The organism is Algibacter sp. L4_22 (genome assembly GCF_023473045.1).
Classification (GTDB): Bacteria; Bacteroidota; Bacteroidia; order Flavobacteriales; family Flavobacteriaceae; genus Algibacter.
The window spans coordinates 461,374-576,716 of the sequence record NZ_JAMCOK010000003.1; the positions used below are offsets into that span (position 1 = coordinate 461,374).

The window sequence follows — 115,343 nt, forward strand, 5'->3', positions numbered from 1 at the left end:
GTTGATTGTCTTTTAGCCGTACATTAGAAGGAATTTGTCCATTTCTAGAACTATTTTCTATTAATGTTATTAAAGTCTGCCGTTGGCATTTATGAATTTCTTCATCATCTACTAACGACAAAGACCCTATAACCGTAATGGCTCCATCCCTAGCCCAAACGCTGTGGTAATTTTCATCGGTACCATTAGTAACATTATCTTTAATTGAACAAGCCGAAAAACCAAGTGGCGTAATATTCTTTTTTAAAGCAATAATAGCTTTTTCATAGCCTTCAAGTATTAAATCTAATTTTTCCTGATCATCTTCTGAAGCTATATTAATTAATTCTTGTTGAATAACGTAATCATCTGTATGGTCTGCATTAATTTCTACAATGGCTTCTGCTGGTAAAATACCATAATACACTAACCCTTCAACAACACCATCTCCACAATCTTTTTCAGCATGATAAACCTGTCTGTATTTCGTATATTTATAAAGCTCTTCGTGCGCATTAGCTACAACAATCCCTTTAATATCTTCCATATCGAACATCGCAGAATCATTTCCACTATCGCCGGCAACTAAAGCATTTGAAGGTGTTAAATCCAGTTTTCTTAACAACCATTGCAAAGCGTTACCCTTATTGGCCCATTTAGGAAGAATATCTAGATATTGCTCTTGAGAATACACCACATTAATATCCATATTAGCTTTAATAAAAGTATTTTCTATTTCTGCTATAACATCTTCTGAAGCGTTGTGGAAATAATAACTTCGCTTGTATGCATGCTGATATTTACTTGGCTGTTCGTTTATTGGACCATCGATATTTTGAATGATATCTTCCACCAATTTTAAATCCCAACCATCATCTAAAACATCGTTAAACTCTTTAACAATACATTTTTTATTATAATCATAAATATGTGTTCCTACTCCAGAAATAATATAATCTGGCTCTGGCAAGGTCCCTTTTTGAATTAAATGAATAACATCATCAATTAAACGCCCCGTATTATATGCAAGAAGAACACCCTGATCTGGCTTATAGGTTTTCCATATTTTACGAAAGTTACTTTTATGAGTATTAAAATCAATAAGTGTGTTATCTATATCAAAGGATAATAGTTTTATATCATGTTGATTTTTAACATTAGGTTTTTCCATAAAATCTTTAATTTTTTTAGATTATGTTCAATTTTTACTCCGTTATGAGTAGAAACTAGAGCTTTTTAATCAAAAAACCAAAGAAAACGATTCAAACCAAAAGTGTTTTCCCTATATAGTAAACAGAAGGATAAAGACTACGAAATCTTAAAAACTGCACTATAAATTTTGAGTATATGACAATTGATAAAACAAAAAAAGCGATAAGAAATTAATTTCTTATCGCTTTTTTAATTAAAAATTTATTTATCTGATATTAAATACCACTTATAAAACTTCCATAAGGATCTTTAAATTGAGTTCCTTCTGAGAAGCGCTGTTTGCTTAATAGTTTAAACTCTACCAATGCCCAAAGCACAAATTCTTTCATAAAATACGTGTCTTCCTTTTTTAAATTAGGTTGATATTCTCCTAATAAATCATCCAAAGGAGAAATAGCATCCAACATAGCAGTATATTCTTTATTTTTTAAATCATCTAACAATTCGAAGCCTTCTTTTTCATTGAAAAACCATGATACAATATCATCATACGGGCCTTCTTCATCTTGTTTTTGAAGTTTTCCTATCTTCGGAAAAAACTCTTCAAACATACTTTTCACAGCTTCTCCAATTAAATTATAAGCAACCGCAGCGGCACCTTCTTGTTCGCCCTCATAAACCAATTCTACTTTACCAGTTATAGATGGTATAATACCTGAAAAATCACTCAATCGAACCGTTGTACTATCATCACCACAAATTAACGCACGTCTTTCTGCTGTGCTTAATAAGTTTTCGAAAGCTGTAATACTTAGCCTAGCACTCACACCACTTTTAGCATCGATGTATTCGCTTTCTCTTGCTTCAAAAACAATTTGTTCTAATAGATCTTTTGCAAAATCGGGAACCTTTACTGCGCTTTTTTGTCCTTCAACTAAATTAGATTCTTGCTCCGTAATACGTCTAGCCGTTTCTATATCTTCAGGGTAATGCGTTAATATTTGAGATCCAATTCTATCTTTTAATGGTGTTACAATACTCCCTCTATTCGTGTAATCTTCTGGATTTGCTGTAAACAAAAACTGAATATCTAAAGGCAACCTCAACTTAAAACCTCTAATTTGAATATCGCCCTCTTGTAGAATATTAAACAATGCTACTTGTATTCTTGCTTGTAAATCTGGCAACTCATTAATTACGAAAATGCAACGATTTGCTCTCGGAATCATGCCGTAATGAATAACACGATCGTCTGCATAACTTAACTTCAAATTTGCTGCTTTTATAGGATCCACATCTCCAATAATATCAGCTACTGTTACATCTGGTGTTGCTAATTTCTCAGCAAATCTATCACTTCTATGTAACCATGAAATTGGTGTATCATCTCCTTTTTCCTTTATCAACTCTACAGCAAATCTTGAAATAGGTTGCAACGGATCGTCATTAATTTCCGAACCAGATACAAACGGGATATATTCATCTAAAAGATTAAGCATTAAACGTGCTAAACGAGTTTTTGCTTGTCCGCGTAATCCTAATAAATTTATATTATGTCTTGATAAAATAGCACGTTCTAACTCAGGAATCACAGTGTTTTCATACCCATGTACGCCTTCAAAAGTGGTTTCCTTATTTTTTATTTTCACTATTAAGTTATCTCTTAATTCGTCTTTTATAGATTTACTTTTGTAACCCGACTTTTTAAGTTCCCCTAAAGTTTTTATATTTTCTGTTTTCATATTGTATTTTTTATAAACCTCTAAATTCCGATTATCATCGCAATCCACTTCCCTTAAAAACAAAGAAGCCTCGAGTGCTATTTATATTTTCACTTATCCTTTAATTCTCTTTTTTCTATTAGTTTCGTAATCTTCGAAAATCATTTCTCCTAATCCTTTTAAACCTGTATAAAATGCTTTCCCTTGGTTCGCTTTAGTGAATTCCTGCACAAACTGCATTAAATAATTATCCTGAGCAATCATAAACGTGGTAATAGGAATATGCAACCGCCTTGCTTGCTGTGCCATAGCATAACATTTATTAACAATATGCGAATCTAAACCATTACTATTTTTATAATACTGGCCGTCTGGCAAACGCAAACAACTTGGCTTTCCATCGGTAATCATAAAAATTTGTTTATTGGTATTTCTTTTTCTTCGGAGTAAATCCATTGCCAACTGCAAACCAGCTACCGTATTTGTATGGTATGGCCCTACTTTTAAATATGGAAGGTCTTTAATTTCTATTTGCCAAGCATCATTTCCAAACACTAAAATATCGAGCGTATCTTTTGGATATCGTGTTGTAATTAATTCGGCTAAAGCCATGGCTACTTTTTTTGCAGGCGTAATTCTGTCTTCACCATACAAAATCATACTATGGCTAATATCTATCATTAACACTGTACTCATTTGAGCTTTATGCAAGGTTTCTTCCACAACCAAATCATCTTCAGATAATCTAAATTCTGAAATACCATGATTTATTTGTGCATTCTTCAAACTCTCCGTCATAGACACTTTATCTAAAGCATCACCAAATTGATAGTTTCTAAAATCTCCGGTATGCTCGTCTCCGATGCCTTGGCCTTTACTTTTATGGTTACCTTGCCCGCTACGCTTAATGTTTCCAAAAATTTGATCTAACGCTTGTTGCCTAATAGCACGCTCGGTTTTTGCCGTAATAGCCATTCCGCCATTACCATCTGGATCTATTTCTTCTTTTATATAACCTTTCTTTTTAAGATCTTCAATAAAATCGTCGATAGTATATTCTGCAGTGGTTAAGGTATATTCCTTGTCTAATTCGCGCAACCAATCTATGGCTTCGTCGAAATCGCCAGAAGTATGTGTAATTAATTCTTTAAAGATATCGAATAACTTATCGAAAGGAGATTGATAAGGTGCTTCGTAAGTTTTAAAAATGAAACCTTTTCTTGATGTATTTTTATTCATAACTCTATAAAAATACTATATTTTAAATCAAAAAAAGGACAAGTAATAATCAGAAATATCTATGAGCAGAAATTATTTTATTATAATGCACTATTCTACGCGTTGTAATCCTGCTAAATCTTCAATTTTTATATACTTACCTTTTGTAGAAATAAGTTTTTCTTTTTTTAGTTGAGAAATAATACGAATAGCAGATTCTGTTGCTGTACCCACAATGTTTGCATAATCTTCCCGAGATAACAAAACACTCAACGTACCATCTCCATTAACACCAAAACTATTATTAAGATAAATTAAAACATCTGCAAGCCTTTTTCTTACGGTTTTTTGAGCCATGTTTACAATTATATCGTCCGATTCTCGTAAATCTCGCGCCATCACTTTAAGCACATCCAAAGAAAAGTTAAGATTTGTTTGAAGATCTTCCATAATTTCGGCCTTGGGAATAAAACAAACTTCCATATCGCTTAACGCAACAGCTTGTAAATTTGTGCTTTCATCTGTAATCAACGAACGTTGGCCTAATAGCTGCCCTTTTACAACCATTTTCACTATTTGATCCTTGCCGTTTTCGCTTAACTTAGACAGCTTACAGATACCGTCCTTAATGCAATATACACCATTAATCACTTCTCCTTCTTCAAAAATTACTTCTCCTTTTTTTATTTTTCTTGAGGTTTTACAACCAGAAATACGAATTAATTCATCTTTAGTTAAAGACTTCATTGAATTAAATTGTTTAATTATACATTGTTCACACTTTCCCATAACCATTTTGAGGTTTTATAAAACTAACTAAAAACATATTATTTGAAAACTCTTTTAATGTAAAACTAAAAAAGGAACATCGGTATAATAACTTATTTTTGGAGTTGTAGGATTAAATAAAATCTTTTGGAAATAATTTAAATTTTTAGCCAACATGGCTATTAAATCAATTTGCTTATTCTCAACGAAACCTTGCACCGCATCTTCAATATCATTATTTGTTAAGAAATGAAAACTGTGTTCTTGGTTGTTAAAATAATCGTCTAGAAATTCTTTATTCTTTTTTTGATCTTCATTTAAATCTGCCTTATTTTTATTAATATGAAGTGCTCTTACTGCCGCATGGTTTCCTTCTACAATATCTGCCATAGGCTGTAATGTTTCTGCATGATAAAAAAATGAAAAATCTGTTGGAAATGCAATCTCTTTCATGTTCACATATTTAGCGTTTTCGGGAACAACTAATGTTGTGCATTTTACTTTTGTAATTACATTACCGGTATTCCTACCTACCGCCAAATTATTTAACCCCGATTCTCCACGGGTACCCATTACAATAAAATCAATCTTTTTTTCTGCAACCTGCTTCCTAATAGAATTAATAATGTAATTATTATCCATAACAGGGTAAAACCTATGGTTAGAATTTAAGTAAGGGCTTTTTATTATTCGTTTTATAGTTTGTTGTAAAAGTTTTTTTGAAGGACTTTTTACAATACTAGAAACTTTAGTACCACCAACGGCAGGCACTTTTTCGTGAAATCTTGAATCATCTGAAGTATCAACGTGTAATATGTAAAAATTACATGCCGATTTACTAAAAAAGCGGAGGGCATACTCAATGGCATTCCATGCGTTTTCAGAAAAATCTGTGGGTATTAAAATATTCTTCATGCCTATCTTCTTCTAGAAGGCAAAAATAAAGGCAGGACACTTAAGGAAATATGACCAATATCATAAATCCCCTATATTGCTAGAATTTATTGGACTTCTTGAAGTTTATCTAAGTCTAAAATTTTAATGTTTCTACCTTCAATTTCAATAATACCACTGTCTTTAAAGCCAGAAAGTGTTCTAATTAAACTTTCGGTTGCTATACCTGCAACACTAGCTAAATCATTACGAGAAATTCTTATGGTATCTTCTGGATTTCGATTCAGTTTTTCGGCAAATTTTAAGATGGTATTTGCTGTTCTTTTTTTAACCGAGCTATATGCCATTTGTAGTAAGTGATCTTTAACATCGGTAAGGTTTTCTGTTAATAACTGAATAAGCTCTAAAGTAACTTGGTGATTATTATTAAGCACATCTTTAAGCGCACTTTTGGTAACACCTATTAAGGTAGTTTCTTTTATAGCCGTTGTAGATTCTTGATAAGTTGTATTTTGAATAAATGATGTATAACCAAATAAATCGTCTTCCTTATAAAGCGCTGTTGTTAAGTCTTTACCTTTCTCATCAAATTTATGAGACTTCACTAAACCTTTAGAAATTAAATAAATATAATTAGAATTTTGCCCTTCCTGATAAATAACATCACCTTTTCCAAAGTTTATTACTTCACCATTATCATCAAAAAAATTCTTTAAATCGTTTAATGTTCTAATTTCAGATTCATCGGAACTTGTTCCTTCCTTTTCTTCATGTATATCTTTTAAAATAGCAGCTTTGGCTAATCTACTTTCTATAGCACTAATAAGTTCTTCTTCTTCAAAAGGCTTGGTAATATAATCATCGGCACCTAAATCCATTCCTTTTCTAACATCTCTACGCTCCGTTTTTGCAGATAAAAATATAAAAGGGATATGCTTTGTACTTTCGTTTTTAGATAATGCTTCCAAAACGCCATAACCATCAAGTTCTGGCATCATAATATCGCAGATAATAATATTAGGTAAATTTTTAATAGCCCGTTCTACTCCAATTTTTCCATTTGGAGCTGTAATCATATTATAGTTAGATAATTCTAGTAATTCCGCTGTGTTCTCTCTTAAAACAACATCATCTTCTATCAATAATACTTTATTCATTATTCTGCTTTATTTTTTATTATAATTGTAAATATACTTCCTTTATTTTCTTCACTTACAAAACTTATAGTACCTCCTAAATTTTCTAAATGATTTTTAACAATATTTAAACCAATACCTGTACCTTGTTCTAGTAAAGCATTTTCTGCTCTAAAATAGCGGTTAAATATCCTTTTTTGATCTTTAATAGGAATCCCAATACCATTATCTTTTATATCAAATGTAGTATACGTATTATCTTGCTTTATATGAATATCTACAATGGTGTTTTCAGATGAATACTTAATGGCATTATGCACCAAATTTGATAATGCTAATTCTAAAATCTTCTCATCCTGATGCATCGAATAATCGTCAATATTCTCAGGATAATTAATTTTTTGTCCATCTTTTAAAAGCATATTGGCATTATAAACCACCTCGTTAACCACTTTACTTAATTTAAAAGTAGTTAATTTATAATTCATTTTTCCGGTTTCTAATTTTTCAATAGATAAAAAATCGTTCAATATATTATTTAGGTAATGTACCTTATCAGAAATTGTTTTTATATGCTTATCTCTTCGTTCCTGCTGCTCAGTTAACTTATACTTACTCAGTAACATGGCCGACGTTAAAATACCACTTAAAGGTGTTTTAAACTCATGTGAAACTAAAGACAAAAACTTAGTTTTCAACTCATTAAGCTCCTTTTCTTTTTTAAGCGCATTACTTATTTCATTTTGAGCATCAATACGTTTCTTTATTTCCTCGTCACGCTGAACATTTACTGTTTTTAATTCTTTAACAGTATTACTTAATTCATTGGTACGCTCCTGCACTTTTTGTTCTAATTCCGTATTTAACTCTAGCAACTGGAGTTCTTGTTGCTTACGTATAGAAATATCTATAACCAAAGTCATTATATAAGACTCTCCATTAATTTCTAACGGATTTAAACCTGCTTCTACTGGAAATATAGAACCGTCTTTACGTGCGCCATACAAATCCCGACCACGTCCCATTTTACGACTTTCCTTATGCTTCATAAAACCATCAAAATGAGCACCATGATCGGCATGATAGGTTTTTGGTATTAAAATATTAAGGTCACTGTTTAGAAGTTCATTTTTAGTATAACCAAACATACTCTCGGAAGACCTGTTTGTAGCAACAATTTTCTGATGTTTATCTACAACAATAACACCTTCTGAAACAGCTTCAAAAAGGACATTAAAAACACGATCATTATTTTGAAACATTAACAAATATGATTTTAAACTTTATAATAAATATTAAAATTGTAAACAAACAGAAAGAGTTATATAGCTTACAACTACTCACACCAAAATATTGTATTTTGTAAAAATAAATAAAACATGACAAATATCATATTTAAAATCGAGTTGATTTGTGATTTTTGTTTTAGGTATAATTGAGCAAATTTAAATGAGTAAAACCCCTTGTTTTCACTGTGGTTTAGACGCATCTGCGGCTAATATCACATTTGATGATAAATCATTCTGTTGTAATGGTTGCAAAACCGTCTACGAAATATTCTCTACAAACGATTTAACGTGTTACTATGATTTACAAGCATCTGCAGGTGCAAAACCTAGCGACATTGATGGTAAATATAACTTTCTAGACAATGCTAAAATTGTTGAAAGTATATTGGAATTCAACGATGAAAAAACTCAAATAGCAACATTATACATTCCGCACATTCATTGCAGTTCTTGTATTTGGGTTCTTGAAAATTTAAATAAATTAAATCCTTCAATAAGTTCTTCTATTGTAAACTTCGGAAAGAAAACAGTTAGAGTAACATACAACTGCGAAGCGATTTCGATAAAACAATTGGTTAAACTTTTAAGCAGTATTGGTTACGAACCTTTTATTAGTTTAGACGATTATAGCGTTGGTAAAAAGAATGTAGACAGATCCTTAATTTATAAACTAGGCGTAGCTGGTTTTGCCTTCGGAAACATTATGTTTTTATCGTTTCCAGAGTATTTCCAGGTAACTGGTTTTTGGATTGAAACATATGCACCTGTTTTTAGATGGCTCATGTTTTCCTTCTCACTTCCTGTGGTTTTTTATTCGGGGCAAGATTATCTCATTTCAGCTTATAAAGGCTTACGTGCTAAAATTTTAAATATTGATGTCCCCATTTCACTGGGAATTATTGTTTTATTTATAAGAAGCACGGCGGAAATTATTTTAAACCTTGGAACAGGCTTTTTTGATAGTTTGGCAGGACTTATTTTTTTCTTATTACTCGGAAAGTTTTTTCAGCAAAAAACCTATAATTTCCTATCATTCGAACGTGATTACAAATCGTATTTCCCTATCGGAATAACCAAATTACATACCGATGGAAAAGAAGAATCTGTACAAGTTTACGATATTGAAAAAGGCGATCGCTTACTTATTAGAAATGAAGAATTAATTCCTGTAGACTGTATATTAATTAGCGGTAAAGCACGTATTGATTATAGCTTTGTAACTGGAGAATCTGAAGCAGTCTCAAAACAATCTGGCGATAAATTATTTGCAGGGGGAAAACAGCTAAAAGGCAGTATTGAGGTAGATGTTTTAAAAACCGTAGAACAAAGTTATTTAACCCAACTTTGGAGTAACGATGTTTTTAATAAAAATAAAGAAGATGGTTTTACAACCCTAACAAATGCTATTAGTAAAAAATTCACGATAGCCGTTTTAAGCATTGCCTTTATAGCCACTGTTTATTGGTTATTTATAGATCCATCAAAAGCTCTAAATGTTTTTACAGCCGTTTTAATAATAGCTTGCCCTTGTGCTATAGCATTAGCCGCACCTTTTACTTTCGGTAATTTACTTCGTATTTTTGGGAAACTAAAATTCTATGCAAAAAACGCTTCGGTTATCGAGCAGTTAGCAGCTATTAACACTATTATTTTTGATAAAACAGGAACTATAACTGCAAACAAAGAAACATCTATAAAATATGAAGGCTCTAATCTTTCAAATGAAGAAGAAGCGCTTCTTAAAAGCACCTTACGTAATTCAAACCATCCTTTAAGCAGGTCCTTATACAGTCTTTTAGATAAGCATAACATTGTAACTCTAGACAACTACGAAGAGCATATTGGTAAAGGTATTGAAGCAAAACACAACCAAGATACCATTAAAATAGGCTCTGCCCCTTTTGTTGGCTTTAATTCTGAAAACGCAACACTAAACACAGCTGTGTATGTTAGTACTAATAGCCAATATAAAGGACGATTTACTTTTTATAATAAATACAGAAAAGGACTTTCTAAATTGTTTAATAAATTAAAAAAACATTACGATTTAGTTATTCTTTCGGGCGATAATGCAGGTGAAACAGAAAACCTAACAAAGTTACTACCTGCAAAAACAAAACTATTTTTTAATCAGAAACCAGAAGATAAATTAGAATACATAAAACACCATCAAAAATCTGGAGCAAAAGTATTAATGATTGGTGATGGTCTAAACGATGCTGGGGCCTTGGCTCAAAGTAATGTAGGTATTGCTATTTCAGAAAACGTAAACATATTTTCTCCTGCATGTGATGCAATTCTCGACGCTTCAAAATTTAACGAATTACCCGATTTTATAAAAGCCTCCAAATCTGCTGTAAAAATTATAAAATATAGTTTTCTACTATCATTCGTTTATAATAGTATAGGGCTTTACTTTGCCGTTACAGGACAACTAGCACCTGTTATTGCGGCTATTTTAATGCCTTTAAGCTCAATTAGTATTGTTCTATTCACAACGGTTAGCACAAATATTTTAGGAAGAAAATTAAAAAATTAAAAAAAATGCTTTTAACAAAATTTTAAGTTAAAAAAAAGTAATATATTTATCTAAAATAAAACATCAGAAACTAATAAAACATGATAAATGTCATGTTTTAGCCAAAAACATAAAAGTATTTTTGGCGCATAACTTCAATTAAGGTATGAGTGTTATATATATATTATTAACTATTAGCATAATTGTTGCTATTGGCTTTTTTGTAGCGTTTATTATTGCTGTTCGAAATGGACAGTTCGATGATAGCTACACCCCCTCTGTTCGTATGCTTTTTGAAGATGAACTAGTTAAAGAAAAAACCAAAAAAACAATTTCAACTAAAAACGATTAACTTTTAATTTATGGAAATGCAACAGTTTAAGTACGATAATAAAATCGTTACAAAATTTATTTATGCCACCATCGTTTTTGGTGTTGTGGGTATGTCGGTAGGTTTACTACTAGCATTCTTATTTTTATTCCCAAATTTAACCGATGGAATTCCTTGGTTAAGTTTTGGTAGATTAAGACCTCTACACACCAATGCTGTAATTTTTGCTTTTGTAGGTAACGCCATGTTTGCGGGTATTTATTACTCTTTACAACGTTTACTAAAAACAAGAATGGCTAGTGATTTATTAAGTAATATTAACTTTTGGGGTTGGCAACTTATTATTGTTGCAGCAGCTATTACATTACCTTTAGGTTATACATCTACTAAAGAATATGCCGAATTAGAATGGCCAATAGATATAGCCATTACAATTGTTTGGGTTATTTTTGGTATCAACATGATTTGGACTATTTTAAAACGTAGACAACGCCATTTATATGTTGCTATATGGTTTTACTTAGCCACATTCGTTACGGTTGCTGTACTTCATATTTTTAATAATTTAGAATTACCTGTAAGTGCATTTAAAAGTTATTCTGTTTACGCAGGTGTTCAAGATGCCTTAGTGCAATGGTGGTATGGCCACAATGCAGTAGCATTCTTTTTAACAACACCATATTTAGGACTTATGTATTACTTTGTTCCTAAAGCTGCAAACAGACCCGTATACTCATATAGATTATCTATTGTACACTTTTGGTCTCTTATATTTATTTATATCTGGGCTGGACCTCACCACTTATTATATACAGCATTACCAGAATGGGCACAAGCCTTAGGTACTACATTCTCAATAATGTTATTAATGCCATCTTGGGGTGGTATGATTAATGGTTTATTAACACTTCGTGGTGCTTGGGACAAAGTACGTACCGATCCTGTTTTAAAATTCATGGTTGTAGCTATTACAGGTTATGGTATGGCAACGTTTGAAGGCCCAATGCTTTCTCTTAAAAGTGTAAATGCCGTAGCGCATTTTACCGATTGGATTATTGCACACGTACACGTTGGTGCTCTAGCTTGGAATGGTTTCTTAGCCTTCGGTATGATCTATTATTTGATACCTCGTTTATTTAAAACAAAAATGCACTCCTTAAGCTTAATGAATCTACACTTTTGGATAGGTACATTAGGGATCATTATGTATGCATTACCTTTATATGTTGCTGGATTTACTCAATATTCTATGTGGCAACAATTTAATCCAGACGGTACCTTAGTATACGGTAACTTCTTGGAAACTGTAACCGAAATTATGCCAATGTACATGATGCGTGCTATTGGTGGTTGTTTATATATTAGTGGTATGTTTATCTTGGTTTTCAACGTCATCATGACTATAAGACAAGGTAGTAAAGTTGAAGACGAATTAGCCGAAGCACCAGCACTAGAACGCGTATCTAAAAAACGTACTGCAAACGAAGGATGGCACACTTGGTTAGAGCGTAAACCGATCCAATTAACAATTTTAGCAACCATAGCCATTTTAATTGGAGGTATTGTTCAAATTGTACCAACCCTTATGGTAAAATCTAATATCCCAACAATATCAAGTGTAAAACCATATACACCATTAGAATTAGAGGGTAGAGATATTTATATCCGTGAAGGCTGTGTAAGCTGCCACACACAAATGGTTCGTCCGTTTAGACATGAAGTTGAACGTTATGGTGAATACTCGAAAGCAGGAGAATTTGTTTACGATCACCCATTCCTTTGGGGTTCTAAGCGTACCGGTCCAGATTTACATAGAATTGGAGCAAAATACTCAGACAACTGGCACTTTAACCACATGTACGATCCACAAAGTACCTCTTCAGGTTCTATTATGCCAAGATATCCTTGGTTAATTACAGGAACGGGTAGTGAACTTGACAAATCTTTAACCGAAACAAAAATGGAAGCTATGGTTACTCTTGGCGTACCTTATTCGGAAGAAGAAATTGCAAACGCCCAAGAAGACATGTTGACACAAGGCGCTCAAATTGAAGAGAACTTACACCAAGATCCCGATTTCGCAAAAACTTATGAAGCTGATAAAAAATACGCAGCCGATAATGGAGAGCCGTTTATAGAAATGAAAAACAGAGAAATTGTTGCGCTAATTGCTTATTTACAGCGTTTAGGCACCGATATATCAGTTAAACCAGAACAACAAAATTAATAACCTCCAAAACAATATAAAATCATGTTGAAATTTATAAAATACCACATGGAGAGTATTGATGGTATCGAGATTTACCCAATAATTTCGTTAATCATATTCTTTACTTTTTTTGTACTTCTTTTTTGGTGGGTTATTACTGCAAAAAAAGACTATATACAAAACGTTAGCAACCTGCCTTTAGAAACTCAAAACGACGAAACATTATGAGAAAACTAATTCCATCTTGGATACGAATTCCCGTAGCCTTTTTAATAATTGTAGCCATAACAGAATACTTTGTAGATTCTGGTGGAAAACCAGCATTTATGGAATATACTGCTGTTCAATTATTTTTAATTTTAGTTCTTTTAATTTTAATAGCTATTGAAGCTGTTCTTGGAGCATTGGAAACTATTATGCTTCATAAATTAGATGAAGAAGCTAAAGCACGTTTCTTAGCCGAAAAGGAATTTGGTTATAAGTTTACTTGGTTAAAAGAGACTTACACTAAATTACTAGGTCAGAAACCTATTGAACAAGAAAGCGAAATAATTTTAGACCATAATTATGATGGCATAAAAGAATTAGATAATAATTTACCACCATGGTGGGTTTATGCTTTTTATATGTCGATTATTTTTGCTGTTGTATACTTCTTAAAATATCAAGTATTTAATGGAGACACCCAACTTGATGAATTAGAAACAGAAATAGCAGAAGCTAGAATTTCTATTGAAGAATATAAAAAAACGGCTAAAGATTTAGTTGATTTTAATACTGTAACTCTACTAAGTGATGCTTCGGATTTAAAAGCAGGAAAAGCAACTTTTGAAACTAACTGCGTAGCATGCCACATGGCTGATGGTGGCGGTGGAATTGGCCCAAACTTAACCGATAAACATTGGATTTTAGGCGGTGATATTAAGCATGTATTTAAAACAGTATCCGAAGGAGGTCGTTCAGGAAAAGGAATGATTGCTTGGAAATCACAACTTAAACCTGCTCAAATGGCACAAGTAGCTAGTTATGTTTTAAGCTTACAAGGTACAACACCAGCAAACCCGAAAGAACCGCAAGGAGATATTTGGGAAGGCGAAGATACCGCAGAAATACAATAAAATTTAAGAATAGAATACAACTAACTCAATATATATTCAAGACCTGCTAGTAAAACTAACTGGTAGGTCTACAACACCTAAAACAAGTGGAAACCCCAGAAAACGAAACATTTAGAGACTCCATAGGAACGATTACCGAAGATGGTAAACGTGCTTGGGTATTCCCAAAGAAACCTAGTGGAAAGTTTTATAAGTATCGTAAATACGTAAGCTACGGTTTATTAGCATTTTTATTACTCGCACCATTTATAAAGATTAATGGTAATCAGTTTTTAATGTTTAATATTCTTGAGCGCCGATTTAATATTTTTGGTTTTCCTTTTTGGCCACAAGATTTTCATCTATTTGTAATATCGATGATTATTGGCGTTGTATTTGTAGCGCTCTTTACTGTAGCGTTTGGACGTATTTTCTGTGGATGGATTTGTCCGCAAACCATTTTTATGGAAATGGTATTTAGACGTATCGAGTATTGGATTGAAGGTGATAGAGGTAAACAAATGCGTTTAGCAAAAATGCCTTGGAATGCTGAAAAAATTAGAAAGAAAACATTAAAAACGGTAATTTTCATATTAATATCGTTTATAATAGCCAATGTATTTTTAGCTTATTTAATAAGCAGCGATACGCTAATTTCCTATATAACCGATGGCCCCGCAGAACATTTAAGTACGCTAATATCTCTAACGATATTTACAGCCGTATTCTATTTTATTTTTGCATGGTTTAGAGAGCAAGTTTGTATTATAGCTTGTCCTTATGGAAGGTTACAAGGTGTACTTTTAGATACAAAATCTATTGTTGTGGCTTACGACCATAAACGCGGAGAGGCTGAAAATGGTAGAAAAAAATTCAGAAAAAGTGAAGACCGAGAAGCTTTAGGGCATGGAGATTGTATAGATTGTATGCAATGTGTAAACGTTTGTCCTACAGGAATAGATATTAGAAACGGTACGCAATTAGAATGTGTAAATTGTACAGCTTGTATTGATGAATGCGATCATATTATGGAAAGTATTAACCTTCCAAAAGGGTTAATTCGTTATACGAGTGAAGAAAATATAGAAAAGAAAACGCCGTTTAAATTTACACCAAGAATTAAAGGGTATACAGCGGTATTGGCTATTTTAACAGGTTTACTTATTGGTATGTTATTTTTAAGAAATGATGTAGAAGCCAATATTTTAAGGCTACCAGGTCAACTTTATGAACATAAGGACAATAACATTATTAGTAACGTGTTTACTTATAAATTGGTTAACAAAACATCGGAAGATATAAATGATGTTAGTTTTAAGCTGATGTCACATAAAGGAGAATTGAAATTAGTAGCAACTCACGATCATTTTATAGTACCTAGACAGCAAATCTCTAAAGGGACTTTGTTTGTTGAAATAAACAATTCGGCTTTAAGTGGCGATAGAAATAAAATTAAAATCGGAATTTACTCTGGTGATAAATTAATTGAAACCACTACTGCTAACTTTTTAGGGCCACGAAGTTTTAAGTAAACCAATAATTATAAATTGAAAAGCACCTTGGCAGATGTGTGCATTAGGGATTGAACGACCTGTTTGAGCTCCCCGACCAAAGGAAGGGAGCGAGTAGTGAAAGCCCGACCCGTAGGGTAATGCCATTAATTAAGTAGACCGTGAATTAGTCTACAGTTGTACAGTCTTTAAGATTGTGTAAAATGAATAAAAAAATGTGTTATGAAATTTAATTGGGGAACTGGAGTTGTACTAGCATTTATTGGCTTTATAACATTTATAATGTACTTTGTTATTAGTATGTTTTCGAGCGAAAATTTTAAAAATGACTTAGTTACAGAAGATTATTATGGAGCAGAATTGCTGTACCAAAATGATATAAACAAAATTAAAAATTCGGAGGAATTAACAGAAAACGTTAGCTATTTACAAACCAGCGCGGGCTTAAAAATTGTTTTCCCTAAGGAATTTGATTCTAAAAAAATTACAGGAAAAGTGTTCCTATATAGACCATCTAACAAACAACTAGACTTTGAGACTTCTATTGTTTCACTGTCTGATTCTAATTTGCTCATACCTGACAAACGTTTGGTAGATGGTCGTTGGAACATTAAAATTGATTGGCAATATAAGGGAAATTCTTATCTATTTAAAGAATCTATAATTTATTAACATGCTTTTCTCGGCATTTATACTTGGCTTATTGGGTAGTTTTCACTGTGTGGGCATGTGTGGACCTATTGCTTTTATGCTTCCCGTTGACCGGAATAATGCGTTTAAAAAAGCAGTTCAGATTGGTGTTTATCACTTTGGCAGACTGCTTGCTTACAGTATAATTGGCCTTGTTTTTGGATTAATTGGCAAGAGTTTATTTTTGTTTGGGTTCCAACAACAGCTTTCTATTTTTATTGGTGTATTAATGATTTTAGTGGTTTTAATTCCGCAGAAAATCTTTAATAAATATAATTTTTCGAAACCTATTTATCGACTTATTTCTAAAGTTAAATCTGCTTTAGGCTCTGCCATGAAGAAAAAAACGATGGATACCTTTTTAACTATTGGTTTTTTGAATGGCTTTTTACCTTGTGGCTTAGTTTATATGGCTGTTTTTGCTGCTATTGCAAGCGGAAACGCACTAAGTGGTAGTTTGTATATGGCTGTTTTTGGTTTAGGAACTATACCCTTAATGACTACGGCAATATATTTCTCACAATTTTTAAAGGGTGCTGCACGACAAAAAATACAGAAAGCTATTCCTGTTTTTATTGTAATTATTGGTCTTTTATTTATTATTCGCGGTTTAGGCTTGGGTATTCCGTACTTATCTCCTACTCCTGTTTATGATATGGTTTCGTCTAGTATAGACTGCCATTAATAATTATTTTTTATTTGAATTTCATATAAAAAAATAATTTCGCCACCCTGAGTTTAATCAGAATGACGAAATTACATCCATTACAACAGAAAATCTTTTATTCCATCTTTATTGTTAGAACTGGTAAAGTAGAATGATTAACAACATCCTCTCCTACACTTCCTTGAAAGAAGTGAGCTAAACCTTTTCGTCCATGTGTTGGCATTACAATTAAGTCTGCTTTACTTTTATTAGAGAAATGTAAAATACCATCATCTACCGTATAATCGGAAACGAAACGTAAATCTTCTAAGTAATTTAAGCTTCTATCGGCTTTAGTAAAAAAGTGAACTGCCTTTTTCTCTAATTCCGTAGTACTTTGAAATCTCTCGTTTGGTAAATTAACATGTACCAAATATATTTTAGAAGCAACATCTTGAAACATCTTACGAGTATTTATGTAAGACTGTATAGATTCTTCTTCTAAATCTGTAGCAAGCACAATAACATCGAAATTAACATCTACAACATTATTCTTTACTATTAAAACAGGTATTTCGGAATTTCTAACCACACGCTCAGTATTAGATCCAATAAACATTTCTTGGATTCCACTTGAGCCATGAGAACCCATAACTATAATATCGACGTTATTCTCTTTGGCAACATCATTAACTTCACTAAATACCTTAAAATGCTTTATTATAGGAGTTACATTCACTCCTTTTAAATAATCTTTATCTAAGAAATCTTTAAACTTTTTTTCTGCTAATTTCATAAAAAAAATAGCTTGTTGTCCTAACAGCTCATCTGAGGCAGTTAGTGCAACTGTAGACATTTCTAGCATATGTAAAACAAGCACCTCTGCGTCATGTTTTTTTGCTAATGTAGCTGCGGTTTTTAAAGCATATTCTGAATGTTCTGAAAAATCGATGGGTACAATAATTTTTTTCATTTTTTTTCTTTTTAAGTTGTTGTTAGATTTAAGGGAAATTACAGCTTACTAAATTATTAAAATAATTGGATTAAACTATTAAACCGTCATAGAAAATAATTGTGTATCGGGTTGTTTACGCTGCAGCAACAAATCGAAAGCCATACAGATGTTTCTAACAAATGGTTGTCCTTTTTCGGTAACCTCAATACTATTCTTGTCTATTGTTAATAAACCGTCCTGCTCCATTTCTTTTAAGCGAACTAAGACATCCGGCAACTCTGGAAAGCGAAGTTCTTCATTCCTCCAACTTGTTTTAAAACGACACATTAAATTAAGAATGTGTTGCCTTATTACTAAATCTTCTTCATTTAAAATATGCCCTCTATAAACGGGTATAATATTATCTTCTAATAAATTATAATAACTCTCTAGGCCTTTAACGTTTTGTGAAAACCCATACCAACTATCACTTATAGAAGAAACCCCTAAACCTATCATAGCCTGCGTTTTAGAGGCGGTATACCCCATGAAGTTACGGTGTAAATTACCGTTTTCCATAGATTTAAAAAGGCTGTCTGTTTTTAATGCAAAATGGTCCATACCAATTTCATTATAACCTACTTCGGCAAGTAATTGTTTTCCTAGCTCGTATTGTTTTCTTTTTAATTCTGGTGCTGGTAAATCTTGATCGTTAAAACCTCGTTGACCATTACCTTTTATCCATGGCACATGCGCATAACTGTAAAACGCCAATCGATCTGGCAATAGTTCCTTTGTTTTTAAGATTGTAGATTTAACATGATCTATAGTCTGAAATGGTAAACCGAAAATAATATCATGACCAACAGAGGTGTAACCAACTTCTCTAGCCAATTCTGTAGCACGCTTTACGTTTTCAAAAGGTTGAATACGATGAATGGCTTTCTGAACGGTTTCGTTGTAATCTTGCACACCATAACTTACTCGTCTAAATCCAACATCAAAAAGAGCTTGTAGATGTTCGCGAGTGGTATTATTAGGATGGCCCTCAAAGCTAAATTCGTAATTATCGGCTAAAACAGATCGTTTTATAATACCGTTAATTAATAGTTTTAAATGTTCTGGACTAAAAAATGTTGGTGTTCCACCTCCAAGGTGTAATTCCTTAATAATTGGTTTTTCATCGAACAACTCTAAATATAAATCCCACTCTCTTAAAACTGCATTTATGTATGGAGACTCTACACTGTGTTGTTTAGTAATACGCTTATTACAACCACAAAATGTACATAAACTTTCGCAAAAAGGAAGATGAATATAAAGGCTAATACCTTCTTTGGAATTACTTTCCTTAAAAGATTCTATTAACGATTGTTTCCATTGGTTTAATGAAAAAGTCTCATTATTCCAATAGGGAACAGTTGGATAACTCGTATATCGAGGTCCAGAAATATTATATTTATCAACTAATGAATTATTCATGCTTAACATTTAATATTCAAAATTATAGGAATCCTTTCGTTAAATATATGATATATATCATGCCTAATCTTGCATGTCATTTATTATTGCCTTAACTTTCGACTAAATAAAAAAAGCATAAAAAAATGAAAAAAATAAGTATTCTATTCTTTGCATTAGCTATCAGTTTAACCTCTTGCAAAAACGACAAAAAAGAAACTAAAACTGAAACAACAGAAGATGTTGTAACTGCAGTAAAATATGTTATTAAGCCTGAAGCAACTTCAGTAAAATGGACTGCTTATAAAACTACAGAAAAGAAGCCTGTTGGAGGAGAATTTAAAATTGTAAATTTTGAAGAAAAAACTGGATCTACTCCAGAAGAAGCTTTAAATGATTTAGAATTTTCTATTCCTATTAGTAGTCTCTTTACAAATGATGCTACCAACACTCGTGATGCTAAGATTATGACTTCGTTTTTCGGAGCAATGCTAGATACAGAATTTTTAACAGGAACCATTAATCATACAGATGGTTCGTACTCTGCAACAATTACAATGAATGGTGTTACTACCAATTTACCTTTAGACATCAAAATTACTGAAGGACGACGTGTAGTAATGACAGGTGTTATGAATTTAAAAGATTGGGATGCACTTGGAGCTTTAGAATCGCTTAACAAAGTTTGTTTCGATTTACATAAAGGTGCAGATGGTGTTAGTAAAACATGGGAAGATGTTGCTATTGAAGTTAATACCTTTCTAGGCGAAAATTAAAAACTACCAAGTAACACTACTCAACTTTTAAGACCATATATGGATTTAAATAGTCTTGTTGAAAAATTTAAACAAAAAGACGAAAAAGCTTTTGAAACTTTATACGCCATGTACAGCGAAAGCATGCATGGCGTTATTTTTAATATTGTTAGAAATAATGATATTGCAGAAGAAATTATGCAAGATGTTTTTATAAAAGCATGGCATAAATCTGACACTTACTCGAGTAAAAAAGGACGATTCTTTACATGGATTTTAAACATTGCTCGAAATGCAGCAATAGATAAAACACGCTCCAAAAACTTTAAAAACTCAAAACAAAACCTCGATGCCACTTTTTTCGTAGATATACTTGAAACTAGTGATAATCTGGATAATAAAACCGATGCAATAGGTATAACAAGCTATGTAAATAAACTTGCAAAAAAATGTATAGAAGTTATAGAACTATTATATTTTAAAGGCTATACCCAAACAGAAGCATCGGAAACCTTAGACATGCCAATTGGCACTATTAAAACAAGAAATAGAAATTGTATCAAAGAACTTAGAAACATGGTTTTAAATTAAAACTGTAAGTATTATTTAAATTAAAATGGATATTAACGCATACATAGAATCTGGAATTTTAGAGCTTTACGTCGCTGGTTCGCTTTCTGAAAAAGAAAACCAAGAGGTATATGCACTTATGCAACAACATCCCGAAATACTACAAGAAGTTTTAGATATTGAAGCTGCCGTTATTAAATTAACCGCTGCTGCAGGACCTTCAAACAAAAGTATTGTTTTAAATAATATTAAAAAAGTATTAGGTTTTAATGATAGCAGTGACATTAAAGTTATTTCTATTACTAAATACAACTGGATTACTTATACTGGTTGGGCTGCCTCTATTGTTTTAGCTGCCGGATTACTTTGGACTATTAGTGAGAACAAAACATTACAATCTAATATAGAGGTCGCACAAGTAAAAGAAGCACTTTTAGAAACACAAATTGCCGATTCTAAAAACAGTTTAGAAGAAGCACAAACCTTGGTCTCTGTTTTACGAGACGATGCCATTACCAAAATACCTTTAGCGGGCCAAGGCAATTTTGCTACGGCATATGCTAAAGTATATTGGGATAAAAAAGAACAACGCATTTTCTTAGATGCACAAGGCTTACCAGAACCTCCACGAGGTAAAGTATACCAAGTATGGTCTTTAAAACTTAGCCCGCTTACTCCTACTAGTTTAGGAACCATCGATGATTTTGCTACAGATGCTAACAAAATTTTCGAAATAGCTAATGCAAACCAAAGTGAAGCCTTTGGTATTACCTTAGAGCCTGCAGGCGGTAGCAAATCTCCAACCATGGAATTTCTTTACACATTAGGCGTTGCTTCTAGCTAATTTAAATCATTTACAATATATTATGTATTCCTATTAAATAGGAAAAGGGACAGATATGCTCTATTCCTTTTGTCTACGGTGCTTAATATTCAACTAAACACCTAAATATATAGGCATAAAAAAAAACACTCAATTATATTTCTATAATTAAGTGTTTCACCTAAAAACCAACAAAATCAATCACTAAATTCTTGGTTATATTTTAATTTTCACTTCAATTCTACTTCATATTAAAACCTGTAAGTAACCGATACTTTACTAGAAAAGGGTGTTCCTGGTGTAAAGTGAATTTCTTCAACCGGTTCTGCTTCATTCTGTAAACGAGAGGTCGTAGCAAATTGGGTTTCGTTCCATTCGGTATCAAAAATATTTTCTATAGAGATACCAAAGGTTAATTTATTAATAGTGTAATTAACATTAAAATCACTTACAAAATAACCTTCTGCAACAATACTATTATCCTCATTTGCAGGTCTATCATCAATATATCTAAAACGTAACCCACCAGAAAAACCGTTTAATTCGTTAACTGTAAGTCCGCCTGTTAAGGTAAAATCTGGAGCTAAAGGAATATAATCTTCACCTGCTGCACTTTCAAGACTGCGTGCTTTTGTTAGCGTCGCATCAGAATTTAAAAATAACCAATCGTTAAATTGGTATCTAAAACCTAAATCTAGCCCATAACGTCTTGTTTCTCCGCTAGGTTCAACAATACCGGCATCGCCTACATAAACAAATTCTTGCTCTAAAAACAAATACCATAAAGCTGAATTCACAACTAATTTTGGTGATGGTTTCCAAATGGTTCCCAAATCTGCTCCGTAAGCTTTTGGTAAAACATTTTCGCTAGCGTTACTTACCACAACGCGGGTATCATTAGAATGAAAACCAATTCCCGATTTTAAATAAAGTTGTAAATTATCTTTCGCATTATAAAAGAAGTTTAACTTAGGCAGTAATATGGTTTTATCTTCAGATAATGAGGTATACTCTGTTTGCAATTTATCATTATACAAAAATTTAAAATGCTCTAAACGTAAAGCGGGAGCTACGGTAAGTTTACCAAATTCAAATTCTGCATTAACAAAAACATTCATATTAGTTTGGTTAATGTCGCCAAGTTTTACCTGTTCTAAAGTTGTGGTTCTATTTAAAGTTTTAGACAACTCGGTATCATTGGCTACATCATGTCTTAAACCAAGTCCTGCACTTAATTTTAAAGGCGTTTGCCCCAAATAAGTATCATGTACTAAAGTACTATTCAATCCAAAAATATCACGATCCTCAAATTGTTTTATTTGATCGCCGTTTATAGGATCTTCTAAAAAGAATGTAAAATTAGAATACAACTCGAAAGCCGAATGCGTGTAAAATACATTTGTATTTAATCGTGTATCATCATTAATATATTTACTGTATTCAACATTTAAATTAGTACGTTGTGTATTTCCGCCTTCGGTATCGTCGATAGCTCCAAATCTAGAAATATTACCATTATCAACTTCACGCTGCGGCACTTGACCAGAAGCATCCCAACGACTTGTAAAATGAGAAACCGTTAAACTCAACTTATTATTTAATGGTGAAATATTGGTGTATTTACCAAATAAATTAAGACGATTAAAATTTTGAGGCGAATCGAAGGGGCCATCATTTTCCAAATATTCAATAGCAACGTAAGCATTCTCGTTTTTAGAATCGCCAAGTAAATCGAACATACCCAACGTTCTAAGCGAGTTAAACTGACCAATAGATAATGAAATTTGACTTTCTTTTAAATAATCTTTAGTAGAAAAATCGACATACCCAGCCGTATCAAAATCACCTTTATTGGCATAATATCCACCTTTGCCAAAGTCTATTTTATCAACCGTTTCGGCTATTAAAAAGTGTAAATCACTATAACCTTGCCCATGTGCATGCGATACCATATTTACCGGCATACCATCTACAGAAATAGCGACATCGGTACCATGATCAATATCAAAACCTCTTAAAAAAAGCTGTTCTGCTTTACCTCCACCAGCATGCTGACCAATAATTAAACCAGGTACTTTTCTTAAAATTTCTTGCGAAGAATTTACAGGATCTATACTTAAATCTAAACGAGATATGGTACTAAGTGCATTTAACTGTTCGTTTAAATGTAATTCTTTTAACTGAAATATTTTCTCTTCTAACTTTATTGTTATACCATTTTCTAAATTTTTTTGATTTAAAATCAAAAGTTGATTTTTATAACCTAGTAATCCTATTTTTAACGAATCGCCAATTTTATTTTCATCTAAAATAAACACACCATTTGCAGAAGTATGCGCGTGTGTTTCAGCATTTATATTATAAACATAAGCAGCTTCTAAAGGTTGGCTATCATTATCAACCACCACTCCTTTAAGACGTTGAGCAAAACTTACGTTTACAAAAAACATAACAAAAATTAATACAAAGTATTTACTATAAATCATATAAATTATTTTAAATATTATTTATTTCATTAGCCATTAAAGGGCCAAGTTCAAAAATACTATTATTAAGTTCTTGCTTTAATTCTTGTGAGTTTTTTAACATTCCTTTAGCTTTATATATGCGAGCTAAATGATATAAAACATCGGGCTCCGATGTTTTACCAACAACGTGCTCATCCATTATACTCATAGCTTTTTCTACATCACCTTTATTAAAATATGACCATGCTAACAAATCGTAAGATTGTGGTGTTGGGCGATTTTTAATTTCTGTAAACGCCAATTCTATAGCTTTTGCATTTGTCTCTTTATTTTCTGCAAATAAAAGGGTGTTATACTTATTGTACATATCTCCATATTGCTTATTACTTATCGCTTTGTTATAATGCGCTAATTGTTCTTTTTTTAAATCTAAATCGCCTAAGTATTCGGCTATATCGGCTTTTAACAAATAGTAATCTGGAGAGGTATGTGTTTTTATTGCATTATCTAAAATTCGTAATGCCTCTTTTGGGTTTTTCTCGTGAGAATATACAATCCAAGCAATTCCTTTTTTAGAATATGCATCTTCTGGATCTATTTCTAAAGCTTTTAAATAATGATTGTATGAGCTTTCTATTTTTCCCGCATGCCCATAATAATCGGCTAAATTAGTATATACCCATTTTTTTGTTGATGGTATGTTAGTCGCTTCTGCCTTTTCCATAGCACGTTCCATATATTTTATAGCGCTATCTAAATCGCCTTTATGATCAGACCATTTTGAGAGACGAATTAAATAATCGAAATCCGAAAAATTTTTTATTTTTTCTAAATATCTTTTAGCTGTATCAAAATCTCCTATTTCTAAATTAACATCGAATAGCATTTTTTGAGTACTTTCCAAATGCTCTCCAATACCTTCCGCTTTTTTAAGTAATTCTAACGCGTCTTTAAATCTATGTTGCGAAACATAATTTCTTGCTAAACCACGCAAATAACCTGTACTTGTATAATTTACTGCTTCATTAGCTTTTATTAAACCTTCTTCCGCTTCTAACAAAGATTGTATATCGCCCGTAACTTCAAATATTTGAGATTGAGACGCCGAAACTTTTGATAAATATGGAAATTGATTCGGGTTTTTATCCAGTTTTCCTTGCCAAAATTTTAAATCGGCTCTAGCTAAGGCTAAATCTTTATTTGTTTTAACTTCTAAAAAAGAATTATAGTCGGCCGCGTTTGTTATTTTTTTATTTGAATGATTACAACTTGATAAAAAGCTTGTTAATAAAACAAATGCCAATAGCTTAATGATTTTTGTGATTTTCATGATTTCGATTTTTTTTTAGGTGTGATTGTTAGGTAAAGTCCTTTTTAGGTGAAAAATAAAAAGAGGCTGTTCTAAAAGTAAAACACAAACAGAACAACCTCCAACTATACTCTACCATGGAGAGGCTAGGTAGGGAAATGAGGGCAAAAAGGTTTTATCATTAGCGCTTACATTATCATCAGAAAATTGAGGGTTTTCAGTAAAATCTTCACCACCAAAAATTAATAATAACTCAACTGTAATAACATCATCAGCTAAAGCACGACCCGTTAAAACATTCGTTCCATCGTAAAAAGTTGTTGTACCATCTAAAGACACATTTAAAACATCTGTAGCCAATAAACTTGTAAAAGCTGCTGCATCTTGCCCTAAAGCATTTTGATCACCTTCATTAGCGAAAGCAGGACTTAAAGCTTCTAAATTAGTTTGAAACATAGATTGAAATGCAACATTTTGTTCCGAAGGAATGGTAACATTAAAATCATCTTTACTAGCGCTAGACACAAACACAGTATTAACTGCTGGTCTGCCCATTTGATCTTGTTGTACAAAGGTTCCTGAGAAATCTGGTTCCATTGCTTCTGTAATATTGTTATCATCGTCCGATGAGCAATTAAATACTAAAAATGACAATGCAAAGGCGAAACTTATTCTTTTTATAGTTTTCATAATTATATTTTTAAATAGTTAGTTATTATTTCTTTTTAGATTCTACCCAAGTGTTAATAGTTCCTGATCCTCCAATCATACTTTTTGGCACTTCTACTACTATAGACATGACGTTAGTTCCTGCAAATGTATCTGCTCCAGGGTCGTTAAAACCATCTGCTGTACCTGCAATAATTGCAGAGTATTGTGCAAAATCCATAAAGAACGGATCGTCACGAGGGCCAGCAAAAAACGTCATACCATTAGTGTTTGTTTCTGTAGAAGCAGAATCTCCGTAAGCTGTAATATCTACCCAACCAGTGTTAGATGCTGTAGTTACAATGGTACTATTTAGTCCTGTTTGCGATGGTGCAACAGGTCCAAAAAAGTACATTTTTCCATCTCTGGGAATAGCTTGAATAACCAAATCTTCAACACTATCACCATCGGTATCAATATTAATTTCAACTAAAACACTCTCATCAAACGCAGCATCTCCTGTTGCATCTGGACTAATTAAACCTTGTACGTTGGCTACAAACACTAAGTTATCTGTGTTTTCTCCCTGAAAGGCATAAAAATCTGTAATGTCGCTTGTTCCTCCTTGTACTGCAGGCGCATCAATGTGATCTGCTGCAACAATGAAGAAACTAGCCACAGCTACTACTCCAATCCCTAATACTTTTTTTAAATTTTTCATGATTCTGAAATTTTTGTTAATCTGTTAATTTTTGATTTCAGCCATACCTACGAAAAAACGTTGAGAGCGGTTTTGTTAAAACTATGTTAAAGTAAAAAACCTCGTAATTATTCGATATTAAATTTATCTTTACTAAATATTTAAATCATTATTGAATGAACCCATCAGCTTCAGGTTGGATTAATAAATTACTAACAGATGTTAGTGAGCGCGATGGTGCTTTTAATATTGATAAAATTTCTTTTTATGAAGCTTTAAGAGATTCTGGTTTTATCTACGGAAGTAACTTAAAAGTTGTTGAAAATATTTTTGATAATAAAGACCTTACTGAAGATGAGCTTTGTAAAACAAATCTATGCCTAGCCTTTTTATATGCGCACAAAAACTCTAATTCTAAAGTTACATTTGTTGATAGCGTTATTGGCTTTTATACCGCTATTAAAGAATTAAAAATTTCGTTCTTTCAAGATTTATTAGGCGGAAAAAAATCGAGTGAACAACTCGAAAAAATAATTCACAAACGGGTACAAATAGATGTAAACGTTTTAACCAAAAATTTTAACTATTTTATTATAAATGCTTTACTATATATTGATGTACTAGCATATAGAGCATATTTAGAAAACGAAACTATTTCTATTGAGTATTTAAAAAATTTAGAAGCAGCAATTACCTCCATTTCTTTAGAAGTATTAAACTCAAAAGCAACAAAGAATAAATATGATGAAAGTTTAATTAAATTATTTGAATCTTCGCTACGCTACCAAAACGATAAACTAATTGATTATGCCACAGCTGTAGCTATGGTACAAACAACTAAAGAAGCTTATTACATCTTAGATATTGCTTGCATGGCCTCTTGGACAGATGCCATTATTGATCAAAAAGAGTATCAATTTTTAATAAAATTAGGGAGAGATTTAAAACTAGATAACGATCGGGTTCAACAATCTATACAAACTGTAAACATATTTTACACAGCTAATAAAGACAATATTGCACTTTTAAGTTCTAAAAACATTGCGCATAGTTTTTACGATAATTCTAGCAAAATAGTGCACAAACTTATTACTAGAAACAGTAAACGTTTGTATCGAGAATTGATAGATAGTAAGGAACTCATGATTTTACTAACACAATCTACCGTTAGAGATTTAACTAAAGAAGAGCAGAAAAAAGTAACCGATCAATTATTAGATATTTTTAAATCCATTCCTAGTTTGGCCATTTTTCTATTACCTGGAGGCGCTATTTTATTGCCTTTGGTTATAAAATTTATTCCAAAATTATTACCTTCTGCTTTTGATGAGAATAGGATAAAAAAATAATACTTTTATCTTATATCAATTTATAACATTATGGAGTAAACTGGTCTGAATTACTTCAACTAAAACTAAAAAACCATGTCGAATTCAATAAACGATAATGAATCTTTAGATCCAGAAAACTGGGAAGAATCGAAAGCCTTAATGCATAAAATGGTTGATGATGCCTTCGATTACGTAAAAAACGTAAGAGATCGAAAAATTTGGCAAGATATGCCAGAATCGGTTTTAGAACAATTTAAAACCGATTTACCCAAAGCACCTAGCAAAGCAGAATCTGTTTATGAGGACTTACAAGAAAACGTATTACCCTACCCTATGGGGAATATCCACCCGAGATTTTGGGCTTGGTATATGGGAAATGGAACCATTTCTGGTGTTATGGGCGATTTTTGGGCCTCTATTATAAACCCTAATTTAGGTGGAGGAAACCATGCAGGACACCAAGTTGAATTACAAGTTATTAATTGGATAAAAGAAATTATTGAATTCCCTAAAACCGCTAGTGGCATTTTAGTTAGTGGTGGTTCTATGGCAAATTTTGCAGGTCTTGCCGTTGCCCGAAACGTAAAAGCAGGTTACGATATTAGAAAAGAAGGTCTAAAAGAAAATAATCTTGTCTTTTATGGTTCTTCGGAAGTACATAGTTGCAACACAAAAGCGATAGAACTTCTAGGTTTAGGCACAAAAAGCCTTAAAAAAATTGAAGTTAACGACGATTATACTATAAATATTGACGCTCTAAAAGAACAAATAAAAACGGATAAAGCCAACGGATTAAAACCTGTTTGCGTTATAGGCACATCGGGAACTGTAAACACTGGTGCTATAGACAATCTAAATGCCATTGCAGATATATGCAAAGCTGAAAATTTATGGTTTCATGTTGATGGAGCAATTGGAGCTATTGCCATGCTTTCTGATATTGTAAAACCTCAACTTAAAGGTATTGAACGTGCAGATTCGGTTGCTTTAGATTTACACAAATGGTTGCACATGCCTTTTGAGGCCGGTTGCGTACTTGTAAAAGACAGCAAAGAACATAAAGATACATTTTCTTTAATTCCAGAATATTTAGCTAAAAACACTCGCGGATTGGCTTCTGGAGAGAATTGGTTTAGCGAATATGGCTTGCAACTATCCAGACGCTTTAGAGCTTTAAAAGTTTGGATGTCTCTTAAAGAACACGGCAGTGAAAAATTTGGCCGAATGATTACTAAAAATGTAAACCAAGCCTTTTATTTAAAAGATTTAATAAACAAACACCAAGATTTAGAATTACTCGCTCCCATTGGTTTAGATATTGTATGTTTTAGATACAAACCTAAAAATCTAAGTTTAGAAGATTTAAATGCTTTAAACAAAGAAATTAAACTTCAGCTTGAAGAACGCGCCATTGCATTACCAGGCTACACAACGCTAAAAGGAATGTACTGCATCCGTTGTGCTATTTCGAGTCATCGTGTAACCAACGCCGATTTTGATGTTTTAATTACTGAAGTTTTAAATATTGGGAGAGAGATAATTTAATATAGTAAAGTTAATTTTGATAAGCCTAATAAGTATTTATAGTTGGGCTCCATTTTCTCATAATCGATAAAAAAGTAAAAATTGAAAAAAAAGCCATTATTAATTATAAGTGGAATTATTCTAATCGGATTTTTCTTTTATTATTTAGGTTGGTCTCTATCACCCGGAAGCTATTCAAGAGCCGAAACATACGAATTTAATATTTCTGAAGAAACCCTTATTGAAATAATAAACGAGGTAAAAACGGAGAACAAGGAACTTGATGCGAAAACTTATTTTGAAGATTACAAAAACAAACATTGGCACTTTTTTTACTTCCAATATCTAGACAAAAATCAAATAATCCATACTTGGTCTAGACCGAAGAATAAAACAACCACCACATTTGCCTTTGTTGCATATAAAAGTAGGAATGATGTTGGAAACTGGATTTCAGCCAATAAATATTTTTGGTGGTGGAAAAACTCAGAAGCAAAAAACGAATTTGAAACAAGGATATTAAAGAAAATTGAAGACAAAATAAAAAAATCTATTTTGCGCTAATATGTTTTTTTTGAATTCCCTTGCGAAAATCCTTCGCTAACAAAAACGCAACGATCCAGAGACAAAGCGATTAAAGCATAAATTTCTATCCACATTCAAACATAACGACTTACAATATCAAAGATATTTAACTAAATCACAATCATTTTTATTTTTTTTGTTAGTTTTACGAAAACTAATTACAAATAAATTTGAAGACATCATATACTATTGAGGAAATTAACGACGTATTACAAGGCGAACTAATTGGCCATACTGCGCAAAAAATTAATGGACCAGAACAATTACAAAATGCAAATAATAACCATATCACTTTCGTTGGAAGTGTAAAATATGTTAAGTTTTGGGCCGACTCAAAAGCATGCGCTGCTGTAGTAAACGATAATTTAAAAATTGAACCAGGAGAAAATCGCGCGATAATTAAAGTGAAAAATGCCGATTTAGCTATGGCAAAAATATTGGAACTTTACAACCAACCAGCTCCAGTATTTGATACAGATATTCACCCAACGGCCGTTATACACGAAACAGCATCAATAGGAAGCGGTTGTAAAATTGGTGCAAATTGCTATGTTGGTAAAGATGTAGAATTAGGTAACGAGGTTATTTTATATCCAAATGTTTGTGTTTTTGATGAAACCATTATTGGTGATAAAACCATAGTTTGGTCGGGAACCGTAATTCGTGAACGCTGCATTATTGGTAGTAATTGTATTTTCCATACCAATGTTAGCATTGGTGCCGACGGATTTGGTTATAGACCAAGTGATGATGGTAGAGGTTTAGTTAAAATACCACAAATAGGAAACGTAATTATTGGTCATTTTGTTGAAATTGGAGCTAACTCTTGTGTAGATAGAGCCAAATTTAGTTCAACTATTATTGGTGATGGCTGCAAAATTGACAACCTCGTACAAGTTGCTCATAATAGTGTTATGGGACGTTCTTGTATTATGGCAGGACATAGCGGACTTGCAGGTTCTGTTACTTTAGGCGATGGTGTTATTATTGGCGGAAGCGCATCTATAAAAGACCATACAAAAATAGATTCTGGTGCAACAGTTGGTGCCGGATCTGGAGTTATGAACGATGTAAAAGCTGGGCAAACCGTTTTGGGTTATCCTGCGCAAGATGCTCGTGATATGCTAAAACAATGGGTTGCTATGCGTAGATTGGTTAAGAAATAGAATGGATGTATTATTTACAATCCATTAATTACGTAACACACTAAAAAACGAATTCCTTTACTATAATATAAATTAAAAAACACGCTGAACACCTTGCCTAGACACAAATGGCGTAAAAATGACGTATTAAAGTCGTTACATAAATGATAGAAAGCAGAATACTTTTGTTTCAAATTAATAGGATATAAAAATGAAAGGTCTGAATTTATCACAACGCGTAAAAACTTTAAGAAACCTAAAGGGCATGACTCAAGAATCATTAGCAGAAAACTCCGGATTAAGTTTAAGAACTATTCAGCGTATTGAAAATAACAAAACCGAACCGCGAGGCGATTCCTTAAAACGATTAGCTATCGCTTTGAAAACAACTCCCGACGATCTTCTTGATTGGGCCATTCAAGAAGACAAAGGGTACTTAACATTAATGAGTTTATCTGCACTTGGTTTTTTATTCTTTCCAGTTTTAGGAATAATAATTCCTTTGGTATTTTGGATTCTCAAAAAGGACAAATTAAAACATGTAGATAAAATAGGGAAATCCATTTTAAATTTTGAAATTACTTGGTCTATTATCTTTTTCTCTTATTTTATCTTAATATTTTTAGCCCTATTCAGTAGAGTAATGACTCATATAGGCCCGTCGAGTATTTTGAAACTTTATATTCCAATCATTATTTTATACCTCTATAATTTTACTATAATTATTGTTAACTCCATTAGGATTTCTAAAAATAAAGACACTAAATATATTCCGGCATTTAGAATATTTAAATAAACAGACGACTACTTTACCCAAGCGATTGATTTTCATCGTCTCCCACTCACTACTCCAACCAATTCTTAAAATCTTTAACCCGTTCGCGGGCAACAATAACATCTTGCTCGCTATACGACTGTAATTTTATTTGCAAGCGCGAGTTGGTGTAACTTATCATATCTTTTATGGCATTTATATTTACGAAGAATTTACGATTTATTCGGAAGAAGGTTTGTGGTTCCAATTCATTTTCTAACTGGTCTAGGGTAGTATCTAATAGATAATTTCTACCTTCGGATGTATATGCATACGTTCCTTTATTTTCGCTGTAAAAACATTCTATATCGTCTATATTAATAAGTTTTAAGTGCTGCCCAACTTTAACTGAAAAACGTTTTTTATAAACACGATCTAACGGGTTTACAAGTAGTTTTTTAATATCATCAAAATCTAAGGTCACGCCTTGTTTTTGAGGTGCACGTTCTTGATATTTATTTACAGCAATTTCTAAATCCTCGTCGTCAATGGGTTTTAATATATAATCAATACTATTAAGTTTGAAAGCCTGTAGTGCGTATTCATCGTAGGCTGTAGTAAAAATAACTGCGCTTTTTATATCGATAGTTTCAAAGATTTCGAATGAAAGTCCGTCGCTTAATTGAATATCTAAAAATATTAAATCGGGATGCGGATTGTTTTGAAACCACTCTACAGATTCTTCTACAGAATGAAGCATAGTTTCAGCTTCGACATTTAAAACTTTTAATTGACGTTGAAGTCGGCGTGCCGATGGTTTCTCATCTTCTATAATAATTACTTTCATGTATTTTGTTTCTGTTTAAAACTACAGTTTTTCTTTTAACGATGTCATGTTCAATGGGAATATAATTACTCTTTGATACGCATTTTAAAACGTTCCAAAAAATCACTGTAAAAAACGACTTTTAGCAAACTTGCCCCGCGTTAAGGATTGAACGGTTTGTTTGAAATCCTTTTTGTTTTGTGAAAAACAAAAAGATTGAGTAGTGAAAGCCTGACCCGATAGGGTAACGCCCAAATATTCATAGCCATTTTTTTATTCCCACTTGGTTTGATCGTTCTTCATATATTCTTGAATTTTACGTTCTTCCCAACTTTTACTAAACATAGCATTTTTACCGAATACACCCATAGCGTGAAAAGCCAAGCCAATACCCCAGAAAAAAGCGGTGCTAAAGGTTCCAAAATGCCAGAAATCTGCGCCGGAATTAAAGGCTATCATGCCTATTAAAAATAAGTTAATTATCACGTAGAAAAAGGCATGTGAATAAAAACCTTTGAGTGCTTTTAGACGTTTTTCGGCACGTAAATAAGCGTCTTCTTTTTCAAAATCATTATTGTTATTATTGTCTATCCTTTCCATGATGTTTTGTTTTAAGGGTTTGCAAAAACTCGATTCTAATTCCATTTATTCTGTTCGTTACGCATAAACTCGTCCATTTTTCGCTTTTCCCAGTTTCTACCAAAAAGGCCATTTCTTACAAATACACGGTAAGCATGAATGCATAAACCTATACCCCAACCAAACATTGGAAACCAGAACCATTGTACATTCCAGAACGTTTTGTAATTTACAAATACTAAAAAAGGAATAACTAGGCAGTATGATAAAAGGCTATAATAAAAACTTTTTAACTCGTCTACGTGATTGCGGGCTCTTAAATATTGATCGTTTACTTCTGTTTTATGTGTGTTCATGATTGTTATTTTTTTTGTGAGCATCGGGATACTTACCGCAAAGGTGCTCGCTTGTTGATTGATATTTATTTTTTTATTGGTTAAAAGTTGATAGCGCTGCTTGATGTTGTTTAAGCCTACTCCACTACTCTTTTTAACTATTTGCTTGGGTTGTAAATTATTTTCGACTACCAAGTTGCCGTTACTTTCGTAAATTTTAATATTTAATGGTTTGCTTGATGTTACCATGTTGTGTTTTACTGCATTTTCTAGCAGTAATTGCAAAGATAATGGCACTACTTTGCTTTCGGGATCTTGAGACGTTTCGGGCATTGTAAAAACAATACTATCTTCAAACCGCATTTTTAGTAGCGACATGTAGGTTTTCGCAAACTTGAGCTCCTCGTTAACCGTTACTAATTCTTTGCTTTTTTGCTCTAAAACGTAGCGATATACTTTGGATAACGACGTTGTAAACTTTTGCGCGTTTACCGGGTTTTCTTCAATTAAACTACTTAATACATTTAAACTATTGAATAAAAAATGTGGATCTAACTGGTTTTTTAAAGCATCGAATTTTGCACTTGCTGTTCCTGCTATTACTTTCTGTTCTTTTACTCTATTTTGTTGATAACGGTTGTAAAAAAACACTACATGAAACCCAATTACGATAGTTAAAGTAACCCATAAACCAAATTGATAGTTTTGCCATTTTTGATTAGCTAGAAAGGTGCTGAATGAGTTTCCAAAATAAAAAACATTGGTTACAGCTAGTAGAAAAAAGAGTCCGATAAGTGTTATAACTGTCGATCCTGCAATACCTAAAAGGATGCGTTTAATATAATCGGCTTGTTTCCAGTTTTTTCGCTCCATATAATCGAAGAAAAACATATTTGAATACCCCAAAACAAAAGCGTACAACTGATAAAAAACAAAACTTATAACTGATTCATTAAAGCTTCCAAACTGAAATCCATTTTGTAAAAAACTCCCAACTAAAAACACCAAACATCCCAATATAAAGGTAACGATGATATATTTTACTGATTTTGTCATGCTTTAATTTTAATAGGTTTTGTTTTTACTTTTTTCATTCTGAATTACTTTGACTGTGTCGCTTCCTCTAATTTTAATAATAGTTTGTTCCATGATTATTTGTTTTATGATTAATGATAGTACAAATATCGAACAGAACTATTGTTTTATTAAAATTGAATTACCGAACTGTAATTATTTTATGATGAATTGTAATTTACAAAAAAAAAGCAGCCTAAAAAATATTTTAGACTGCTTACAAATTAACTTTTAGACTTTACTGTTATCCCTCGTATTTAAAAAAGATAGGAACAGCATATGCTACTTTTACAGGTTTTCCACGTTGTTTGCCTGGTTTCATTTTTGGCAACTTACCAATGATACGTTCTGCTTCTTTCTCTAAAACTTTATCTGGACCACGAGAACGAATGTTTGTTGTATTACCATCTGTATCAATTATAAATACTACAGAAACACGACCTTGAATCCCCATATCTAATGCTGTCTGTGGGTAAGTAAAGTTTTTAACCACATGCTCTTGCATTTTTTTCTGAAAACAATCTTTTGTTTGTTTCTTACTCAAACCTTCGCATCCTGGAAAAACAGGAACATCTTCAATAACAGCGAAAGCAACTTCAGCTTCTTCTTCATACTTTTCAACTATAACATCACCTACCGCTACAATATGCTCTGAGATCGCGTCGTCTTGTCCTGTTTCTGTACTTTCAAAAACAGTTTCTTCTATTTCCGCAACATCTTCAACAATTTCAATCGTTTGCGTAACAACAACAGGAGGAGCTGCAGGGGGTGGCGGTGTATTTACCTTTACAATAGGAATATCGTCCTCATAGATAACTTCCATATCTAGGGTATCCATTGCAATAGATTCTTGTGGTTCGTAAGTCTTGAATTCCAAGGCTTGCCAAGACAAAAATAACATCAAATTAAGACCTATAGCAAAATACAAACTGCTGTTACGGCCAATTTCTAATTGTGGGTTCTTTTTAACTTCCATGACTACTTATTTTAATACTGTAAAATTATTATAATTAGCAAAAAGCAACTATGACAATTATCATATTCCTCAAATACTAGTCAAAAAATTACGAATTCAAAAAAAAATAACCATTAAAACCAAAAAAGACCGTCCTGAAGGACAGCCAATTACTTTTGTTTCTATTTATTTCAAATTAAATACCTCTTATAATATTTAAGTTGAAAGGATGAAAAATATTACTACCTCGTTAATCGTCCAGATTTGTTTCCGCCTAAAATCCCCATCACTTCATTAACGGTAGCCAAATTAACATCACCCTCGTAAGTGTGTTTTAAAGCACAAGCAGCACTTGCAAACTCAATAGCTTTATAATCGTCATGCAATTCTTGCAACCCATAAATAAGTCCTGCAGCAAATGCATCTCCCGTTCCAATTCTATCTATTACGTGAGTAATATCTAAATCTTCCGTTTCTCTAAATTCTATACCGTTCCACATTCTAGCACGTATTTTATGCCAAGATGCGTTAACTGATGTTCTAATTTTATCAAAAACTTTTTCTATGGAAGGAAATTCCTCTATTAATTGTTTACTAGCTGTAATAAAATCTTCATTTGAATAACTGAAGTTTGTTCCTAAAACTTCATTCATTTCATTAACTCCTCCTATAAAGATGGTTGAATAATTAAGTAATTCCGTTAAAGCCTCTTTTGGATTTTTACCATATTTCCACAATCCATTTCGGTAAGTAGGATCTGCCGAAATATGAAACCCTCTTTCTTTTGCTAAAATCAACCCTTCTCTTAAAGTATCAAAACTACCTTGTGTAAGCGCTGGCGTAATACCCGTCCAATGAAACCATTTCCCATCATCCAAAGCCTTATCCCAATCTACTTTAGATGGTACAATCTCTGAAAAAGAGGAATGCGAACGGTTATAAGAAATATTACTAGGTCTCATTACTGCTCCAACTTCAAAGAAATAAACACCGAGTGGACGTTTAGAATAACTAATCGCCGAGGTGTCAACTCCAAATTTACGTATATATGATAACGCTGTTTCTCCAATAAAATCATCAGAAACAGCACTAATATGCCTAACATTACCACCAAAATTGGCAATAGAAATCCCCACATTTAATTCGGTACCTCCAAAATAAAACTCAACCATATTAGATTGCATAAATTTTTTGTGTCCACGAGGTGAAATGCGCATTAATACTTCTCCAAAGGTGATTATTTGACTCATAAATATATTTGTGAAATTATTCGAACAAATTTAACATTTGATTTTGGTATTACTCAGTAAACCTTATTTTTTTTTGCTAAAATTACAGATATCGCATTGAATTTGTTAGCTTATTAAAATTAGAGTAACTTCGTTAAGCTTCTTCTAACAAAATTTAAATTATATTTTTTATGAAAATTATAGCCACTAACCTTGCCAAACCCACCACCATTAAGTGGAATAACAAAGATGTTGTTACTGGTATTTATAAAACACCAACTAACTCACCTATTTTTCTAGGTAAAACGGATGTTGATAAAGATGAAGTAACCGACCGTAAATACCACGGAGGTGAATTTAAAGCATGTTATATTTTCTCGGAAAAACATTATGATTATTGGAAAAACCTTTATCCAAACTTAGATTGGAATTGGGGCATGTTCGGAGAAAATTTAACTATTTCTAATTTCGATGAATCGGAAGTTTTTGTGGGTAGTATTTACAAAATTGGAGAGGCTTTAGTGCAAATAACACAACCGCGAGAACCTTGTTTTAAGTTGGGTGTAAAATTTGGCAACCAGAATATATTGAAGGCTTTTATAGATCATGGATTTCCGGGTACTTATATTCGAATTTTAAAAGAAGGCTTTGTAAAAACTGGAGATTATATGGTTTTAGAGGAAGAAGCAACAAACTCTTTAACGATTTCTGAAATGTACAATTTACTTTATGCCAAAGAAAAAGACCAGAATTTACTTAAGTTAGTTATTAAAAATGATGCACTTCCGCAGAAAAAAAGAGACAAATTAGCTGCTTATTTAAAATAAGGTGAAAGGGTTTATAGTATCTTTGCCATAAATTATTTTTATATGTCGTTTAAAGACTTACAATTAAATCGCCCAATTTTAAGAGCCGTTGCCGAAGCTGGTTACGATAATCCTACTTTGGTTCAAGAAAAAACCATTCCTTTAGTTTTAGAAGGAAAAGATGTTATTGTTTCTGCACAAACCGGAACTGGAAAAACAGCAGCTTTCGCTCTTCCTATATTACAACGCTTATTTAATAATCAAGAAGCACCAAAAAAGGGTAAAAAAATTAAGGCTTTAATTATTAGTCCAACAAGAGAATTGGCTATTCAAATCGAAAATAATTTTAAAACTTACAGTACATACACGAGTTTAACAACTACTGTCATTTTTGGAGGTGCTCCCATCGAGCCTCAAAAAGAAGTATTAAAAAAAGGTATAGATATTTTAATTGCTACACCTGGACGTTTACTCGATTTACACAAACAAGATGCTGTAAATTTAGATTATGTAGAAACACTTGTGCTAGATGAAGCCGATTTAATGCTCGATATGGGTTTTATTGATGATGTTAAAAAAGTGGAACGCCTTTGCACAAACGAAAAACAAATTTTATTATTTTCGGCAACTATTCCATATAAGGTTGAGCAATTAGCCAATACTCTATTAAACGAGCCCGAACGTGTTGAAGTCGCTCAAAACTCTTCAACTTCAAAAAATGTAAATCAGTTATTATATTTTGTACCAAAACAGGATAAAATAGAACTAGGCTTGCATTTACTTCGGAATACGATTAAGGGTAATATTATCATTTTTAGACGTACTAAATTCGGTGTTGATAAACTCGAAAAAACCTTAGTAAAAAACGGCTATAAAGTAGATAGTATTCATGGAGACAAAAGCCAAACAGCTCGTCAAGATGCTCTACTTCGCTTTAAAAAAGGCGAAGTAAATATTTTAATTGCTACCGATGTTGCTGCTCGAGGTATTGATATTAGTGATCTAGATGCTGTAGTAAATTTCGATTTACCAAATATACCAGAAACTTACGTACACCGTATTGGTAGAACGGCTAGAGCTGGAAAAACAGGAATGGCATATTCATTATGTTCTGCAGACGAAAAAAATTATCTACTGGCTATACAACAACTTATCCAAATACAGCTCGATGTTATAGATGAGCACCCTTATCCTTTAGATCCAAAAGCAAAACCTATTGTGCATAAATCGCAAAAAACGGGAAGTAAGCATAAAAAAGGTCGTAAAAGTGAAGCTTCAAAGAAGAAGAAAAAACGTTGGTATTAATAATTTTTACGAATATTAATATTTCAAAATAAAGCAAAAAAAAGAACCTTACAAGGTTCTTTTTTTTATTCTAACTATTCTATAAAACTACTTACTAGCAAATAATTTAACGTCTTTCTCGCTAACCTCAGCACCACCAAGTATAATTAAACGTTCTACTACATTCCGCAGTTCACGAATATTACCTGTCCAATCGTATTCTTGCAATAATTTTACTGCTTTTTCAGTAAACTTCTTTTCATTAGTACCTTGTTCACCTGATATTTTAGCTGAAAAATGCTTAATAAGTAATGGAATATCATTACGCCTATCGTTTAAAGCTGGTACTTTTATTAAAATTACTGCCAATCGATGATATAAATCTTCTCTAAAATTCCCTTCTTCAATCTCTTTTTTAAGGTTTTTATTAGTTGCAGCAACAACGCGAACATTAACTTTAATATCCTTATCACTTCCTACACGTTGAATACGACTTTCTTGCAAAGCACGCAATACTTTGGCTTGCGCCGAAAGACTCATGTCTCCAATTTCATCTAAAAAAATGGTACCACCATTAGCTGCTTCAAATTTACCAGCACGATCTTTATTCGCACTTGTAAAAGCTCCTTTTACGTGACCAAATAATTCACTCTCAATTAATTCACTTGGTATTGCAGCACAATTAACCTCAATTAAATTTCCTTTTGCACGATCGCTTTTTTCATGTAACCAATGCGCAACAAGCTCTTTTCCTGTCCCGTTTGGTCCTGTAATTAATACACGAGCATCGGTTGGTGCAACTTTATCTATAATATCTTTGATTTGCGAAATCTCGTCACTTTCACCAATCATTTCGTATTTCTTACTTACCTTTTTCTTCAGAATTTTATTTTCTACAAACAATTCTTTTCGATCTAAAGCATTACGTACGGTGTTTAATAAACGATTTAAATCTGGCGGTTTCGAGATATAATCGAAAGCCCCCAAACGCATAGTATTTACCGCTGTATCAAGATCACCATGCCCAGAAATCATCACCATCGGTATTTCCGGTTTAATTTTCTTAGTAGCTTCCAAAACTTCAACACCATCCATTTTTGGCATTTTTATATCACAAAGAATTAAATCGTAATCTTCATTTTTTATCTTTTCGATGCCGACTAATCCATCTTCTGCTTCTTCAACTTGATAGGTATCATTTTCTTCCGAAAGAATTTTTATCAGCACACGTCTAATCGCTGCTTCATCTTCTATTACTAGTATTTTTGGCATCTTTATATTTTAAATTTTAGTCCGCTTCTTAAATAGAACGCATTAATATCGTCTAATTTAAAAATTTCATCTCTATTTTTACTTCTAATTACATTATTTAATCTTAGCGTATAGCCAGTGTACAAATATGCTGCCAAATGTTTAGTAAAACAATATTCGTACCCTAATCCACTAACGGCTAATGATAATGATATATGTTCCGCTTCTTTACCATTAATAACCAACGGTTTTTGAAGATGCGCCAAATAGCCATCGAGTCCAGTAAATATTTGAACATTATTTTTTTCATTGAAAATATACTTGACATTAGATTTCGGTATTCCAGCCGTATAAGTCCAATTTTCATCAATTTGTCTAAAATAACTTATAAACGGCAACGGAAAAGGAAGCCCCGTGGTTGCATTATAGGTTAACCCTAAAATTAATCGACTATTGCGTTTTATAGTCTCATCCTTTGTTCTTTTATTTATAAAAAACACACCGCCATTCATAAAATAATCTTGAGAACTTAGCTTATGTGTTAATGTAGATGCTATTCTAGGATTAAATTTAATTCCAAAACGCCATTTTTGATTCCATTTAAAGGTATAAGCAAGATTTAAATCGATAATGTGAATTTTATCTATACTAGAAGTTTCAAAACTATAATCATCTTCTAAGTTTAATAAAACCCGATTATATTCACCACCTATAATAAAATAGGAATCTTTTTTAAGTTCAATAGGGTAATTTATAAGCGCTTTTAATCGAGTGTACTGGTCTTCGGATTTACTTTTTGGAATAAACGAATATTCCAAGCGTGCCAAATCGGTTAATTGTGCATTTGCAAACTGAAACCCTATAATAAACACTAAAAATAATACCGTTTTAAATTCCAGATTCCTCATCACAATTTACAAAATATCTATTGTTTAATAATATGAATATCTCTTTGAGGGAAAGGGATTGAAACATTATTCTCTCTAAATAGTCTATCTATTTCAAATCGAATATCACTTTTAGGTATAGCACCTTGAAAACTATCATTTATGGTAAAAACCAATTTAAATTCTAAAGCACTATCACCAAAATTGGTAAAAAACACAAAAGGTTCAGGATACTTCATAACTAACTTATGATTTTTAGCTGCTTTTAAAAGTAACTTTTTAACCAACTGCACATCACTACCGTAAGCCACACCAATTTCAACAGCTTCTCGTGTGGACGAACCGTTTTGTGTCCAATTATACAAACTATTTGCCAAATACAAATGGTTTGGTATTATTAATACCCGATTATCAATGGTTACTGCTCTTGTGGTACGTAATTTAATTTCTTCCACTCGACCAACCTTACCTTCAATTTCGATAATATCACCAACATGTACCGACTGATCTATTAATATAAATATTCCAGAAATAATATCCTGAAACAATGTTTGCAACGCCAAACCCACACCAATTAATAAAGCAGCTGAAGCCGCAAATACAGCGGTAACATTAATACCTATGGAATCCATGGCTACAAGTAAAACTATCAAATAGATTAACCACCGAGCAAAGGAAAAGACCGTAATAAACTTAGCTTTATCTTCATCAGGCAACTTACGAGTCAATAAATTTCTTGCAAAACGCAAAAAATAAGTAGTCGCTATTAGAATGATAATTACAAGTAAAACAGATTTAACTTTTAACACGCCAGTTTCTATCCCACTACCATCGGTAATTGTGTAGGTATAAATGTTATAATTAAGAAACGACATAAACTGCTCCCAAATAGAACTATTCCCAATTGTGTCCTCTATTTTATCTATAACCTGATCTTGCATTTTAATATTTCATCCATTTAATTAACTCTTTGTAAGTTGGTTTTTTGCCGTACATTAAAATACCAACTCGGTAAATTTTTGCAGCAAACCAAACGGTAAGCATAAATGTGCCTACTAAAATTAAAAACGACAACACTTGCTGCCAAATTGGTACACCAAACGGGATACGCATAAGCATAACCACAGGCGATGTTAACGGTATAAACGAAAAAACCGTCGATACAGTTCCATGCGGATCTTCCACAACTGTAAAGATACCAATATAAACGGCTAAAACTAAAGGCATTATTATAGGCATCATAAATTGTTGTGTATCAGTTTCATTATCTACGGCTGCACCAATCGCGGCATAAAAGGAACTGTAGAGTAAATATCCGCCAATAAAAAACAAAATAAAAGCTAATACTAAATTAAATAATGGCAGATTATAAAATGCAGTTAGCACATCTTGAACTTTCATATTTAAATCTGGATTCTCCATAGCTTGCTGCATCATTTGTTGTTGCGGTGTTTGTACTTGTGCTAAATCGATTCCAAATACGGCAGATACTATTAACATTAATACAAAACCCAAAATAGTCCAAATCACAAACTGTGTAATTCCAGCTAAAGACGTTCCGAAAATTTTACCCAACATAAGTTGTACAGGCTTTACGGAAGAAATAATAACCTCTATAATTCGGCTTGTTTTTTCTTCAATAACACTTCGCATAATCATGTTCCCGTAAATGATAATGAACATAAAAAGCAAATAACCCAAAGCTCCTCCAAAAGCAATTTTAACAATGCTATCAATTTTTGATGTTTTTTCACCATCAAAACTTTCTTGTGCTATTTCTACTCCAATTTTGGAAGCATTAATCATATCTACATCTACACCATTTTCCAGAAGTTTAATATTGGTTAATTTAGCCTCTATTTGATTTTCTAAATCTGAAATGGTATTTATAGACGGTGATTCTTCAGAATAAAATGTGATATGCTTTGAAAGTGTCTTTAAATCCTCCATTTTATCAACATGCAACAAACCGTAAGCTTGTGTTTCTTTTGCTAGATCCTTGGCATCATCCAAAGACATGTTTTCTAAAACATGATACGTTGTAAACTCAGAATTTTTAAAAATATCTTTAACTAATCCCGATTCGTCTAAAACGGAAATAACACGAATTTTATCGTTATTTAATTGTGCTAAATAGGCAACAACACCTATAAGCGCTACAAAAATAATAGGACTTAAAAAGGTCATGATTATAAACGATTTATTCCTAACTTTATTAAGGTATTCTCGTTTTATAATAAGTGGTAAATGATTCATAAAAATTAATTATTCTTTACAGTTTGAATAAAAATATCGTTAACGCTCGGTATTAACTCTACAAAGTGAGACACCTCGCCTTTACTAGCTAAAAAGCCAAGTAAATCGTTTGATTTTTCGAGATCCTTAAGCTTAATATTAAGTTTTAACTCGTTTTCTAAAGTTTTAAAATTAGCATCGGAAACATTAAATTTCTGAGATAATTCTTGTCTTAATTCAGATTGATTATTCGATCGAATTCCAACTTCATAAGTATTCGATTTAAACCTTCGTTTTACATCAACTAACTTACCTTCTAATATTTTATTGGATTTATGAATTAACGCAATATCATCACATAATTCTTCTACAGATTCCATTCTATGGGTTGAAAAAATAATAGTCGCTCCTTGATCTCTTAAATGCAAAATTTCATCCTTAATGATATCGGCATTTATAGGATCGAAACCAGAAAAAGGCTCATCGAAAATTAATAATTTAGGTTCATGTAGAACAGTAACCACAAATTGAATTTTTTGTGCCATTCCTTTTGAAAGTTCCTGGATCTTTTTATTCCACCAATCGCCTATATCCAAACGGTCGAACCAATATTTTAAACGTGCTTTTGCTTCTGTTTTACTTAAACCTTTAAGTTGTGCTAAATACAGTGCTTGTTCTCCAACTTTCATGGTTTTATACAAACCACGCTCTTCTGGCAAGTAACCAATATCCTTAATATGATTTTCTCTTAAAGCCTCTCCGTCCAAAATAACCGCTCCGGAATCGGGCATAGTTATTTGATTAATAACGCGGATTAAGGTTGTTTTCCCTGCTCCATTTGGGCCTAAAAGCCCAAAAATACTACCTTTAGGAACAGAAAGGGATACTTTATTTAGTGCGGTAAAGCTGCCGAAGTTTTTAGAAACTTCATTAACTTCTAATAAATTACTCATTAATTTTATAGTTGACTTGTTTGCCGTAAAGATATTAAATGTTTAGTTGTTAGTTTAAATTGGACGTGTGCTTTATTCAAAAATAAGTTTTTAGTGATATAAGCTATATGATAGATCTTTAAGCATTTCAAAATGCTTAAACAAAATTAGTTAAAATCTAATATTTAGGTGAAATTTTATATCTTTTAAAAGAGCCCAAATTTCATTAAAAACAAAACCCACCCTTAAAAAATTAAGGATGGGAAAAAAAATTGCTATGAAAAAGAAAAATTACCACTAAAATTAATTAGTGATACCTCAAATATAGTTTTTTTTTAACAATTTTTAACAAAACAGTTAAGTTTATTCCTTTATAAACAAAAAATCCGCTAAAATAGCGGATTTTTTAAATTTTGAATTATCTTTTTTGTAAACTGTTAAAGCTTCGAAAAAAAGATTTTATTAAGAAAACATATCCTTTACTTTTTCGAAAAAGGATTTATCAGACTTTTCTGGTTTTGGTGAGAAGTGATCATCATCTCTCATACTTTCAAAAAATTCTTTTTGTTCTTTGTTTAATGTTTTTGGTGTCCAAACATTAACGTGTACCAATAAATCTCCTGTTCCGTACCCATTGATACTCGGGATTCCTTTTCCGCGTAAGCGTAAAATTTTACCAGATTGTACTCCTGCTTCCACCTTAATACGTACTTTTCCTGTTACCGTATCTATTTCTTTAGATGTTCCTAATACAGCGTCTGGCAAGCTAATGTATAAATCGTAATGTAAATTATCACCTTCACGTTGCAATGTATCGTGATCGGCTTCTTCTATAGCTACTAATAAATCTCCAGAAACTCCATTACCTGGTGCTTCGTTACCTTTTCCAGAAACCTTAAGTTGCATACCATCTACAACACCTGCAGGGATTTTAATTGTAACCGTTTCTTCGGATACTTTTAAACCTTGTGCATCGGCATCGGCTGGTTTTTTATCAATGGTTTGTCCTGCTCCACCACAAACATTACATGGTGCAGAGGTTTGCATACGCCCTAAAATAGTATTTGCAATACGTGTTACTTGTCCGCTACCATTACAAGTAGAGCAAGTTTTATAAGTAGTCCCCTTGGCTTGTACTTTACGTTTTACTTTTATTTTCTTTTCTACACCGTTAGCAATTTCTTCTAAGGTTAATTTTACGCGAATACGTAGGTTACTGCCTTTAACACGGCGTTGGCCTCCGCCACCACCAAAGCCAGAAAATCCACCGCCTCCGAAGCCGCCTCCGCCGCCACCGAAGATATCACCAAACTGACTGAATATGTCATCCATATTCATGCCGCCGCCGCCAAAGCCGCCGCCACCGCCACCATTCTCGAAGGCTTGATGACCATATTGATCGTAACGTGCTTTTTTATTATCGTCGCTTAAAACTTCATATGCTTCGGCTGCTTCTTTAAATTTACCTTCAGCACTTTTATCATCTGGATTTTTATCTGGATGAAATTCAATTGCCTTTTTTCGGTAAGCTTTTTTTATTTCAGCTGCCGTTGCTCCTTTGCTAATGCCTAATATTTCGTAATAATCTCTTTTTGCCATTGCTATGTAAACTCTTCCAAAAAGGAAGTATTTGTTTTAATTAATAATACTTTCTATTGTCCGATAACCACTTTCGGAAAACGAATTACTTTTTCACCAAGCTTATAGCCTTTTTCAACTACATCAATAATTTTTCCTTTCATATCCTCTGTTGGTGCAGGGATTTGAGTTATAGCTTCATGATTATCAGCATTAAAAACTTCGCCTTTTTCTACTACAATAGTTTTTAATCCTTTTTGATCTAGTGTATTTACTAGTTTCTGATAAATTAAAAGAACACCTTTACGTAATACCTCAGCTTCTTTATCGTCTTCGATATGACTTAAAGCACGCTCAAAATCGTCAAGTATTGGGAGTAACGTTTTCATAACATCCTCGCTTGCTGTAGAAAACAACTCAATACGCTCTCTAGAAGTACGTTTTTTATAGTTTTCAAACTCTGCAAAAAGTCTTAAAAATTTATCTTTTTCCTGTTTAACTTCAGCCTGTAATTTTTCTTCAACAGTCAGTTCTACAGTCTCTTGCTCTTCAACAACAACGTTTTCAGCTTCATTAGCTTCAACTTGTTCGTTTTCTATATCATTATTATCTTTATCACTCATCGTAATTTCAATTTTGCAATTCCTAAAATTAGTTGGCAAAAGTACTGCCAATATTGTTAAAATGCCATAATGTCACTAATTTATTTTGTTCTAATTTCCTTCATATTGAATTCTCTTTTGTGTAATTTTACAGAATAAACACTAAAACAATTTAACTATGAAAAAGAAATTTGTAAATATTTTATTCATTACCGCTTTAAGTATTTCTCTATTTAGCTGCAAAGACAAGGCTAAAGAAGCTACAACTACAGAAGCCGAAACTCCTGTTGTAACCGAAGCTGCTGATGCTGAAGTTTACGCTGTAGATAAAGCTGCTTCTGCCATAGCATGGACAGGTTTTAAACCTACAGGATCGCACAATGGAACTATTGGTTTAGAAAGTGGTGTGCTTAATGTTGCTAATGGAAAAGTTGTTGGCGGATCTTTTATTATTGATATGAAATCGATTACGGTTTTAGATATTCCTGCTGATGATGAAGGCAATGCTAAATTACATGGCCATTTAACAAATGCTGACTTTTTTGATGTTGAAAAATACCCAAGTGCTATTTTTACAATTACTGAGGTTAAGGAAGTAGAAGGTAAAACAATGCTTTCTGGAAACTTAACGCTTAAAGAAGTAAAAAACAACGTAACTTTCCCTGTAGCTATTAGCAGCGAAGGTGGTGCTGTTACTATTACTAGTGAAGCTTTTTCTATTGATAGAACGAAATGGAACGTGCAGTATGGGTCTAAATCAATTTTTGATAATTTAGGTGATAAATTCATCAATGATGATATTGAATTAAAAATTACAGTTAAAGCTGCAAAGTCTTAATTACAACATAATTTTTTATTGAAAACCACCTTCTGAAAACGGGGTGGTTTTTTATTTTATAAAAGAACGTAATATCTTTTTTCATTAAAAAGAATTTAGCGAAAACCTCAAGCATTAAATTTATTTAAAAAAAGACATAACGTAAATGCATTGGCCGAATTATTAATAGAATACGAGCTACCAAAACACTGAACTTTCTCTATTGTAAACCTTAACTTTGTAAAAAAAACATGAAAATGAAAATTAATTTCCTACTTAGCATCGTTACCGTTTTTGCTTTAACATCTTGCAAAAATGACGCGAAACAAAACAAAAAAGAAACACCAATTAATTCGGTTGTAGAACAAAAACAAGAATTTCAAAACCAGGCTCATGAGCTAGTTTACCAAATGGTACAAAAAGTTGGAGATTACAGTAAACTTGCTAGCAAAAAAGATGTTGTTTACACTTATACTTACCAAACACCAGATGGTAAAACCGATGTTATAATAGAAAAATACATTTTTAATGGTGAACTATCATACGGTGCGTATCAAAAACACGAACGTACACTTGCCGACCTTCACGGTTTAATTGAACAAGGGTATGATGGTAACGGATTTTGGATAAAACATAACGGAGCACCATTAAATGACCCTGCAGCTTTAAAAAAAGCAGCTTTTAATAGACCCACAAATTTTTATTGGTTTGCCATGATGCAAAAATTGTTAGATCCAGGTTTACAATACGAATACATTAGCGAGCAAACTATTAACAATAATACATACGATGTTGTTAAAGTTTCTTTTGATCCTAAAAATGATAAACCATCCGATACTTACCAATTGTATATTAATAAAGAAACGAAATTGGTCGATCAGTTTTTGTTTACGGTTATGGATTTTGGTAGAACGGAACCTATGCTAATGGTTATGGAATATGAGCAAGTTGAAGATTTACTAATACCTACAAAACGCAAATACAAAAAATCTAATTGGGATGCAGAAGTAACCAAAGAACCTTGGATACTTGTAAACTGGACAGATATAAAATTCAATAACGGTTTAACTAAAGCCGATTTCACAAAATAATGTATTCCAAATGCAGTTCTTAATTTAAGAGCTGCATTTTTTTTTAGCAGAACTCTACTTAATTAAGCAAGTTATCTAAAGCCGGTTGTAAGTGGTGGAATTTAAAATCGAAACCTGCATCTTCTATTTTTTTAGAACTTACTCGTTGGCTTTCAAAAAGCAATAGATGCATTTCACCTAAAACCAATTTCATTGCAAACTTTGGTATTTTAGGTAAAAAAAATGGACGCTCTAAAGTTGTTGCTATGCTTTTAGTCAACTCGTAATTAGTTGTCGGGTTGGGTGCAACAGCATTAAAAACGCCTTCTAGCTTTTCTAAAAGTGTAAACAGAAAAATTTCTGACAAATCTTCTATATGAATCCACGATTGCCATTGTTTTCCGCTACCAAAGGCAGATCCTAAACCTAACTTTATAGGTTTTATCATTTCAGCTAATGCACCTCCATTTTCGGCTAAAACCAAACCTGTTCTAATTTTAGTAACTTTTATATTTAGTTCTGAGAACCTATCGACCGCTGTTTCCCAAACATTCACTACTTCACTTAAAAATGAATTAGCACTCGTAATTTTAAAATCTTCAGTATAGTAATTTGTTAACGAATCGGGATACAAACCAATGGCACTTGCCGAAACAATTTGCTGCACGTTATGAGGTGTGTTTTTAAGGCTTTCAAAAAGTAATTCGGCACTATCTTTTCGGCTTGATAAAATTATTTTTTTATATGAATCGGTCCATCGTTTTGAAATCGTAGCTCCTGCCAAATTTATAATAGCATCTACATTTTTAAAACAATCTAAATCAATTTCCTTAGCATCAGGATTCCAAAGAAAACCTTGATAGTTTTCATTTTTTACAAGTTTAGATTTACTTGTGGTTAAGAAATTAACCTTAATATTTTCCGCATGGCAAAGACTAACAATTTCTTGTCCAATTAATCCGGTAGCTCCTGTAATTAAAACCCGCATGTCTTTTTTTTTAAATTTACAAAATGAAAGGTTTGTTTGCTACTATTTTATGGAAGGTTTAACAGAATTTTTCTGATGAAATTTTCTTAGATTTTTTTCAAACGAAACAAGCGTTAAAATAAAACAAATAGATATCCGGAATGCCAATCTACGAACATCGTAAACAGGTACGAAACTATAACCTATTTAATCCCACGTAACATTTCTCGTTTTCCTGGAGGACCTTCTAAACGCTGTACTGTAAAGCCAACAGCTTGCATAGCACGACGCACACTTCCTTTTGCTGCATAAGTTACTAAAACACCGTTTTTCTTTAGCGCTTTATACATACTTTCAAAAATAGGCTCTGTCCATAACTCTGGTTGAACACGAGCTCCAAAAGCATCAAAATAAATGATATTGAAAACGTCTTCATCTTTTATTTCTGCAAAAAATTTCTTCTGTTTCTCAATTGAAAAAAGAGGAGTTATATCATGTTTTTCATTCCAAGTAACATCGTGAAGTGCCTTAAAAACAGTCTCGTTTTCTTCTGCTTTTAACTCCTTAGCGTAATTTAACAAAGTTATTTCTTCCGAAGAAACAGGATACGCCTCTACTCCAACATAATTTGTTTTGATGTTTAATTTTTCTGCTTCTAAAAAAGTAATAAAGGCATTCAAACCCGTCCCGAAACCGATTTCTAAAATAGAAATGCTCTCTAATTCATCCTTTATATTTTCTGTATAAAAATATTGCAAACCATGTTTTATAAACACATGATAAGCTTCTTGAATGGCGCCATGCTTAGAATGATATTGCTCGTTCCAATCTGGTAAATGGATGGTTGACGAACCATCGGCTGTTATTACAACTTCTCGTTTCAAATTTATTGTTTTAAAAGTACACCATCGGCTTCAAAAGAAAACGTCTTTTTAGGTTCGATAATTTGTGCTATTTCTTCTTTGGTTTTTCCAGCATCCTCTGCATAATGGCGTTGCTCATCGACTGAAACTTCGGTAACAAATGCATTTCCATTAATAATAACTTCTTTGCCGGTTATATCCTTCGGCATAAAAAAACCGTAATCCTTAAATTTAACCATTACTTCGTTACCATCTTCCAAATCTAAACGCATCCAACAACCTTTTGCTTGACAAACACTATTTACTTTAGCTTTTATTTTTGAAGGAATACTATCTCCAACATTCATAGATTTATAATGCGAAGCCATGGAAGTTGCAGGAATAGCATCGTCGGCTATAATTTTATTTCCGAAGGAAGCATAACTAACCGTTTCTGTTTTAGTAGGTTCGGCTTGTTGCACATCTGCTTTCTTTTTACATGATATCATAAAAAAAACGCAAATAAAAGTGAGAAAAAGTGATTTCATTTGATGAATGTTTAGATTTTATACAATTTCTGTAAATATACCCAAATTTTAAAAACGAATTTACTTAAATTTACAATCTAAATATGAACAATATGAGTGCTATAATCAACAACATCGAGATTATAAAAGCAAAATCTACAAAAATTAATGATGTAGATTTTGACAATTTAAAGTTTGGAAGTGTTTTTTCAGACCACATGTTAGTGTGCAACTATGAAAACGGTAAGTGGCAAACCCCAAAGGTTACGCCTTACGAGCCGATTACTTTAGACCCTGCGTCAAAGATTTTCCATTACGGACAATCGATTTTCGAGGGTATGAAAGCATATAAAGATGCCGATGAGAAAGTCTGGTTATTTCGTCCGTTAGAAAACTTTAAACGTTTAAACATTTCTGCTAAACGATTAGCAATTCCTGAATTACCTGAGAACTATTTTATGGATGGGTTAAAAACGTTATTAGAAGTTGATAGCGATTGGATTCCTAAAAATGAAGGAAGCTCATTATATATTCGTCCGTTTATTTTTGCTTCAGGAAACGGTTTTCATGCCTCACCTGCCGATGCTTATAAGTTTATAATTTGTACAGCACCATCGGGAGCTTATTTTTCAGGAAAAGTAAAGGTTTTAATTGAAGAAAAATACTCACGTTCTGCAAACGGCGGTGTAGGTTTCGCAAAAGCTGGAGGTAATTATGCTGGGCAATTTTACCCAACACAATTAGCTATAGAAAAAGGTTACCAACAAGTAATTTGGACCGACGATAATACACACGAATATATTGAAGAAGCTGGTGCAATGAATATTTTTGTACGCATAAACGATACATTAATTACAGGCCCAACGAGTGATAGAATTTTGGATGGTATTACGCGTAGAAGTATTATTCAAATAGCTGAAGCTGAAAACATACCGGTTGAAGTTAGAAAAATTACAGTAAAAGAAGTTGTTGAAGCTGCCAAGGACGGATCGTTAAAAGAAATGTTTGGAGCAGGAACTGCTGCGGTAATCTCACCAATCTCTGGTTTTGGGTATAAAGATGAAGATTTTGATTTACCAGAATTAGAAGACACTTACGCTAGCCATTTAAAAAAGCGTATTACTGATATTCAAACGAATAAAACTGAAGATCCTTTTGGATGGCGTTACGCTGTAAAATAAATTTTACGTAAAACCTTTTGGTTCTATGTGAATTTTTGAATAAAAAAAAGAGAGAAATCTATTTTAGATTTCTCTCTTTTTTTATGAAACAAATTTATTCCTTTAGCTTCTATTTGCTTTTATTGGACAGCCAATAGCTTTTGTAATCTCTGGACTTGGTTTAGTTCCGTTTTCTAAAGCTGATATAGCATTTTCAAGAAACTTAACTTTTACATCTTCGGCAGATTTTGCATTATCATCAATAGTACCAATATATTGTACTTTGCGATCTGCATCTAATAAAAACACGTGAGGTGTTCTTACCGCTCCATATTGCGGATATATTTTTTGTCCTTCATCTACAAGATATGCAAAAGGGAAACCTTTTTCCTTTGCACGAGTTTGCATAGCTGCATAACCTTCTTTTTCATTCTCCGGACTATTTGGGTTAATTGCAATTACAGGATATCCTTTAGGAGCATACTCATTATGTAATGCTATTAAACGATCTTCATACATTTTTGCAAACGGACATTCATTACAAGTAAATGTTACAATATAACCTTTTACATTATCGTAACTCGCCAATGATACCATAGAACCATCAACATTTTTAAGATTAAAATCGGTTGCTTGTTCTCCTATTTTATAACCTCCAATTTCTTCTAAGGTTTTGGCTTGCTCCGGAGAACCTCCTTTAGGTGGTCCTTTTCTATCACCTCCATGTGGCGGACCTTTTCGATCACCATCGTGCGGGTGGTCTTTATAATCGCCTTGATGATTTTCAGTAGATACTTCAGTATTCTTTTTTCCACCATCTTTACACGACACCAAAACCGCTAAACACATTGTTATTGTTGCTATTAACACACTAATTTTTCTCATTTTTAATTCTATTTATTTATCAAAATTTTTATTTACTTCATCTTCGATATCTCGTAAATCCTCAAAAGAACGCTCGTAGTAAAAACGCTTTTCTTTATTAAATATTATAGTATATGGAATTGCTCCAGACCAATTAGGATTTATTTTATTAATCCATGTGTTTGCATCTGGATCGTCTAGCAATACGACCTTAGAACTTATATTTTTTTTCTTTAAAAAAGGTTTCAATTTAGTTTCTATATCTTTTGGAAAGTCCATACTAACCAAAATAACTTCTACATCTGGATTTTTACTGGCATACTCTTGAATATATGGTAATTCCTCAACACATGGTAAACACCACATAGCCCAAAAATTTATTAAGTACGTTTTATCGCTTTCGGTATAAAGTAAAGGCTCTAACGTGTTAAAATCGTAAACAGGAATGTTTTCATTAATTTCTGTTACAACTTTATTTGTATCAGTAATTTCTTTTTTATCGTCTTTACAACTTATTACAAAACAAAAAACAACAATAAGATTGATTAAAAAACTTTTATTTTTCATTTAAAAAATTAATTTCAAACACTAATTATTTTAATTAGACTTTTCTCTTTACAAAAGGTTTAATAATAGTTTTAAAAATAACTAAAATTATTTATCTAGAATTTCTGCAATATTCGGTTTAAAATAATTAGGTCCTTTAAGCACTTTTCCATCTTCACGATAAATTGGCTCTCCGTCTTCGCCTAGTTTACTCATATTACTACGTTGTATTTCTTCAAATACTTCTTCAATTTTATGTTGCATACCGTGTTCTATAATAGTACCACATAATATATAAAGCATATCGCCTAAAGCATCTGCTACCTCTACTAAATCATTGTTATTTGCCGCTTCTAAGTATTCTTCGTTTTCTTCTTTCATTAAATTAAAACGGAGCATATTTTTAGCATTGCCTAAATCTGCCTTTGGAGTTTCTCTATGTCCTATTTTATATGCTGTATGAAAGGCTTTTACTGCTTCTATTTTATTCTTCATAAATTCTATTGTTTTTAATTTCCGCTAAGGTAGAAATCTCGTAACTATTAATTAAATTTGCATAAAAATAACGATATGTTTAGTAGTGGTCAAATGATTTTCGGGATAATATTCTTTATAGTGTTTGCCATAATTATTGGTTTTACCTACCGAAAAGATTTAAAAGTCCACAAACGTTTTTACAGCGGAAGTATTTGGGTTTTATTCGGCTTTATAGCTTTTATTCTTTCTATTGTTGCTATTAAGGTTTTCTTGAAGTAGGCTGATTATTTTTCATTTATATCACAAAACAGATAATGATGAATCAATCATTTTAAACTTCAGAATAATTTTACAAATATTTCACGCAACCTTTCTAAAAAATGCGCATCTATAAAATAGTTGTTAAATTATACGATTATGAAATTACTAATTATTATTGGTTTACTTATCCTAGTAAATTTAATTCTTTTAACTTTTAGTGTAAACAAAAAAACAGAACCTTGAATAAAGGTTCTGTTTTTTTTATTTACAAATAATTCAATGCTTAATTCACCTCTGGTAAAAAGCTATATCTTTTACTATATGTTAGCATCTGATCTACAAAAGATTCAGGCTCCTCAACGTTTACCTTAATTATTTCACCGGCATCATTAGTTTCCGGAACCAAAATAGGATTAACATAACCTGTATAAGGCGCAGAATCAAATTGCTTATTACGCTCTAAAACTTCAGCATGAATAGCTTGATCTACTTTTACACCATAACCTTCTACTAAAGCCTCTACAGCCTTGTAATCACCTTCAGATTTTATACGTTGCGTTTCCTTTAGCAATTCTCCAAAAAGATCGTGTAGTTTTGCATAATCATTAATATTGAAATATGTTTTCCCGTCGCGAGTTACTTTTTCAATAACATTATCGGCTTTTCCTTTTTCAAAAGCCCAACCGGAAACCCATTGTCTATTTCTCATGTGTGCTTCTTCTACATCATCACCTAAGTTTAAACGAATTAATTGCATCATTAAACCATTTCTTATGTAACCATCATAAGCAGTTTTACCAACCTTTTCCCAATCGGTTACTAACCCTAATTCTTGTAGTTTTGGGTTGTATAAATAATATAAACCAACTAAATCTGCACGACCTTCTTCTAAAGTAGATGCATAATTTTTTAAAGTTTCTTTAGTTTCACCAACACCTGGATTTAATTTACCAGAGGCATGACCAATAACTTCATGTAACGCAGTATGTAATTTATGCGCTAATTGCCCGTATTCTTCGTCTAAAAGTAATTCCTCTTCATCATTAACAAATTCTTCCAATCTACCAGTACTTCCAGCATTATTAGATGCATTTACAATATTACCTAATGAAACAGATTTACTACCAACAGCAGTACGAATCCAGTTTGCATTTGGTAAATTAACACCAATTGGCGTACTAGGAGAAGCATCTCCAGCTTCGCCAGCAACATTTACAACCTTGTAAGTTACACCTACAACATTCTCTTTTTTGTGCTCTGGCATTAAAGGAGAATTATCTTCAAACCACTGTGCATGATCTGATAAAACCTTCATTTTTTGAGACATATCAAAATCGTTAATCTGGATGATACTCTCATAAGATCCACGGTAACCTAAAGGATCGTTATACACCTCAATAAAGCTGTTTATATAATCAATATTTCCTGCTGTAGCGCCTGTCCAAGCCACATTATAATCATCCCAAGTTTGTAAATCACCTGTTTTGTAATAATCTATTAAAAGACCTAAAGCATTTCCTTGAGCTTCATTTTCTGCAACACCTTTAGCTAATTCTAACCATTTTACAACCTCATCTATAGCAGCACCGTAAAGTCCTCCAGATTTATAAACACGTTCTTTTAAAACACCATTTTCTTTTACCAATTGTGAGTTTAAACCAAAAGATAAAGGCTTATCTGCGTTTGGAGAAACTTTTTCGTTATAAAAGCTTTCAACATCTGCATTAGTAACATTTGGTCCGTAAAAGTTAACAGCCGAAAGCGCAACATTATCAACACCCTTAGCTTGATTTACTTTTTTAAAATCCTCATCATTAAATATCGCTTCAAAAGCTTCGCTATCTAATTCTGTGCTTGTTTCAGTTAATAATCCCTTTAAATATTCCGAAGAAAATTCAGGTTTTAATTTATCTGTAGAATAATGATGATGAATACCATTACTAAACCAAACACGTTTTAAATAAGTTTCAAAACTTGTCCAATCTGTTGATGTTTTATCACCAGCGTAACTTGTATAAACATGCTCTAACGCTTTTCTAATTCTTAAGTTATAACGATAATTTTGATCCCACATAATATCGCGACCAGATAAACCTGCTTGCGTTAAATAATAAACTAACTTTTGCTCTTTTAAAGTTAATTTATCCCACCCAGGAATTTGGTATTTCAATATTTTAATATCGGCAAATTGCTCTACATTGTAATTAAACGCAACAGCCTCTTTACTCGCATCTACAACCTCTTTCTTATCAGCCTTTTCATTACCACACGAAAACAGCATCAGGTTAATAATTGCAATACCTACAATTGATTTTAGTTTCATAATTTGAATTATTATTTTATTTAACTTACAAAAACAGCTCTTTACAACATTCTACCATTCTTATTTAGTACAAAATTAGAACATTTCACTACTAAAAAGCTATTATTAACTCAACAAATGTAATAATTTATTAATCGAATTTTAAAAATGATTACCTTTGAGTTAAATATTTTCTCTCTAAATAATATGCAATGAAAGCTTTTAAGTATATTTTATTTCTTTTACTTATAATGATTATTGGAACATCTATATATATTGCGGTACAGCCCAACGAATATACCTTTTCTAGAAGTCGGATAATTACAGCTCCAACTCCCGTCGTTTTTAATGAAGTAAACGATTATAAAAACTGGATAGATTTTTCGCCTTGGCTAGAACAAGAGCCAAAAGCAACACTTACATATTTAGAAAAAACAATTGGTATTGATGCAGGTTATGCATGGAATGGAGAGATTTTGGGTGAAGGAAACATGACGACTTTAGCTGTAGCTGAGAACAAATCTATTTCGCAAAAACTAAATTTCGTTACTCCTTTTGAAAGTGAATCGAATATTGAATGGAACTTTGAGCCTGAAAACAAAGGCACTAAAGTGACTTGGAGTATGAGCGGAAAACAAGATTTTATGGCTAAAATGTATACCGCTTTTTCTGGTCCTTTCGAAAAATCTGTTGGCCCCGATTTTGAACGTGGTTTATTTAAACTCGATAGTGTTGTTAATGCTAATATGCAAAAATACAGCATAAAAATAAACGGTATTACAACCCATGGCGGTGGTTACTATTTATATATTGCAGCTTCATGTAAAATAAATGAGTTATCGAGTAAAATGCAAGAAATGCTTCCTCGAATTAAAGCATACGCCGATAAAAATAAAATTAAAATAGCAGGCACACCGTTCATAAATTACTATAAATGGGATGAAGAGAATAACACTGTTATGTTTTCTTGCTGTATACCAACCACAGAAAAAATAATTTCTAACGAAAGTGATATTCTAACAGGACATTTACCTCCTTTTAATGCCGTTAAAACAACATTACAAGGGAATTACAAATATTTAGAAAAAGCATGGGCTAAAGCAACAGCTTATATTCCTGAAAATGGTTTAGAAAACTTAGAACAAGGACCAATGCTTGAAGTTTACGAAACCGCCCCATCAAAAACACCGAATCCAGCAGATTGGATTACCGAAATATACATTGCTATAAAACCATTTGATGATTAGTTTTTAAATGAAACAACTTTTATTCGTTTTTATTGGTGGTGGCTTAGGTAGTGTAATACGTTATTTAATTGGCAAGTTTTTAAATAACTATGGAAACGGTATTCCATATGGCACATTTCTCGCCAATATTTTAGGTAGTTTACTTATTGGTATTATTTTAGGTTTAGCGGCCAAAAATGATAATTTGTCTCAAAACCAAACCTTACTTTTAGCTACTGGTTTCTGCGGTGGGTTTACAACTTTCTCTACCTTTGCTTACGAAAATCATATGTTTTTAAAATCGGGAGATTTTACTAGTTTTGCTATATATACTATTGCTAGTTTTATAGTTGCCGTTTTAGCTGTGTTTTTTGGAATGTATTTAACGAAGTAAAAATAATATAAACTAGTAATAACCAAAATACTAAAAACGGTCAATTTAAACGTGTATCAAATTACCCAATACTTTAAATTTCTTTTAAAATCAAGCAATCAGCACGGCGTCCACTCCCCTTTTGTTTATGATTTAATTACTAAATGTTTTTACGATAAAAAGAAGTATCCCGATTATAAAAAAATAATCGGCTACAAGAAAACACTTAAAGAGAATACCAATAGCATCAAAATAACAGATTTAGGTGCAGGCTCTCAAGTTATGAAACAAGAAGAGCGGGTTATTTCTAAAATGGCTAAAAACGCAGGATCCACCAATAAACGTGCTAAACTTTTATATAGACTATCTCTTTATTTCAAACCTAAAAACAGCCTTGAACTAGGAACTTCTTTAGGCATTGCAACCACAGCGTTACATTTAGGGAACCCAGACGCACATATAACAACTATTGAGGGTTGCCCTAATATTGCTGCTTTTTCCAAATCGAATTTTGAAAAGTTCGATTTTAAAAACATAAAAATGATTACTGGTGATTTTAATAATGAAATAGAAAAGCTTAAAGCAAACACTTACGATTTAGTTTTCTTTGATGGCAATCATAAAAAGGACGCGACTTTACTTTATTTTGAATCCCTTTTAGAAACCGCTCACAACGATTCTGTTTTTATATTTGATGATATTTATTGGTCTAAAGGCATGACCGAAGCTTGGGAGATTATTAAAAAACATCCAAAAGTTACAGTTACTATAGATACCTTTTTCTGGGGATTTGTGTTTTTCAGAAAAGAACAAGTTAGGGAAGATTTTATAATTCGAGCTTAAATATTTTTTTTCTTAACGCGGATAAATACATCTTTCAAAATTCATTTAAATAAAAAAAGTCTCAGAGTAATTAAACCCTGAGACTTTTTTTTAATAAAATATCTAATTATTATTTTTGTAGAATAATTACTTTACTAAGTTAATTTCTACTCTTCTGTTTTCTGCTCTACCCTTAGATGTTTCATTACTAGCAATTGGTTTACTTTCTCCATAACCCATAGCAGATAATCTAAATGCATCTACACCATTTTCTACTAAATACGTTTTTACTGCATTTGCTCTAGAATCTGATAATCTTTGGTTTAAGGCATCACTACCAGAACTATCGGTATGACCTTCTACAGAGAACTTAGCTGTTGGATATTGACCTAAAATATCTATAATATCTGATAAAACCTGATTAGACTCAGATTTTATTGTTGATTTCCCTGAATTAAACAAAATTGTTTTAGCATAAGCATTCAAAGTTTTTTGAATCTCTACAGTTACTTCCGGACAACCCTTATTAGCTACTGTACCAGCAATATTAACACATTCATCATCTTTATCAAAAACGCCATCGCCATCTTTATCTGCCCAAGGACAACCATTATTTTCTTCTGGGCCTGCTTGATTAGGACAAGCATCTTTATTATCTAAAACACCATCTTTATCTTTATCTTCCCATGGGCAACCTTTGTTTTCTTTTGGACCAGCTATATCAGGACAAGCATCTTCGTTATCCATAACACCATCTACATCACTATCTAAATAAGGACAACCATTGTTTTCAATTGGACCTGCTTCTTTTGGACAGCCATCTAATTTATCAATAATACCATCTCCGTCTTTATCTTTTGGTTTACCTTGATAAACAGGAACTTTCAAACCTGCATATACATCGGCACCTTTAGAGTTATCACTAGTTAAAGCAGTAAGTACAGATCCTGAACCAATGTATAAAGGTCCTGCTCTAAATCCAGCTCCAGCTTGAAAACCGTTGTATTGTACAACACTTACAGGCACGAAGAAACTAAACCATTTACTTTCGAAACGTGGTGTTAATGAAACAATGTTAGAAATACGGTTTGCACTCTCTTTTCCTTTAGCAATAAGAGACAAATCGGTATTTAAGTTTACATACAAATGCTTAGTAAAACTATAATCTGCATTTAAATGTATCGCTGTTGGTAAACTTACTTTATACCCAGTAGCTGTAGTTGGTAAACCATACACATTAGTTAAGGTTTCGGTAAAATTATCACCTGTATCAAAATCATCTTCATCAAAATTAGACTTAGTTACATCGAATCTTTCTCGCTCTGTTTCTTTGTAATTAATCATCCCTATATCTGTAATAGACAATCCTAATTTTAATTTATATTTATTTTCGTATTTATGTGAATACGTATCTCCATCTACATTCGTCGTTTTATAATCTCCATAATCTGGTCTCCACTCGTAAACAAAACCTAAATCTGCACCAAAACCTGTAGCATCTGGAAGTTCATAATCATAATCATCGTCATCATAATCAGCAAAATGACCATAAGTTAATTCACCTCTGGTTGATACACTTCCGGTATTAGCATCAATTCCATCTGCATCATAATCCACAGTTATATTTTTACCGCTAGCATACGCCGTTCCTCCACCTTGTAAATACTTTACAGTAAGACCTCCTTTTAAAAAGTGCTGTTCTTTGTTCATTAATACTCTAGCATACGTTACACCTAATTCTGCCCAACCATTAGCTAGCATATTGAAATCTCCTTCATCTACATTAAAATCATCGGTTTCATCATCATCAAGAGCGTCAATAGACTCGCCATTAATTTCAGAAATATTAGCAAAACTTCGTGCTCTAGTAAAAATAGCTAAAGAGCTAGTTTCTGTTAAATTAAACATAAACGCCGGGCCCATAACATCTAAATTAATAGCTGCATTATTATCTGTAGATGGCGATTTCTTTGCATCTAAATCAAAATCGTATCCATCTTTGGTAGCATCTAAAAGATGTACACCATAATAATCATTACCAGCAAAAACACTAAAGCCTGCTAAATTAATATCTGTTTTAAAACGAGAATCTGTAATATTAGCGGGGTTAGCTATAACGCTATTTACACCACTGTAATTATCTGTAAGATATCCAATATACGACTGCGCTTTGGCACTCATGGAACCTATAATCAATAATACTATTAATGATATTTTTTTCATAATTAAACTATATTTTTTTCATGTTGTTTCCGGCAAAAATAAAGGTTTTACTTTAAATCTATAAGTGTTAATTAACTTACAACCAATTATTACAAAATTTATTTGAATACCCCTATTTTAATAATGAGATTATTAGGAATACTCCTGATTTCTTAAAGATATGTTAAATAAAAGCAACCAAACTCTTGGTAGAAATGATAAACTTTAAATAAATTAGCCTTAAAATTTAAGCTTATTTTTACATTAATCTTTTTGATATTTTCTTTTTTAACAATTACCTTTAACCTATGAAAATTTACACTAAAACAGGAGACAACGGCACCACTGCCTTATTTGGAGGAACGCGTGTACCCAAACACCACATCCGGATAGAAAGCTACGGCACCATAGATGAATTAAACTCTCATTTAGGGCTAATTCGCGACCAAGATATTAATGAAACATACAAAGATTTAATTACCCATGTCCAGAATAAATTATTCACGGTTGGGGCTATTTTGGCTACCGATCCTGAAAAAGCTATTTTAAAAAACGGTAAAGATCGTTTGAATATCGAGAAGATTTCCAAAGGAGATATTGAACTTTTGGAACAGGCTATGGACAACATGAACGAAGCTTTACCCGAAATGACGCATTTTGTACTTCCGGGCGGACATCAAACAGTGTCATTTTGTCATATAGCACGCTGTGTATGCCGTAGAGCCGAACGTTTAGCAACCGCACTTAACGACTTAGAACCCTTTGAAGCAAATGCTTTAAAGTATTTAAATAGACTTTCGGACTATCTTTTTGTATTGGCACGAAAGTTGTCTTTAGACTTACAAGCAAATGAAATTAAATGGATTCCGGAAAAATATTAAATTATTTTATTGGAAGTTTAAATTAAAAAGCTATATTTTGAGTTAGAAAGCGAAACCGCGTTAGGGATTGAACGGCATGTTTGAGCTCCCCGACCAACGGAAGGGAGCGAGTAGAGAAAGCCCGACCCTTGTGGTAACGCCAAAAAAAAATAAAGCAAAAATATTGCTAGAATTATTAACAACGCAATAATAAATTTCAACTGTTTAGAGTACAAAAGGATACGTTCTTAAAATTAATGATTAAATAATTCATTTTTTACTTGTGTGTTTAAACTAAAAATTTATTTTTGCAAAAAATTAAACGCATTAACACATGTATTGGACTTTAGAATTAGCATCTTATTTAAGTGATGCGCCTTGGCCAGCGACCAAAGACGAATTGATAGATTACGCCATTAGAACTGGTGCACCTTTAGAGGTTGTAGAAAATTTACAGTCGATTGAGGACGAAGGTGATTCGTACGATTCGATTGAAGAAATATGGTCGGATTATCCAACAGATGAAGATTATCTGTGGAATGAGGATGAATATTAAAAATATAGCATAAAGAATAGTTAAAAAGTCTCGAATTGGGGCTTTTTTTTTGTTCTAAAATGTATATTTGAAGCTAGTAATGGCGTGGATATTTCTGTGCTTTTTATGACCTGTAAAAAGGAATGTTTCAACACATTTTTTTAACTGAAAAACACCTAGGGTTTTCCTAGAAAATATATTTATATAAAATAATAAACATGACTTTTTTAGATTCTATACTAAAGGTTTTTGTTGGCGATAAATCAAAACAAGATGTTAAAGCCCTTAGCCCTTTAGTTAAACAAATTAATACATACGAGGCAGCTTTAGAAGCTTTATCGCACGATCAATTAAGAGCAAAAACTATTGAATTTAAAGCTAAAATTGCAGATGCAACGCAAGCTACAAACGATAATATTGCTAGCTTAGTTGATGAAGCAGAAAACACTGAAGATATTGACCGCCGTGAGGATATTTATTTAGAAATAGATAAATTAAAGGACGATGCTTACAAAATTACCGAAGATATTTTAAACGTTATTTTACCAGAAGCTTTTGCTGTGGTTAAAGAAACGGCTAAACGTTTTACAAAAAACACAGAAATTACTGTTACCGCAAATGAATTCGACCGTTTAATTTCGGGCGAAAAAGGTTATGTTACCTTAGATGGTAATAATGCCACTTGGGCAAACTCTTGGGATGCTGCTGGAAAAGCCATTACTTGGGATATGGTACATTACGATGTGCAACTTATTGGTGGTATTGCCATGCACCAAGGTAAAATTGCAGAAATGCATACAGGTGAAGGTAAAACATTAGTTGCAACCTTACCGGTTTACTTAAATGCTTTAGCTGGCAAAGGTGTGCATCTAGTAACGGTTAATGATTACTTAGCGAAACGTGATAGCGCATGGATGGCGCCTATTTTTGAGTTCCATGGCTTAAGTGTAGATTGTGTGGATTACCACCAACCAAACTCGGCTGCTCGTAAAAAAGCTTATAACGCCGATATTACTTACGGTACAAATAACGAATTTGGTTTCGATTATTTACGTGATAACATGGCACATTCGCCAGACGATTTAGTACAACGACCACACCACTACGCCATTGTAGATGAGGTGGATTCTGTTTTAGTAGATGATGCACGTACACCATTAATTATCTCTGGCCCAATACCGCAAGGTGAGCGCCATGAGTTTACAGAACTTAAACCTAAAGTAGATGATATTGTATCTGTACAACGTAAATATTTAACAGGTGTTTTGGCGGAAGCTAAAAAACTTATTAAGGATGGCGATACTAAAGAAGGTGGTTTAAAACTACTACGCGTTTACCGTGGTATTCCTAAAAATAAAGCTTTAATCAAGTTTTTATCTGAAGAAGGTGTTAAACAACTACTTCAAAAAACGGAAAACTATTACATGCAAGACAACAACCGTGAAATGCCTAAGGTTGATGAAGAGCTGTACTATGTAATTGAAGAAAAAAATAACCAAGTTGAATTATCTGATAAAGGTGTTGAATATATTTCTGGGAAAGATAATCCAGATTTTTTCATCTTACCAGAAATTGGACTTGAGGTTGCAAAAATTGAAAACCAAGGACTTTCGTCGGAAGATGAAGCCAACCTTAAAGAAGAATTATATAAAGATTTTGGAATAAAATCTGAGCGTATTCATACTTTAAATCAGCTTTTAAAAGCCTATGCTTTATTTGAAAAAGACACCCAATACGTGGTGATGGAAAATAAAGTAATGATTGTAGATGAGCAAACGGGTCGTATTATGGATGGCCGTCGTTACTCCGATGGGTTACATCAAGCCATTGAAGCCAAAGAAAACGTAAAAATTGAAGATGCTACTCAAACTTTTGCAACGGTAACACTTCAAAATTACTTTAGAATGTATCGCAAACTGTCTGGTATGACAGGTACAGCGGTTACTGAAGCTGGAGAATTCTGGGAAATTTACGAATTGGATGTTGTTGAAATCCCAACCAATCGCCCAATTGCTCGTGATGATAAAGAAGATTTAGTTTATAAAACAAAGCGTGAAAAATACAATGCGGTTATTGATGATGTTACAAAATTATCTGAAGCTGGACGTCCAGTTTTAATTGGTACAACATCTGTAGAAATTAGTGAATTGCTTGGTAAAATGCTTAGCATTCGCAAAATTCCACACAATGTATTAAATGCGAAACAACATAAAAAAGAGGCCGAAATTGTAGATCAAGCTGGGCAATCTGGGCAAGTTACAATTGCTACCAATATGGCAGGTCGTGGTACAGATATTAAATTATCTGCCGAGGTTAAAGCCGCTGGTGGTTTAGCCATTGTTGGTACAGAGCGTCACGATTCGCGTCGTGTAGATAGACAATTACGTGGTCGTGCTGGTCGTCAAGGAGATCCAGGTAGTTCTCAATTTTACGTGTCTCTAGAAGATAATTTAATGCGATTATTTGGTAGTGAGCGTATTGCCAAAATGATGGATAAAATGGGATTACAGGAAGGTGAAGTAATTCAGCATTCTATGATTTCTAAATCTATCGAGCGCGCACAGAAAAAAGTGGAAGAAAACCAATTTGGTGTTCGTAAGCGTTTATTAGAGTATGATGATGTTATGAACGCCCAACGTGAGGTAGTTTACAAACGTCGTCACCACGCACTTTTCGGAGAGCGTTTGCGTGTAGATTTAGCAAACATGATTTTCGATACATCGGAAGGTATTTCTGAAACTAATAAAACAGCTAGTGATTATAAGAATTTTGAGTACGAATTAATTCGCTATTTCTCAATGGGTTCTCCAGTTACTGAGGCTGAGTTTGGAAAACTTTCTGCTCAAGAGGTTACTGGAAAAATTTATAAAGCTGCTTTCGAGAATTACAAAGAAAAAATGGCTCGTAATGCTGATACTGCATTCCCCGTTATTAAAAATGTATACGAAACGCAACGTGATAAATTTAAACGTATTGTAGTCCCTTTTACAGATGGTACCAAAACTTTAAACGTAGTTACCGATCTTGAAAAAGCTTACGAAACACAAGGAAAACAATTAATTACCGATTTTGAAAAAAATATTACTTTAGCCATTATTGATGATGCTTGGAAAACGCATTTACGTAAAATGGACGAGTTGAAACAATCTGTACAATTAGCAGTACACGAACAAAAAGATCCTTTACTTATTTATAAGTTTGAAGCTTTCGAATTGTTTAAAACTATGATAGACGAGGTAAACAAAGATGTAATTTCATTCTTATTTAAAGGTGAATTGCCTCAGGAAACTCAAGACACTATTCAGGAAGCCCGTGAGCGTAAACAGGAACAATTAAGTACCCAAAAAGAAGAAATCCCTAATTTAGACGAACGTTCTGCACAAAGTAGAGCTGCAGGAAATACACAACGCCAACCGGATGTTGTGGAAACCGTAGTGCGCGATAAGCCAAAAATAGGTCGTAACGATCGTGTTACTATTAAACATGTTATTAATGGCGAAAACAAAACCGTTAAATACAAACAAGCCGAACCGCTTTTAGCTAAAGGTGACTGGGTTTTAGTTGAAGAATAATACACTATACATATTGTTTCGCTAAAGCGGAATATCTAAAATCCCAATAGTTTCTATTGGGATTTTTTTGTTTTCAACCATAAATACCAACTTGATTTTATTTCAAAAAAAACAATAACTTAGCAACAAATAATATCGCGGCGTTGTAAATTATTTAACTTTAAACTGCTGACCAAATGAGACATTTCTATTTTAAATTCTTAATAATTTTCTTTTTATCGTTATCAATACATTCTCAAACCCTTGATACGCTAGTAGACGTTGGTGGGTATAAAATGCATTTCAAAATAATAAAAGGAGAAGGAACTCCTATTCTTTTTGAAGCTGGTGGAGGTAATGATGCTTCTGTTTGGAACAACATATTAGAAAAAATTTATAACGTTACTAGCACTACATTAATTACTTACGACCGATCTGGTTTTGGAACAAGTGAATTAAATCCAAATTTGAAAAACGATTCGGATTTTGGAATAGAAAATGGTATAACAGAACTAGAAACAGGTCTTTCAAAGTTGGGTTATAACAATGAAATCATTCTGGTTTCCCATTCGTACGGTGGGTTGTATAATCTATTGTACGCACATAAACATCATAAAAAAGTTAAGTCGGTTGTTTTAATAGATGCTACTCTTAGTAATTTCTGGAATGATGAACTGCTAACAATGAGAGACAACAATGTTGATATAAGTTCTATAAAAAAACCTTCAGGCGACTATTATTTGAATGTAAATTTCAATGAAACAATGCGACACATGAGAAATATGGAATTCCCAAACAGTATCCCTGTTATCAATATTTTTCCTAAAAACTCCTTTTCAGGTTTTCCAGAGGTTCTTTCAAATCGATGGAGAAAGCTTCACAATGAGTTTAATAATCATAAGAATAATGTAGAAAACATTATAGCTTACGGAAGTGCTCATGCGATATTTCAGGACAATCCAGGGCTAATTATCAATACAATTATTAAAGCATATTCAGAAACACTAGATAAAAATCAACAAAACGTATTGCTGCAAAAAGCTCTAGATAATGCTATTGAGTTATCTATTCAAGCTAAAAAAACAGAAATGGAAAATAAACATTCAGAAAGTGATTTGAATGAATGGGCTTATACGTTTTTGAGAAATGAAGAATTAGAAAAAGCTTTAGAAATTTTTAAATTGAATACCATACTCTTTCCAGATAGTTGGAATGCATTTGATAGTTATGGGGAAGCTTTATTGAAATCAAATAGGAAAGCAGAATCAATTGAAATGTATGAAAAATCAATTGAATTGAATCCAGAAAATGAAACAGGAAAAGACGTGTTACTGAAAATGAAACAGGAATAGCAATGCACAATACCATGTAAATTAATTACTAGTTTTCAGCTTGCTTACAAAAGTTTTTGAAGATTCGCTGTCCGTCATTTATTTGCTAAAAAAAGTAACTAAAACACGCAGCTAATCTTTCACTTGTCTACTTCTACACAATAATTTAATTCAGTAGTATCTGTATACACCTCAAAAACCATATCCAAAAGGAGTTCCAACATAACATATACCTAATGGTTTATCTTCATAATAAAACACTCTAATCCATATTCTTTATTTCCCGCCAGTGGTAACACTTTTCTTAACGAATCCTTTAACACTTGCTAAAACATCGATTAAAGGCTGAAAAAACCCATAAAACACACAAAAACAAGATAAAAAGTTTATTACGACCGAAAAAAACTATAAATTTGCTTAAGTTTTAATAGAGCTAGTTAAACGAAACTCCATTTTTACTTTATAAAATTAATAACATCATATACCCCAAATATGACACTTCGCCGCCTTATCTACTCTAGTCAAGCTGTAAAACTATTTAATAAACGCGAACTACTCGATTTACTGCATGAGTCTCGTGGTTTTAATTCCATAGATAACATTAGCGGCGTCCTTATGCATAAAGAAGGTTATTTTCTTCAAGTTATTGAAGGTGATCCCATAATGATTCATGATCTTTTTAATCGTATAGAAAAAGATCCACGCCATATGGATCTAAAAATACTACATGATTGTACTATAAAAAAACGAATGTTTTCTAATTGGAACATGGGCTGTACAGATTTTGACGATCCCGAACTAAGTATGCTACCAGGTTTAAGAACCGATTTAACCAACCCAGAAGTGATTGAAGAATTAATTACGAACTTACCTGATGTTGCCAGTATTTTAAAAGAAAATTTCTTAAATTAATTGCAATACAAAATCAATTCATTCTTAATTTATACACTTCTGACATGTATAGTTGTTATACCGGAATTAAGATAAATCCCTTTATACAATTTATAAATTAGAATTATACTCATATTATTTTAGACTAAGTCCTACGAATGAACCAATTTGTATAGAAGGGTTGTAGTTATAAATACCGAAAACTAAACATTACCAACTTTAGCGAATCAAATCTAAATTTCATACACAATTAAGAAAATCCACACTTGACTTTGTAAGAAAAAAATCATAAATTTGTCTAAGCTCTAATATTGTTCATTAAGGTCTATCGACACATTAGAAGTTAAATAATTGAATATGATACTTCGCCGCATTATCTACTCGAGTCAAGCTGTGGAAAAATTCAGCAAACGTCATTTATTAGACCTACTACATGATTCACGAGGTTATAATTCTATCGACAACATTAGTGGCGTTCTTATGCATAAACAAGGTTATTTTCTTCAAATTATAGAAGGCGATCCCAAAGTTATTGACGATCTTTTAGAACGTCTCCATAGAGATCCTCGGCATAAAGATTTAAAAATTATTCGCGATAGCATGGTAGAAAATCGTCTTTTTACTAATTGGGCTATGGGTTGTGCCGATTTTGATGATGCAGAATTGAGTATGTTACCAGGTTTTAGAACCGATTTAACAGATCCAGATGTAATTGAAGAATTAATTACACATCTACCTGAAGTAGCTACCCTCTTGCGAAATAATTTTGTAGACTGATGAGTTAAACCCTTTAGAATATAATAAGCTTTAAAATAATTCCGAAAGCAAATACAAATTATTACGACTATAAAACGATAAATATCGAATCAAGCACTTTACTTGAGTAGCGTTTTTTTTAATAAATCATTTTTTTTATATGAATCCTCAATTAATAAACTTAGTTTTTGTCATTTTTCTATCATTCCTTAATTGTGATTCTAATCAGAAAAAGGCTACTCAAAATTCTACAGTAAATACAAAATCAGTTAAAGCAAATAACTTTAATGATTACTGGTTTTCGGGAGTAGCAGAGCTAAATAGTTACGATTTAAAACAAGCAAGATATGGAGAAATCCGTGACGGAGAGGTTGTTCTTGTTTTTGTAACCGAACCTTTTTCTGCTAGCAAGCAAGTTAAATTAGACAACCCAAAAAAAACACCTGAAGATGATGTAACGGTTATGAAGTTGAATAATGTTCGAAAATTCAACACAGGTATTTACGACTATTCCATACTAACATCTACTTTCACTCCAATTAACACACAAGATTACCCTAATACACTTAAAGCTACAAATAGCATACAAGAATGGTGTGGTATAACGTTTACTCAATTAAATTTAGAGGATAATAATTATCACTATAAGCAATTTTCTTACTTCGAATCTCAAGGTGATTTAGAGAGAAAAATAAAAGTAACGTTGTTAGAAGATGAGTTTTTTACCCGAATACGCATTAATAACGGAGAATTACCAATAGGAGAAATAGAATTAATACCATCAATTATACAAAGTCGTTTTACCTATCAAGAAGTTAAGCCAGTTAAAGCGCTAATTGGAAAAACGGCAACGAAAAACCTTATTAAATATAAGATTGAAATCCCTAGCCAAAAAAGAACAATTACTATCGATGTTGAAAATCAATTTCCATTTAAAATAATGGCTTGGACTGAAGATAATGGTGATGGCTTAATAACAACGGCTAAATTGAAAAAAAGCTTAAAATCTCCATATTGGAACCAAAAATCTGTAGCTGATGAAAAAATGAGAAAGGAATTACTTTTAGTTAAGTAATCCATTCCATTTTTTTAAAACACTTTTAAATACCTAACCTTAATAATAAATTTGGATCAGGGCAATTATTTCTATAAAACTCTAGATCCTTTTTAGCGCAAACACCAGGATAATCGCCAGACCTCCCCTGAATATCTTTTATAATTTGAAAATGTAAATGTGGTGGATAGTCCCCATTTACAGAAGCATCTCCTAAAATAGCTATTTTATCGCCTTTTATAAACGTTTTTCCAACTTCTATATTCTCTATCGAAGACAAACTTAAATGCCCGTATAGCGTATAAAAAACGACTTCGTCAATAATATGTTTTAAAATAATTGTTGGTCCATAATCGCCAAAATTAGTGTTATTTTGAAAGCTATAAATTACTCCATCAAATGGTGTGTAAATTGGAGTTTCTGCCTCACACCATAAGTCTATTCCTAAATGAATGTTTCGTTCTTCTTCAGCTTGACTGTTAAAATGTTTACTCCGCTTATAAATATTACGTACTTCTAAATAACCGCCATAAGCCACCATTGCTTTATGTTTATTGATATGGAAATTTACAAAGCGAGCTAACTTATCAGACGATGAGACATCTATCGTGTTTAATACTTTGTTAGATTCAGATAAACTTATTGGGGTATATTTACTTTTAGGAATATCCTTCCCTAATACCGGAAACGCACTATCTAGAGTATTTTCCATTAATAATAAAAATTTATTCGAATTCATATTTACTTAAAAAGTATAGAATCTAAAAATATTAAACTAATTCCTCATTTAAAAATATTGTACCTTGAACTTCTACAATTAAAATTTCAACTAAATGAAACAAATAATTATAGCATTCACCACAATATTCCTTTTTTTTTCTTGTAATGGAAACCCTAAATCGGAAGAAAACAAGCTATACGTAAAAAATGAAACTGCTCTAAAAAAAGCCATTGAACATGTAAAAGCTGGTGATGAAATTATTTTAGCAAATGGTATTTGGACCAATATAAAAATTAATTTCTATGGTCACGGAAATAAAGATAACCCAATAATTTTACGAGCCGAAACTCCAGGGAAAGTTTTTATCGAAGGTGAATCTTATTTACATTTAGGAGGTGAGTATCTTATTATAAAAGATTTATATTTTAAAAACGGATATTCACCATCTTCTAGTATTATTCGTTATAAAATAGGAGAAGATAAAACGGCTTTTAACACAAGAGTAACTAATTGCGCTATAGAAAATTTCACAAAACCAAGTAGGTTAACGAATGATAAATGGATTGAATTCTACGGAAAACACAACACTTTAGAAAACTGTTATATTACCGGAAAATCTAATGATGGAGAAACTTTAAGAGTCTTTCAAGATGGAAATGAACACAGCAGTAACTACCACCAAATAGTGAATAATTATTTTGGACCGCGCCCACGAAAAGGAGGACCAAGAGGAGAAACCATACGTATTGGAGACAGTAAAACGTCCATGACATCTGGCTTTGTAAATGTTTCGAACAATTACTTCGAAGCTTGTAATGGCGAAGTTGAAATTATATCCGACAAAACGAATTTTAATACTTTTAGAAACAATATTTTTTACAAATCTGAAGGTTCGCTTGTATTACGTCATGGCAGCTTTTCAACAGTAGATAGTAACATTTTTATAGGTGGAGAAGATTCTGATTTTTATGGAGGTATACGTCTTGTAAGCACAGGCCATTGGATTACAAATAATTATTTTTATAAAATAAAAGGTGAACAATTCAGAAGTCCGCTTGCAGTAATGAATGGTATTCCTATGTCCTCATTAAATCGTTATAAACAAGTTACCGATGTTGTTATTGCATATAATACTTGGATAGATTGTAAGTCGCCTTGGCAATTAGGTGTTGGTCAAAATTTAAAGAGCGTAAATGTCCTTCCGCCAAGCGAAATTCGTTCGGCACCGCCGGTTCGATCCATAATTGCAAACAATATAATATTTAATCATAACCCAGATAAAACACCAGTTTTTAATCATGACAATATTGATGGCATACAGTTTAATAATAATATTTTAGATAATGATGGTAATTCATTTTCAGAAAAAAAATTATTAAAAAACAAGACTATTAAAATGAAGCAAATTAATACGTGGTTGTTTGCACCAGAAAATGCTCAAGCCGCTTTAACGGATAGTATTTATTATGGCTACGACTTTGATAAAATAAAAACGGATTTATTTGGAAGCTCTAGAACAAACCAAAATAGTATTGGTGCTATTTGTAACATAAGTGCCGCCGAAAAATTTATTATAGATAAGAAAAAATATGGGCCTCAATGGTTTTCTGTAGAAAGTAAAAAAGCAGAATCAAATATTATTGAAGCTACCCAAACTAATCTTCTTCAAAAAATTGAACAAGCTAAAAGTGGCGATATCATAGAATTAGTAGATGAAGCATATACTTTTAGTAACCCAATAATAATTAATAAAAAAATAATTATTCGTTCTAAAAACAAAACAAAACTTATTTTCAACAGTACTAAAAACCAACCCGCTTTTGAAATGCACCCGTATGGTTTTCTGTATTTAGACAATATCATTCTAACAGGAAAAAACAATCAATCTGCATTTAAACCATTAGACGAAAACATGTCTGCTGCTTATAATTTGGATATAAACAATTCAACAATTGAAGGTTTTGGCTATATTCTAAAAGCAACCAAAGGATCATTTGCCGACTATATTACATTTAGCAACAGCACGATACAAAATTGCGATAATGGTATTATTTTGGCTGCTGAAGAAAAAGGAGATTACAATGCCGAAATGCTTACTATCACTAATTGTAACTTTAATAATGTAAAGAATAACGTTATCCACTTTTTTAGAGGAGGATACGACGAATCTACAATTGGAGGCGTTTTAACAGTTAGTAATTCTTCATTTACTAACTGCTCAGAAAATGAAAAAACAAAAGTTCTACTTAAAACAAAAGGTATTATTAATGTTGACTTAAGCCATAATCGTTTTGAAAATAATCCCGTTGATTATATTGCTATATTATGGGGCAAAAAAAACAACAAGCATCAAGAAAATGCACTAACTAATTCTGGTAAAATAAAAGTAGAAGCACAACAGAAGCTTGAAATTTTATACTAATTCCGGTTCTTCCTTCTATTGTGCTTCTAATTCTATTAACCCTAAATAAGCGCTTTTTTACGCTAATACTTCAGCATATAAATCGAAATCTTCCGCTTCCGTTACTTTTACAGTTGCAAATTCACCTGTTTTTAAATAACATTTAGACGCATCGATTAATACTTCGTTATCTACATCTGGAGAATCAAATTCAGTACGACCAACAAAATAATTACCTTCTTTACGATCGATAACTACTTTAAACTCCTGCCCTATTTTATGTTGATTTAATTCCCATGAAATTTGGGATTGAATTTCCATTATTTGGTTCGCTCTATCCATTTTAACTTCTTCTGGAACATCATCTTCTAACGTGTAAGCATGTGTGTTTTCTTCATGAGAATAAGTAAAACAACCTAAACGCTCAAAACGCATATCGCTTACCCATTGTTTTAATTCTTGGAAATTCTCTTCAGTTTCACCTGGATAACCAACAATTAAGGTTGTTCTAATCGTCATTTCTGGAACGGCCTCTCTAAATTGATGAATCAATTTAGTCGTTTTTGCTTTAGTTGTTCCACGACGCATGCTTTTTAAAAGTGAATCGGAAATATGTTGTAAAGGAATATCTAAATAATTACAAACCTTAGGTTCGCGTTTCATTACATCAAGCACATCTAAAGGGAAACCAGTTGGAAACGCATAATGTAAACGAATCCAATCGATACCGTCAACTTTTACCAAAGCTCCCAAAAGCTCGGCTAAGTTTCGTTTTTTATATATATCTAGTCCGTAATACGTTAAATCCTGAGCAATAAGGATTAATTCTTTTACGCCTTTTGCTGCTAATTTTTCAGCTTCTATAACCAAGTTTTCAATAGGTGTACTCTTGTGTTTTCCTCGCATTAAAGGGATGGCACAAAAACTACACGGTCTATCGCAACCTTCAGCAATTTTTAAATACGCATAGTTTTTTGGCGTAGTTGTTAAACGCTCTCCAATAAGTTCGTGTCTATAATCAGCACCCAAAGCCTTTAGTAATCCTGGCAACTCCGTAGTCCCAAAATACTCATCTACATTTGGTATTTCCTTTATTAAATCTGGCTTGTAACGTTCACTTAAACAACCGGTAACAAATACTTTATCTACGTCGCCATCGTTTTTCTTTTGTACGTATTCAAGAATAGTATTTACACTTTCTTCCTTAGCATTATTGATAAACCCACAAGTGTTGATTACCACAATATTCCCTTCTTCTTCATGAACAACATCTTTTCCGCTGGCTTTTAGTTGCCCCATTAATACTTCGCTATCGTAAACATTTTTACTACAGCCAAGTGTTACTACGTTGATTTTGTTCTTTTTAAGTGTCTTTGTTCTCATACCAAAAATTAAGTGTGCAAAGATACGCAATGCTGATTGATTTATGATGAATGATTGTAGAATAACAATATATACTTGCTTTTGTTTAAAATTCAACGATTATAATTAATTAAACCTTTTATATATTTGAAAGTCCAAAACATTAACATTTCTAATTATGAAGCATACGTTACACGTATATCTAGTTTTATTAATTTTTATTTTTGGTTGTTCTTCGGAAAATTCAAATAAACCTGAAGAAGAAATCGATACAGTATCCACTTATTTTCCACCGATAAATTCCGACACTTGGGAAACAAAATCTATCTCTGATTTAAGTTGGAATGAAGCAGAGCTACAACCGCTTCTTGATTATCTAGAAGAAAAAAACACCAAGAGTTTTATAATTTTACATGATGGAAAAATTGTAGTTGAGACATATATGAACGCCCATACTGATTCTAAATTTTGGTATTGGGCGAGCGCAGGAAAAACATTAACATCTACAACCGTTGGGATTGCACAAGATAACGAACTTATAAATATTAATAATAAAGTTTCTGATTATTTAGGAACAGCTTGGACGAGCACTACATTAGAGCAAGAAAACTTAATTACTTGTAAAAACTTGTTATCAATGGATTCTGGTTTAAACGATACTTTAGGTGATGATGTTTCTCCAGATAACCTTCAATATATTGATAATGCAGGATCTCGTTGGGCATACCATAATGTCTATGTAAAAATGCAAGATGTAGTTGCGGCAGCAAGCAACCAAGATTGGAACGATTACTTTACTGAAAATTTGAAAGATAAAATTGGAATGAGTGGCCAATGGATCGATCTTAACAATTTAAGCGTCTATTGGAGTAATACAAGAAGCATGGCACGTTTTGGACATCTTATTTACGCCAAAGGCCAGTGGGAAAACACACAAATTATTTCTGAAAATTTTATAGATGAAGCAAAAAGTACGTCTCAAAATATTAATGAAGCTTATGGCTATTTATGGTGGCTTAATGGAAAACCCTCCTATCATTTACCGCAAAGCCAATACGAATTTAGCGGAAAATTAATTCCTAATGCTCCCGATGATATGTTTGCCACATTGGGAAAAAACGATCAAAAAATTTATATCGTTCCTAGCAAAAAATTAGTAATTGTTAGAATGGGTGAAGCTGCTACTGAAGAAAATTTTGCACTTTCTAGTTTTGATAACGATTTTTGGGGAAAAATAAATGCAGTAATTAATTAGAATTAAAAACTAAAAAGCACAAGTTTTTTTCAAAGAACGTATCTAAAGATTAATATAATTAGCTATCGATCTTTAAAAAAAACACTTTGTATAAAAAACTGACCCTCTCATCACTATTTTTTTTCTGCTTCTATTTACAAAATTATGCGCAACTATGTGAAGGTAGCTTAGGAGATCCAGTAGTCGAAATAAACTTTGGATCGGGAACCTCGAAAGGAGGTGCTTTAGATTCTTCTATTACGGCCTTTACATATAGTAACGGAGAATTAGACGAAGGAGAATATACTATTGCAAATACTACTAGCGGTTTAAAAAGCAATGCTTGGCATGTTACTAGCGATCATACTGGAAACACAAATGGTTACATGATGGTTATAAATAGTGCCGTACTAGCAGATGAAGGTGTTTTTTACACTAAAACAGTAACCGGACTTTGTGCTAATACAACTTATGAGTTTTCTGCTTGGCTAATAAATATAATGAATCCTGCTATAGGAACGGATCAATATCATCCTGATGTTACGTTTCGTATAAGTGATTCATCCGGCAATATTTTAGGCTCCAACAACACCGGCGATATCTCTCAAACATCATCCGGTACTTGGCTACAATATGGCTTATTTTTTACTTTAGAGGACGAAACCGAAGTGATTATAACCATATTAAATATTGCACCAAGTGCACATCCAGGAAATGACATTGCTTTAGATGATATTGCTTTTAAGCCCTGTGGTCCAACAATAAGTAATACAATAGATAATCAAGATAAAAGCAACTTATCGGTTTGCCAAAATGAAAATGTAAGTTCTACATTTCAAGCATCAGTATCTTCTGGATATTCAGATCCTCGATATCAATGGCAATCATCAGATAATAATGGACTAACTTGGAATGACATTTCTGGAGAAACTACACCAAATTATATATTTACCGACACAAGCATAGCGGGTGATTTTTTATACCGATTAACCGTGGCTAACGGAAATAACATAAATACGTCGTCTTGTAGAATTACTTCAGACAATTTTAATATTGAAATTATTGAAACTCCCGAAGCCTTAACCGGTGAACCAGAACAAGTTTTTTGTACAACGGAAGCTGCGAAAATTGCAGATATTCAAGTTAATTCCACAGCTATTTGGTATGATAGTCTAACCGAAGGAAATATTTTAGCCAATACAAACAGCCTCGTTGATGGAACAACATATTATGCTGCAAAAGAAACCATTAGTGGTTGTGAAAGTGATGATAGAATTGCTGTTTTAGTTTCTATAATAGCTCCAAGTCTTATTATAAATAATATATCTACCGAGATTTGTGATAATCTAAATGATAGCCAAGAAACGATCGATTTAACAATTTACGAATCGGAAATAACAGACTGTAGCGATTGTGTTTTTACTTATTTTACATCGCAATCTAATGCAGAGAACGATGATGAAGGAAAAATATCAGTTCCTACAAGTTTTAATTGGTCTTTAGAAACTCCAATTATATACACACGAATCGATTCTGCCGATAATTGTTACCAAATTGCACAAATTGAAATCAGTTTACAAGATTCTCCCATAATTACAATCTCCGATTTTGTTGGTATTTGTGAAAATGACAATAATATAACTATTGATGCCGGAGATGGTTTTGATAGCTATTTATGGTCTACTGGAGATACCTCACAAACAATAACACCTACTATTGAAGATACTGGTAACTATACTGTAACAGTAACCCAAGATCATAACACTTATAGCTGTTCCTCAACAAAAGAATTTGAAATTGTATTATCTAATACCGCTGTTATTTCGAATATTGATATTGAAGACTGGACGGATTCCAACAATATGATAACTGTTAATTTATCTGAATTAAGCCTAGGTGATTATGAATATTCTATAGATAATATAACTTTTCAAGACAGTAATACATTTACAGCATTAACAGCTGGAGAATATATAATTTATGTAAGAGATAAAAATGGTTGCGGTACCACTCAAGAGCAAGTTTACTTATTGAATTCTCCTAAATATTTTACACCTAATAATGATGGGTACCATGATACATGGTCTATAAAGTATTCTGAAACAGAACCTAACTTAACGGTTAAAATATATGATAGATATGGAAAACTCCTCAAAAATTTAGGATCAACATCCTCATGGGATGGTACTTATAGCGGACAAAACATGCCAACTTCAGATTACTGGTTTGTAGTTACACGAGCAAATGGAAAAGATTACACTGGGCACTTTACGTTGAAAAGATAATATTTAAAATCTATAAACTTGCAAGCCTCATTTTAAAGATTCCTATTTAAAAAATGAATCTACAAACTCAAATTTATTAAACACTTGCAAATCCTCAATACCTTCTCCAACACCAATGTATTTTACAGGAATTTTAAATTGATCGGAAATTCCAATTACTACACCGCCTTTTGCTGTACCATCTAATTTGGTTACAGCCAAAGAAGTTACCTCTGTAGCTGCAGTAAACTGCTTAGCTTGCTCAAAAGCATTTTGCCCTGTAGAGCCATCTAAAACCAAAAGAACATCGTGAGGTGCGTCTACAACAACTTTTTGCATAACGCGTTTTACCTTTGTAAGCTCGTTCATTAAATTTACTTTGTTATGTAAACGTCCTGCAGTATCAATAATGATAACATCAGCTTCTTGATTTACTCCAGATTTTAGCGCATCGAAGGCTACAGATGCAGGATCACTTCCCATTTCTTGACGAATCATTGGTACATCTACACGATCTGCCCAAACCTGTAATTGATCTATAGCTGCCGCACGAAACGTATCAGCTGCGCCTAAAACAACATTAAGTCCTTGCTTTTTAAATTGATATGCTAACTTTCCAATAGTTGTAGTTTTACCTACACCATTTACGCCTACAACCATTAAAACATAAGGTGTTTTTCTTCCATCAGCTTGTTTTGGTAAACTAGGAATGGTGTATTCGGTGTCTTCACCAGAGTTTGTTTCACTTAAAAGTGCTGCGATTTCTTCACGAAGAATTTTATTAAGTTCTTCTGTTCCTAAATATTTATCTTTTGATACGCGTTCTTCAATACGCTCAATAACTTTTAGTGTGGTATCTACTCCAACATCACTAGAAACTAATACTTCTTCAAGATTATCTAGAACTTCAGCATCCACTTTAGATTTTCCGGCTACCGCTTTACTAAGCTTACCAAAAAAACTAGATTTTGTTTTTTCTAATCCTTTATCTAAGGTTTCTTTTTTATCTGACGAAAATATTTTTTTAAAAAAGCTCATTTTCTTGTTAGTTGTTATAGAGTGGTTATGCTCTTTTTATTTTGTTGTTTCTTACCGTTATGGTAAATATATTTTTAACGTTCTATCTCGCTGTTTTTATTAACTAAACTCAGCAGATACTCGCGTTAGGGATTGAAGCATTGTTGAAGCTCTTTTTGTGTTGTTGCACCTATGCGACACAAAAAAGCGACTGCGAAAAGCCCGACCCTTGCGGTAACGCACAAAATGATATTGTCAAATTCCTTACCACAAATATTTTTCTGCTAATCTGTCAGTCATTCAAAATTTACCTTTAGATTTTTAGCCTTTATTTCATTTTGATTATCTAAAGGTAAAGCCTTTAACTCTTATTTCAAATATAAAAATAAAAAAGCTGCTTTCGAAAACGAAAGCAGCTTTTAATATTATGTAACAATGTAAATTACTTTTTAGCTAAAAAGTCAGTTACTTGTTCTGGATTCATTATAGATTCAACAAACATGTAAGCTCCAGTTTTAGGAGATTTTACCATCTTTATTGCTTTTGTTAATCTTTTAGATCCTGTTTGTAATGATGCTACGGATTTCTTTGCCATGACCTATATGTTTTTAAGGTATTTGAAATTTTAAAACTAAAATTTCTAATTATTTAATTTCTTTATGAACTGTCATACGCTTAAGAATTGGATTAAATTTCTTAATCTCCATTCTATCTGGCGTGTTCTTTTTATTCTTTGTAGTAATGTAACGTGAAGTTCCTGCTTGACCAGACTCTTTATGCTCTGTACATTCTAAAATTACTTGTATTCTATTGCCTCTCTTTGCCATTTCTTTTTATTTTAAATACAGCGAATTACTTCGTTAAAAATCCTTTAGATTTTGCATCTTTAATTGCTGCAGAAATACCTATTTTATTAATTGTTTTTAAAGCAGATGTTGAAACTTTTAATGTCACCCAGCTGTCTTCTTCTGGAATGTAAAAACGTTTCTTTACTAAATTCGCATTAAATTTGCGTTTAGTTCTGTTCAATGCATGAGACACGTTGTTTCCAACCATTGCCTTCTTTCCTGTAAGTTCACAAACTCTTGACATTATATATAACTTTAATTTTGTTGCTTAAAATCGAGGTGCAAATATATAAAATCTTTACGGTATGACAACCAAAATATTATCTATTTTTAAAAATTTCTTTTAATAACATCTCAAAAGCCTTGTTAGCCCCTTTATTTATTACTTTTAATCGAAGGTTCCCTAACATAAGTTTTTCTGAATAAACTCCCGTTTTTGTAGCGATCGCAATATAAACAGTGCCAACCTCAACATCAGAATCACCTTTTGTTGGTCCTGCATTACCTGTTGTGGCAATGGCATAATCTGTATTAAATAATTTTAAAACATGCTGTGCCATAGATTCTGCTACTTTTGCACTTACTACAGAATCGGCCTCAATAGCTTCTTTAGAAACGCCTAAAATATTTATTTTAGATTCGGTAGCATAACTTACCACGCTGCCTTTAAAATAAGCCGATGCACCGGAATTTGCGGTAAAACGCTCGGCTATTTTACCTCCAGTACAACTTTCTGCCGTAGCAACAGTTTTACCTAATTTAGTAAGTTGTTTTCCTATTATACGTTCTATGGAATCATCTTCTTCTTCAAAACCTACAAATTCATCTTTGATAAGCGGAATAAGCTGATCTATTTGCTTTTGCACATCTGAAATCACTTTTTCCTTATCAAATCCTTTCGTTGATAAACGCAAGCGCATATTACCTAAACTTGGCAAATAAGCTAGTTTTATCTCGGGCGGCAAAGCATCTTCCCAATCTTCAATTCTTGCAGCTAGAGTACTTTCGCCTAAGCCAAAAATCAATAATGTACGATGCAAAATAAACGGACAATCAAATTTTTCTTTTATTCTCGGTACCACTTCTCCATCAATCAAACCTTCCATTTCGAAAGGCACACCAGGTAGCGATACAAAAACTTTATCACCCTTCTCTATCCACATGCCAGGAGCGGTTCCTAATGTATTCATTAAAACAGTAGCTTTAGATGGTACTAACGCCTGATCTAAATTAACTTGCAAGAGTGTTTGTCGTACATATTTTTGCCATAAATCCTTTATATTTCCTTCCACCGAAGCATCTCTAACTAAGGTGTCATTAAAATATTCGGCTAGCGTTTTTTTGGTAATATCATCTTTTGTAGGACCTAATCCTCCAGTAATTATTATTATATTTACACGGCTTTCGGCATCTTTAAATGCCTGAAGAATATGTTGTTTATCGTCTTGAATAGAGGTGATTTGATACACCGAAACCCCTATTTTACTAAGTTGTTTACCAATATATGCAGAATTAGTATCTATCACTTGCCCTATAAGTAGCTCATCTCCAATGGTAATAATTTCTGCTAACATAAGCTATAAATTAAAATCTACCTTCATTTCCGCTACAGCGTTTTCTATCGCAGTAATCACAACTTTTAATTGCGGTGTAACATCTAATTCCTTTTTCGTGAATTTCCCCCAATCTTGTACTTCAATTAAGGTGGCTAGCACGCCTAATTCAAATAAATCGATTGTAGGTTTCATTTTATGAGCTGCCTGATAAGCTTCATGGTAATCTTTCGCAGCAACTGCTTTTTTTAATCGTTCTGCATCTTCCGGTACTTCCTCTAAAAATGCTTCTGCTAGTGCAGCAATAAAACTTTCGTCATTATCCGCTAGCTCTCTCACTCTAAATAACTTGTAATGTTGTTCCATTTATTTAACTGTTATTGAAAATAATTCTTTATTTTCTATATATCCCTTTAGCTTGTCGTTTATGTTTACTTTTCCTACTCCAGCTGGTGTTCCCGTAAATATAATATCTCCTATCTTTAAAGTAAAATATTTCGACACATATTCTATTAATTCATCAATTTTCCATAACATATGGCTCGTATTTCCATTTTGCACAAAAAAATCATTCATTTTTAAAGAAAAATTTATATTATCCACATTTTCAACACTATCAACAGGTATCCATTCACCAATAACTGCGGCCCCATCAAAACTTTTTGCTTTTTCCCATGGCAACCCCTTGGCCTTTAATTTTGCCTGTAAATCACGTGCTGTAAAATCTATACCTAAGCCTATTTCATTATAATATTTGTGAGCAAATTTTCTATCAATATGCTTACCTACACGATTAATTTTTACTAAAACCTCAACCTCATAATGTACATCATTAGAAAAATCCGGGATAAAAAACGGCTGCTTTTTAAGTAAAATCGCCGTATCAGGCTTTAAAAACACCACCGGATCTGTTGGCTTTTCGTTATTCAATTCCTCAATGTGTTCGGTGTAATTACGACCAATGCAGATTAATTTCACGGTTTTTCATTTTTAAAAACAAGAACTCAACAAATCATCACGAATAGCAAACTCTAGTCTATTTTCTATATTATTTTCTTTTGGGCGTTACCACAAGGGTCGGGCTTTCTCTACTCGCTCCCTCCTAAAAAGTCGTGGAGCTCAAACATGCCGTTCAATCCCTAACGCGAAGTCTACTTGCAAAGATTATCTTTAAGCGGTAACCAATGTCTTACCCTTAAGCAAAACTATAATCTTCTAGCTTAACCTAAATTTTATTATTAAAACTGCGCAACTTAATGGCTGTTAATACTTTTTTAGTATACAAAGGGAAATCGGCATTTAATAACCAACCAAAATAACCTGGTTCACTTTCCAAAACATCAGTTACCAGCTTTCCTTTATGCTTTCCGAAAGAAAAACACTCTTCACCCTTTTTATTATAATTTATAAATCCAGCAAAATCAGCAAACTTATTTCTGGCACTAAACTCTGCCAAAAATTTTGTGTTATTTTCTAATTCATCATACCTTTCTATTTGTGCCTTAAGCACTTCGTAAGTAGCGTTGGTATCAGCTTCCGCACCGTGAGCACCTTCTAACTCTTCATTACAATAAAACTTATAAGCAGCACTTAATGTACGTTGTTCCATTTTATGAAAAATAGTTTGCACATCTACAGCCAAACTGCTTTTCATATCAAAATCAATATCTGCTCGTAGTAATTCTTCAGCTAATAAAGGAATATCAAACCTATTGGAATTAAATCCACCTAAATCCGAATCCTTAATCATGCTATAAATATCCTTAGCCAATTCTTTAAATGTAGGCTCGTTAGCAATTTTCTCATTGCTTATTCCGTGAATTTCAACAACTTCTTGCGGAATATTCATTTCCGGATTTACTAACCACGTTCTGCTTTCCTTGTTCCCATTAGGATATACTTTAAGAATAGAAATCTCTACAACTCTATCTTTAGATATATTTATTCCTGTAGTTTCTAAATCAAAGAAACAAATGGGTTTTGTTAAGTTTAATTGCATTTTAAATTAAATATTTTTACAAATATACTTTTAAAATTTGTTTAAATTTGTTCAAATTATGAATTCAAACTACAAAATAGCATATTCTTTTATTCTGTTTCTTTTTATTTCTTTTTTCAGTTTTGCTCAGCAAACACGAGACAAAAAAGTATCGCTTATAAAAAAGCAAAACGGCAAACGTTTAGAGTTTTACGCAAAAAACACAGACTCTATGAGCTACTCCGTTTTTTTACGTATAGTTACAAAAGACTATAGAAGAAGTAGTAACAGACCCGTTTTAAAAGTTATTCCTGCCAATAGTGAAATACATTTAATTACTCTCATAAAATTAACCGATAAACCGGGTAATTACGAAGAACAATTTATTGTAAATAAAGTTAGTCAAAGTTTACGCATTCGAAAAGATTTTGACGACTTTCAAATAAATATCGACGATGCTTTAAAAACCAAAGACATAACCATTTTTGAATCTGATAACTGCTCACTGTGCGAAGATGCTAAAAGTCTGTTTAATAATTCCAAAATCGCTTTTAAAACAAAACATATAATAGAAAATTATAATGACTTAGAGCTTCTTTTAAAAAATTCAGATATAACTAAAGACAGTATTAAAAACCTGCCATTTATACTTAAAATTAAATCTAAAGTATATACCAACATATGTACAGAAAAAGCCCTTATAGACACCTTAAATAATTACAATAACTAATCTATATCTCTCTATTAATATCCCAAGCTTCAAGATAATCGCTAACCGCTTTTACAAACATTCCGCCTAAAGCGCCATTAACAACGCGATGATCGTAAGAGTGAGATAAAAACATTTTGTAACGAATACCAATAAAATCACCTTCAGGTGTTTCAATAACTGCAGGCACTTTCCTAATAGCTCCTAAAGCCAGAATCCCAACTTGTGGCTGGTTAATTATAGGTGTACCCATAATACTACCAAAGGTTCCTACATTAGTTACTGTATAAGTTCCGCCTTGAACATCATCAGGTTTAAGTTGATTTAATCGTGCTCTGTTAGCTAAATCATTTACCTGTTTTGTCATACCAACTAAATTAAGCTGATCGGCATTTTTAATAACGGGCACAATTAAATTCCCATCTGGTAAGGCTGCTGCCATACCAAGGTTTATATTTTTCTTTTTTACAATAGTGTCTCCTTGTAAAGAAATATTCATCATTGGATAATCACGAAGTGCTTTCGCTATAGCTTCCATAAAAATAGGTGTAAACGTTAAGTTTTCACCTTCACGTTTCATAAAGCCTGCTTTAACTTTCTTTCTCCAATTCCAAACATTAGTAACATCGGTTTCAATAAAACTTTGAACGTGTGCTGCAGTTTGAGTTGATTCTACCATATGATGCGCAACTAACTTGCCCATTCTGGTCATTTCAATAATATCATCCTCGCCATTAGAAATAACTGGTTTAGCTGCTTGTGATGGTTTTACAGGTTGTGATTTTACCGCTATTGGCATTTCAGCTTTTGCGTTATTTACAACCGGTATAGCACCTTTACCTTTATTCTCTAAATAATTTAAAATATCTGTTTTGGTTACGCGATCATCTTTACCGGTACCAACAATAGCGTCTAAATCTGCTTGCGATACTCCTTCTGCTTTAGCTATATTTTTAACTAAAGGCGAATAAAAACGCGTTTCGTTTGAAACTATTGGAGCTACAGTTTCTTTAGCTATATTTATAGTTTGTTCAATTTGCTCAGCGACATGCTCCTCTGTATCCACTACTTCCTTAGCAACAGTTTCTCTAGCGCTTTCAACATCACCATCCGTTTCAATTATTGCTAAAACCTCACCAACCTGAACAACATCATCAACATTAAAAAACTTTTCTACCAAAACACCATCAAATTCACTCGGGACTTCGCTATCTACCTTATCGGTAGCAATTTCAAGAACTGCCTCGTCCAATTCAATAGTATCTCCAACTTCTTTTAACCAAGAGGTAATTGTTGCCTCAGCAACGCTTTCTCCCATTTTAGGTAACTTTAGTTCAAACTTTGCCATATTAATAATAAAATACTTGTTTTTTAATTTTAGACTGCAAAATTAATGAAAAATCAGGGATTTCCTTACACAAATCACATAATACTATTGAAAAACTATCACTTTACCTTGACTTAATCCATCATTACTACCAATGATAAAATTAGATTGGTTTGGTAATATTTTATAAGTTAACTCTTTATCCGTATTTTTTATATGCTCAATAATATCTTTGTAACTTAAAACATTGGCATCAAAAATAACTTCAGCATTTGTTTTAACCGAAGTTAGCTGTGTTTTCAAATTTAGCTTTTCAGAAAGTTTTGCTTCTAACTTACTATTAACTTCATTCGAAATAAAAATATATTCCGAAATAATTTTAATTTCATTTTTACGAATTCGTCTAAAAACAAAAGCCAACTTAATCCCTAACCAAACAACCAAATCGAAAATTAAATTTTGTTTAAAATGTTTCTCGTAAAAAATTTGCATCGCTCCATAAAAACGAAGCGCATAATTACGATCTTTCAGCGTGCTTTCCCCTTTAAAATGAATAATTGAAGTTCCTCCGTAATAGTAATTTTTATATCCAGAATTTAAGATTTTATATGATAAGTCTATATCTTCTCCATACATGAAATAATCTTCATCAAACCCGCCTACAGTATCAAAAACATTTTTTTTAATTAACATAAAAGCACCTACCAAAATACCAACTTCATCCTGACTTTCTTCATGCAAATGATTAGCATAGTATTTATCTGGATTACCGAGTATTTTTTTTAACGCCACTTTTACCGTTGGAATATTTCGTTTGCTTTCTGGTAAAAACAAACCACTGCCATTCATTAACCTACAACCAACAATGCCTAATTTTTCCTTTTTATCCGAAAAATCTAAAAGCTTCGTAAAAGTATCTTCCGCAACTACGGTGTCTGGATTTAAAACACAAATATACTCTCCTTTAGCAGTAGCTATTCCTATATTGTTTCCCTTTGAAAAACCAAAATTCTCTTTATTCTCAATAAGCTTCACCTCTGGAAACAACCTTTTCACCATTTGGCAACTATCATCACTAGAGTTATTATCGACCACAATAATTTCCGCGTCTATATCAGAAATTGCTGCTTGAGCACTCCTTAAAGCTAATTCTAAAAAGTAGCGCACGTTATAATTTAAAATGACAATTGAGAGTTTCAAATAATAAAAAATTACAATTTTAGAGAGGATTCAAAAGGAATTCTATTAACAATACTTCGCCCAAGTGTTATTTCATCGGCATATTCTAGTTCGTCGCCAACGGAAATCCCTCGTGCAATTGTTGATGTAAACACATCGTAATCTTGAATTTGTTTATATATATAAAAATTCGTGGTATCACCTTCCATCGTAGAGCTTAATGCAAAAATTAGTTCTTTAGCTTTGCCTTCTTTTACTTTATTAACCAAAGATTCTATATTTAAATCGTGAGGACCAATACCATCCATTGGAGAAATTTTCCCACCCAACACATGGTACAAACCTTTATACGAACTTGTGTTTTCAATTGCCATAACATCCCTAACATCTTCAACAACACAAATTAATGATTGATTCCGTCCTGGATTAGAACATATCTCACACAACGCTACGTCGCTAATATTATTGCAAGATTTACAAAACTTCACCTCAGTTCTCATGGTTTTTAAAGCTTCTGCCAAACCAATTGTTTGCTCTTTTGGTTGCCTTAACATATGTAAAACTAGACGCAAAGCGGTACGCTTACCTATACCCGGCAATTGAGACATCTCATTTACAGCACGTTCTAATAATTTCGAAGAAAATTCCATGGCTGCGAATTTACTATTTCACGAGGAATTTCGCTAATTTTAGTCCACACATTTAAATATCATCTTTTGCACTTGTTTATTGAAGTTTAATATTCGTATTTTGAAACTTGAAATTTAATTTTTAATGACAGCTACAAAAATACTTTTACTAATAGCCGCTTATTTTGGTCTATTAATTTTAATATCTTACTTCACAGGTAAAGAAGACAGCAACGACGCCTTTTTTAAAGCCAACAAATCGGCTCCTTGGTATTTAGTAGCCTTTGGCATGATTGGCGCATCGCTTTCTGGTGTTACTTTTATTTCCGTTCCTGGTTGGGTTGCTGGATCGCAGTTTAGCTATATGCAAGTAGTTTTCGGTTATTTGGTTGGCTATTTGGTTATTGCCTTTGTACTCATGCCTATTTATTATAAACTAAATGTAATATCTATTTACCAATATTTAGAAAGTAGATTTGGTACAGTAAGTTACAAAACAGGTGCTTTTTTCTTCTTTATCTCACGAGTTTTAGGAGCCGCCTTCAGATTATATTTAATCGCCATTGTTTTACAAAAATTTGTTTTCGATGCTTACGGAATTCCGTTTGTAGTTACTGTAAGTATTTCCATCTTGCTTATTTGGCTCTACACTTTTAAAGGCGGCATAAAAACCATTATTTGGACCGACACTCTACAAACCCTATTTATGCTTACAGCCTTAGTGGTTGCTGTATATTTAATTACCGATGAACTGAATTGGAGTTTTAAAGATTTTCTTGCTTCGGAAGAGTTAACGAAGTACAACAAAATTATGTTTACCGATTCTATTTTAGCTAAAAATTATTTTGTGAAATCGTTTTTAGGCGGTATGTTTATTGCAATTTGCATGACAGGTTTAGACCAAGATATGATGCAAAAAAACCTAAGTTGTAAAACCTTAAAAGATGCGCAAAAGAACATGCTATCCTTTGCATCTGTTTTAATTTTTGTTAATTTTGTGTTCTTATTACTTGGTGCTCTACTATTTATTTATGCTGAAAAACATAACATTGCCATCCCAATGCTAGACGGAAAACCAAAAACAGATTTACTTTTTCCTGAAATTGCACTTAATGGAGGATTGAGCATCTCCCTAGCTATTTTCTTTTTACTAGGTTTAATTGCGGCTGCTTACAGCAGTGCCGATTCTGCCCTAACATCCTTAACCACATCATTTTGCGTGGATTTTTTAGGAATTGAAAACCGAGAAGAAAGCACTAAAAAAGGATTAAGAAAACGCGTACATATATTAATGAGTATTTTACTAATTATTGTAATCGTAATTTTTAAATATGTACTAGACAGTAATGTTATTGATAATTTACTAAAAGTAGCAGGATATACCTATGGACCACTATTAGGGTTATTTGCCTTTGGAATTTTCACCAAGCGAACTATTAAAGATAAATTAGTTTGGGTAGTTGCCGCGGTTGCATTAACCCTATCTTTTATTATAGGAAACATTCCTGCCGAAAATCTTGGCGGTTACGTTATTGGCTATGAACTTTTAATTATAAACGGCATGCTAACTTTTATTGGCCTATACCTTATATCGAAAAAAAGCAATGCTTAATACTGTTTTGTAGATAATAATACTAAAGTACAAGCAACTTCGAAAGTAATATTGTTTTCTTTTAAAATAGTGTAAAACTCAGGGTTTTCTGTACCAGGATTAAAAATAACACGTTCAGGTTTTAAGGAAAGAATATAATCAAAATAGGCTTTTTGGCGGCTAGGGTTTAAATACAACGTAACTGTATCAATAGATTTATATAGCACTAATTCCGTATCAATGTTTACGCCTGCAACAATTCCTTTTCTTAAACCAATAGTCACTACTTCGTGTTTATGAGCTACTAATTTTTTAATAGCTATGTTTGAATAGCGATCAGGCTTTAAAGACGCACCGATTACCAAAGTTTTTTTACTCATTTTTTTAGTTATTTTAGACTGTTTTAGACGCAATTTTTAAAGTTTCCTTACTCGAAATAAAACATAAAAAGTTGTACCATTTTAAACAAAAATTTCTATAAAAATAATTCAGTTTTTTTAAAACGGACAAAAACAAAGCTGCTTTATTCGAAAAAAAATATAAATCTATAAAATAAAACCAAACAAAATTCGTTATAGTACAGATAACCAAACAAATACGTGGTATAATTATTTAGAGTTAGTCGTCTTCAACATTACAAAAAACGTATATAATTTGATGGTTATTATTTTAAAGCTCAGGCTTACGCCTGAGCTTTATTTATTGATAATCAAAATGTTAAAACTTGTTAAAGTTTAAATATTTTTGCAATATAATTACCTTTTCTACGTCTAAGCTTTTAAGATTCTTCACTTATGTGTTAGTGAAAGTTGATTAATAGCTAGAAAAACCCAAAACTTTAATGTTTTGGGTTTTTCGTTTTTCGCAAACTCTTATCTATAAAATAAAAAGAGATTTTTTGCAAGAACTTCACAAAAAAACTAAAACCTAACAAACAAGCAACCTCTTTTATTTATTAAAAATGTAATTTCATCCCTTCGTGAGTAGCTTTAAAACCAAGGTTTTCGTAAAATTTAATTGCCCGAGGTCTTTTTTTATCAGAGGTTAATTGTACTAAATGCGCTTTTTTTTCTTTTGCTCTTTTTATTGCCCATTCAAAAACTGTCTTTCCAATCCCGAGTCCTCTTTGGTCTTTTTTTATAAATACATTTTCTATTTGTGCTCTAACTCCACCACAATAGCTCAAATATTGAATAAATGTTAATTGAAGCGTTCCAATGATTTCAAAATCATCATTTTCAACAACAATGAGTTCTTGATTTACATCAGAATCTATTTTTTCAAACGCTTTTAAATAAGCATTAGGCAATGGGTTTTGGAAATTTTCTCTTTTTTTCCCGAGTATATCATCTGCCATCATTTCCACGATTATAGAAATATCATTTTCTGTTGCTTTTCTAAAGTTCATTATTGAATTGAGTTTTTATCTTATTGTTGATATGCAGAATCTATAACATATTGCGTGTTAATACATGAAGTTGAGGAAGAAGAACAGGGAGATAACAAACAAAATATTTATAAGTAAATCCAAATTACGGCAATACTTAAGCTGTTTTTAGCAAGGAAATTAAAAGTAATTGAGCAGTTAAATACAAACCCAATATCAATTACAAATATTGTTGTAAAACGCTTTTCATGTTCATTCTTTCTAATGAAAAAGTTGTAGAATTTTCATCCAACAGATTAATCATAAATAGATTTTTTTTAATCAATTCAGATTCATCAATATCAATAATTTCATTACTATTTCTAATCTTTTTAATTGATTTAAAAATGAGTTCAATTAATTTTTCAAAATGAGTTTCATCTAGATTCTGCATTATTTTCAGCATATCATCATTCGATACTCTAGAAATTTCGTTTAATGATAAACCAAATTCTGTTTTTAAAATCTCACCAATTTCATTAACTCCAACATTAATATTCTCCAGATCTAAGTCTTCAACTTTAGATATAAGCCCTTTTAAAAGAAGTGCTAACCTTTGAATTTCTCTTAATAAAAAATCTTTTTCTTCAATCAAAATTTAAGTTGGTTTAATGTATATGGTATGTTACGTATTTAAGACCGTAATTTAGTAAATAAAAACGAAATAGAAAACTCGTAAATATTTTAGGAAGTAAACAAAAACTATAACTTAATCTTATATATATACCTGATTTTAGTTCAATACTTAAACCCAATAAGGCTTATATTAAAGCTGTTGGCCCAAAGGTTTTATTCTTTATTCTGAATAAAAATATTAGTAAACTCAATTGGTGAATTATTTTTGTCTACAACAAATCCAGAAACTAAATTATGAGAACAAAAAATTAAAAAAGAAGATAATATTTAATTCACCTCAGCAAACTCCCGCGTTAAGGATTGCAATGAAAAGCCCACAGTGCCCCTGATGAAATCGGGGCACGAGGACTTGTAATGTAAAGCCTGACCCGAAGGGAAACGCCCATATTTTTATAACTAAAAACTTTTTACCATTTTATAATAACACTTCCCCAGGTAAATCCACTACCAAAGGCTGCTAAAACAACATTATCGCCCTCTTTAATTTTACCTTCTTCCCAAGCTTCGGTTAAGGCAATTATAATAGATGCTGCTGTTGTGTTTCCATATTTTTGGATGTTACTAAATACTTGATCGTCGTTTAATCCAAATTTTCGCTGTATAAATTGAGATATTCTTAAATTAGCTTGATGCGGAATTAACATATCGATATCTTCTTTCTGCATATTGTTTTTAGCCAAACCTTCCATGATAACTTCACTAAAACGTACCACGGCGTTTTTGAAAACAAATTGCCCATCCATGTATGGAAAATACGATATATCATCGTCTCCAGCTTCTTTCAATTCGGGAACCCAATGCCCTATACTTGGCGATTCTACTATAAGTTTATCGGCATATTGACCTTGACTATGTAAATGTGTGGATAGAATACCTTTACTGTTATCTTCTTCACGAGATAGCACACATGCTCCCGCTCCATCGCCAAAAATAACGCTTACATTACGGCCTCGCGTGGTTTTATCTAGTCCGTTACTATGGTATTCGGATCCAATTACCAATATGTTTTTATACATGCCGGTTTTTATGAATTGATCGGCCACTGAAATGGCGTAAACAAAGCCTGAACATTGGTTTCGCACATCGAGCGCTCCAATGGTTCCCATATCGAGCATATCTTGAATTTGCACACCACAGCCTGGAAAATAATAATCTGGACTTAGCGTGGCAAACACAATAAAATCGATATCGTCTTTGGTTAACCCAGAACGCTCTATAGCAATTCTAGCTGCTTTTGCTCCCATAACTGCAGAGCTATCATCGGTACCTTCTTTTATCCAACGGCGTTCTTCTATACCGGTTCGTTCCTGGATCCAAGCATCGTTGGTGTCCATTATTTTTGACAAATCGTCGTTAGTTACCACGTTTTCTGGTAGGTATTTCCCTAAACCAATTATTTTTGAGTTGTACATACTATCTCTAGATTAGATAGGCAAAGTACAATAAGTCTGCTAATTCCTCAAATTTCCAAAATATTTTTTTTCAATAATTTAAAAGCAGACGAGTTTGACAGATTGAAATTACGAATTGTATAATATTCTTTAAAGCGTGTCACTTTGTCATATTTATTCAATTGGCATTTTTGTTGACTATTATATCGAAGTAAGTTAAAATTAAATTAATCAGTTTTCGCTTAGGCGGAAATAAAAAAATAATTAATATCATGACAAAAGGAAGTATTAATGTATCGGTAGAGAATATCTTTCCGCTTATTAAAAAATTCTTATACAGCGATCACGAAATATTTTTACGTGAGCTTATTAGTAACGGTACCGATGCAACGTTAAAATTAAAACATTTAACAAGTATTGGAGAATCTAAAGCTGAATACGGTAATCCACAAATAGAGGTTAGAATAGATAAAGAAGGTAAAAAACTTTACATTACCGATCAAGGTTTAGGTATGAGTGCCGAAGAAGTTGAAAAATATATTAACCAAGTGGCTTTTTCTGGAGCTGAAGAGTTTTTAGATAAATATAAAGACTCTGCTAAAGATTCTGGAATTATCGGACATTTTGGTTTAGGTTTTTACTCTGCCTTTATGGTTGCAGAAAAAGTTGAAATTATCACTAAATCGCATAGAGAAGAAGAACCAGCTGCACATTGGACTTGCGACGGATCTCCTGAGTTTACTTTAGAAGCATCGGACAAGACAACCAGAGGGACAGAAATTATTCTTCATATTGCTGAAGATTCTACTGAGTTTTTAGAGGAAAATAGAATTAGCGAATTACTTTCTAAGTATAACAAGTTTATGCCTGTGCCAATTAAATTTGGAACAAAAGAAGTAAACGATCCAGATTTTACACCAGCAACTACAACTGATAAAGATGGTAAAGAAACTACTGAGCCACACAAAAAAATTACAGTTGATAATATTATAAACAACCCAACTCCAGCTTGGACAAAACAACCAGCAGATTTAGAAGAGGTTGATTATAAAAACTTTTACCATGAGTTGTATCCAGCGCAATTTGAGGAGCCTTTATTCAACATTCACTTAAATGTAGATTATCCGTTTAACTTAACAGGAATTTTATACTTCCCTAAAATGTCGAGCGATAGTATGCAAATGCAGAAGGATAAAATTCAGCTGTATCAAAACCAAGTTTATGTTACCGATAATGTAGAAGGTATTGTTCCAGAATTTTTAACCATGTTACGTGGTGTTATCGATTCTCCAGATATTCCTTTAAATGTATCACGTTCTTACTTACAAGCCGATGGTGCTGTAAAAAAGATTTCATCTTACATTACAAGAAAAGTTGCCGATAAATTAAAATCTCTTTTCAATTCTAATCGTGAAGATTTCGAAGCGAAATGGGCCGATATTAAAATCGTTATTGAATACGGAATGTTATCTGAAGAGAAATTCTTCGAAAAAGCAGATGCTTTTGCTTTATACCCAACTGTAGATGGCGTTCACTATACTTACGAGGAGTTATTCAATAAAATAAAAGATAACCAAACCGATAAAGACGGTAAATTAGTAGTGCTTTATGCATCTAACAAAGATACACAACACAGCTATATTGAATCGGCCAAATCTAAAGGTTACGAGGTTTTATTGTTAGATTCTCCAATAGTTTCGCATTTAATCCAAAAATTAGAAAGCAGCAAAGAGAACATCACTTTTGCTCGTGTTGATGGCGACCATATCAATAATTTAATTAAGAAAGACGAAACAACAATTTCTAAATTAGATGAAGAACAAACTAAAACGTTAGACGCTTTATTAAAAGAAGTTATTCCTCAAGAAAAATTCACAGTTCAGTTAGAATCTATGGATAGCGATGAGTCTCCATTCACAATTACGCAACCAGAATTTATGCGTAGAATGAAAGAAATGCAAGCTACCGGTGGTGGCGGTATGCAAATGTTTGGTAACATGCCAGAAATGTATAACTTAATTGTAAATACAAATTCTGTTTTAGTTAACGATATTTTAGCAACCGAAGTTAAGGAAACTCAAGAGCGTTTAATTATACAAAGTTTAGATTTAGCACGCCTTTCTCAAGGTTTATTAAAAGGTGAAGAATTAACAAACTTTATTAAACGTAGTTACGAAATGATTAAGTAAATAATTTATTTTACTTTTTCGCTTTCGCGGAAATATAAAAACCAAAACCACTTTGTGAAAACAGAGTGGTTTTTTTATTTTAAAGATATTGTACTAAAGTTGATTTTAAACTAACTTCTAAAACAGAATATATTTCTACTATATTTGCTTAAAAAAGAAATAAAAATGAAAAACACCTTATTAATTGTATTTGCATTAATCCTTTTTACATCCTGTGGAAGCGATGATACCACAAGCAATACTTACAAAGATTACACAGTAGAAAACGATGCTGAAATTTTAGCTTATATCGCAGAAAACAATTTAACAGCACAAAAAAGTAGCACTGGCCTTTATTACGTAATAAACACACAAGGTACAGGAACGCAACCCACATCTGCAGACAATGTAACGGTTGCATACAAAGGTTACTTTACAAATGGTACTGTATTCGATGAGAGCGACGAAACCGGTATCTCCTTCAATTTAAACCAAGTAATTCCCGGCTGGACAGAAGGCATTACCTATTTTAACGAAGGCGGTAGCGGTATGCTTTTAATACCAGCGCACTTAGCTTATGGAAGTTATAATTACAATGGTATTCCTGCCGGTTCTGTATTAATTTTTGATATTTCGCTTCTAGCGGTAAATTAAGCAATACCATATAAAAAATCATTTAACGGCTACCTAAAATATGGTTTACTATTAATTTAGCTAAAACCATATTTTAGACAGCCGTTTTTATATTAAATTATTATATTTCCAACATAAAAAAAAACATCTCCAAACAACTAAATACCAAACACATAATTAACCATGAGGTTAAATTTAAATAAATACTCTAATTTTTTTGTAACAATTTTAAATTTCAAACTACTTATAAAATAACTAACCCATCACATTGAATAAAGAACTAGAACATAGTTTTGTAGAATTGCTCGAAAAGCATCAAAATATTGTGCACAAAATTTGTCGTTTGTACACCAATAACTATGATGCCCATAACGATTTGTTTCAGGAAATAACCATCCAGTTATGGAAGGCGTACCCCAAATTTCGTGGCGATGCAAAATTTAGTACATGGATGTACCGCGTGGCTTTAAATACGGCTATTACCTTATACCGAAAATCTAAACGTACCATAAACACGCAAGATTTTGAAGGTGTAGCATTTAAAATAAAAGCCGAAGATTACGACGATACCGAAGAACAACAATTAAAAGTGCTTTACAAAGCTGTACACCAGCTTAACGACATTGAAAAAGCGTTAGTTTTCTTGTATTTAGAAGACAAAGACTATAGAGAAATAAGTACCACATTAGGAATAAGTGAAGTGAATGCCAGAGTGAAAATGAATAGAATAAAAACGAAACTTAAAACTATACTAAATCCGTAACCCTATGGATGAATTAGATATCTTAAAAAAGGATTGGAACACCACCAAACCCGACCAGAAAAAACTAACGGTAAATGATATTTACCCGATGTTGCATAAAAAATCGTCTTCCATAGTGAAGACCCTATTTTACATTAGCATAGCCGAACTCGTGTTTTGGATTATCGTAAACACAATACCCTATTTTTGCTCAACCGAATATAAAGCAAAGCTAGAAGCCATTTACACCAACGATTTTGTACTTGGTGCAATTACTTTTTTCAGTTACGCCATCATCCTAATCTTTATTTATTTGCTCTACAAATCGTACAAATCTATTTCGGTTACTGATAGCGCAAAAAAACTCATGGAAAACATACTTAAAACACGAAAAGTAATAAAATACTATGTGCTTTATAACCTTGTTATGGCAGGCGTATCACTTATGGTTGGCTTTTATTACGCGCTACACAACGATCCGGTAATAGCCAATGATTTAACCACATTCGGAAATAAAAAAATGCTCCTCATAATAGCATTTCTACTTTTATTTACAAGTATATTTATTGGAGTAATCTGGTTATTTTACAAGCTTATTTACGGCCTATTATTAAAACAACTGAATAGAAATTACAACGAAATTAAGAAACTAGAAGTCTAAACATTTGGGCGTTCCCCAAGGGTCGGGCTTTACGTTGCAAATCCTCGCAAGCCCAATTAAAATTGGTCTTGCTGTGGGTTTTTCACTGCAATCCCTAACGCAAGGAAAACCGGCTATGTTCAATAACATCACCAATTTGCATTCCACTTAAGTCTAGTGTACCCACACGAACACGTACCAATCTTAACGTAGGAAATCCAACGGCCGAAGTCATTTTTCTAACCTGCCTAAACTTCCCCTCATTTAAAGTAATAGATACCCAAGTGGTTGGGCCATGCCTATCATCTCTAATTTTTTGTTGTGCTTTAGGTAACTCAGGAATACCATCTAATTTAAAAGCTTTGCAAGGCTTTGTTTGGTACTTTTTACCATCAAAACCAATTTCTACACCAGTTTTTAATTTATCAACAGCTTCTTCTGTAATATCTCCATCAACTTGCGCGTAATATTCCTTTTCAACTTTCTGGCTGTTTACAAAGTCGCTCATTTTACCATCGGTAGTTAGTAACAACAAACCTTCCGATTTTTCATCCAAACGACCAATAGCCATAATACCTTCAGGAAAATTATCCAATTCACCTAAAAATTTTTTACGCTTCTGTTGTGTAGAGTTACTGTAAAACTGACTTAAAAACCCGTAAGGTTTGTAAATGGCATAATGTTTATGTTCTGTACTATTTTCAGTCATTTGTAATCTTTACCTATTCTATTTTAAATCTAAGCAATTTAATTAACATCAAAAGAACTCTCGATACTGCATCACTCGAAAATCAAAAGTATTAAAATTTGGGTCACTTTGCTTTAACTGTTTGTACAACGCCATGCTTCCAATAGCTCGATTTGCAGAACCAGAAGACGAGGTTAAGGACACTGTTTTAATAATACGTTTTGCATCATCTCTCAACAATTCAACTGGCATTTCAAACTTATGAATTCTAGGAACTTCATTAGAAACTAATTCTAACTTTAAACTGTAATCTTTTATGTGTTTTCTAAAAAAATATTCGGGACCATTTTTACTATTTCCGCCAGTAAATAAAAGGGTATTAATATTCGGAAATTCTTTTAAGTATCCAATAACATCTCGAAGTTTTATATTTTTCATACCCAAATCCGATGCATCTATTTTATCCCTCTCGCAGCTACCCACAATATCGCAAACACCAATTTTATGCGCAATTAAAAACTGTTTTCGTTCTGCAATAGCTTCTTCCGAGTTATCGAAACGCAAACCTAAATCATGAATTTTATCCAAAAACAACCAAAGCGAATTGTAATAACTACCATAACAGAAGTCCACATCTTTTTCTAAAAGATCACCAATTGAAAACCGCGGTGGTGGTAACGTGCCCACTATCAACTTTGTAGTGTCTTCTTTTATAAAAGGTTGATATGGATGCCTATGTTTAAACACGTTTTACTTGATTTTTAAGCTAAAATTTAGTATATTAATTTGAAACAAAAAAATCTATCTATATGGGAAAAGGTGATAAAAAAACAAAACGTGGAAAAATAAACAGAGGAACCTTTGGCTCTCGCCGACCACGTGTTAAAAAGAAACCATCTGTTGAAATTAAAATTGACATCACTAATAAAGTTAAAGTCAAATAATTCCTAATCGAATTCCGATAACAGTTTTTCGACTTGAACAACCGTTCTACGATATAACTTCTGGTTAGGTTTCGTCATGTGCTGAGATTCCGTTTTTATGGCTTCTAATATAGATCTAGCTTCTTCCTTTTTATTTCTATTTATTAAAAACTCAGCAAAAACTAAACGCTCTTCATAAAAAGAATATCGAATATCTATTTGTCTCAAATTGTGTTCAGCAGCTTCAAAATCACTTAGTTTTTCATGTGCCAAGCCGCAAATAAATTGAGTTTTGGACTTCTTGTATTCTAATTTATCTTTAATTTTTTCAGCATAAAAAACAGCTTTACTATAATCTTTAGCTAAAAAATAAGCTTCAACCAATTTCGTATTTACGTAAAAATCGTTTTCATAGCCATCTTTCAGTTCTTTTAGGTAAAGAGGAAGCGCATTGTTATAATCTTTATTGGCTAAATAAGCATCGGCTAAATTCACTCGATTCTGATAAGATTCTGAGAACTCGAGCTGCTTCTCTAAATCCCTAATTTTCTTAGTTGGATTTATAATATTTGTTATTTCACTTGTTATTTTTTCTGCATCACGCTTGTTATAAACTTGCGTAACCAAATAAATAATACAGCCAATTAGAGGCACAAAAAAGATAAGAAGCGCCCAATAAAAGGAGTTTCCATTTTTGTACATGTGATAGATACAATATACCTGAAAAGCAATAATAAAATAGTAATACATTAATTTATTCTAAGTTTAATCTTCAAATTTAATGTTTCTAATTTTTACAAAGTTCAAAACGCTATGAGTTTTATCGAATAAAAATTAAATCGTTCTCTTTAGACATAGGTTCGCTATAACTATAACCGCCATAATTAAACCCTTTTAAATCGTCTATGGTTTGCGCATTGGTATCTATAACATAACGCGCCATAAGGCCACGCGCTTCTTTAGCATAAAACGAAATAATTTTATAATCACCATTTTTAAATTCTTTGAAATTAGCAGTAACCACTGGTGTTTTTAATGCTTTTTTATCGACAGCCTTAAAATACTCATTACTCGCTAAATTTAAAAACAACTCACCATCTTCGAGCTCTTCATTTAAAGCTTTTACAATATCTTTTTTCCAAAATTCGTAAAGGTTTTTATTGGTTCCAATAGGTAGTTTTGTTCCCATTTCTAAACGGTAAGGCCGTATTAAATCTAATGGTTTTAAAACACCATACAAACCAGAAAGTATACGTACGGTATTTTGCAATGTTTCCATTTTTTCTGCTGGCAAGTTATAAGCATCTAATCCACGATATACATCGCCATTAAAAGCATACACAGCTGGCCGTGCATTTTCTGGAGTAAACGGTAATTTCCAATCTTGATTACGCTCGTAATTTAACTGACCTAAATTAGGAGAAATACTCATAAGTTCGGATAAATTTTTAGCCGATTTCTTTTTAAGCACTTTATTTAATCGATCTGCTTGTTTTAAAAACCGACCTTCCGTATATTGTTTTGTTGGTAATTCTGTTTCTAGATCTAACGATTTTGCTGGTGATATTACTAATTTCATTCCTTTATATTTATTCCCTGTTTTTGGGGATATTCTTATTAAAATTCTCTTTTTATTAAAACATCTAATTTACAATATTTCTTTAAGCTGTTTGGACTGCTCCATCAACAAAACTAAAGTTGTAATCACCTTTAATCACAAAATCTGCAGTATATGCAGTTTCTCCTGTTGGATGCCAAGTTTTAACTGTTTTATCGATTAAAATAAACAAACCTTCATGATTTCCTAAGGCGCAAAAACGATTAAAGTTTCCATCGAAAACAGCAATTGGCTTTATACTCGAAATCGCCTCATATAGCTCAGAAATATTGGTGGTAACCATGCCTATTTCACTTATTGAAATAATACTTTTTGATGAAAACACTGTCGATGATTCTTCATTTAAATCTCGTCTTGCTATGAACTCGACAATATTATTATCGGTATCATAAAAATAAACAGCTTTAGCATTCCAACTTGAAAAATTTGAAATACTCTCTTCGCCATCAGGTAAAATAGTAACACGTTTTTGCAGCCAAATTAAAGCTTCATCTATTTTATTCGATGGAATATTAAATGCAAAATGCGCTTGTTTAACCTCCTTCTTATATTGAAAACTTAACAAACTACTCCCCGTTTTAAACGTTATTTTTTCTTCGGAATTAAAAACTAAATCAAACTCCATAACATTTTGATAAAACTGTTTTTGTCTTTCAATTTGATTAGTGAATAATGTGATTTCTTCTATTTTCATAACTCAAAGATAAGTTGGTAAAAAGGAATTTTTTATAATATGAGAATGATAAAACTTATTCACAAATAAGTAAATATTATACAACAAGCGCAACTCCATAAATAAAAACTATAACTACAAATTGTAAGCTGTATTATCTTTAACGGAATTCAATAAAAAGGAGCTATGAATGGTTGAAATACCTTCTACAGTTGATAATTTCTCATTTACAAACTCATGAAATTCCGAAATATCATCTACAACTACTTTTAGTAAATAATCGTAATTTCCAGAAACTCGATGGCACTCCATAATTTCCGGCAACAATAACATCTCATTATTAAAATTATCTGCCATTGTTTTTTGATGCTTCAATAAGGTAATCTGGCAAAAAGCAATAATCTTTTTTCCAATTTTAGTCCTATCCAATAAAGCCACATAAGATTTTATAATATGCTGTTGCTCCAATTTTTTAATTCTTTCGTAAGTAGGTGTAACACTCAACCCTACTTTACTCGCTATTTCCTTTGTGTTTTGCTTCGAATTCTCTTGAAGTTGCATCAAAATTCGTCTATCAATATCGTCCATACTAGATTATTTTTCTATCATTTAAATCCTCAAACCTCAATATAGTTTTTTATCCTGTTAATCTAAATTAAATAGTTTAATTTTCTAATATTTCATATATAAAAATATTTTACACTTATAAACCATAGTTTTACAGAACAAATAAAATTAATAATCAAAATAATTTAGTATAAAAATGAACACAAACCCAGATACCATAATAGATTCTCTTTTAACCCAACTCATAGAAGATAAGGAAAAAGTTTTGGGTTATCCTGTTGCACAAGATTTTGATTATTCACGCTTAAATGAATTCTTAAAATACCCTATTAATAATGTGGGAGATCCATTTGAAGAGAACACGTATAAGGTGCAAACTCATGAAATGGAGTGTGAAGTTGTGGAGTTTTTCGCTGAATTATTTCGTGCAGATCCAAAAAATCATTGGGGTTATGTTACCAATGGCGGATCGGAGAGTAATCTTTATGGTCTTTACCTTGCCAGAGAATTATATCCAAAAGCAATGGTTTATTTTTCTGAATCTACACATTACAGTGTAAAGAAAAATATTCATTTATTAAACATACCGAGTATTACCATTAGATCGCAGGAGAATGGAGAAATAGACTATGAGGATCTAGAAAATACCTTACAATTTAACCGCCATAAACCTGCCATTATTCTAACCACCTTTGGCACAACCATGATGGAAGCGAAAGACGATGTTTCTAAAGTAAAAAAGATTTTAAAAAAACTAGCCATTCAAGACCATTACATACATTGCGATGCTGCATTATCTGGTTCTTACGGTGCTTTTATGGAGCCACGTGTACCTTTCGATTTCAAGGATGGCGCAGATAGTATTTCTATAAGCGGGCATAAATTTATTGGTTCGCCATTTCCTTCGGGAGTTATTATCACCAAACGCTCTTTAAGAGATCGAATTGCAAGAGGTATTTCATACATTGGCTCGTTAGATACCACAATTACAGGCTCTAGAAACGGACATAGTCCATTATTTTTATGGTACACCATTAAAAAAATGGGTCTAGAAGGTTTAGCAAAACGTTACCGCCATAGTTTGGAAACTGCAGAATACTGCAAAAATGAACTTCTAAAACGAGGTATAAAAGCATGGACCAATCCGGGGTCGATTACTGTGGTATTCCCAAAAGTATCAGATTTTATTAAAGGAAAATGGCAACTAGCCACCGATGACGATATTACACATATTATTTGCATGCCTAATGTAACTAAAAGTCAAATTGATGAGTTTGTTAAAGATATTGTATTAGAAAAAAGCGACCAAAAAGCAATAGCTATGTATTAAAAAAATAGATAACTTCGTTTAAGTATTAATCTAAAAAATTTATTGATTTTAGATTAATTTAATTTTGCTATTAATACAGACAATCTACATACTAAAAATCTGGAAGATAAAAGAATCAAGATCTAATAAACTTATTTTAATTGCAGATAAATCAATATACAAAGGCAATCCAAAAGAAAATGATTTAAATAGAGTAACCCCGCAAACAACTGATATTACATTCTTAAAAGATTTATTTAGCATTCCTTATTCTTATATTACAAAAATTGAAAATCAAAGTGGTAAAAATTATATAAAGATATATTTCGGAAAAGAATCTGAAGAAGAGCTTTATATTGATAATGAAAAAACTAAAAAAGAGGTCTTTGAAGCTATAAAAAACGACAATCCTAACTTAAATTATAGTTCGGAAATCCCAAATATGGTACGGTATGCTAAGCCTCAATTCTTCGCATTATTGATAATCACAGGGGTTTTTATTTGGTCTTTTTATCTTGCAAATCAGATAGAAAATGGAGCTGAATATGAAATTATTGGCAGAAGAGCTGGTATCGCAGGTATCGTACTTGCAATAGCCAATCTTGGAACTTTTAAAATTATCTCAGGATATTTGGTTCTTTTAGGAATTACTGTTGTTTCACTTTTAAAAAGGCTGAAATCGAGAAGTGAAATTGAATTTTTAAATCGTTAAAATTAATTATAACGATTAAATAAATAAAGAGCAAACTTTTAATGTATTTCAAATTAATCTTTCTCATTTCAAATATTAATCGTAATATTGCAATGAAACAATAAAGATACATGGGATTAGCTAAAACAGAAATATTTTCCGATTCACAAAACGAAATAGCCTTATTTGCAAAAGTATTTGGGCATCCTGCTCGCGTGGCCATTTTAGAACATTTATTTAAAACAAACTCTTGTGTTTGTGGCGATTTGGTAAACGAAATTGGTTTAGCTCAACCCACAATATCTCAACATTTAAAAGAACTAAAACTTTTAGGGTTAATAAAAGGCAATGTTGAAGGCACGAGTGTTTGCTACTGCATAAATGCAGAAAACTGGACAAATATGAAAGCAATAATGAACACCTTTTTAAATCAAGATTTACCTAAAATAGATTGTTGCTAAAAAAACATTAATAGTATTATCACAAAAAATAAATTCAATCATGAAACTATCAGAAATAAAAAAAGAATTAAGCAGATTAAGCCAAATCACCTTTAAATTACCAAACGGGGAATTGGTACCAAACCATTTTCATGTTACGGAAGTTGGAAAAATAACAAAACATTTTATTGATTGCGGTGGAACCGTTAGAAATGAAACTGTTGTAAACTTTCAACTTTGGAATGCAAACGATTACGACCATAGATTACACCCAGAAAAATTATTAAACATTATTGAGCTTTCTGAAAAAACTTTAGGTATCGAAGATTTAGAAATTGAAGTAGAATATCAAGCCGAAACTATTGGTAAATTTGCATTAGATTTCGATGGTACCAATTTTCTATTAACCACAAAACAGACCGATTGTTTAGCACAAGACCAATGTGGTATTCCTGCTGAGAAGCCGAAATTACAATTTTCAGATATCCAAACTGGCGAATCTTGCAAACCAGGAAGTGGTTGTTGCTAAACTTAAATCTATTCACCAATAATTTTAAAAATAATTATGACTGTATTTAACGATATCGATAGAGTAATTTCAACCTTCAATGTTGAAACAATAGCCGACTCACGCAAAGAAATATTAAAACCATTAGTAGATTTTATTCAGCTAAAAGTAAATACTAAACAGGATATTCGTATTAATTTTATTTGTACGCACAATTCAAGGCGAAGTCATTTATCGCAAACTTGGGCACAAACCATGGCACATTATTTCAATATTAAAAATGTGTTTTGTTATTCGGGAGGTACAGAAGCAACTGCTCTTTTCCCGATGGTGGCGAAAACTTTAGAAAATTCAGGATTTAAAATAAATAAAATTTCGGATACTAGCAATCCTGTTTACAGCATAAAATACTCCGATAATTCACATCCAATTATTGGGTTTTCAAAAAAACTGGATAGCTATTTTAACCCAAAAGCATTCTTTGCTGCTGTAATGACTTGCTCGCAAGCCGACAACGGTTGTCCGTTTATTCATGGTGCAGAAAAACGAATTCCTATAACTTTTGAAGATCCAAAAGCTTTTGATGATACGCCACAACAGGCCGAAAAATATCAAGAACGTAGCTTACAAATTGCAACCGAATTATTTTATGTGTTCTCACAAATAGTCTCTTAAAATGAAATCAATAAAAAAACTTAGTTTCCTCGATAAAAATTTAACACTTTGGATTTTTGTCGCTATGGCTATAGGCGTTAGCATCGGTTATTTTATACCAACCTTCCCAAGTATAATTGAGAGTATGAGTAGCGGTACAACAAACATACCGATTGCCATTGGTTTAATTTTAATGATGTACCCACCACTAGCAAAAGTGAATTACAAACTTTTACCAATGGTTTTTAAAAACACAAAACTGCTATTTATTTCACTCCTTTTAAATTGGATTATTGGTCCGGTTTTAATGTTTGTTTTAGCCATAACTTTTCTACATGACTATCCAGAATACATGGTAGGCCTTATTTTAATAGGCTTAGCACGTTGTATTGCTATGGTTTTAGTTTGGAACGATTTAGCCGAAGGCAGCAGCGAATACGGTGCAGGCTTAGTGGCTTTAAACAGTATTTTTCAAGTTTTTGCTTATAGTTTTTATGCCTGGCTTTTTATTACTGTACTACCTCCCTTCTTTGGTTTTGAAGGTGCTATTGTCGATATTTCTATTGGAACCATTGCAGAAAGTGTGGCTATTTATTTAGGACTTCCATTTGTTTTAGGTATTTTAAGTCGATACTTTTTAGTGAAATTAAAAGGCGAAACTTGGTATACAGAAACCTTTATCCCAACAATTTCACCGCTAACTTTAATTGCTCTTTTATTCACAATTGTAGTTATGTTTTCTCTAAAAGGAGAACTTATTGTAGAAATACCAATGGATGTTTTAATCATTGCCGTACCGTTACTTATTTACTTCACAGCCATGTTTATTATTGGTTTTTTCGCTACCAAAGCAACTGGTGCTACTTACGATAAAACAGCATCGGTAGCATTCACAGCGGCTGGAAACAATTTCGAATTAGCCATTGCCGTAGCTATTGCTGTTTTTGGATTAAATTCGGGCCAAGCCTTTACTGGTGTTATTGGGCCTTTAGTTGAAGTTCCTGCTTTAATTTTATTAGTAAAAGTTTCATTTTGGTTGAAGAAGAAATATTACGGAAACGTTGTACAGTAAAAGGTTTTATTTTGAAACCGAAAAGAGCTTGATTTTATGATATAGATTGGCTAATTTCGTTTAGTCAATTTACATACGAATGAACTTAAATTACGAGCTTACAGAATCAGACTATTTAGAATATCATCTTTACACGGCTTCTAAATCTAAATTAAACAAAAAAACACGATTTCGTACTCGAATAATTATCCCTATCATTTACACACTATTTGCGCTTTATTCAGCTATCAATGATAAAAGTTATGCTATAACAATAACATTTGTTTTAATAAGTATAATATGGTATGTTTTTTATCCTAGATATTCTAAATGGGCCAATAAAAGACGTTTTCAAAAACATATTGACGAAAATTATAAAAATAGAATTAATAAGCCGATAGAAATTTCTTTTAATGAAGATTCGGTATACTCGAAAGACTTTTCAACCGAAACAAAAATAAAGGGATCTGAACTCAATGAGTTGAACGAAATAAAAAACCATTTCTTTATTAAACTGAAAACAGGATTATCATTAATTGTTCCAAAACGCGCTATTATTAACCAAGCGGAATTTATAAAGAAAGTTACAAGTTTAGGAGCCGAACATATCGATGAGTTAAATTGGGAATGGAAATAAAAAACTTCAAATTAATGACCATGATTTAATATAATTTTTATGGCTTTTTAAAAAAAATTAACTAGTTTTCAATAACATATTATCGAACAAACATTATAAATATATTCACAAAAATAAAATGAAAAATAAAAAAGCAATCATTACAGGCGGCGGTCGTGGCTTAGGAAAAGCAACTGCTATTGCATTTGCAAAAGAAGGTATAGATGTAGCAATAACAGGTAGAAACGAAGCTGTTTTAAAAGAAACCGTTTCAGAATTAGAAGCTATTGGAGTTAAATCAACCTACTCAGTTTTCGACGTTGGAAATTATGAAGAAGTAAAAACAGGAATCAAAAACATTATTGACACATTTGGTACTGTAGATATTTTGGTAAACAATGCAGGAATTGCTGCTTTTGGAACGTTTAACGACATGGATGTTAATCAATGGACTCAAATTATCCAAACCAACGTAATGGGCATGTATTATGTAACAAAAGAAGTTTTACCATACTTAATAGAAAAGAATGAAGGTGATATTATAAATGTATCATCTACCGCAGGATTAAGCGGAAATGCAACTACATCTGCTTATTCTGCATCAAAATTTGCAGTAATAGGTATGTCGGAATCTTTAATGAAAGAAGTTCGTAAAAATAACATTCGTGTTTGTACTTTAACACCAAGTACTATCGCGTCTGATATGTCTATCGATTTAGGAATCGCTACTAAAGATTCTGAAGACAGTGTTTTACAACCAGAAGATTTTGCAGAGCTTATTGTTGCAGGTTTAAAACTACCAAGACGCGCCATGCTAAAAAGCGCAGCTTTATGGTCTACAAACCCATAAATAAGAATAAATATAGCGAGATTTTCAATATAAAATTTCGCTATATTTTTTTTAAAATTAAAGCGAATTAAAAACAGTGCTTTTTACAATAATGCATCATAATATTTATAATAATGGAAAAAGTAATTATTGCCCAAATTAGTGTTCAAGCATCAAAAACAGAAGCGTTTTTAAAATTAGCAAAAGTAATGGTCGCACAAAGTAATACTGAAGTTGGCTGTTTACAGTATAGGCTTTTAAATGAAGTCAATAACGAAACTGAATTCCTTTTTCATGAAAAATATATTAACGAAGAAGCTATTGAACTTCATAACGCTTCGGAACATTTTATAAATTTCGTAAATGCAATCGCTCCTTTCTTATCTAAAGCCCCCATTATCGAAGTTTTTTAATCGTAAAAAAAATACTATAAATCAACATCGTATCTTTCCCTATACATTACCAATTCCACTATCCACATACCAGAAAAAGCACATACAGCTTAGCTGAAAATTATTTCTTTAATTGTTAAAAAAGTAAGGATTCTATTATTGTATTCATACTTAAAAGAGAAATCGCAGCTGTTCTTCTATAAAAAAACAAATTATAATTAAAAGTATACTTTGCCTAGTGAATGTTTTTAATTAATTTCGTTTAACATCTGATAATAAAATTGTATTCGTTTTTACTAATCATATTCTTCCAAATAGTAAAAAAGAAAAAAACCCTCACAATTAAAAAATCTAAAAATGAAAAAACTAGTCTACCTACTGTTTATGTTACCGATATTTATTGGCTGCAATAAAGACACAAAATTCAATGATCCTATTCCAGATCACGACAGCTTCACGTTAGTATCACAACATCTTAACGAAACACGGGTTATCAACGTTTGGATACCAAAAGAGTTTAAAACCAATAACACCGCATTACCAGTAATTTATATGCCTGACGGCGGAATAGAAGAAGATTTCCCACATATAGCAAACACCATTGCAGCACTTGTAGAAAACAAAAGTATTCCGCCAATAATTTTGGTAGGGATTGAAAACACAGACCGTAGACGAGATTTATCGGGTGCATCTCAAGAAAAAGAAGATGCCAAATATTGTCCGTTAACCGATGGTGCCAAAAATTTTAGAGCATTTATTACCAGTGAACTATTTCCTGAAATAAATAAGAGATACCAAACAACCAACAAAAAAGGCATAATAGGCGAATCGCTTGCTGGACTTTTTATTATGGAAACCTTTTTATTAAATCCTGAAATATTCGATTTTTATATTGCCATGGATCCATCACTTTGGTGGAATAACCACTCTTTAGAGAAAAATACTCCAAATTACCTAAAAAATTTTACAAGTAAAAAAACTAAACTTTGGTTTGCAGGTTCGGGAGCCGAAGATGTTTCGGTATTTACCAACAATATCGAAAAATATTTACTATCAAATGCGCCAGAGAATGTAATATGGAAATATTGTAATGAACCAAATGAAAAGCATAGCACGATTTTTAGAGCGACAAAAGAAAAAGCTTTAGTTTGGACTTTGAATGCGAAATAAACGCATTAAAATTAAAGTCTCTTTTATTAAAAAACATCTTTTGTAAATATTAGAAAAACTTGACTTTGTAAAAAATTTCAGCTAAATTAGTGTCAACCTTTTAAGATTTCTTTATTACGAATAATTAACAAGTACCTAAAACACAACAAATATGGCTTTTTTTATCAATAACAAAGAATTTTCCGATCAAGAAGAATTTATAAGATATGGCCGTGGTTGTGCTACAAAAATTCCGACACCAATCGATATTATGCGAGTTGATGAAGAGATTACTGCTAATAAAACTAGACGTAAATTATTTTCGGAATTATCTATAGAAGTTAGATTTCACCATATCACTTATGGAGCAAGAGGATTGATAACAAAAACTCAAAGGATACAACAAATAGAACTTTTAAATACAGCTTACGCTTCTGCTGGCCTAACTTTTAATTATAGCGAACAAGAAGTCAAGTTTATTGATAACGAGAACTGGTACAATATGGGTCATGCATCTGCAAGCGAACGCCAAGCCAAAACTTCACTAGGAGCAGATCCACACAAATACTTAAATTTCTATACTGGAGGTTTAGTTTCTGGCTTGTTAGGTTGGGCAACATTCCCTTATGATTTAGCTGGAGATCCTGTTATGGATAGTGTTGTAATGCTAGATGAATCTTTACCTGGAGGTACAGCTGCCCCATACAATTTAGGGATGACGGCAGTACATGAAGTTGGGCATTGGTTAGGTTTATTCCACACGTTTCAAGGTGGCTGCGATGGTATTGGAGATCAAGTAAAAGACACGCCTGCACATAGCAGCGCCAACTACGGAAAACCTGAAGATGGTAAACCTCATAACGCTTGTACTATTGGCGATTATGCTCCTATCCACAATTATATGAATTATGTAGATGATGATTGGATGAACGAATTAACAATAGCTCAAGAAACCCGTATTAAAGAACAGATTATGATGTATAGAACGGGATTATTGAATCCTGCAAATGTGTAAAAATCTTAAGATAGTTAACTAAAACTTAGCAGATATATGCGTTAGGGATTGATGCGACATCCTTTTTGAAAAATAAAAAAAGCCTAAACTCTTTATGAGCAAGGCTTTTAATTTATAATCTAGATGTTGCAAACAGAAACGCTTTGCAAAAAGATATAGCGGAAAGCCCGACCCTTAGGGTAACGCCCAAAAATTATTATTCTAATTCTTGATGTTTAGAATACGTTTTCCATTTATTAATACATTGCTGCATATCATCTGGAATTTCGGTATCAAACCTCATAAACTCACCAGTTCTAGGATGTACAAAACCAAGTGTTTTAGCATGTAGCGCCTGTCTTGGTAATACTTTAAAACAGTTATCTACAAATTGCTTGTATTTGGTAAACGTAGTTCCTTTCAGTACTTTTTCACCACCATAGCGCTCGTCGTTAAACAAGGTATGACCAATATGTTTCATGTGTACACGAATTTGGTGTGTACGTCCCGTTTCTAACTTACAAGATACCAAAGTTACGTAACCTAAACGTTCTAAAACGCTATAATGCGTTACGGCAGGCTTACCTTTATCGGCATCATCACCAAAAAACACCGTGTTTTGTAAACGGTTTTTAGGATGGCGACCAATGTTACCTTCTACCGTACCATTATCTTCGTTCATATTACCCCAAACAATAGCAACATACTCACGTTCACTGGTTTTATTAGCAAATTGAAGCGATAAATGTGCCATAGCCTCTTCGGTTTTTGCGACTACTAAAAGTCCGCTTGTATCCTTGTCAATACGGTGTACCAAACCTGGCCGCTCGCTAGAATTATTAGGTAAATTATCGAATCTATAGATTAATGCATTTATAAGTGTACCGGAGTAATTTCCATGACCTGGATGCACAACCATTCCTGGTTTTTTGTTTACCACAAGTAAGTCATCATCTTCGTAAACCACATCGATATCAATATCCTCTCCAACCAATAAATTCTCGAATGGCGGATGTGCAAAAAGCACACGAATAGTATCAAAAGGTTTTACCTTATAATTAGATTTTACGGGAACATCATTAACAAAAATACTTCCGTTTTTTGCTGCTGCCTGAATTTTATTTCGGGTAGCGTTTTCAACAAAATTCATTAAATATTTATCAATTCTAAGGGGTGTTTGCCCTTTATCTACAGTAAATGAATGGTGTTCGTAAAGATTATCTTCGTCGGGTAATTGCGGTGTATATGCGTCCATAATTAAGGTCTGTTGCCATTACCTAAAACCAAATCTATTACCGATGTTTTCGGCAATTTATCGCTTGGTTTTATTGTTTTGCCTTTATAGCTCATGCGTAAAACCATATCTTCTGCAATATTGTTTTCGTAAGTTAGCTTACCTACTTTAAAGCCTAAGGCTTCTAGGGTTGGTCTGGCTTGGCGGTATGTGCGTTCTTTTAAATCTGGAACCTCTATTTTTTGGTATCCCGATGGGTTTAATGTTAAATAAATTTTTCTATTTTCTTTTACTTGTGTACCAGATATAGGCTCTTGCTCTATAACCGAAAATTTAGGGTAATTAGGATTGAAATTAGCCGAATCCTGAATTTGCATCACTAAATTATTTTCACTTAGCTCTATTTCGGCAACATTTATAGATTTACCCTTTAAATCTGGAACAGTTTCAAACTCACCATGATTTGTAGATACGTTCAACCATTTTAACATAATAAAACAAAGTACCACAATTGCAACGATAGCCAATGCTAATTGCTTAAAAAATGTTTTGCTAACAAGGAATTTAATAATGCTCATGTATAATTTTTATTATTAGGCAAATATATAAAAACAGAACTGTTTTTTCTTTTGCAATTTATATGATATTTTAGCTTTATGAATAATAACTACGTTTTATTATTCGTTTTAGACGGAATAACGATTTTTTCGCTTTCGCGGAAAGCATAAATACATAAAAATGAAAAAAAATATTGCCATAATAATGGGAGGCTATTCTAGCGAATATAAAATTTCTTTAACCAGCGGAAATGTAGTTTTTGAATCTCTTGATAACTCAAAATATAACGCTTACCGAATTCATATATTTAAGGACAAATGGGTTTATGTAGATACTAATAATACAGAGTTTCCAATTGATAAAAACGATTTTTCGGTAACTGTAAATGGAACTAAAATCACTTTCGATTGTGTGTTTAACGCCATACATGGGTCTCCCGGAGAAGATGGTTTAATGCAAGGTTATTTTGAATTACTAAACATGCCACAAACCAGTTGCAACATGTACCAAGCGGGTGTTACCTTTAATAAACGCGACTGTTTAAGTGTGCTAAAACCCTACGGAATTAAAACAGCAGAATCTTATTATGTAAACAAAGGCGATGTTATAAATGAAGATGATATTATTGCAAAAGTAGGATTACCTTGTTTTGTAAAAGCGAATAAAGCCGGAAGCAGTTTTGGGGTTTCTAAAGCACATACAAAAGAAGATTTACAACCTTCAATTGAAACCGCTTTTAAGGAAGATGACGAAATTATTATAGAGTCGTTTTTAGACGGTACAGAAGTTTCAGTTGGGGTAATTACTTATAAAGGTGAAACAAAAGTTTTACCCATAACAGAAATTGTAACCGAAAATGATTTTTTTGATTATGAAGCTAAATATCTTGGAAAATCTCAAGAAATAACACCTGCAAGACTCACAAAAGAACAAGAACTCAAAGTAAACACGTTAGCAAAGAAGGTTTACGAGGTGTTAAAAATGAAAGGTTTTAGCCGTAGCGAGTTTATTTTTAAAGATGGTGAGCCCCATTTATTAGAAATGAATACTATTCCGGGTTTAACTCGGGAAAGTATTTTGCCACAACAAGCAAAAGTGGCAGGAATTAGTTTGAGTGACTTATTTGATAGTGCTATTGAAGAGGCTTTGAAATAGGCTATTTTCAGTTGACTATTTCGAGTATTAAAAGATTTTTGCTAATACCATAACTAAAATCTGTAGTTAAAATTTACAGATTTAGAATTGTATCTTTACTAACACATAAATATTTCCTTTTAAATTAGGAAGAAGAAAAACTTCATGAAACGAGCTATATTCCCAGGATCATTCGACCCGATAACTTTAGGACACTACGATATTATAAAACGTGGGGTAACACTTTTTGATGAAATTATTGTGGCTATTGGTGTCAATTCCGATAAAAAATATATGTTCACTCTTGAAGAAAGAAAAGCATTTATTGAAAAAACTTTTGCAGACGAGCCTAAAGTGAAAGTAGTAACTTATGAAGGGTTAACTGTCCATTTTTGTCAAGAAATAGGTGTTGAATTTATTTTACGTGGCCTGAGAAATCCAGCCGATTTTGAATTCGAAAAAGCCATTGCACATACCAACCGTGACCTTGCTCCTATTGAAACTGTTTTTCTTTTAACAGCAGCAAAAACTTCTTATATCGCTTCATCTATTGTGCGTGACGTTATTAGAAACAATGGTGATTACACAAAATTAGTTCCCGATACTGTTCGGGTTAAATAACAGTTTCTGAATGCAGTTTTCCCTAAAATTTAGAGTTTATTTTATTTTTATATTTTGTACTATAGTTTCTTGTAAAGAAGATAAACCGGCAGATATCATTACCAATTTTTGCTCAAATATTCACAGAAACGATAGTTTAACACTATCTAATGCACTTAAAAATGTTGCCCCTTTAATGAAGGATAAAACTGGTGTATATGTTCTGGAAGATGGTAGTGGGTCTATGGTAGCAAGAGCCTGGTTAACTGAGTATGCCGAAAAAACCATAGACATTCAATATTTTATATTTTCTACTGATAATATCGGGCTTATTGCCTGCGATTATTTGGTAAGAGCCGCAGATCGTGGTGTTAAAGTACGTATCATTGTAGACGATATTATGGTGGATGCAGACATTGAAGATATCTTAACTTTTAATTCTCACGAAAATATTTCCGTTAAAATTTATAATCCCGGAATTAATTTAGGTAAAAATATTTTTCAGAAAATAGAAAAATTTTCAACCGATTTTAAAGGTGCCAATCAGCGTATGCACAACAAAACCTTTATTGTAGATGATAAGGTTGTTATTACGGGTGGCAGAAATATAGCCAACGAATATTTCGATTACGACCACGAATACAATTTTAGAGATCGTGATATTCTTTTATTAGGAAAAGAAGCTGGAAATGTAAAATCATCTTTTGAAACGTTTTGGAATAGTTCACTAAGCGAAGATGTTACCAAAATAATTAATAGTGATACTAAAAAATTATATTCTGAACACACTTTTGATAAACTTCATGAATATGCTTGCAATCCAGAAAATTTTTGGCCACAAGTTCGAAACCGAATTAAAAACTTATCTAGCGCTTTTGATGACATTAAAAATTCCGATAATCTTGTTTGGCTAGACGATGTTCATTTTATTTCCGATTTACCAGGAAAAAATGATGAAGATTATAATTTATCAGGAGGTGGGATTTCTACTGATGCACTAGTCGATTTGGTAAAAAAAGCTAAAACATCTATAGATATTCAAACACCTTATTTAATAACATCTAACCTTAGCCGAAACTTATTTAAAAAAGCCATAGATCGAGGTGTTACCATACGTATTTTAACAAATAGTTTAGCATCTACAGATAATGTTGAAGCTTTTAGCAGCTACCAAACCGATCGCGAAAAATTATTAGAAACAGGTGTTCGAATTTTTGAATTCCGTCCTGATGCAGAAGAACGCTCAAAAATAATGACAGGCGAATTGCAGGAAAAATTAAATTACAAACCTACTTTTGGGCTTCATGCCAAATCTATGGTGATTGATAATAAAACGACAGTAATTGGCACCTTTAACTTAGACCCAAGAAGTGCTAATTTAAACACAGAATGTGTTGTAATTGTTGATTCTGAAAAAATTTCCAAAGGTGTTTTAAAAGGTATGGAAATCGAATTTAAACCCGAAAACGCTTGGGAAACGACTTTAGAATTTAATCCAGATTCTGAAGTTAGCAATTACAAACGTTTAAAAACTTGGACACGAAAAATACTACCTAAGGCTATATTATAATATATATTTTTTTACAACATAAAAACATAAACACCAATTAATTAGTCGTCGCATTAATGATCAAAACCAAAGATGTTTACGCTTCAAAAACACGATATAGACTAGAGCTTCCTAAGCATTCTTTTATATTTCAAAACAAGTAATTCTAGAATAAACTGTAACATTTCTAAAAATTTTTATACATATAGTTAAAGATTATATAGAAAAACCATGTTACACCAAATCACATATTTACTTTTTAAGTTGAAGCTAATTCAGCCCAAAGAACGTACAATAGATTTTTGGATGGAAAACGAGCACGTAGAGAAACTAGAGTACGCTTTAAAACATGGCAATTATAAAACACGTCGTTTGGCTGCCGAGGCTTTAGAACAACTTAATAACCCATCGACTATCCCTGCTTTACTTCAATGTATAAATGATAAAGTTCAAAACGTATCTGTAGCTTGCTTAAATGCATTGGAACGCATGGGAGAAAATGACGAACTGATTAAAGCCATTGTAAAAAAACGATTTAATTGGG

General features: G+C 32.4%; 114 protein-coding genes (2 of these 114 only partly in view). 56 read left to right on the plus strand and 58 right to left on the minus strand.

Annotated elements, in window-relative coordinates:
- From M4I23_RS10150 to M4I23_RS10180, 7 genes are all read right to left on the minus strand, one after another.
- Positions 1-1,150, minus strand: the 5' portion of a protein-coding gene (locus M4I23_RS10150) for an HAD-IIB family hydrolase (RefSeq protein ID WP_249754316.1). Its footprint begins 938 nt before the window's first position; 1,150 of the gene's 2,088 nt are visible here — the first part of the coding sequence; it begins with the start codon at positions 1,148-1,150; its stop codon lies off the left edge, out of view.
- 256 nt (positions 1,151-1,406) lie between these two features.
- Positions 1,407-2,873, minus strand: a complete 1,467-nt coding sequence (locus tag M4I23_RS10155) for a magnesium chelatase (RefSeq protein ID WP_249754317.1) — start codon at positions 2,871-2,873, stop codon at positions 1,407-1,409.
- 93 nt (positions 2,874-2,966) lie between these two features.
- Positions 2,967-4,091 (minus strand): VWA domain-containing protein, encoded by a 1,125-nt coding sequence (locus M4I23_RS10160; RefSeq protein WP_158844326.1) that lies wholly within the window; start codon positions 4,089-4,091, stop codon positions 2,967-2,969.
- 90 nt (positions 4,092-4,181) lie between these two features.
- Entirely contained in the window at positions 4,182-4,859 is a 678-nt protein-coding gene (locus tag M4I23_RS10165; protein WP_249754318.1) for a Crp/Fnr family transcriptional regulator, read from the minus strand.
- A 54-nt stretch (positions 4,860-4,913) separates the two neighbouring features.
- On the minus strand, positions 4,914-5,753 hold the full coding sequence (locus M4I23_RS10170; RefSeq protein ID WP_158844330.1) for a universal stress protein: 840 nt from the start codon (positions 5,751-5,753) through the stop codon (positions 4,914-4,916).
- Between the two features lie 86 nt (positions 5,754-5,839).
- A complete protein-coding gene (locus M4I23_RS10175) occupies positions 5,840-6,889 on the minus strand; it encodes a response regulator (protein ID WP_249754319.1) in 1,050 nt (349 codons plus the stop codon).
- A complete protein-coding gene (locus M4I23_RS10180; RefSeq protein ID WP_249754320.1) occupies positions 6,889-8,130 on the minus strand; it encodes a PAS domain-containing sensor histidine kinase in 1,242 nt (413 codons plus the stop codon). Before M4I23_RS10180 ends, M4I23_RS10175 begins: the two co-directional genes overlap by 1 nt.
- Before the next feature lie 187 nt (positions 8,131-8,317).
- On the opposite strand from M4I23_RS10180, the gene M4I23_RS10185 reads away from it, so the two are divergent.
- From M4I23_RS10185 to M4I23_RS10220, 8 genes are all read left to right on the plus strand, one after another.
- Positions 8,318-10,696: a heavy metal translocating P-type ATPase metal-binding domain-containing protein gene (locus M4I23_RS10185; protein WP_249754321.1), complete on the plus strand. Its 2,379-nt coding sequence runs from the start codon at positions 8,318-8,320 to the stop codon at positions 10,694-10,696.
- 145 nt (positions 10,697-10,841) lie between these two features.
- The gene (gene ccoS / locus M4I23_RS10190; RefSeq protein WP_158844338.1) at positions 10,842-11,027 is read left to right on the plus strand and encodes a cbb3-type cytochrome oxidase assembly protein CcoS; all 186 of its coding nucleotides are present in this window, start codon (positions 10,842-10,844) and stop codon (positions 11,025-11,027) included.
- 10 nt (positions 11,028-11,037) lie between these two features.
- Entirely contained in the window at positions 11,038-13,233 is a 2,196-nt protein-coding gene (gene ccoN / locus M4I23_RS10195; protein ID WP_158844340.1) for a cytochrome-c oxidase, cbb3-type subunit I, read from the plus strand.
- Positions 13,234-13,257: 24 nt separating this feature from the next.
- Entirely contained in the window at positions 13,258-13,443 is a 186-nt protein-coding gene (locus tag M4I23_RS10200; protein WP_158844342.1) for a CcoQ/FixQ family Cbb3-type cytochrome c oxidase assembly chaperone, read from the plus strand.
- The gene (locus M4I23_RS10205) at positions 13,440-14,333 is read left to right on the plus strand and encodes a cbb3-type cytochrome c oxidase N-terminal domain-containing protein (protein WP_249754322.1); all 894 of its coding nucleotides are present in this window, start codon (positions 13,440-13,442) and stop codon (positions 14,331-14,333) included. Before M4I23_RS10200 ends, M4I23_RS10205 begins: the two co-directional genes overlap by 4 nt.
- A gap of 86 nt (positions 14,334-14,419) precedes the next feature.
- Positions 14,420-15,844 carry a cytochrome c oxidase accessory protein CcoG gene (gene ccoG, locus M4I23_RS10210; RefSeq protein ID WP_158844346.1) on the plus strand — a complete coding sequence of 475 codons (1,425 nt, stop codon included), beginning with the start codon at positions 14,420-14,422 and terminating at the stop codon, positions 15,842-15,844.
- Positions 15,845-16,045: 201 nt separating this feature from the next.
- Positions 16,046-16,495, plus strand: a complete 450-nt coding sequence (locus tag M4I23_RS10215; RefSeq protein WP_249754323.1) for a FixH family protein — start codon at positions 16,046-16,048, stop codon at positions 16,493-16,495.
- Between the two features lies 1 nt (position 16,496).
- Entirely contained in the window at positions 16,497-17,198 is a 702-nt protein-coding gene (locus M4I23_RS10220; protein WP_249754324.1) for a sulfite exporter TauE/SafE family protein, read from the plus strand.
- Between the two features lie 97 nt (positions 17,199-17,295).
- Here the strand turns inward: M4I23_RS10220 and M4I23_RS10225 are convergent, their stop codons facing one another.
- Both M4I23_RS10225 and hemN read right to left on the minus strand, forming a co-directional pair.
- A complete protein-coding gene (locus M4I23_RS10225) occupies positions 17,296-18,132 on the minus strand; it encodes a universal stress protein (RefSeq protein WP_249754325.1) in 837 nt (278 codons plus the stop codon).
- Between the two features lie 78 nt (positions 18,133-18,210).
- Positions 18,211-19,575 (minus strand): oxygen-independent coproporphyrinogen III oxidase, encoded by a 1,365-nt coding sequence (gene hemN, locus M4I23_RS10230; protein ID WP_249754326.1) that lies wholly within the window; start codon positions 19,573-19,575, stop codon positions 18,211-18,213.
- Between the two features lie 125 nt (positions 19,576-19,700).
- Between hemN and M4I23_RS10235 the strand changes: the two genes are divergently transcribed.
- The 3 genes from M4I23_RS10235 to M4I23_RS10245 are packed head-to-tail and all read left to right on the plus strand — an operon-like array spanning position 19,701 to position 21,723.
- Positions 19,701-20,330: a YceI family protein gene (locus tag M4I23_RS10235; protein WP_158844356.1), complete on the plus strand. Its 630-nt coding sequence runs from the start codon at positions 19,701-19,703 to the stop codon at positions 20,328-20,330.
- A gap of 39 nt (positions 20,331-20,369) precedes the next feature.
- On the plus strand, positions 20,370-20,900 hold the full coding sequence (locus tag M4I23_RS10240; protein WP_249754327.1) for an RNA polymerase sigma factor: 531 nt from the start codon (positions 20,370-20,372) through the stop codon (positions 20,898-20,900).
- Between the two features lie 25 nt (positions 20,901-20,925).
- Positions 20,926-21,723 carry an anti-sigma factor gene (locus M4I23_RS10245; RefSeq protein ID WP_249754328.1) on the plus strand — a complete coding sequence of 266 codons (798 nt, stop codon included), beginning with the start codon at positions 20,926-20,928 and terminating at the stop codon, positions 21,721-21,723.
- 230 nt (positions 21,724-21,953) lie between these two features.
- On the opposite strand, the gene M4I23_RS10250 is transcribed toward M4I23_RS10245, so the two are convergent.
- From M4I23_RS10250 to M4I23_RS19805, 4 genes are all read right to left on the minus strand, one after another.
- Positions 21,954-24,188: a TonB-dependent receptor gene (locus tag M4I23_RS10250; RefSeq protein ID WP_249754329.1), complete on the minus strand. Its 2,235-nt coding sequence runs from the start codon at positions 24,186-24,188 to the stop codon at positions 21,954-21,956.
- A gap of 10 nt (positions 24,189-24,198) precedes the next feature.
- Positions 24,199-25,500, minus strand: coding sequence for a lipopolysaccharide assembly protein LapB (locus M4I23_RS10255; RefSeq protein WP_249754330.1), 1,302 nt, complete (start codon positions 25,498-25,500; stop codon positions 24,199-24,201).
- 111 nt (positions 25,501-25,611) lie between these two features.
- A complete protein-coding gene (locus tag M4I23_RS19800) occupies positions 25,612-26,169 on the minus strand; it encodes a DUF4331 domain-containing protein (RefSeq protein WP_262922256.1) in 558 nt (185 codons plus the stop codon).
- Positions 26,170-26,194: 25 nt separating this feature from the next.
- Positions 26,195-26,848 carry a DUF4331 domain-containing protein gene (locus M4I23_RS19805; protein ID WP_262922257.1) on the minus strand — a complete coding sequence of 218 codons (654 nt, stop codon included), beginning with the start codon at positions 26,846-26,848 and terminating at the stop codon, positions 26,195-26,197.
- A gap of 155 nt (positions 26,849-27,003) precedes the next feature.
- Here M4I23_RS19805 and M4I23_RS10265 point away from each other — a divergent pair, with 155 nt between their 5' ends.
- From M4I23_RS10265 to M4I23_RS10285, 5 genes are all read left to right on the plus strand, one after another.
- Positions 27,004-28,176, plus strand: coding sequence for an LETM1-related biofilm-associated protein (locus M4I23_RS10265; RefSeq protein ID WP_249754331.1), 1,173 nt, complete (start codon positions 27,004-27,006; stop codon positions 28,174-28,176).
- 75 nt (positions 28,177-28,251) lie between these two features.
- Positions 28,252-29,703, plus strand: a complete 1,452-nt coding sequence (locus tag M4I23_RS10270) for an aminotransferase class V-fold PLP-dependent enzyme (protein ID WP_249754332.1) — start codon at positions 28,252-28,254, stop codon at positions 29,701-29,703.
- A gap of 81 nt (positions 29,704-29,784) precedes the next feature.
- A complete protein-coding gene (locus tag M4I23_RS10275; protein ID WP_249754333.1) occupies positions 29,785-30,246 on the plus strand; it encodes a hypothetical protein in 462 nt (153 codons plus the stop codon).
- Between the two features lie 191 nt (positions 30,247-30,437).
- A complete protein-coding gene (lpxD, locus tag M4I23_RS10280; protein ID WP_249754334.1) occupies positions 30,438-31,433 on the plus strand; it encodes a UDP-3-O-(3-hydroxymyristoyl)glucosamine N-acyltransferase in 996 nt (331 codons plus the stop codon).
- A 190-nt stretch (positions 31,434-31,623) separates the two neighbouring features.
- Entirely contained in the window at positions 31,624-32,208 is a 585-nt protein-coding gene (locus M4I23_RS10285; RefSeq protein ID WP_249754335.1) for a helix-turn-helix domain-containing protein, read from the plus strand.
- A gap of 49 nt (positions 32,209-32,257) precedes the next feature.
- Here the strand turns inward: M4I23_RS10285 and M4I23_RS10290 are convergent, their stop codons facing one another.
- The 5 genes from M4I23_RS10290 to M4I23_RS10310 form a co-directional block, all read right to left on the minus strand.
- A complete protein-coding gene (locus tag M4I23_RS10290; protein WP_249754336.1) occupies positions 32,258-33,013 on the minus strand; it encodes a LytTR family DNA-binding domain-containing protein in 756 nt (251 codons plus the stop codon).
- Positions 33,014-33,265: 252 nt separating this feature from the next.
- Positions 33,266-33,592 carry a 2TM domain-containing protein gene (locus tag M4I23_RS10295; RefSeq protein ID WP_249754337.1) on the minus strand — a complete coding sequence of 109 codons (327 nt, stop codon included), beginning with the start codon at positions 33,590-33,592 and terminating at the stop codon, positions 33,266-33,268.
- A 35-nt stretch (positions 33,593-33,627) separates the two neighbouring features.
- A complete protein-coding gene (locus M4I23_RS10300; protein ID WP_249754338.1) occupies positions 33,628-34,962 on the minus strand; it encodes a histidine kinase in 1,335 nt (444 codons plus the stop codon).
- A gap of 262 nt (positions 34,963-35,224) precedes the next feature.
- A complete protein-coding gene (locus M4I23_RS10305; RefSeq protein ID WP_158844374.1) occupies positions 35,225-35,956 on the minus strand; it encodes an energy transducer TonB in 732 nt (243 codons plus the stop codon).
- Between the two features lie 221 nt (positions 35,957-36,177).
- Positions 36,178-37,185, minus strand: coding sequence for a sugar kinase (locus tag M4I23_RS10310; protein ID WP_158844376.1), 1,008 nt, complete (start codon positions 37,183-37,185; stop codon positions 36,178-36,180).
- A gap of 170 nt (positions 37,186-37,355) precedes the next feature.
- Here M4I23_RS10310 and M4I23_RS10315 point away from each other — a divergent pair, with 170 nt between their 5' ends.
- Complete coding sequence (locus tag M4I23_RS10315) at positions 37,356-37,991, plus strand: MOSC domain-containing protein (RefSeq protein WP_158844378.1); 636 nt, start codon at positions 37,356-37,358, stop codon at positions 37,989-37,991.
- A 42-nt stretch (positions 37,992-38,033) separates the two neighbouring features.
- Positions 38,034-39,275, plus strand: coding sequence for a DEAD/DEAH box helicase (locus M4I23_RS10320; protein ID WP_158844380.1), 1,242 nt, complete (start codon positions 38,034-38,036; stop codon positions 39,273-39,275).
- An 87-nt stretch (positions 39,276-39,362) separates the two neighbouring features.
- Here M4I23_RS10320 and M4I23_RS10325 read toward each other — a convergent pair whose 3' ends face one another.
- The 7 genes from M4I23_RS10325 to M4I23_RS10355 all read right to left on the minus strand — a co-directional run bounded on the left by M4I23_RS10325 (position 39,363) and on the right by M4I23_RS10355 (position 46,760).
- Entirely contained in the window at positions 39,363-40,526 is a 1,164-nt protein-coding gene (locus M4I23_RS10325; RefSeq protein ID WP_158844382.1) for a sigma-54 dependent transcriptional regulator, read from the minus strand.
- Positions 40,527-40,528: 2 nt separating this feature from the next.
- Positions 40,529-41,413 carry a DUF6268 family outer membrane beta-barrel protein gene (locus tag M4I23_RS10330; RefSeq protein ID WP_233267640.1) on the minus strand — a complete coding sequence of 295 codons (885 nt, stop codon included), beginning with the start codon at positions 41,411-41,413 and terminating at the stop codon, positions 40,529-40,531.
- A gap of 17 nt (positions 41,414-41,430) precedes the next feature.
- On the minus strand, positions 41,431-42,333 hold the full coding sequence (locus tag M4I23_RS10335; RefSeq protein WP_249754339.1) for a mechanosensitive ion channel family protein: 903 nt from the start codon (positions 42,331-42,333) through the stop codon (positions 41,431-41,433).
- A gap of 1 nt (position 42,334) precedes the next feature.
- Entirely contained in the window at positions 42,335-43,648 is a 1,314-nt protein-coding gene (locus M4I23_RS10340; RefSeq protein WP_158844386.1) for an ABC transporter permease, read from the minus strand.
- A 5-nt stretch (positions 43,649-43,653) separates the two neighbouring features.
- Entirely contained in the window at positions 43,654-44,580 is a 927-nt protein-coding gene (locus tag M4I23_RS10345; protein WP_249754340.1) for an ABC transporter ATP-binding protein, read from the minus strand.
- A gap of 441 nt (positions 44,581-45,021) precedes the next feature.
- Entirely contained in the window at positions 45,022-46,158 is a 1,137-nt protein-coding gene (gene dnaJ / locus M4I23_RS10350; RefSeq protein ID WP_158844390.1) for a molecular chaperone DnaJ, read from the minus strand.
- A 53-nt stretch (positions 46,159-46,211) separates the two neighbouring features.
- On the minus strand, positions 46,212-46,760 hold the full coding sequence (locus M4I23_RS10355; RefSeq protein ID WP_158844392.1) for a nucleotide exchange factor GrpE: 549 nt from the start codon (positions 46,758-46,760) through the stop codon (positions 46,212-46,214).
- Positions 46,761-46,917: 157 nt separating this feature from the next.
- Here M4I23_RS10355 and M4I23_RS10360 point away from each other — a divergent pair, with 157 nt between their 5' ends.
- Positions 46,918-47,577 carry a YceI family protein gene (locus M4I23_RS10360; RefSeq protein ID WP_249754341.1) on the plus strand — a complete coding sequence of 220 codons (660 nt, stop codon included), beginning with the start codon at positions 46,918-46,920 and terminating at the stop codon, positions 47,575-47,577.
- A gap of 236 nt (positions 47,578-47,813) precedes the next feature.
- Positions 47,814-48,647 (plus strand): DUF6503 family protein, encoded by an 834-nt coding sequence (locus tag M4I23_RS10365; protein ID WP_249754342.1) that lies wholly within the window; start codon positions 47,814-47,816, stop codon positions 48,645-48,647.
- 58 nt (positions 48,648-48,705) lie between these two features.
- Here M4I23_RS10365 and M4I23_RS10370 read toward each other — a convergent pair whose 3' ends face one another.
- The 3 genes from M4I23_RS10370 to M4I23_RS10380 all read right to left on the minus strand — a co-directional run bounded on the left by M4I23_RS10370 (position 48,706) and on the right by M4I23_RS10380 (position 50,983).
- Positions 48,706-49,614, minus strand: a complete 909-nt coding sequence (locus M4I23_RS10370) for a TIGR01777 family oxidoreductase (protein WP_249754343.1) — start codon at positions 49,612-49,614, stop codon at positions 48,706-48,708.
- A gap of 182 nt (positions 49,615-49,796) precedes the next feature.
- A complete protein-coding gene (mnmD, locus tag M4I23_RS10375) occupies positions 49,797-50,477 on the minus strand; it encodes a tRNA (5-methylaminomethyl-2-thiouridine)(34)-methyltransferase MnmD (protein WP_249754344.1) in 681 nt (226 codons plus the stop codon).
- Positions 50,478-50,479: 2 nt separating this feature from the next.
- Positions 50,480-50,983 carry a DUF4920 domain-containing protein gene (locus tag M4I23_RS10380; RefSeq protein ID WP_249754345.1) on the minus strand — a complete coding sequence of 168 codons (504 nt, stop codon included), beginning with the start codon at positions 50,981-50,983 and terminating at the stop codon, positions 50,480-50,482.
- Between the two features lie 92 nt (positions 50,984-51,075).
- On the opposite strand from M4I23_RS10380, the gene M4I23_RS10385 reads away from it, so the two are divergent.
- The gene (locus M4I23_RS10385) at positions 51,076-52,143 is read left to right on the plus strand and encodes a branched-chain amino acid aminotransferase (RefSeq protein WP_158844404.1); all 1,068 of its coding nucleotides are present in this window, start codon (positions 51,076-51,078) and stop codon (positions 52,141-52,143) included.
- A 102-nt stretch (positions 52,144-52,245) separates the two neighbouring features.
- Here M4I23_RS10385 and M4I23_RS10390 read toward each other — a convergent pair whose 3' ends face one another.
- From M4I23_RS10390 to M4I23_RS10410, 4 genes are all read right to left on the minus strand, one after another.
- A complete protein-coding gene (locus M4I23_RS10390; RefSeq protein WP_249754346.1) occupies positions 52,246-53,007 on the minus strand; it encodes a thioredoxin family protein in 762 nt (253 codons plus the stop codon).
- 12 nt (positions 53,008-53,019) lie between these two features.
- Positions 53,020-53,553: a TlpA disulfide reductase family protein gene (locus M4I23_RS10395; RefSeq protein ID WP_158844406.1), complete on the minus strand. Its 534-nt coding sequence runs from the start codon at positions 53,551-53,553 to the stop codon at positions 53,020-53,022.
- A gap of 87 nt (positions 53,554-53,640) precedes the next feature.
- Positions 53,641-54,027, minus strand: a complete 387-nt coding sequence (locus M4I23_RS10400; RefSeq protein WP_249754347.1) for a nucleoside triphosphate pyrophosphohydrolase family protein — start codon at positions 54,025-54,027, stop codon at positions 53,641-53,643.
- A 526-nt stretch (positions 54,028-54,553) separates the two neighbouring features.
- A complete protein-coding gene (locus M4I23_RS10410; RefSeq protein ID WP_249754348.1) occupies positions 54,554-56,593 on the minus strand; it encodes a dipeptidyl peptidase 3 in 2,040 nt (679 codons plus the stop codon).
- A 191-nt stretch (positions 56,594-56,784) separates the two neighbouring features.
- Between M4I23_RS10410 and M4I23_RS10415 the strand changes: the two genes are divergently transcribed.
- From M4I23_RS10415 to M4I23_RS10425, 3 genes are read left to right on the plus strand one after another with little or no spacing between them, the layout of a single operon-like run.
- On the plus strand, positions 56,785-57,819 hold the full coding sequence (locus M4I23_RS10415; RefSeq protein ID WP_249754349.1) for a GyrI-like domain-containing protein: 1,035 nt from the start codon (positions 56,785-56,787) through the stop codon (positions 57,817-57,819).
- Between the two features lie 7 nt (positions 57,820-57,826).
- Positions 57,827-58,192 (plus strand): fluoride efflux transporter CrcB, encoded by a 366-nt coding sequence (gene crcB / locus M4I23_RS10420; protein ID WP_249754350.1) that lies wholly within the window; start codon positions 57,827-57,829, stop codon positions 58,190-58,192.
- Positions 58,193-58,243: 51 nt separating this feature from the next.
- Positions 58,244-59,014, plus strand: coding sequence for a class I SAM-dependent methyltransferase (locus M4I23_RS10425; RefSeq protein WP_249754351.1), 771 nt, complete (start codon positions 58,244-58,246; stop codon positions 59,012-59,014).
- A gap of 126 nt (positions 59,015-59,140) precedes the next feature.
- Here the strand turns inward: M4I23_RS10425 and M4I23_RS10430 are convergent, their stop codons facing one another.
- Positions 59,141-61,216, minus strand: coding sequence for an OmpA family protein (locus M4I23_RS10430; protein ID WP_249754352.1), 2,076 nt, complete (start codon positions 61,214-61,216; stop codon positions 59,141-59,143).
- A 287-nt stretch (positions 61,217-61,503) separates the two neighbouring features.
- On the opposite strand from M4I23_RS10430, the gene M4I23_RS10435 reads away from it, so the two are divergent.
- The 7 genes from M4I23_RS10435 (at position 61,504) to M4I23_RS10465 (ending at position 70,194) form a co-directional block, all read left to right on the plus strand.
- Positions 61,504-62,076 (plus strand): cob(I)yrinic acid a,c-diamide adenosyltransferase, encoded by a 573-nt coding sequence (locus tag M4I23_RS10435; protein WP_158844420.1) that lies wholly within the window; start codon positions 61,504-61,506, stop codon positions 62,074-62,076.
- A 313-nt stretch (positions 62,077-62,389) separates the two neighbouring features.
- Positions 62,390-62,611, plus strand: coding sequence for a DUF2795 domain-containing protein (locus M4I23_RS10440; protein ID WP_019387375.1), 222 nt, complete (start codon positions 62,390-62,392; stop codon positions 62,609-62,611).
- Between the two features lie 197 nt (positions 62,612-62,808).
- Entirely contained in the window at positions 62,809-66,162 is a 3,354-nt protein-coding gene (secA, locus tag M4I23_RS10445) for a preprotein translocase subunit SecA (RefSeq protein ID WP_249754353.1), read from the plus strand.
- A gap of 176 nt (positions 66,163-66,338) precedes the next feature.
- Positions 66,339-67,493: an alpha/beta hydrolase gene (locus M4I23_RS10450; protein WP_249754354.1), complete on the plus strand. Its 1,155-nt coding sequence runs from the start codon at positions 66,339-66,341 to the stop codon at positions 67,491-67,493.
- A gap of 471 nt (positions 67,494-67,964) precedes the next feature.
- Positions 67,965-68,384, plus strand: a complete 420-nt coding sequence (locus tag M4I23_RS10455; protein ID WP_158844438.1) for a BLUF domain-containing protein — start codon at positions 67,965-67,967, stop codon at positions 68,382-68,384.
- A gap of 336 nt (positions 68,385-68,720) precedes the next feature.
- Positions 68,721-69,140 (plus strand): BLUF domain-containing protein, encoded by a 420-nt coding sequence (locus tag M4I23_RS10460; RefSeq protein ID WP_158844440.1) that lies wholly within the window; start codon positions 68,721-68,723, stop codon positions 69,138-69,140.
- 139 nt (positions 69,141-69,279) lie between these two features.
- Complete coding sequence (locus M4I23_RS10465) at positions 69,280-70,194, plus strand: septum formation inhibitor Maf (protein ID WP_249754355.1); 915 nt, start codon at positions 69,280-69,282, stop codon at positions 70,192-70,194.
- Positions 70,195-70,219: 25 nt separating this feature from the next.
- Here the strand turns inward: M4I23_RS10465 and M4I23_RS10470 are convergent, their stop codons facing one another.
- Entirely contained in the window at positions 70,220-70,885 is a 666-nt protein-coding gene (locus M4I23_RS10470) for a peptidoglycan DD-metalloendopeptidase family protein (protein WP_249754356.1), read from the minus strand.
- Positions 70,886-71,006: 121 nt separating this feature from the next.
- Here M4I23_RS10470 and M4I23_RS10475 point away from each other — a divergent pair, with 121 nt between their 5' ends.
- Positions 71,007-73,316 carry a chondroitinase-B domain-containing protein gene (locus M4I23_RS10475; protein ID WP_249754357.1) on the plus strand — a complete coding sequence of 770 codons (2,310 nt, stop codon included), beginning with the start codon at positions 71,007-71,009 and terminating at the stop codon, positions 73,314-73,316.
- 57 nt (positions 73,317-73,373) lie between these two features.
- Here M4I23_RS10475 and rimO read toward each other — a convergent pair whose 3' ends face one another.
- Positions 73,374-74,678 carry a 30S ribosomal protein S12 methylthiotransferase RimO gene (gene rimO / locus M4I23_RS10480; protein WP_249754358.1) on the minus strand — a complete coding sequence of 435 codons (1,305 nt, stop codon included), beginning with the start codon at positions 74,676-74,678 and terminating at the stop codon, positions 73,374-73,376.
- Between the two features lie 157 nt (positions 74,679-74,835).
- On the opposite strand from rimO, the gene M4I23_RS10485 reads away from it, so the two are divergent.
- Complete coding sequence (locus M4I23_RS10485; protein ID WP_249754359.1) at positions 74,836-75,912, plus strand: serine hydrolase; 1,077 nt, start codon at positions 74,836-74,838, stop codon at positions 75,910-75,912.
- Between the two features lie 86 nt (positions 75,913-75,998).
- Positions 75,999-78,176, plus strand: coding sequence for a T9SS type B sorting domain-containing protein (locus M4I23_RS10490; RefSeq protein WP_249754360.1), 2,178 nt, complete (start codon positions 75,999-76,001; stop codon positions 78,174-78,176).
- 42 nt (positions 78,177-78,218) lie between these two features.
- Here the strand turns inward: M4I23_RS10490 and ftsY are convergent, their stop codons facing one another.
- From ftsY to M4I23_RS10530, 8 genes are all read right to left on the minus strand, one after another.
- Positions 78,219-79,193, minus strand: a complete 975-nt coding sequence (gene ftsY, locus M4I23_RS10495) for a signal recognition particle-docking protein FtsY (RefSeq protein WP_249754361.1) — start codon at positions 79,191-79,193, stop codon at positions 78,219-78,221.
- A 421-nt stretch (positions 79,194-79,614) separates the two neighbouring features.
- Positions 79,615-79,767: a DUF4295 domain-containing protein gene (locus M4I23_RS10500; RefSeq protein ID WP_158844456.1), complete on the minus strand. Its 153-nt coding sequence runs from the start codon at positions 79,765-79,767 to the stop codon at positions 79,615-79,617.
- Between the two features lie 49 nt (positions 79,768-79,816).
- A complete protein-coding gene (gene rpmG / locus M4I23_RS10505; protein WP_042500020.1) occupies positions 79,817-79,999 on the minus strand; it encodes a 50S ribosomal protein L33 in 183 nt (60 codons plus the stop codon).
- Between the two features lie 25 nt (positions 80,000-80,024).
- Entirely contained in the window at positions 80,025-80,264 is a 240-nt protein-coding gene (rpmB, locus tag M4I23_RS10510; RefSeq protein ID WP_158844458.1) for a 50S ribosomal protein L28, read from the minus strand.
- A gap of 76 nt (positions 80,265-80,340) precedes the next feature.
- Positions 80,341-81,594 carry a CinA family nicotinamide mononucleotide deamidase-related protein gene (locus M4I23_RS10515; RefSeq protein ID WP_249754362.1) on the minus strand — a complete coding sequence of 418 codons (1,254 nt, stop codon included), beginning with the start codon at positions 81,592-81,594 and terminating at the stop codon, positions 80,341-80,343.
- Positions 81,595-81,597: 3 nt separating this feature from the next.
- Positions 81,598-81,939, minus strand: a complete 342-nt coding sequence (locus M4I23_RS10520; protein ID WP_249754363.1) for an Hpt domain-containing protein — start codon at positions 81,937-81,939, stop codon at positions 81,598-81,600.
- The gene (locus M4I23_RS10525; protein WP_249754364.1) at positions 81,940-82,551 is read right to left on the minus strand and encodes a fumarylacetoacetate hydrolase family protein; all 612 of its coding nucleotides are present in this window, start codon (positions 82,549-82,551) and stop codon (positions 81,940-81,942) included.
- A 247-nt stretch (positions 82,552-82,798) separates the two neighbouring features.
- The gene (locus M4I23_RS10530) at positions 82,799-83,572 is read right to left on the minus strand and encodes a 3'-5' exonuclease (RefSeq protein WP_158844466.1); all 774 of its coding nucleotides are present in this window, start codon (positions 83,570-83,572) and stop codon (positions 82,799-82,801) included.
- A gap of 58 nt (positions 83,573-83,630) precedes the next feature.
- Here M4I23_RS10530 and M4I23_RS10535 point away from each other — a divergent pair, with 58 nt between their 5' ends.
- A complete protein-coding gene (locus tag M4I23_RS10535) occupies positions 83,631-84,281 on the plus strand; it encodes a hypothetical protein (protein ID WP_249754365.1) in 651 nt (216 codons plus the stop codon).
- A 1-nt stretch (position 84,282) separates the two neighbouring features.
- Here M4I23_RS10535 and M4I23_RS10540 read toward each other — a convergent pair whose 3' ends face one another.
- The 3 genes from M4I23_RS10540 to recR all read right to left on the minus strand — a co-directional run bounded on the left by M4I23_RS10540 (position 84,283) and on the right by recR (position 87,416).
- On the minus strand, positions 84,283-85,608 hold the full coding sequence (locus M4I23_RS10540; RefSeq protein WP_249754366.1) for a dihydrolipoamide acetyltransferase family protein: 1,326 nt from the start codon (positions 85,606-85,608) through the stop codon (positions 84,283-84,285).
- A gap of 84 nt (positions 85,609-85,692) precedes the next feature.
- Entirely contained in the window at positions 85,693-86,787 is a 1,095-nt protein-coding gene (locus M4I23_RS10545; protein WP_249754367.1) for a glycosyltransferase family 2 protein, read from the minus strand.
- Positions 86,788-86,798: 11 nt separating this feature from the next.
- The gene (gene recR / locus M4I23_RS10550; protein WP_158844476.1) at positions 86,799-87,416 is read right to left on the minus strand and encodes a recombination mediator RecR; all 618 of its coding nucleotides are present in this window, start codon (positions 87,414-87,416) and stop codon (positions 86,799-86,801) included.
- Between the two features lie 124 nt (positions 87,417-87,540).
- On the opposite strand from recR, the gene M4I23_RS10555 reads away from it, so the two are divergent.
- Positions 87,541-89,007 carry a sodium:solute symporter gene (locus M4I23_RS10555; protein ID WP_249754368.1) on the plus strand — a complete coding sequence of 489 codons (1,467 nt, stop codon included), beginning with the start codon at positions 87,541-87,543 and terminating at the stop codon, positions 89,005-89,007.
- Here the strand turns inward: M4I23_RS10555 and M4I23_RS10560 are convergent.
- The 4 genes from M4I23_RS10560 to M4I23_RS10575 form a co-directional block, all read right to left on the minus strand.
- Entirely contained in the window at positions 89,004-89,366 is a 363-nt protein-coding gene (locus M4I23_RS10560; RefSeq protein WP_158844480.1) for a CoA-binding protein, read from the minus strand. The genes M4I23_RS10555 and M4I23_RS10560 overlap by 4 nt on opposite strands.
- A gap of 575 nt (positions 89,367-89,941) precedes the next feature.
- Positions 89,942-90,394: a GNAT family N-acetyltransferase gene (locus tag M4I23_RS10565; protein WP_249754369.1), complete on the minus strand. Its 453-nt coding sequence runs from the start codon at positions 90,392-90,394 to the stop codon at positions 89,942-89,944.
- 199 nt (positions 90,395-90,593) lie between these two features.
- Positions 90,594-91,007 (minus strand): hypothetical protein, encoded by a 414-nt coding sequence (locus M4I23_RS10570; protein WP_249754370.1) that lies wholly within the window; start codon positions 91,005-91,007, stop codon positions 90,594-90,596.
- Positions 91,008-91,455: 448 nt separating this feature from the next.
- A complete protein-coding gene (locus tag M4I23_RS10575; protein WP_158844486.1) occupies positions 91,456-92,460 on the minus strand; it encodes a 3-oxoacyl-ACP synthase III family protein in 1,005 nt (334 codons plus the stop codon).
- 251 nt (positions 92,461-92,711) lie between these two features.
- Between M4I23_RS10575 and htpG the strand changes: the two genes are divergently transcribed.
- From htpG to M4I23_RS10595, 4 genes are all read left to right on the plus strand, one after another.
- Entirely contained in the window at positions 92,712-94,628 is a 1,917-nt protein-coding gene (gene htpG, locus M4I23_RS10580; protein WP_158844488.1) for a molecular chaperone HtpG, read from the plus strand.
- Between the two features lie 165 nt (positions 94,629-94,793).
- A complete protein-coding gene (locus tag M4I23_RS10585; protein WP_158844490.1) occupies positions 94,794-95,261 on the plus strand; it encodes an FKBP-type peptidyl-prolyl cis-trans isomerase in 468 nt (155 codons plus the stop codon).
- A 247-nt stretch (positions 95,262-95,508) separates the two neighbouring features.
- Complete coding sequence (locus M4I23_RS10590; RefSeq protein WP_158844493.1) at positions 95,509-96,003, plus strand: RNA polymerase sigma factor; 495 nt, start codon at positions 95,509-95,511, stop codon at positions 96,001-96,003.
- 4 nt (positions 96,004-96,007) lie between these two features.
- Entirely contained in the window at positions 96,008-96,643 is a 636-nt protein-coding gene (locus M4I23_RS10595) for a hypothetical protein (RefSeq protein ID WP_158844496.1), read from the plus strand.
- A gap of 94 nt (positions 96,644-96,737) precedes the next feature.
- Here M4I23_RS10595 and M4I23_RS10600 read toward each other — a convergent pair whose 3' ends face one another.
- Both M4I23_RS10600 and M4I23_RS10605 read right to left on the minus strand, forming a co-directional pair.
- A complete protein-coding gene (locus M4I23_RS10600) occupies positions 96,738-97,331 on the minus strand; it encodes a pseudouridine synthase (protein WP_249754371.1) in 594 nt (197 codons plus the stop codon).
- 48 nt (positions 97,332-97,379) lie between these two features.
- On the minus strand, positions 97,380-98,057 hold the full coding sequence (locus M4I23_RS10605; RefSeq protein ID WP_249754372.1) for a uracil-DNA glycosylase family protein: 678 nt from the start codon (positions 98,055-98,057) through the stop codon (positions 97,380-97,382).
- A gap of 62 nt (positions 98,058-98,119) precedes the next feature.
- On the opposite strand from M4I23_RS10605, the gene M4I23_RS10610 reads away from it, so the two are divergent.
- Positions 98,120-98,254 carry a 30S ribosomal protein THX gene (locus M4I23_RS10610; protein WP_158851556.1) on the plus strand — a complete coding sequence of 45 codons (135 nt, stop codon included), beginning with the start codon at positions 98,120-98,122 and terminating at the stop codon, positions 98,252-98,254.
- A 3-nt stretch (positions 98,255-98,257) separates the two neighbouring features.
- Here M4I23_RS10610 and M4I23_RS10615 read toward each other — a convergent pair whose 3' ends face one another.
- The 4 genes from M4I23_RS10615 to M4I23_RS10630 all read right to left on the minus strand — a co-directional run bounded on the left by M4I23_RS10615 (position 98,258) and on the right by M4I23_RS10630 (position 101,112).
- Positions 98,258-98,983: a hypothetical protein gene (locus tag M4I23_RS10615; protein ID WP_249754373.1), complete on the minus strand. Its 726-nt coding sequence runs from the start codon at positions 98,981-98,983 to the stop codon at positions 98,258-98,260.
- Positions 98,984-99,053: 70 nt separating this feature from the next.
- Positions 99,054-99,812, minus strand: coding sequence for a peroxide stress protein YaaA (yaaA, locus tag M4I23_RS10620; RefSeq protein WP_249754374.1), 759 nt, complete (start codon positions 99,810-99,812; stop codon positions 99,054-99,056).
- Between the two features lie 82 nt (positions 99,813-99,894).
- On the minus strand, positions 99,895-100,545 hold the full coding sequence (locus tag M4I23_RS10625) for a VOC family protein (RefSeq protein ID WP_249754375.1): 651 nt from the start codon (positions 100,543-100,545) through the stop codon (positions 99,895-99,897).
- Between the two features lie 114 nt (positions 100,546-100,659).
- Positions 100,660-101,112: an Lrp/AsnC family transcriptional regulator gene (locus M4I23_RS10630; protein ID WP_158844514.1), complete on the minus strand. Its 453-nt coding sequence runs from the start codon at positions 101,110-101,112 to the stop codon at positions 100,660-100,662.
- 175 nt (positions 101,113-101,287) lie between these two features.
- Between M4I23_RS10630 and M4I23_RS10635 the strand changes: the two genes are divergently transcribed.
- The 11 genes from M4I23_RS10635 to M4I23_RS10685 all read left to right on the plus strand — a co-directional run bounded on the left by M4I23_RS10635 (position 101,288) and on the right by M4I23_RS10685 (position 109,745).
- Positions 101,288-102,421, plus strand: a complete 1,134-nt coding sequence (locus M4I23_RS10635; RefSeq protein ID WP_249754376.1) for a histidine decarboxylase — start codon at positions 101,288-101,290, stop codon at positions 102,419-102,421.
- A gap of 64 nt (positions 102,422-102,485) precedes the next feature.
- Positions 102,486-103,112 (plus strand): hypothetical protein, encoded by a 627-nt coding sequence (locus tag M4I23_RS10640; protein WP_249754377.1) that lies wholly within the window; start codon positions 102,486-102,488, stop codon positions 103,110-103,112.
- A 110-nt stretch (positions 103,113-103,222) separates the two neighbouring features.
- Complete coding sequence (locus M4I23_RS10645) at positions 103,223-103,552, plus strand: helix-turn-helix transcriptional regulator (RefSeq protein ID WP_158844523.1); 330 nt, start codon at positions 103,223-103,225, stop codon at positions 103,550-103,552.
- Positions 103,553-103,592: 40 nt separating this feature from the next.
- On the plus strand, positions 103,593-104,060 hold the full coding sequence (locus tag M4I23_RS10650) for a DUF6428 family protein (RefSeq protein ID WP_158844525.1): 468 nt from the start codon (positions 103,593-103,595) through the stop codon (positions 104,058-104,060).
- Positions 104,061-104,096: 36 nt separating this feature from the next.
- A complete protein-coding gene (locus M4I23_RS10655) occupies positions 104,097-104,714 on the plus strand; it encodes a low molecular weight phosphatase family protein (RefSeq protein WP_249754378.1) in 618 nt (205 codons plus the stop codon).
- A 1-nt stretch (position 104,715) separates the two neighbouring features.
- The gene (gene arsB / locus M4I23_RS10660; RefSeq protein WP_249754379.1) at positions 104,716-105,765 is read left to right on the plus strand and encodes an ACR3 family arsenite efflux transporter; all 1,050 of its coding nucleotides are present in this window, start codon (positions 104,716-104,718) and stop codon (positions 105,763-105,765) included.
- 79 nt (positions 105,766-105,844) lie between these two features.
- Positions 105,845-106,381: a YcxB family protein gene (locus M4I23_RS10665; protein ID WP_249754380.1), complete on the plus strand. Its 537-nt coding sequence runs from the start codon at positions 105,845-105,847 to the stop codon at positions 106,379-106,381.
- A gap of 118 nt (positions 106,382-106,499) precedes the next feature.
- The gene (locus M4I23_RS10670) at positions 106,500-107,210 is read left to right on the plus strand and encodes a 3-ketoacyl-ACP reductase (RefSeq protein WP_249754381.1); all 711 of its coding nucleotides are present in this window, start codon (positions 106,500-106,502) and stop codon (positions 107,208-107,210) included.
- Between the two features lie 113 nt (positions 107,211-107,323).
- Positions 107,324-107,602, plus strand: coding sequence for a putative quinol monooxygenase (locus M4I23_RS10675; RefSeq protein WP_249754382.1), 279 nt, complete (start codon positions 107,324-107,326; stop codon positions 107,600-107,602).
- A 336-nt stretch (positions 107,603-107,938) separates the two neighbouring features.
- Positions 107,939-108,751: an alpha/beta hydrolase gene (locus tag M4I23_RS10680; RefSeq protein ID WP_249754383.1), complete on the plus strand. Its 813-nt coding sequence runs from the start codon at positions 107,939-107,941 to the stop codon at positions 108,749-108,751.
- Between the two features lie 151 nt (positions 108,752-108,902).
- Positions 108,903-109,745: a zinc metalloprotease gene (locus M4I23_RS10685; protein ID WP_249754384.1), complete on the plus strand. Its 843-nt coding sequence runs from the start codon at positions 108,903-108,905 to the stop codon at positions 109,743-109,745.
- A gap of 196 nt (positions 109,746-109,941) precedes the next feature.
- Here the strand turns inward: M4I23_RS10685 and M4I23_RS10690 are convergent, their stop codons facing one another.
- Positions 109,942-110,979, minus strand: coding sequence for an RluA family pseudouridine synthase (locus M4I23_RS10690; protein ID WP_158844549.1), 1,038 nt, complete (start codon positions 110,977-110,979; stop codon positions 109,942-109,944).
- A 2-nt stretch (positions 110,980-110,981) separates the two neighbouring features.
- Positions 110,982-111,536, minus strand: a complete 555-nt coding sequence (locus M4I23_RS10695) for a PASTA domain-containing protein (RefSeq protein WP_158844551.1) — start codon at positions 111,534-111,536, stop codon at positions 110,982-110,984.
- A gap of 160 nt (positions 111,537-111,696) precedes the next feature.
- Between M4I23_RS10695 and M4I23_RS10700 the strand changes: the two genes are divergently transcribed.
- The 4 genes from M4I23_RS10700 to M4I23_RS10715 all read left to right on the plus strand — a co-directional run.
- On the plus strand, positions 111,697-112,671 hold the full coding sequence (locus tag M4I23_RS10700; RefSeq protein WP_158844554.1) for a D-alanine--D-alanine ligase: 975 nt from the start codon (positions 111,697-111,699) through the stop codon (positions 112,669-112,671).
- Between the two features lie 144 nt (positions 112,672-112,815).
- Positions 112,816-113,271 carry a pantetheine-phosphate adenylyltransferase gene (coaD, locus tag M4I23_RS10705; protein ID WP_158844557.1) on the plus strand — a complete coding sequence of 152 codons (456 nt, stop codon included), beginning with the start codon at positions 112,816-112,818 and terminating at the stop codon, positions 113,269-113,271.
- Between the two features lie 10 nt (positions 113,272-113,281).
- The gene (locus tag M4I23_RS10710; RefSeq protein ID WP_249754385.1) at positions 113,282-114,820 is read left to right on the plus strand and encodes a phospholipase D family protein; all 1,539 of its coding nucleotides are present in this window, start codon (positions 113,282-113,284) and stop codon (positions 114,818-114,820) included.
- 210 nt (positions 114,821-115,030) lie between these two features.
- On the plus strand, positions 115,031-115,343 hold the 5' portion of the coding sequence (locus M4I23_RS10715; RefSeq protein WP_158844563.1) for a HEAT repeat domain-containing protein. It continues 134 nt past the right edge of the window; the window shows 313 of its 447 coding nt (coding positions 1-313); the start codon lies at positions 115,031-115,033; its stop codon lies off the right edge, out of view.

Coding starts and splice junctions, on each gene's coding strand:
- M4I23_RS10155 (WP_249754317.1), bottom strand. CDS start 2,873: ATGAAAACAGAAAATATAAAAACTTTAGGGGAACTTAAAAAGTCGGGT.
- M4I23_RS10160 (WP_158844326.1), bottom strand. CDS start 4,091: ATGAATAAAAATACATCAAGAAAAGGTTTCATTTTTAAAACTTACGAA.
- M4I23_RS10165 (WP_249754318.1), bottom strand. CDS start 4,859: ATGGGAAAGTGTGAACAATGTATAATTAAACAATTTAATTCAATGAAG.
- M4I23_RS10170 (WP_158844330.1), bottom strand. CDS start 5,753: ATGAAGAATATTTTAATACCCACAGATTTTTCTGAAAACGCATGGAAT.
- M4I23_RS10175 (WP_249754319.1), bottom strand. CDS start 6,889: ATGAATAAAGTATTATTGATAGAAGATGATGTTGTTTTAAGAGAGAAC.
- M4I23_RS10180 (WP_249754320.1), bottom strand. CDS start 8,130: ATGTTTCAAAATAATGATCGTGTTTTTAATGTCCTTTTTGAAGCTGTT.
- M4I23_RS10185 (WP_249754321.1), top strand. CDS start 8,318: ATGAGTAAAACCCCTTGTTTTCACTGTGGTTTAGACGCATCTGCGGCT.
- ccoS (WP_158844338.1), top strand. CDS start 10,842: ATGAGTGTTATATATATATTATTAACTATTAGCATAATTGTTGCTATT.
- ccoN (WP_158844340.1), top strand. CDS start 11,038: ATGGAAATGCAACAGTTTAAGTACGATAATAAAATCGTTACAAAATTT.
- M4I23_RS10200 (WP_158844342.1), top strand. CDS start 13,258: ATGTTGAAATTTATAAAATACCACATGGAGAGTATTGATGGTATCGAG.
- M4I23_RS10205 (WP_249754322.1), top strand. CDS start 13,440: ATGAGAAAACTAATTCCATCTTGGATACGAATTCCCGTAGCCTTTTTA.
- M4I23_RS10215 (WP_249754323.1), top strand. CDS start 16,046: ATGAAATTTAATTGGGGAACTGGAGTTGTACTAGCATTTATTGGCTTT.
- M4I23_RS10220 (WP_249754324.1), top strand. CDS start 16,497: ATGCTTTTCTCGGCATTTATACTTGGCTTATTGGGTAGTTTTCACTGT.
- M4I23_RS10225 (WP_249754325.1), bottom strand. CDS start 18,132: ATGAAAAAAATTATTGTACCCATCGATTTTTCAGAACATTCAGAATAT.
- hemN (WP_249754326.1), bottom strand. CDS start 19,575: ATGAATAATTCATTAGTTGATAAATATAATATTTCTGGACCTCGATAT.
- M4I23_RS10235 (WP_158844356.1), top strand. CDS start 19,701: ATGAAAAAAATAAGTATTCTATTCTTTGCATTAGCTATCAGTTTAACC.
- M4I23_RS10240 (WP_249754327.1), top strand. CDS start 20,370: ATGGATTTAAATAGTCTTGTTGAAAAATTTAAACAAAAAGACGAAAAA.
- M4I23_RS10245 (WP_249754328.1), top strand. CDS start 20,926: ATGGATATTAACGCATACATAGAATCTGGAATTTTAGAGCTTTACGTC.
- M4I23_RS10250 (WP_249754329.1), bottom strand. CDS start 24,188: ATGATTTATAGTAAATACTTTGTATTAATTTTTGTTATGTTTTTTGTA.
- M4I23_RS10255 (WP_249754330.1), bottom strand. CDS start 25,500: ATGAAAATCACAAAAATCATTAAGCTATTGGCATTTGTTTTATTAACA.
- M4I23_RS19800 (WP_262922256.1), bottom strand. CDS start 26,169: ATGAAAACTATAAAAAGAATAAGTTTCGCCTTTGCATTGTCATTTTTA.
- M4I23_RS19805 (WP_262922257.1), bottom strand. CDS start 26,848: ATGAAAAATTTAAAAAAAGTATTAGGGATTGGAGTAGTAGCTGTGGCT.
- M4I23_RS10265 (WP_249754331.1), top strand. CDS start 27,004: ATGAACCCATCAGCTTCAGGTTGGATTAATAAATTACTAACAGATGTT.
- M4I23_RS10270 (WP_249754332.1), top strand. CDS start 28,252: ATGTCGAATTCAATAAACGATAATGAATCTTTAGATCCAGAAAACTGG.
- M4I23_RS10285 (WP_249754335.1), top strand. CDS start 31,624: ATGAAAGGTCTGAATTTATCACAACGCGTAAAAACTTTAAGAAACCTA.
- M4I23_RS10290 (WP_249754336.1), bottom strand. CDS start 33,013: ATGAAAGTAATTATTATAGAAGATGAGAAACCATCGGCACGCCGACTT.
- M4I23_RS10295 (WP_249754337.1), bottom strand. CDS start 33,592: ATGGAAAGGATAGACAATAATAACAATAATGATTTTGAAAAAGAAGAC.
- M4I23_RS10300 (WP_249754338.1), bottom strand. CDS start 34,962: ATGACAAAATCAGTAAAATATATCATCGTTACCTTTATATTGGGATGT.
- M4I23_RS10305 (WP_158844374.1), bottom strand. CDS start 35,956: ATGGAAGTTAAAAAGAACCCACAATTAGAAATTGGCCGTAACAGCAGT.
- M4I23_RS10310 (WP_158844376.1), bottom strand. CDS start 37,185: ATGAGTCAAATAATCACCTTTGGAGAAGTATTAATGCGCATTTCACCT.
- M4I23_RS10315 (WP_158844378.1), top strand. CDS start 37,356: ATGAAAATTATAGCCACTAACCTTGCCAAACCCACCACCATTAAGTGG.
- M4I23_RS10320 (WP_158844380.1), top strand. CDS start 38,034: ATGTCGTTTAAAGACTTACAATTAAATCGCCCAATTTTAAGAGCCGTT.
- M4I23_RS10325 (WP_158844382.1), bottom strand. CDS start 40,526: ATGCCAAAAATACTAGTAATAGAAGATGAAGCAGCGATTAGACGTGTG.
- M4I23_RS10330 (WP_233267640.1), bottom strand. CDS start 41,413: ATGAGGAATCTGGAATTTAAAACGGTATTATTTTTAGTGTTTATTATA.
- M4I23_RS10335 (WP_249754339.1), bottom strand. CDS start 42,333: ATGCAAGATCAGGTTATAGATAAAATAGAGGACACAATTGGGAATAGT.
- M4I23_RS10340 (WP_158844386.1), bottom strand. CDS start 43,648: ATGAATCATTTACCACTTATTATAAAACGAGAATACCTTAATAAAGTT.
- M4I23_RS10345 (WP_249754340.1), bottom strand. CDS start 44,580: ATGAGTAATTTATTAGAAGTTAATGAAGTTTCTAAAAACTTCGGCAGC.
- dnaJ (WP_158844390.1), bottom strand. CDS start 46,158: ATGGCAAAAAGAGATTATTACGAAATATTAGGCATTAGCAAAGGAGCA.
- M4I23_RS10355 (WP_158844392.1), bottom strand. CDS start 46,760: ATGAGTGATAAAGATAATAATGATATAGAAAACGAACAAGTTGAAGCT.
- M4I23_RS10360 (WP_249754341.1), top strand. CDS start 46,918: ATGAAAAAGAAATTTGTAAATATTTTATTCATTACCGCTTTAAGTATT.
- M4I23_RS10365 (WP_249754342.1), top strand. CDS start 47,814: ATGAAAATTAATTTCCTACTTAGCATCGTTACCGTTTTTGCTTTAACA.
- M4I23_RS10370 (WP_249754343.1), bottom strand. CDS start 49,614: ATGCGGGTTTTAATTACAGGAGCTACCGGATTAATTGGACAAGAAATT.
- M4I23_RS10380 (WP_249754345.1), bottom strand. CDS start 50,983: ATGAAATCACTTTTTCTCACTTTTATTTGCGTTTTTTTTATGATATCA.
- M4I23_RS10385 (WP_158844404.1), top strand. CDS start 51,076: ATGAGTGCTATAATCAACAACATCGAGATTATAAAAGCAAAATCTACA.
- M4I23_RS10390 (WP_249754346.1), bottom strand. CDS start 53,007: ATGAGAAAAATTAGTGTGTTAATAGCAACAATAACAATGTGTTTAGCG.
- M4I23_RS10395 (WP_158844406.1), bottom strand. CDS start 53,553: ATGAAAAATAAAAGTTTTTTAATCAATCTTATTGTTGTTTTTTGTTTT.
- M4I23_RS10400 (WP_249754347.1), bottom strand. CDS start 54,027: ATGAAGAATAAAATAGAAGCAGTAAAAGCCTTTCATACAGCATATAAA.
- M4I23_RS10410 (WP_249754348.1), bottom strand. CDS start 56,593: ATGAAACTAAAATCAATTGTAGGTATTGCAATTATTAACCTGATGCTG.
- M4I23_RS10415 (WP_249754349.1), top strand. CDS start 56,785: ATGAAAGCTTTTAAGTATATTTTATTTCTTTTACTTATAATGATTATT.
- crcB (WP_249754350.1), top strand. CDS start 57,827: ATGAAACAACTTTTATTCGTTTTTATTGGTGGTGGCTTAGGTAGTGTA.
- M4I23_RS10430 (WP_249754352.1), bottom strand. CDS start 61,216: ATGAAAAAAATATCATTAATAGTATTATTGATTATAGGTTCCATGAGT.
- M4I23_RS10435 (WP_158844420.1), top strand. CDS start 61,504: ATGAAAATTTACACTAAAACAGGAGACAACGGCACCACTGCCTTATTT.
- M4I23_RS10440 (WP_019387375.1), top strand. CDS start 62,390: ATGTATTGGACTTTAGAATTAGCATCTTATTTAAGTGATGCGCCTTGG.
- secA (WP_249754353.1), top strand. CDS start 62,809: ATGACTTTTTTAGATTCTATACTAAAGGTTTTTGTTGGCGATAAATCA.
- M4I23_RS10450 (WP_249754354.1), top strand. CDS start 66,339: ATGAGACATTTCTATTTTAAATTCTTAATAATTTTCTTTTTATCGTTA.
- M4I23_RS10455 (WP_158844438.1), top strand. CDS start 67,965: ATGACACTTCGCCGCCTTATCTACTCTAGTCAAGCTGTAAAACTATTT.
- M4I23_RS10460 (WP_158844440.1), top strand. CDS start 68,721: ATGATACTTCGCCGCATTATCTACTCGAGTCAAGCTGTGGAAAAATTC.
- M4I23_RS10465 (WP_249754355.1), top strand. CDS start 69,280: ATGAATCCTCAATTAATAAACTTAGTTTTTGTCATTTTTCTATCATTC.
- M4I23_RS10470 (WP_249754356.1), bottom strand. CDS start 70,885: ATGGAAAATACTCTAGATAGTGCGTTTCCGGTATTAGGGAAGGATATT.
- M4I23_RS10475 (WP_249754357.1), top strand. CDS start 71,007: ATGAAACAAATAATTATAGCATTCACCACAATATTCCTTTTTTTTTCT.
- rimO (WP_249754358.1), bottom strand. CDS start 74,678: ATGAGAACAAAGACACTTAAAAAGAACAAAATCAACGTAGTAACACTT.
- M4I23_RS10485 (WP_249754359.1), top strand. CDS start 74,836: ATGAAGCATACGTTACACGTATATCTAGTTTTATTAATTTTTATTTTT.
- ftsY (WP_249754361.1), bottom strand. CDS start 79,193: ATGAGCTTTTTTAAAAAAATATTTTCGTCAGATAAAAAAGAAACCTTA.
- M4I23_RS10500 (WP_158844456.1), bottom strand. CDS start 79,767: ATGGCAAAGAAATCCGTAGCATCATTACAAACAGGATCTAAAAGATTA.
- rpmG (WP_042500020.1), bottom strand. CDS start 79,999: ATGGCAAAGAGAGGCAATAGAATACAAGTAATTTTAGAATGTACAGAG.
- rpmB (WP_158844458.1), bottom strand. CDS start 80,264: ATGTCAAGAGTTTGTGAACTTACAGGAAAGAAGGCAATGGTTGGAAAC.
- M4I23_RS10515 (WP_249754362.1), bottom strand. CDS start 81,594: ATGTTAGCAGAAATTATTACCATTGGAGATGAGCTACTTATAGGGCAA.
- M4I23_RS10520 (WP_249754363.1), bottom strand. CDS start 81,939: ATGGAACAACATTACAAGTTATTTAGAGTGAGAGAGCTAGCGGATAAT.
- M4I23_RS10530 (WP_158844466.1), bottom strand. CDS start 83,572: ATGCAATTAAACTTAACAAAACCCATTTGTTTCTTTGATTTAGAAACT.
- M4I23_RS10535 (WP_249754365.1), top strand. CDS start 83,631: ATGAATTCAAACTACAAAATAGCATATTCTTTTATTCTGTTTCTTTTT.
- M4I23_RS10540 (WP_249754366.1), bottom strand. CDS start 85,608: ATGGCAAAGTTTGAACTAAAGTTACCTAAAATGGGAGAAAGCGTTGCT.
- recR (WP_158844476.1), bottom strand. CDS start 87,416: ATGGAATTTTCTTCGAAATTATTAGAACGTGCTGTAAATGAGATGTCT.
- M4I23_RS10555 (WP_249754368.1), top strand. CDS start 87,541: ATGACAGCTACAAAAATACTTTTACTAATAGCCGCTTATTTTGGTCTA.
- M4I23_RS10560 (WP_158844480.1), bottom strand. CDS start 89,366: ATGAGTAAAAAAACTTTGGTAATCGGTGCGTCTTTAAAGCCTGATCGC.
- M4I23_RS10565 (WP_249754369.1), bottom strand. CDS start 90,394: ATGAACTTTAGAAAAGCAACAGAAAATGATATTTCTATAATCGTGGAA.
- M4I23_RS10575 (WP_158844486.1), bottom strand. CDS start 92,460: ATGTACAACTCAAAAATAATTGGTTTAGGGAAATACCTACCAGAAAAC.
- htpG (WP_158844488.1), top strand. CDS start 92,712: ATGACAAAAGGAAGTATTAATGTATCGGTAGAGAATATCTTTCCGCTT.
- M4I23_RS10585 (WP_158844490.1), top strand. CDS start 94,794: ATGAAAAACACCTTATTAATTGTATTTGCATTAATCCTTTTTACATCC.
- M4I23_RS10595 (WP_158844496.1), top strand. CDS start 96,008: ATGGATGAATTAGATATCTTAAAAAAGGATTGGAACACCACCAAACCC.
- M4I23_RS10600 (WP_249754371.1), bottom strand. CDS start 97,331: ATGACTGAAAATAGTACAGAACATAAACATTATGCCATTTACAAACCT.
- M4I23_RS10610 (WP_158851556.1), top strand. CDS start 98,120: ATGGGAAAAGGTGATAAAAAAACAAAACGTGGAAAAATAAACAGAGGA.
- M4I23_RS10615 (WP_249754373.1), bottom strand. CDS start 98,983: ATGTATTACTATTTTATTATTGCTTTTCAGGTATATTGTATCTATCAC.
- yaaA (WP_249754374.1), bottom strand. CDS start 99,812: ATGAAATTAGTAATATCACCAGCAAAATCGTTAGATCTAGAAACAGAA.
- M4I23_RS10625 (WP_249754375.1), bottom strand. CDS start 100,545: ATGAAAATAGAAGAAATCACATTATTCACTAATCAAATTGAAAGACAA.
- M4I23_RS10630 (WP_158844514.1), bottom strand. CDS start 101,112: ATGGACGATATTGATAGACGAATTTTGATGCAACTTCAAGAGAATTCG.
- M4I23_RS10635 (WP_249754376.1), top strand. CDS start 101,288: ATGAACACAAACCCAGATACCATAATAGATTCTCTTTTAACCCAACTC.
- M4I23_RS10645 (WP_158844523.1), top strand. CDS start 103,223: ATGGGATTAGCTAAAACAGAAATATTTTCCGATTCACAAAACGAAATA.
- M4I23_RS10650 (WP_158844525.1), top strand. CDS start 103,593: ATGAAACTATCAGAAATAAAAAAAGAATTAAGCAGATTAAGCCAAATC.
- M4I23_RS10655 (WP_249754378.1), top strand. CDS start 104,097: ATGACTGTATTTAACGATATCGATAGAGTAATTTCAACCTTCAATGTT.
- arsB (WP_249754379.1), top strand. CDS start 104,716: ATGAAATCAATAAAAAAACTTAGTTTCCTCGATAAAAATTTAACACTT.
- M4I23_RS10665 (WP_249754380.1), top strand. CDS start 105,845: ATGAACTTAAATTACGAGCTTACAGAATCAGACTATTTAGAATATCAT.
- M4I23_RS10670 (WP_249754381.1), top strand. CDS start 106,500: ATGAAAAATAAAAAAGCAATCATTACAGGCGGCGGTCGTGGCTTAGGA.
- M4I23_RS10675 (WP_249754382.1), top strand. CDS start 107,324: ATGGAAAAAGTAATTATTGCCCAAATTAGTGTTCAAGCATCAAAAACA.
- M4I23_RS10680 (WP_249754383.1), top strand. CDS start 107,939: ATGAAAAAACTAGTCTACCTACTGTTTATGTTACCGATATTTATTGGC.
- M4I23_RS10685 (WP_249754384.1), top strand. CDS start 108,903: ATGGCTTTTTTTATCAATAACAAAGAATTTTCCGATCAAGAAGAATTT.
- M4I23_RS10690 (WP_158844549.1), bottom strand. CDS start 110,979: ATGGACGCATATACACCGCAATTACCCGACGAAGATAATCTTTACGAA.
- M4I23_RS10695 (WP_158844551.1), bottom strand. CDS start 111,536: ATGAGCATTATTAAATTCCTTGTTAGCAAAACATTTTTTAAGCAATTA.
- M4I23_RS10700 (WP_158844554.1), top strand. CDS start 111,697: ATGAAAAAAAATATTGCCATAATAATGGGAGGCTATTCTAGCGAATAT.
- coaD (WP_158844557.1), top strand. CDS start 112,816: ATGAAACGAGCTATATTCCCAGGATCATTCGACCCGATAACTTTAGGA.
- M4I23_RS10710 (WP_249754385.1), top strand. CDS start 113,282: ATGCAGTTTTCCCTAAAATTTAGAGTTTATTTTATTTTTATATTTTGT.